This is a genomic window from Bradyrhizobium sp. Ghvi (assembly GCF_900115265.1).
In the GTDB taxonomy this organism is placed as follows: Bacteria; Pseudomonadota; Alphaproteobacteria; order Rhizobiales; family Xanthobacteraceae; genus Bradyrhizobium.
The window spans coordinates 54,950-165,403 of sequence record NZ_FOVU01000004.1 but is presented as its reverse complement, the minus strand read 5'-3'; the positions used below and the strand labels follow the sequence as shown (position 1 = coordinate 165,403).

The window sequence follows — 110,454 nt, the reverse complement described above, 5'->3', positions numbered from 1 at the left end:
CGTCAAGCCGCGTCGCCGCAAAGCCGCGCGCGACGAATTCCTCCATCGCCGCCTCCACGATTGCCGCGCGCCGCTCCGCTGCGCGCGTCGCACGGCTTGATGCCGGAGCGACTTCCCCGCCATGCCTGGGCGTCTGACTCGCGACCTTGGTCGCAGCTGCTGTAGTGGGCTTCTTCATCATGCTTCATTTATGACTGACTAGTCAGTCATTGTCAAATGGACATTTAGGATTCAAGGTCAGGAAATGCATTAGTATTGACTAATCAATTAGCCCACGCTAATTGATTGAGATGATCGAAACCGCTCCACATCCCGTCACCGCCGTGATGCGCGCCCTCGCCGATCCGACCCGCCGCGCCGTGTTCGAGCGCATCTTCGACACCAAGGAAGTCAGCGTCGCCGAGCTGACGCGCGGCAGCGGGGTGACGCAGGGCGCCATCTCGCAGCACCTGAAATCGTTGAAGCGGGCGGGCCTCGTCGCCGAGCGCGCCGAGGGTCGCAATGTCTATTACCGCGCCGCGCCTGAAGGCCTCGAGCCGTTGGTCACCTGGATGGATCATTACGGTGTCTTCTGGCGCGAGCGTTTCCAGAACCTGCGTGACCTCTTGAAGGAGATCGACCCGTGAGTGCAGCTGCATTGCAACCCGATACCCAAGAAAACATCCGGGACATCGTCATCGACGAGGTCTTCCCTCACACGCCGGAGACGGTCTGGAAGGTGCTGACAAGCGCCCAGCTGATCGCGCGCTGGCTGATGAAGCCGACCGGTTTCGAAGCCGTCGAAGGCAAGACCTTCACGTTCCAGACCACGCCGGGCGGCCACTGGGACGGCGTCATCCATTGCCGCGTCCTGGAGGTCGTGGCTTTCCGGCGACTGGTCTATGCCTGGAAGGGCGGGGATGCGCGCAACACCGGATACGGCGCGCCGCTCGACACCGTCGTGACCTGGTCCCTCACCCCGGTCGAAGCCGGCACGCGCATCCAGCTGGTTCATGCCGGCTTCGTGCTGCCGAGGAACGAGACCGCCTACACCGGCATGAGCGGCGGCTGGAAGAAGGTCGTTCGGCAGCTCGACGAGATCAGCGGCGAAAACAGTTAAGGAGTGAACATGATGGACAAGCCCTACACCGGCGGCTGCGCCTGCGGCGCGATCCGCTATTCGATCGCCGGCGACCCGCTGTTCAGCAATCACTGCCAGTGCCGGGATTGCCAGCGCGAAAGCGGCACCGGCCACGGCTCCTATGCCACCTTCGCTCGGGCCGGCGTCACCGTGACGGGCGACGCCAAGACATGGGACATGGTCGGCGACAGCGGCAACGTGAAGACGCGTGCCTTCTGCCCCGAGTGCGGCTTGGCGGTCTACATGACCTTCGCCGCCATGCCCGACATCTTCACCATCCGCGCCGCGAGCCTCGACGAGCCCGCGCGCTACAAGCCGCAGGTGGTCACCTACGCGGTGCGCGGGCATGACTGGGATCATCTCGATTCCGGCCTGACGAAATTCGAGACGATGCCGCCGGGCTGAGGCGAAGGATTCTTGATTTGACGCGTTTTCTTGACGCGAACCGGTATCCACTTCGCTCGAAAACGCTTTAGCCAAAGTCGAGCACCATGCGGCCATCGATCTTGCCGGCCTTCATCCGGTCGAAGACGTCGTTGATCTCGGTGAGCGGCACCTTCGCCACTTCGGCCTTGACCTTGCCGTCGGCGGCGAACGCGATGGCTTCGTCGAGATCCCGGCGGGTGCCGACGATGGAGCCGCGCACGGTGATGCGCTTCAGCACGACATCGAAGATCGGCGTCGGGAATTCGCCCGGCGGCAGGCCGACGAGACTGACGGTGCCCTTCCGGCGCACCATCTTCAGCGCCTGGGCGAACGCGGCGGTCGAGACCGCCGTCACCAGCACGCCGTGCGCCCCGCCGCCGGTCGCGGCCAGCACCTTGTCGACGGCCCCGTCTGCCAGCGCATTGACCGCGAGATCGGCACCGGTCTCACGTGCAAGCACGAGCTTGTCCTCGGCGATGTCCACGGCTGCGGCCTTGAGCCCCATCGCCTTGGCATACTGGATCGCGACATGGCCGAGGCCGCCAACGCCCGAAATCGCGACCCACTCGCCGGGCCTTGCCTCCGTCTCTTTCAATCCCTTGTAGGTGGTGACGCCAGCGCACAGGATCGGCGCAATGGCGGCGAAATCGACCGTCGCCGGCAGCTTCGCCGCAAACGCCGCGGAGGCAATGACATATTCGGCAAAGCCGCCGTTCACGCTGTAGCCGGTGTTGTGCTGGTGCTCGCACAGCGTCTCCCAGCCGGTCTCGCAATATTCGCAAGACATGCACGCATCGTGCAGCCAGGCCACGCCCACGGCATCCCCGACTTTCAGAGTCTTCACGCCGGGCCCGAGCGCGGCGACGATGCCGGCGACTTCATGTCCGGGAATGAAGGGCGGAACCGGCTTCACCGGCCAGTCGCCCGAGGCGGCGCAGATCGGTGTGGCAGACGCCGCAGGCCCTCACCTTGACCAGCACCTCGCCCGGACCGGGCTGCGGCACCGGTACGTCCTCGATCACGAGCGGCTTGCCAAATTGTCTGACGACGGCGGCTTTCATGGTGGGCATCTGTCTGCTCCTTTGCATTGCGCGAGCAGACTAGCGAGGCCACGCAGCCCCCGTTTGATTGGGGTCAAACCGCACAAAGTTTGCGCAACGCGGCGCAGTCGTCACACCTTGATGACAAGGCCGCGAGGCGGTGCCGTAATCAACTATGGAACTTCAAGCCATCGACGACCTTGTCGATCACCTTGCGCTCGGCGCGCATCGCGATGCCGACGAGATTGAGATCGGCGCGCGCCACCGCCCTCACCGCTTCGCGATTGGCGGCATCGTGCGTGGTCTTGAACATGTCCTCGGTGTAGACCGCCGGTGTGACGTTGCGCGTGAGTGCACGATCGAGCGCGCGCGACAGGGCCGGACCATCCGCGCCATAGATCAGAATAGGCTGACCGATCAGCGCAAGATATTTCGTCGCAGAGGCGTCCTCATAGGCCTCGCCGATGCACTCTGGAAAGGCGGCCGCAATTCCGCTCGTCAGGAATGATGCGACATTGAGCTTCTGCCAGGCTTCGAGATCGTTGCGAATGACAACAGCAATCTTGGTGTCGAACTGCATGAATTCTCCCAACACATTTCCAACCGTCGGGAAGAAACGAAGATCTTCTCCGCCGACGGCAGATGCGAACGTAACCCGGCTTGACCCATCGATCACAGCTCGGAAATTTCAATGGTGATGCGACCGGCTGCGCTTCTCCTCGCTGACCAAGTCGGGTATACGTCGGCGCTCTGTCACTGAACTGTCATAAACTTCGCATGTCCGAAACTGGCGCGATCAAACGAGCCCCCGATCCCCTGCACCGGCCTGCGAAGGCCTACGGCCATCCGCTCCCGGACGACGCGAAGAAATTCACTGGCTTCGGCGTTCCAGTTCCCGCCGAGGCGCCCGGTTCCGCACGCGCTGACGCCGAATCTTCACGCAGCGACTCTTCTCAGATTGCTGACGAAACTCGTACAGAGACGATTGCGCCGGAAATCGCGCCTTCGCGCGGTGCCGCGCCGCGCGCCACCGAAATCGAGCTTAAGCTGCTTGTCGACCCCAATCGCCTCGCCGATTTCGCTAACGCGCCTGTCATCACAGCCAACGCGCGCAACAAGGGCTCGCGCAAGCACCTCCGGGCCGTCTACTACGATACGCCCAAGCGTGCGCTTCAACGTCATGGGCTGAGCTTTCGGGTTCGCCAGAGCGGTTCGCGCTTCACCCAAACGATGAAGTCCGAATCCGGCAACGATCCGCTGCGGCGCGGCGAATGGGAGGCGAGCGTGCCTTCGATGACGCCCGACCTCGCGCTGGCGCTGCCCTTCCTTACCGAGAAGCTGCGTGCGGATCTCGCGCGTCGCCCGCTCGAAGCTGTCTTCAGCACCGACATTCGCAGACATCAACGCGTCGTCGACCTGCCGTCGGGCACGATCGAGGTCGCCTTCGACCAGGGTCATCTGACCTCCGGCGATCGGACGCTTCAGGTCAGCGAGATCGAACTCGAGTTCAAGACAGGCAGCCCGTCCGCCATCTGGGAGCTTGCGTTCCGGCTCGCCGAGCATGGGCCGGTCAGGCCCTCCATTCGCAGCAAATCGGCGCGCGGATTCGAGCTCGCCGACGCCAGCGCGCCGATCGTCAAGAAGCCGCGCAAGCTTCGGCTTGATCCGTCCTCATCGCTCGACGAGACGTTCGCCGCGATCCTGCGCACCTGTCTGCTGCATCTGCTCCAGTCGATCCCGGCCGCCGAGGACGGACGCGATCCCGAGGGCATTCACCAGCTCCGCGTCGCGCTGCGTCGCCTGCGATCCGCGCTGGACCTGATGCAATCGGTGGTGTCGCTCAGCAAGCTCGACCTGCTGCGGTCGGAGGCCAGATGGCTGGCACAAAATCTTTCCCCTGCACGTGACTGGGACGTGTTTCAGCAAGACACATTGCGCATCGTCGCGAAAGGCTGCCCCTCGATCGCCGGCTTCGACGCGCTCGAAGCCGCCGTCGAGCAGCGCCGGGCCGCCAGCTACGACAGGGTACGCGAGGTGCTGGCGGACCGCCGCACGTCGTTTTTCCTGATCGGTCTTGGCGGCTGGATCGAAGCGCGGGGCTGGCGGAGCGACGTCGCGCCGGACCATCTGGCGCAACTCGCCGAGCCCGCGACCAATTTCGCGCAACGCATTTTGTCGGCCCAGCATGCCAAGGTGCTCAAGCGCGGCCGCCGCTTCAAATCGCGCAGCACGGAAGAGCGGCATCGGGTCCGGCTTGCCGCGAAGAAACTGCGCTACGTCGCCGATTTCCTGCTGCCGCTGTACGGCGAGCGAAAATCCGCCAAACGCTTTTCCAGCAAGCTCGCCGAACTGCAACAGCAGCTCGGGATCTACAATGACATGGCGACGACGGCTTCGCTGCTTGCGGACATTGGGACGGAGCCGGATCACAGCACCGCCGCGGCCGCCATCGCCGGCTGGCAGGCGCACGCCATGGTCGGCGTCGAACCGCGACTGAACAAGGCGTGGTCGGAATTCGTCAAGACGAAAATGCCCTGGTCGGCCGGAGCCGAGCCCTGATCGACCGTATCAGCCCTTGGCGTCACAGGCCCAGGCGCGGATCACGCATTCCTTGCCACCATATTTGTAGCATTCGCGGGTCGCTGCATTGAGCGTGGCCGAGATCTTCGGCTTCACGGCATAGCCATAGGCGCCGCAGGGATTGGTCATGTCGACCGACATCGCAGCGCAAGCGCGCTTCATCGTCACGGTCGTGCATTCGCCCTTGCACTGCTTCTGCGCCGCCGCACGCGCCTCGTGCTCGGCGTTGTAATCATAGGCCTGGCCGTAAGCGCCGCACTTGCCGACGGCGAATGCACCGGCCGCATGGGCTTCGGTGATGTAACGAGCCCCGGAAACACAAACCGACAGCGCAAAGAAAAACATCGCGCAACGGCGCGCGACGACGTTCGAAGTCATGGAAAACCCTCCCCCCAAGGCAGGTGGCGAGGACTCTAAGCGGCGGTCGTTTCCAGATGGTGAACGGGGAGTTGAAAACGGGGATTCGTAGGGTGGATTAGCGAAGCGTAATCCACCAACTGTGTCGCCGCGGAAACAGAAGTGGTGGGGTTACGCCAGCGGACTGCGCTTCGCGCAGCCGCTGTCCAACCCACCCTACGAAGTAGCGGCACCCTTATCCGCGTCGGGCCGCTTCGAGCGCCTGTGGCGTATCGATGTCGAGGAAGGCACCTTCGCCATCCACGAGCACTTCGGCGACCGCCTCGGTGTGCTTGGCGATCAGGTGCCGTGCGCCGACGTCGCCGTCGAGCGTCATCAATTCCGCAAAGAAGCGGCGCGACCATAGCACGGGGTTGCCGCGGCGGCCTTCGCTGACGGGCACCACAATGAGATTGCCACGGTCAGGTGCGAAGCCGTCGATCAGGCGGTCGATCAGACCCGCATCGATCAGCGGCATATCGCCAAGGCAAACCACGGCGCCATCGCAAGCCTCGGACACGGCCGCGATGCCTGATTTGACCGAGCTCGCGATCCCGCCGGCAAAATCCGGATTCCTGACGAACCGCACTTTCAGGCCCTGCAGCGCCTGCTCGACCAGTTCGCTCTGATGGCCCGTGACGACGATCACCTCGGAAGCTTTGGAGGCGAGCGCCTGCTCGGTCGCGATCCGCACCAGCTTCTTGCCGTCGAACTCGGCGAGCAGCTTGTTCGGCCCGCCCATGCGGGTCGAGCGGCCCGCTGCAAGCACGATGGCGGCGACCTGGCTGTTACCCTCGGTCTCGGGTTTTGCGCGCGGCTGCGGCCGCGTCACGATCTCCATCAACAGGCCGCCGACACCCATGCCCATCAGCTCGGACCGTGTCACCTTGATGCCGGCGAGCAGCCGCATCAGGACCCAGTCGAAGCCGTTCTCGACCGGCGAGCGCGCGCAGCCCGGCGCGCCCAGCACCGGCACGCCCCCGGCGCGCGCGATCAGCAGGAGATTGCCGGGATCGACCGGCATGCCGAAATGCTCGATCTCGCCGCCGATTCCCGTCACCGCCGCCGGGATCACGTCGCGGCGGTCGGCGATCGCCGACGCGCCGAACACGATCACGAGCTCGGCGCCAAGGCCGAGCAATTCCTTGATCGCAGCCGACAACGCATGCTCGTCGTGCTGAACTCGCCGCTCCGCGATGATGCTGGCGCCGGCTGGCGCGAGCCGCTCGGCGGTGACGCGCAGCGTCTTGTCGATCACCTTGGACGACAGCCCCGGCAGCAGCGTCGAGACCACGCCGACGCGCTTGATCACGTAGGGCGCGACCGTCAGCACGTCCTTGCCGGCGGCTTTCACCGCCGCGTCACGCAAATCTCCCCCGACACCGAACGGGATGATCTTGACGGTGCCGACCATCTCGCCTTCGACCACCGGCTTGAATGCCGAGAGCGTGGCAAAGGTGATGGCCTCGTCGATATTGTTGATGCGGTCGACCGCGGTGCGGTCGATCACCAGCACGCCCGGACGCGCAGCGAAGAGATTGGCGCGGCCGGTGAACGCGCGCTCGACATGAATGCCCTCGCCGCCGATCGCAAGCGCGATGCTGGCGGCCGCGACGTCCTCGGAGACGTCACCCGCCTCCATGCGCACCACGACGATGTCCTTGATGCCGGCACGCTCGAGCTGCTCGACCTCGGCGGGTCCGATCGTCGTGCCCTTCTTCAGCACCAGCGGACCCTGCCGCAGGGTGTGGACGGTCACCCCGCCGATCGCATCCTTGGGGCTCGCCGGTCCGAACTTCATGCCGCTTCTTCTTTTTCCTTGGGAGGCAGCCGCAGCACCGCGGTGATCTCGGCCATGATCGCCACCGCGATCTCGGCCGGCGAGACCGCGCCTATCGCAAGGCCGATCGGCGCATGGATACGCGCGATGTCGCTTTCCGTCGCGCCCTGCGCCCGCAGCCGGTCGCCGCGTTTGGCATGCGTCTTTCGCGAGCCGAGCGCGCCGATATAGAAGCAGTTGCGCTCGAAGGCGTGCAGCAGCGCGGGATCGTCGATCTTCGGATCGTGCGTCACCGCGACGAAAGCGGTGTAGGCATCGACGTTGAGCGGCGGCAGCGCGGTATCAGGCCATTCGGCCACCAGCGGAATGTCAGGGAAGCGCTCCGGGCTCGCAAAGGCCGTGCGCGGATCAACCACAGTGACGTCGTAACCGAGCGAGCGCGCCAGCGGCGCCAGTGCCTGGCTGATATGAACCGCGCCGACGATGACGAGCTTTGCGGTCGGCGCGTAGACGTTGAGGAAGAGCCTCTTGCCGCCGACCTCGACATTGGCGCTCTTGCCCATGCGAAGCTGCTTGTCCAGCTCGGCCCGCAGCGGATCTTTGGCGAAATCGGCAGCCTTCACCAGGCGCTGCTCGCCGCTCTCGGTGTCGGTCACCAAGATCACCGGCCGGCGCGCGGCGCGCTCGGCATTGAGTTCCTGCAGGATTGCGAGCTTCACGGCTAGCCGACCTTCTCGACGAAGACGCGGATGGTGCCGCCGCAGGACAAGCCGACATTCCAGGCGGTCTCGTCGGCGACGCCGAACTCCAGCATCTTGGGCTTGCCGCTCTCGATCACATCCATGGCCTCGGTGACGACGGCACCCTCGACGCAGCCGCCGGAGACCGAGCCCAGAAACGTGCCCTCGTCGTTGATGACGAGGCTCGAGCCCGCCGGGCGCGGCGCCGAGCCCCAGGTCTCCACGACCGTCGCCAGCGCGACGCCCCGGCCGGCCTTCTGCCAGTCCTCCGCCGCCTTCAGGATATCCTCGTCGCGATCGAGCATGGTGGACCTCTCAAGCTGCGGAGCGGATCAGGCTGCGGTGATGCGGCGGCAGCGGCCGGGAGAGCGTCGTGATCAGCTCCTGGATCGAACTCAAATTATGCACGGGCCGGAATTCGTCAACGTGCGGGAGCATCATTTTGATACCTTGGGCCTTGGCCTCGAAGCCGCCGAACCGCAGCAACGGGTTGAGCCAGATCAGGCGCCGGCAGGAGCGGTGCAGCCGGTCCATCTCGAAGGCCAGCTTGGAATCGGCCTCCCGCTCCAGACCGTCGGAGATCAGCAGCACGATGGCACCCTGGCTCAGCACGCGCCGCGCCCACAATTTGTTGAAGTTGTGCAGCGAGGCCGAGATTCGGGTGCCGCCGGCCCAGTCCTCCACCGCGGCAGAGCAGCTCGCCAGCGCCTCGTCGGGATCACGCTGGCGCAGCGCGCGGGTCACATTGGTGAGGCGCGTGCCGAACAGGAACACCGAGACGCGCTTGCGTGCATCGCCGATGGCATGCAGGAAATGCAGGAACAGGCGGGTGTACTCGCTCATCGAACCGGAAATGTCGAGCAGCGCCACGATCGGGGCCGGCTTCTCGATTGGCCCGCGACGATGAATGTCGATGATGTCGCCACCGGTGCGTAAGGAGGCGCGCAAGGTGCGGCGCAGGTCGAGCCGCAGCCCGCGCGGATCGGGCTGGTAGCGGCGGGTCAGCAGCTCCGCCTGAGGCAAGTGCATCATCTCGATGGCCCGGAGCGCTTCGGTGATCTCGGCCGCGCTCATTTGCGCAAAATCCTTCTTCTGAAGGATCTCCTTGTCGGATACCGACAGGCGCAGATCCTGCTCCTGGTGCTGCGGCGTCTCAGTCATGCGCGGCTGCGACATCGCCTCCTGCACGCGGCGGGCACCGGCCTGCGGCTTCTTCTTGGCCTGGTCCGGTAGCGGCACCGAATCCAGCATGTGCTTCCATTCCTCCGAGGCGCGGAAGAACAGGTTGAAGGCCTGCTTGAAGATCAGTGCGTGCTCATGACGCTTGACGAAGATAGCCTCCAGCGTGGTGAAGACGTCGGCGCGGTTACCGATGTCGATCACCTGCAGCGCGCTCATGGCATCGATGACCGCGCCCGGGCCGACCGGCATACCCGCGGAGCGCAGTGCACGGGCGAAACCGACGATGTTGTCGGCGAATTGCTCGGTCTTTTCAGGTGTGAGATGGTTGATGGCCATGGTCGTTCCCATCCTCCGTCATTCCGGGGCGCGCGTAGCGCGAGCCCGGAATCCATACTCCCGATCGTGGTTATGGATTCTGGGCTCGCGACTTCGTCGCGCCCCGGAATGACGAGCTGAATTGTGGTGCGAGATCAATTCTCGCTCGTCGCTTCCTTCAGCACCTTCTGCAAGGTGTCGCCCTGCATCCGGATAATGTCGTCCTGATACTTGAGCAGCGCGCCCAGCGTGTCGCCGACCACTTGCGGGGTTAGCGAGCGGGCGTCGAGCTCCGACAATGCGGTGGCCCAGTCGATGGTCTCGGCGACACCAGGCGACTTGTAGAAGTCCTGGTCGCGCAGCGCCTGCACGAAGCGAACCACCTGCTGCGACAGTTTTGCCGAGATGCCGGGCACGCGCGACTTGACGATCGCGAGCTCGCGCTCGGCGGCGGGATAGTCGACCCAATGATAGAGACAGCGCCGCTTCAGCGCGTCATGAATCTCGCGGGTCCGGTTGGAGGTGATGATGACGATCGGCGGGTGCGGCGCCTTCACGGTGCCGAATTCCGGGATCGTCACCTGGAAGTCGCTGAGGATCTCCAGCAGGTAAGCTTCGAACGCCTCGTCGGCCCGATCGAGTTCGTCGATCAGCAGCACCGGCGGACCGGCAACGTCCGGCTCCAGCGCCTGGAGCAGCGGCCGCTTGATCATGTATCGGTCCGCGAAGATGTCGCTCGACAGCTGCTCGCGATCGGTATCGCCGGCGGCTTCCGCCATCCGGATCGCGATCATCTGCGCGGCGCTGTTCCACTCATAGACAGCGGAGGAGACGTCGAGGCCCTCGTAGCACTGCAGGCGGATCAGCTTCCGCCCCAGCGCTGCCGACAGCACCTTTGCGATCTCGGTCTTGCCGACGCCGGCCTCGCCTTCCAGGAACAGCGGCCGGCCCATGCGCAACGAGAGATATGTCACCGTCGCCAGCGACCGCTCGGCGAGATAGCCGCGCGAGGTCAAGAGTTCGAGCATCGCATCGACCGATGCCGGCAGGGTCGCTGAAGTCATGTAAAGCCAGTCTCGTTTACGCCCTCACGGGACAAGTTTGGCCGAGGCGTGAGGTTCACTCACTCCTTGGCGTTGGCGGCATCGAGAGCACGGCGCGTCAGCACGCCAATGAGATGGGCGCGGTACTCGGCGCTGCCATGGATATCGCTGTTCAGCCCTTCCGCCGGCACCTCGATGCCATCGAGCACCTTCGACGAGAACCGCTTCTTCAGCGCCTCCTCGAACGCCTCGACGCGGAACACGCCGTTCGAACCGGCGCCGGTGACGGCGACGCGCACGTCCGAGGGACGCCGCGCCACGAACACGCCGACCAGCGCATAGCGCGAGGCCTGGTTGCGGAACTTGATATAGGCGGCCTTCTTGGGCAGCGGGAACATCACCTTGGTGATGATCTCGTCGGCTTCCAGCGCGGTCGAGAACAGGCCCTGGAAATACTCTTCCGCCTTGAGGCGACGCTTGTTGGTGACGATGGTCGCGCCGAGCGCCAGCACGGCGGCCGGATAGTCCGCGGTCGGATCGTTGTTGGCGAGCGAGCCGCCGATCGTGCCCCTGTGACGCACGGCGGGATCACCGATCTGGCTGGCGAGATCGGCCAGCGCGGGAATCGCCTCGCCGACGATCGCGGAGGTCGCGACCTCTGCATGCTTGGCGGTGGCGCCGATCACCAGCGAGCGGCCCTTCATCTCGATCGTGTTCAGGCCCTCGATATGAGAGAGGTCGACCAGATGCGGCGGGCTTGCCAGTCGCTGCTTCATGACCGGAATCAGCGTGTGACCGCCGGCGATCACCTTGGCGTCTTCGTTCTTCACCAGGAGATTGGCGGCCTGCCGGACGGTGCCGGGGCGGTGGTATTTGAATTCGTACATGGGGGTGTCCTGATCGCGGAGGGCGTGCGGTTACGCGAGATCGGATTTGGCCATCGCCTTGGCGCCGGCGGCGATCGAGGCAACGATGTTCTGGTAGCCGGTGCAGCGGCAGAGATTGCCTTCTAGTTCTTCCCGGATCGTATGGTCGTCGAGTTCGTGACCCTTGCGGTGCACGATGTCGATCGCGGTCATGATCATGCCGGGCGTGCAGAAGCCGCACTGCAGACCATGGTGCTCACGGAAGGCTTCCTGCATCGGATGCAGCGGCGCGCCGTCGGCCGCCAGGCCCTCGATGGTCTTGACCTCGTGGCCGTCGGCCATCACGGCCAGGGTGGTGCATGACTTCACCGCCTTGCCGTCGAGATGCACGACGCAGGCGCCGCACTGCGAGGTGTCGCAGCCCACATGGGTGCCGGTCAGGTGCAGATTCTCGCGCAGGAACTGCACCAGAAGCGTACGGGGATCGACATTGGCCGTAACAGGATTGCCGTTCACGATGAGGGAGATTTTTGCCATAAGCACTCTCTGTCAGCGCCCCGACGGGTCCCGTCGAAGCGGTTCTTTTTTATAATTATTCCAACCCATCATATGGGCCATTATGGCCGGGGGCAACATTGCCCCAGGCGCAAGGTGCCATGACGAAAAGCGAGGGCGATCAGCCCTGTACCGCCTTGGCAAAGTTCGCGAAAAACTCGTCGGCCAGTTTCTTGGCGGCGCCGTTGATGAGGCGCTGTCCGAGCTGCGCCAACTTGCCGCCGATCTGCGCCTCGACGTCGTAGGACAGCAGCGTACCGCCATCCTTCTCGGCGAGCTTCACGGTCGCACCGCCCTTGGCAAAACCGGCGACGCCGCCCTCGCCCTCGCCTGAGATCTTGTAGCCGTTCGGCGGGTCGAGATCAGAGAGCGTGACCTTGCCCTTGAAGCGCGCAGAGACAGGGCCGACCTTCATCTTGGCCGTCGCGCGAAAGCCGCCGTCCTCGGTCTTCTCCAGCTCCTCGCAACCGGGGATACAGGCCTTCAGCACTGCGGGATCGTTGAGCTTTTCCCACACGGCCTCGCGCGGCGCTGCGAGCTGGACTTCGCCGTTCATCGTCATGGCCATGAGGGCGCCTCCCGGGATCACATCAGAACAATATTGCTCAAGTAACGCACGAAGGCCGCAAAGGAAAGGGCACCCACGGTCACGTGCAATGCATATTCGCACTTGCAAAAAGTCTTGCGCGACCCGTCGGGGATTGGCAGAGCCGGGGCATGGTGATTAGGTCCCGCGCAACATGAGCACAGCCCTCTCCCCCCTGCTTGCGCCGATGCTGTCGAGCGCAGCCATGCGCACCGTCTGCGACGACCGGTCCACGCTCCAGCACATGCTCGATTTCGAGGCAGCTCTGGCGCGGGCCGAAGCCGCAAGCGGCGTAATTCCCACATCCGCGGTGGGCCCGATCGAAGGGGCCTGCAAGGCCGACGCCTTCGACATGGCTGCTCTGGCCGAGGCCGCGACCCGGTCGGGCAATCTCGCGATTCCCCTGGTCAAGGCTCTGACCGCCAATGTGGCCAAGGCCGATGCCGAGGCCGCGCGCTACGTGCATTGGGGCGCGACCAGCCAGGATGTCATCGACACCGCGACCATGCTGGGTTTGCGCGCCGCAATCGACGCGATCGAGGTCGATCTCAGCCGCGCCATCAAGGGCTTTGCCGCGCTTGCGCGCGCCCATCGAAATACCGCAATGGTCGCGCGGACCTGGCTTCAGCACGCGCTGCCGATGCCGTTCGGCCTGAAGGCCGCGGAATACGCGTCGAGCCTCGCCCGCGCCCGCTGCCGCCTGCGGCGGCTCCGCCGCGAAGGGCTTGCGCTGCAATTCGGCGGCGCCGCCGGCACACTTGCCGCCCTCGGCGACAAAGGTCTCGTCGTGGCCGAACGGCTGGCGCAGGAGTTGAATTTGCCGCGGCCGGAAGCGCCCTGGCACACCCATCGCGACCGCATCGCGGAGGCTGCATCAGCCCTAGCGATTCTCGCCGGAAGCTGCGGCAAGATCGCACGTGACGTCTCGCTGATGATGCAGACCGATGTCGGCGAGGCGTTCGAACCCGCCGGCGAAGGCCGCGGCGGCTCCTCGACCATGCCGCACAAGCGCAACCCGGTCGCGGCGGCCAGCGCGCTCGGCTGCGCGACGATGGCGCCGCAGCTCGCTGCTACGATTCTTGCAGCCCAGGTGCAGGACCATGAGCGCAGCGCCGGGCCCTGGCACGCGGAATGGCCGACATTGCCGCAATTGATGCTGGTCACTTCAGGCGCACTTGCCGCCATCGTCGACATCGCCGAAGGGCTGGACGTCGATGCCGCGCGGATGCGCAGCAATCTCGATGCGACGCATGGGCTGATCATGGCGGAAGCGGTCACCTTTGCGCTCGCCGACAAGATCGGCAAGAGCGATGCGCATCATCTCATCGAGGCTGCGAGCAAGCGCGCGGTCGCCGAGAAGAAGCATCTGCGCGAGGTGCTGTCGGCCGATTCGCTAGTGACCGCGCACTTGGCGCCCGAGAAAATTGCGGCATTGTTCGAGCCGATGGCCTATCAAGGAGCTTCCCAAGCTTTGATCGACCGGCTGCTCGACAACCTCGACCGCGAATAGAGCAGCCCTGAGCGAAAATAAACGGAGACGCCGCATGCCCATGATCGATGCCGACGGTTGCCTGCTCAACGTCTCCGTCGAGGGCCGCGACGGCGGGCCGACCTTGATGCTCTCCAATTCGCTCGGCTGCACCTTGCAGATGTGGGAGCCACAGATGAAGGCGCTGACGCAGGTGTTCCGGGTCATCCGTTACGACCGCCGCGGCCACGGCAAGTCCAACGTCCCGCCCGGCCCCTACACGATGGAGCGTTTCGGCCGCGACGTGCTGGCGATCCTCGACGATCTCAACATCGAGAAGGTGCATTGGTGCGGCCTGTCGATGGGCGGCATGGTCGGTCAATGGCTGGGCGCCAATGCGCCTGAGCGGTTCGGCAAGCTCATCCTCGCCAACACCTCCTGCTATTACGCCGAGCCGACCAAATGGCTGGAGCGCATCGACGCGGTGAAGAAGGGCGGCATCGCAGCCGTTGCCGACGGCGTGATCGCCGGCTGGCTGACCCAGGATTTCCGCGAGCGCGCGCCCGAGATCACGGCAAAGATGAAATCGATGCTGCTCGCGACACCGGTCGAGGGCTATCTCGCCTGCTGCGAGGCACTATCGACGCTCGACCAGCGCGCACTGCTGCCAAAGATCAAGAGCCCGACCCTGGTGATTGCCGGCCGCCACGACGTGGCGACGCCGATCTCCGCCGGCGAGTTGATTCGCTCGAAGATTCCCGGCGCCAGCATGACCATCATCGACGCCGCCCATATTTCCAATGTCGAGCAGCCGCACGCATTCGCCGACGCGGTGGTGGGATTCTTGACGCAACGCTGATCGCGGCCATCGTCGTTCCGGGGCGATGCGATGCATCGAACCCGGAATCTCGATCCGCATTTCACCCACTTCGAGATTCCGGGTTCGCCTCTCCGAGGCGCTCCGGAATGACAGAACCGGAGGAAACAAGATGGACGACCAGAAGCGCCGCGATGCCGGCATGACCGTACGCCGCAAGGTGCTCGGCAATGCCTGGGTCGACAAGTCGATCGCGAACCGCAACGCGTTCAATACCGACTTCCAGGACATGATTACCCGCTACGCCTGGGGCGAGATCTGGACGCGGCCGCATTTCGACGAACGCACGCGCCGCGTGCTCGTGATCGGCACCATGGTCGCGCTCGGGCAATGGGACGAATTCCGCCTGCACGTGCGCGCAGCGCTGGCCGAGGGCGGCTTCACCCCCGACGATATCAAGGAAATCTTGCTGCAGCAGGCGATATATTGCGGCGTTCCGGCCGCGAACCACGCCGTCAAGGAAGCCTCAGCGATTGTGCAGGAGCTCGGCCTCATCAAAGGCTAGCGGCGCGATATGTTCGAGATCGACGGTCTTCGGCGCTGCCGCCGGCCGCTCGATCACCAGCACGATCGCGGCACCGAGCAGCAGCAGAAGTTCGGTGGCATGCAGCCGAAGCGCGGCCATCTCACCGACCTTCGAGGCCATCATCATGCTCGCGAACGAGATCAAGCTGCCGATCGCCAGCGCAATGCCGAGCGCCTCGTCGCTCGCCCCGTTCTTCCGGGTGCGCGGAACGGCGAGCAGCGCGAGATAGATCGCAAAGAACGCCACCACGGTGAGCCGTCCGAGCGCCAGCAGCCAGGCGGCACGCACAGTGCTCATTCCGGTGATCTGAAGCTGGTCGCTGAGAAAGAGTGCCACCGCGACGCTCGGCCGCTCATAGAGGCCGTGCACCGGCGCCACGAAGATGCTGAAGGCAACTAGCGTCCAGGCCGGAATGAAATAGGCCGCCAGCAGCGCGCCGTTGACCGAGCCGATCCGCCAGTTTCTGAACATGCCGCTTCCCGTTTCGTCTGCTACCCGCCTTCGGACGGAAGGCTTTGCCGGGAGCTAACTCGCATCAGACTGTGGCGGCAATTTAAACTCTTTGTTTACCTTAACTGCCCCGCGGGCGCCGTCGGCCCACAGAAAAAGGCCCCGCATCCGGCGGGGCCCTCTCCCATTGGTATCCCTGGACCTTCAATCCAGTCTGTTGTCCTGCTGTCCACCCTGCTGCTGGCCGGGTTTCTCGCCCTGGCGCATCGGGTCCTGCTGCTGCTGTCCAGGTTTCTGGCCGCCACCCTGCTGCTGCTGCGGGTTGCGCTGGCCCGGATTCTGGTTCTGCTGCTTCGTCATTCGGGGAAACTCCCTTGTTGGACGTCAGTGGGAGACAACTTACGGCGGCCATTTTGGTTGCCCGCGGAACCCGTTTCCTCGCAGCTGCGGAACCCGGAAGCCACCGTCCGAAACCGAAATGAGTTCTGTACAAGCCTTTAGACGGAGGCGAGGCCAGTTGCAGCCGCCAGTTCCCTCCTGTTACAAAACGGGAAGAACTAAAGGGCTGCCGGGGCCCGAGAAGAAACTTGAACACTCTCTCGAACAGCTCCCTTTGAACCCGCGTCAGGTTTGGTAACGGCAGCCTATGGATTATTTCGCCCAGCAGCTCATCAACGGCCTCGTGCTCGGCTCCATCTACGGCCTGATCGCGATCGGCTACACGATGGTCTACGGCATCGTCGGCATGATCAATTTCGCCCATGGCGACATCTTCATGATCGGCGGCTTCATCGCACTGATCTCTTTCCTGCTTCTGGTCTCGTTCGGTCTGACCGCAATCCCGCTGATCCTGCTGGTCGTTCTGGTGGTCGCGATGTTGGTCACGGCACTCTACGGCTGGACAGTCGAGCGCATCGCCTATCGGCCGCTGCGGCACTCCTTCCGCCTCGCCCCGATGCTGTCGGCGATCGGCATGTCCTTCGTGCTGACGAACTACTCGCAAGTCGCGCAAGGCGCCCGCGTCAAGCCCGTGCCCCCGATCATCACGGGCGGCTACACGCTGCATGAAGGCGCCGAAGGTTTCGCGGTGCAGCTCTCCAACATGCAGATCATGGTCGTGGTGGTCACGATCGCATTGCTGACCATGTTCACCTGGCTGGTCTCGCGGACGCGGCTCGGTCGCGACATGCGGGCGTGCGAGCAGGACCAGACCATGGCGGCGCTGCTCGGTGTCGATGTCGATCGAACCATTTCCATGACCTTCGTTATCGGGGCGGCGCTCGCTGCGGTCGCGGGCATGATGTACCTGCTCTATTACGGTCAGGTCGATTTCTTCATGGGCTTCGTCGCCGGCATCAAGGCCTTTACCGCGGCCGTGCTGGGCGGCATCGGCTCGTTGCCCGGCGCTGTGCTGGGCGGGCTCGCGATCGGCCTCATCGAGACCTTCTGGTCGGCCTATTTCTCCGTGGAGTACAAGGACGTGGCTGCCTTCTCGATCCTGATCATTGTCCTGATCTTCATGCCGACCGGCCTGCTCGGCCGCCCCGAAGTCGAAAAAGTCTGACGGGCGCCGCGCGTGACAGCCATTTCAACCGAAACCTCGCACATCAGCCGCACCTCCGGCATCCCCTTCATCCTGAAAAAAGCCTTCCTCAGCGCATGCGTCGCGCTGGTGCTGTTTTCGCTCATGATCGGCATCCGCACCGAGGCCGGTCCCGACGGACAACTGACTTTCTGGACCCGTTTCGGCGATCTCGCCTCCATCGTCGGTGCCGTGTTCGGCGGCTCCATCTTGATTGAGCTGCTGCGACAGTGGATCGGGCCGAGCGGGGCCGAGAAGCTCGTGCCGCCCGCCGTGCAAAAAGGCATCTCGCTGGCAGGCAGCTTCCTCGGACCGGCGCTCCTCGTCTTCACCCTGCTCGTGCCGGTGATCTTCTATAACCAGCGCTACATCCTCGACCTGGCGATCCTCGTGCTCACCTATGTGATGCTCGGCTGGGGCCTCAACGTGGTGGTCGGGCTCGCCGGGCTCCTCGATCTCGGCTACGTCGCGTTTTATGCGGTGGGCGCCTACTCCTACGCACTGCTGGCCACCAATTTCGGCTGGTCGTTCTGGGTCTGCCTGCCGCTCGCGGGCATGCTGGCCGCCTGCTGGGGCGTGATGCTCGGCTTTCCGGTGCTGCGGCTTCGCGGCGACTATCTCGCTATCGTGACGCTGGCCTTCGGCGAGATCATCCGGCTCGTCATCATCAATTGGCAGGACCTGACCGGCGGGCCGAACGGCGTCTCCGGTATTCCGCGGCCTACCCTGTTCGGCATTCCGCTCGACAACAGCGACGACGGGCTCGCCGCCAAACTCGGCATCGAGTACTCGCCGACCCACCGCATCGTCTTCCTGTTCTATCTGATCCTGGCCTTGGCGTTGCTCACCAACTGGGTCACGATCCGTCTGCGGCGCCTGCCGATCGGCCGCGCCTGGGAGGCGCTGCGCGAGGACGAGGTCGCCTGCCGCGCGCTCGGAATCAACACCACGACCACCAAGCTCACGGCCTTCGCGACGGGCGCGATGTTCGGCGGGTTCGCGGGCGCCTTCTTCGCGACGCGCCAAGGCTTCATCAGCCCGGAATCCTTCACCTTCCAGGAATCGGCGCTGGTGCTCGCCATCGTCGTGCTCGGCGGCATGGGCTCGCAGCTCGGCGTGGCGCTTGCCGCACTCACCATGATCGGTGGTTTCGAGCTGTTCCGCGGACTCGAGACCTACCGCATGCTGGTGTTCGGCATGGCGATGGTCCTGATCATGATCTGGCGGCCGCGCGGCATCATCGGCCATCGTGCGCCGACAGTGTATCTGACCAAGTCGCAGGCGATCTCCTCCGATCTCGTCAAGGAGGGCCACGGATGAGCGCCGCGACCAACAGCCAGATTCTCGGCGTCGATCAGCTCACCATGCGCTTCGGCGGCATCCTCGCCGTGCAGGAGCTGTCGTTTGCCGCCGAACGCGGCAAGATCACCGCACTGATCGGACCGAACGGCGCCGGCAAGACCACCGTGTTCAACTGCATCACCGGCTTCTACAAGCCGAGCGGCGGCTCGATTCGCCTGACCCATGAAAACGGCGGCCATTTCGCCATCGAGCGGCTGAAGGATTTCCGCATCGCCAAGCAAGCGAAGATCGCGCGCACCTTCCAGAATATCCGTCTGTTTCCGGGCATGACGACGCTCGAGAACCTGATGGTGGCGCAGCACAATATGCTGATGCGCGCCTCGGGCTTCACTTTCCTCGGCCTGATAGGCGTGCCCTCCTACCGCAGCGCGGAGCAAGACGCCATCGACCTTGCGACCCATTGGCTGAAACGGGTTGGTCTCCTGGACCGAGCCGACGACGCCGCGGGCAACCTCGCCTATGGCGATCAGCGCCGGCTCGAGATCGCGCGCGCTATGTGCACCGGTCCCGCGCTGCTGTGCCTCGACGAGCCCGCCGCAGGCCTCAACGCGCGGGAGAGCGCGGCCTTGAGCGAGCTGCTGCTCTCGATCCGGGCCGAGGGCACCTCGATTCTCCTGATCGAACACGACATGTCCGTGGTGATGGAGATCTCCGATCATATCGTCGTGATGGATCACGGCGTGAAGATCGCGGAGGGTTCTCCGCGCGAGGTCCGCGACGATCCCAAGGTGATCGCCGCCTATCTCGGCGCCGATGAAGAGGAAGCCATGGCGGTGATGGAGAGCGGATCGTGAGCGCGGCGTCCACTCCCCTGCTCGCCATCCGCGGCCTGCGCGCCGCCTACGGCAAGATCGAAGCGCTGAAGGGCGTCGACATCGAGATCAATTCCGGCGAGATCGTCGCCTTGATCGGCGCCAACGGCGCCGGCAAATCCACGCTGATGATGACGATCTTCGGCAAGCCGCGCGCCCGTGCCGGCCAGATCCTGTTCGACGGCAAGGACATTACCTCCGTCCCCACCCATCAGATCGCACACCTGCGCATCGCGCAGTCGCCGGAAGGCCGCCGGATCTTCCCGCGCATGAGCGTCGCGGAAAACCTGCGCATGGGCGCCGATGTCACCGACAGCACCGAGGCGGAACGGGAAGGAACTCTGGAGCGCGTCTTCGCGCTGTTCCCCCGCCTGAAGGAACGGGTCGCACAGCGCGGCGGAACCCTGTCGGGCGGCGAGCAACAGATGCTGGCGATCGGACGTGCCCTCATGAGCCGCCCGCGGCTGTTGTTGCTCGACGAGCCTTCGCTGGGGCTTGCGCCGCTGATCGCGCGGCAGATTTTCGACGCGATCCGCACCTTGAACCGCCAGGACGGCCTGACCGTGCTGATCGTCGAGCAGAACGCCAATCACGCGCTGAAGCTTGCCCATCGCGGCTATGTCATGGTCAACGGCCTGATCACGCTGGCCGGGTCCGGTGCCGACTTGCTGCAGCGCCCAGAAATTCGCGCGGCCTATCTGGAAGGCGGTCGGCACTGACTGGCCGGCCCTGCGCGCGAATGCGGCTAGATATCTTTGCTTCTGCCCGTATTTTGCCGGTGACTTCTCGAAAAATTCATTGAACAATGGCGCCGGTTTGGACCGGGCTTGCCCGGCAACTCCCACAGGCGATCACCCCGCGAGGTATCTCATGAAATCACTGAAACTCATCGGTCTGGCATTTGGCGCGTCGGTCGCGCTGTCGACGGCGGCGTTCGCAGACGACATCACCATCGCGGTCGCCGGCCCGTTGACCGGCACCGAATCCGCCTTTGGCCGCCAGATGAAGAACGGCGCCGAACTGGCGGTGGCCGACATCAATGCTGCCGGCGGCGTTGCCGGCAAGAAGCTGGTGCTCGATTCCGAGGACGACGCGTGCGATCCGAAGCAGGCTCGCTCAGTCGCCGAAAAGATCGCGGGTGCGAAGATCCCGTTCGTCGCCGGCCATTTCTGCTCGTCGTCGTCGATCCCGGCTTCGGAAGCCTACGCCGACGGTAACGTCCTCCAGATCACGCCCGCCTCGACCAACCCTCTGTTCACCGAGCGCAAGCTCTGGAACGTGGCGCGCGTCTGCGGCCGTGACGATCAGCAGGGCCTGATCGCGGCCCAGTACATCGCCAAGAACTTCAAGGGCAAGAACATCGCGATCCTCAACGACAAGACCACCTACGGCAAGGGTCTGGCCGACGAGACCAAGAAGGCGCTCAACAAGGCCGGCATCACTGAGAAGCTCAATGAGTCCTACAACAAGGGCGACAAGGACTTCAACGCGATCGTCTCGCGTCTGAAGAAAGAGAATATCGACCTCGTTTATGTCGGCGGCTATCACCAGGAAGCCGGCCTCATTCTGCGCCAGATGCGCGACCAGGGCATGAAGACGATCCTGATGTCGGGCGACGCGTTGGCCGACAAGGAATACGCCTCGATCACGGGTCCGGCCGGCGAAGGCACGCTGTTCACCTTCGGTCCCGATCCGCGCAACAAGCCGACCGCAAAGAAGATCGTCGAGGCCTTCAAGGCCAAGGGTATCGATCCTGAGGGCTACACCCTCTACACCTACGCGGCGATGCAGGTCTGGTCGCAGGCGGCCAAGAAGGCCGGCACCACTGATGCCAAGAAGGTCATGGCGGCCATCAAGGCAGGCAAGTGGGATACGGTCCTTGGCCAGCTCGAATATGACGCCAAGGGCGACATCAAGCAGATCGACTATGTCGTCTACAAATGGGACGCGAAGGGTGGCTACGCTGAGCTCAACGCCAACGGCACCTAAGACAGGACGCCTGACCCTTTAACTGGATTGATGTGAGCGCCCCGGTCCGCCGGGGCGTTTTCTTTTGGCCCCGATCAGACGGCGGCGGACAGTTCCCCGCCCGCTGCTTCCTGCGCCTTTCGGAGGGCCTGCAACAATTCGTTCGGCCGAAACGGCTTTTGCAGGCAGATCACGCCGTCAAGACCGGGGGCTTCGCCGATGAAATCCAGCGCCGTCATGCCTGACACGGCCACGACCGGAAATCCGGGAGCTCGCTCGCGGATAGCGGCGATGACATCGATACCGCTGGTGTCGGTCAGGAAAATGTCAACAATCGCCGCGTCGAAAACATCTTCGCCAAAGGCCTTCAGGCCGGCCCCGCCGCTGTCCGCTTCGACTACGTCATAACGGTTGACCCGAAGAACGATCGAAACCATCGCGCGCACGTCCTTCTGGTCATCGACAACAAGGACACGGGGCATGGGAACAACTCCCGGATTCACATCATTAATTGGTTCAATTCAACGGCGTTGTGCGCCACGGCAGTATGGGGGACTTCCAGTAAAGCCAATCTTACCGATTCCCTATTCCGATTCCCTGCCCAAGTTAAGTAAGCTGTAACCCTCGGTTGAGTCGTCGGCGTATCTCCTCGGGATAAGCGCCCGGAGCCGGTTACCATGGAGGCCAAGGCAGCCGGCCAAACGAAGTCGCGCGGACTACCCATGACGGACCCAGCGAGAGGTCAACGTGCACGCAAAGAACGACCGAAGCACATTTCTTTCCACCTTACCTGCCGCGCAGAACGATCGCACTGCAGCACTGGCGATCGTCGCTGTCTCCGCGATCCTGTTTGCGCTGGCTGTCCCCTTCGCGGGAATCCCCCTGACCCCGGTGCCGGCCTTCGTGGCCAGCTATCAATCGGCGCTTGCCGTCAACGACATCATCACCGCGGTTCTGCTGTTGTCGCAATTCTCGGTCCTGCGCAGCCGCGCGCTGCTGCTGCTGTCGACCGGCTATTTGTTCACCGCAGCGGCGGCGGTGACCCACGCCCTCACCTTCCCAGGCTTGTTCGCGCCGACCGGACTGCTGGGCGCCGGCCCACAGACCACAGTCTGGCTCTACATGATCTGGCACGGCGGGTTCCCGCTGTTTGTACTGGCATATGGGTGGCTCAAGGACGACAACGGCGACAGCAAGATCGAGGGATCGACCGCGCGTGTGATCGTGCCGATCGTCCTTGGCGTGGTCGCGGCGATGGCGGTAATTGCCTGGTTCGTCACCGCGCAGCACGATCTCTTGCCGGTGCTGCTGAGAGACGCTCGCTACACCACCACCATGATCGCCGTCGTGGCGTTCGTCTGGTCGTTGAGTTTCGCGGCATTGGTCACGCTGTGGCTCCGCAAGCCGCACACGGTGATCGACATCTGGCTCATGGTCACGATGTGCGCCTGGCTGTTCGATATCGCGCTGTCGGCGATCGTCAACGTCGTCCGCTACGATCTCGGCTTCTACGCCGGCCGTCTCTACGGGCTTTGCGCCGCGAGCTTCGTGCTTGCCGTGCTCTTGATCGAAAACGTTCGCCTCCAGGCGAGCACGATGGGACTCGTTGGCCGGCTGCGCGAGCAGTCGGCTTCGGAACGCGACTATTATAGCAAACGCCTCGCGCTCTACGGCGCCGTCGTCGAGTCCTCCAACGATGCCATCATCACGAAATCCCTCGACGGCATCATCACGGGCTGGAACAAAGCCGCCGAGCGCCTGTTCGGCTATTCGGCCGCAGAGGCCATCGGCAAATCGATCGAGATAATCGTCCCGGAAGATCGCAAGGCCGAAGTCAGAAGCATCCTCAACCGCGTCACCAGCAACGAATCGATTGCCCAGCACGAGACCGTCCGTGTGCGGAAGGACGGCCGCCCGATCGACCTCGTGCTCAACATATCTCCGCTGAAATCAGCCAGCGGTGAGATCATCGGCGTCTCCAAGATTGCCCACGACATCACCGAGGAGAAGCAGTCGCGAGAAAAGCTGCGCCGCGAGATCGAAGAGCGCCAGCGCATCTTCGAGACCTCGCAGGACCTGATCCTGGTGACCGATGGTTACGGCAAGTTCATCCAGGTCAGCCCGAGCGTGAAGGACATCCTCGGCTTCAATCCGGAGGACATGATCGGGCATAGCGCCACCGAATTCATCCATCCTGATGACCTCGAGAAGACGCGGGGCGAGATGCGCGCGGCGCGACGTGGCGCGGTCAAGCGCAGCTTCGAGGCGCGCTATTATCACTATGACGGCCACGAGGTGTCGCTGAACTGGATGGGCACCTGGTCGGAGCCCGTCAAGCGCCATTTCTTCATCGGCCGCGACCTCACCGACAAGCAGGCCGCAGAGGCCCAGCTCCGGCAGGTCCAGAAGATGGATTCGATCGGCCAGTTGACCGGAGGCGTCGCCCACGATTTCAACAACGTGCTCACCGTCATCACCGGCACGATCGGGATCCTGTCGGAGGCGGTCGCCGACCGGCCCCAGCTTGCCGCCATCACCAAGCTGATCGACGATGCCGCCGAGCGCGGCGCGCAGCTGACCAAGCACCTGCTTGCCTTCGCCCGCAAGCAGCCGCTCCAGCCGCGCGAGATCGACGTCAATGCGCTGGTGCTCGAAGCCGCCAAGCTGCTGCATCCGACGCTCGGCGAGCAGATCACCATCTTGCCGCAGCTCACCGAGGATGCCTGGCCCGCCCTGATCGATCCGGGCCAGCTCTCGACCGCGATCCTTAATCTCGCACTGAACGCGCGCGATGCCATGCCCGATGGCGGCACTCTGGTGCTGGAGACCCGCAACATCTTTCTCGACGACGGCTATGCCAGCATGAATCCCGATGTCGTTGCCGGCAATTACGTGATGATCGCGGTCAGCGACACCGGCTCGGGGATTCCGGCCGAGCTGCTCGAGCGGGTGTTCGATCCCTTCTTCACCACCAAGGAGGTCGGCAAGGGCACGGGCCTCGGCCTCAGCATGGTGTTCGGCTTCGTCAAACAGTCCGGCGGCCATATCAAGATCTACAGCGAGGAAGGCCACGGCACGAGCGTGAAGATCTACCTGCCGCGGTCCACCGGCGTGCAGGAGACCGAGTACGAGGCGCTGCAGAACGTGCCCATCACCGGCGGCGACGAGAAGATCCTGATCGTCGAAGACGACGCGCTGGTGCGGCAATATGTCGTGACCCAGATCAAGAGCCTCGGCTATGCCGCGCTCGAAGCGGCCAACGCGGCCGAAGCCCTGGTCATCATCGACGCCGACAAGGACATCGACCTGCTCTTCACCGACGTCATCATGCCCGGCAACATGAACGGCCGCCAGCTCGCGGACGAGGCGGCGCGGCGGCGACCGGATCTGAAGACGCTGTTCACCTCGGGCTACACGGAAAACGCCATCGTCCATCACGGCCGGCTCGATTCCGGCGTGCTGCTGCTGGCCAAGCCCTACCGCAAGTCGGAGCTCGCCAAGATGCTCAGGATGGCGCTGTCGAGTTGAGCGGGACGCCGGCGTGCGCTATCGCTGAGGCCCGAAGCGCGATGCGATGTTGGTCGAAGCGACATCGCGCTTCAGATCGTTGTCTGAGCATGATCTCCGCGCAAACGAGTTGCGCGTTTGTCGCGAGGGAAAACCGCTTCGCACTTTTCCGGATTCTGCTGCAGCGCATGGAGTGTCGCCCTTGAAAAACCTCCTCACCGATATCGCCGGCGTCCGAGTCGGCCATGCCCATGATGCGAGGCTCGCCTCGGGCACGACAGCGATCGTGTTCGACCAGCCGGCGGTGGCGGCGATCGACATTCGCGGCGGCGGCCCCGGTACGCGTGAGGACGCCCTGCTCGATCCCGCCAGCACGGTCGAACGCGTTGACGCAATCGCGCTGTCCGGCGGCTCGGCCTTCGGAATCGAAGCTGGCGGCGGCGTCCAGGCCTGGCTCGCCGAGCAGGGTCGCGGCTTCCGCGTCCGCGAGGCGCTGATCCCCATCGTGCCGGGGGCGATCCTGTTCGATCTGCTCAATGGCGGCGACAAGGGCTGGGGCCGCTTCGCGCCCTATCGCGATCTCGGCTATGCCGCGGCGGTCGCCGCCGGGACGGAGTTTGCACTCGGCAGCGTCGGCGCGGGCTTTGGTGCCACCACCGCGACATTCAAGGGCGGACTCGGCTCGGCATCCGCTGTCACCGCCAACGGCGTCAAGGTCGCGGCGATCATCGCGGTCAATGCGGTCGGAAGCGCCACCGTCGGCGACGGACCGTGGTTCTGGGCGGCGCCGTTCGAGGTCGACGGCGAGTTCGGCGGCCGCGGACTGCCTGACAAATTCACCGACGACATGCTCAGGATGCGCATCAAGGGTGGCCCAGCCGCAACCGAGCGCGAGAACACCACGATCGGCGTCCTCGTCACCGATGCAGTGCTGACCAAGCCTCAGGCCAGGCGGCTGGCAATGATTGCGCACACCGGCTTCGCCCGCGCGATCTACCCCGTCCATGCTCCGACCGATGGTGACGTGCTGTTCGCGGCCGCGACAGGTGCAAAGCCGATCGATCCGATCGTCGGCATGACCGAGCTCGGGATGGTCGCCGCCAACGTGGTCGCCCGCGCCATCGCCCGCGGCGTCTACAGCGCGACCGCATTGCCGTTCCCCGGCGCTCAGCCGGCGTGGAAAGACCGGTTCGGCTGCTAAGGAGAGCGCGTTGTTTTCTCCCCAAGTCAGTCAGGTGTCATCGCCCGGCGAAGACCGGGCGATCCAGTATTCCAGAGAATGTCGTAATTGAACCGAGAAGCCGCGGCATACTGGATGCCCCGCCTTCGCGGGGCATGACAGCATCAATGGGCTCACACGCTCATCGACATCGATGAGGCGGCGGACCCCGCTGCGCTCTGAGCCTGGCGCTGCATCATCTGACCGAACCAGTCATAGGGCGAATGGCCACCGCCTGACGCGCTTGATGAGCTGGAGGCGCCGGGCACCGTCGTCGACATCTTGAAGCCGTCGGCATAGGTGACTGTCGTCGTGGTTGAGCCGTCGGCATTGGTCGTCGTGGTCGCTGTCGACCCGCCGCTGGACTGCGACGAAGCGGAATCCGAGCCGCCACCGGCGACGTCGCCCGACCCGCTCGCCCCTTGCGCGTGATGGTGGCCGTGATGACCGGGCTTCAGCGCCTTCGACATCTCATCCAGGCTGACGCTGCCGTCGGAATTGCTATCGAGCTTGGAGAACACGTCGTCGGCCTGCGCGAGGTTGGTGCCGCCGGCGCCCAGCGCGTTCTCGAATTCGGACTTGGTGATCTTGCCGTCGCCGTCCGCATCGATTAGCGAGAACAGGTCCTTCAGAGCAGCGTCTCGGCCATTCGACGTCGATGTCGTCGCGCTCGATGATGTGGAGCTGGTCGAACCTGTCGACTGGCTCTGCGCCGCAAACAACGCGTTCATTGTCTCCGGCGAGATCTGTGGATGTTTTCCCGCATTGACCGACGAGGCCGCGTTGCTCGTCGCAGCGTTGTCGCTGTCGATCGCAAAGGGATTGGTCGATGCGCGATGCGATGCACCGGTTTGCTGGGTCGAGGACGACTTCGAACTCGTCAGCGACTGAATAGCATCAAGCGCACTCGATACGGCGCCAAGCGCAAACAACATTGCACTACTCCAACCCTTGCGGCATGCCGCGGCCAATGTTCCCTGGACGAGGTCAGCAAGCGTCATGCCAGCGCGAAAAGCTCAATGAAATCGGGCTCGACCGCGTCTTGCAGGCTGCGGGAACATCGGCAATTCATGCCGGCGACGGCAGAATTTTCCGCCCACAGCAAGCTTACCCCGCCTGCATTGCCCGGCTGGGAGGCCCATGTTAGGCGAAGCTATCAGTCCCTATACCGCCTTCGGGAAACCGCGTCATGACCCAAGCCTTCGCCCCCCGCCCCCTGGCAATCGCGCCCTCGATCCTGGCTTCGGACTTCTCCAAGCTCGGCGAGGAGGTTCGTGCGGTGGATGCGGCCGGCGCCGACTGGATCCATCTCGACGTCATGGATGGACACTTCGTCCCCAACATCTCCTACGGCCCCGATGTCATCAAGGCGATGCGCCCGCACACCAAGAAGGTGTTCGATGCGCATCTGATGATCTCGCCTTGCGACCCCTATCTCGAAGCCTTCGCCAAGGCCGGCTGCGACCACATCACCGTGCATGCCGAGGCGGGTCCCCATCTGCATCGCTCGTTGCAGGCGATCCGCGCGCTCGGCAAGAAGGCCGGCGTCTCGCTCAATCCAGGCACGCCGATCAGCGTCCTCGAATACGTGCTCGACCTGGTCGACCTCGTGCTGGTGATGTCGGTCAATCCCGGCTTCGGCGGCCAGGCCTTCATTCCGTCCGCGATCGGCAAGATCCGCGATATCCGCGCGATGACGGCTGGCCGACCCATCGACATCGAGGTCGATGGCGGCGTCGGCCCCGATGTCGCGGGTGCGCTCGCAGCTGCCGGCGCAAACGCCTTCGTCGCCGGCACCTCCGTGTTCAAAGGCGGCACGCTCGAGGCCTACAAGAACAATATTGCAGCGATCCGCAACGCGGCCCTCGGCGCACGCGGCGAAGCGATCTGAGCTGCACCGGGCTGCGCAAGCGCCGAAAAAGCCGCGGTTTTTACGGAGCGCATTGCCTAAAATTGCAATCACGATCCGTACTCATCCGGTCTTCACTGATTCGCGCAAATCACCGCTACTAGCTCCTGCCTGCTTTTGACGGGAGCACATCATGACGACGACCCTGGTTTGGACTGGCGTAGCGTTGTGGATCGGTTTCAGTGCGTTTGTTGTGTTTGGCCCATCGGCCGGACCGGAAAAGGTCCCGGCGCGCTCCGCGCGTGTCATCCGCCGCGACCGGGGCTGACGCCATGCAGATCGCCCTGGTCAAGCGCCTGCCGAAGCGCCGCTGCCGCATTCCCCGTCGTCCGCATCCGAACCTCGATTATTTCTTCGGTCGCCTCAAGCGTACCGATCGTGCCTTCGACAAGGATGCCGGCTCCGGCATTCGCCTCGCAACGCCGACACTGAGACTCTCTTTTCCGGATTGAACCATGAAACCGCACTGCCCCAACTGTCTCAAGGAAATGGCCAAGGCAGCCGCGTCGCGTAACCTCTTTGCCTGCGAACCCTGCCGCGAGATCATCCAGTACTTCGGCGGCCATGCCGACCACGGCGAGACCGGCCCTCAGTTCGCTTGGCCGATCCGCCGCAAGCGCGCGATCCATACCGCTCACGCGGCTTGATTTTTCCTAGCCCCACACCACGCCGGCGCCCGGTTTCGCCGCAGCCATCCGCGGCGGCCGCACCACGGTGACGGTGGAGGTCGCCTCCGCGGCGACCTTGGCCGAGACGCTGCCGAGCAGCGTGCGCCTGAACGAACTCTGCCGCGCGCCGACGATGAGATGGTCAACCTGGTTGACCTCGGCGAATTCCAGCAACGCGGCGGCAGGATCGACCGCCTCCAGCACATGAACCGATAGTCGGCTCTCGTCCAGCTTCAGGGGCGCCGCCCAGTGCCGGAGCGCGACCAGCCGGTCGATATGCTTGTTGGAGCCCTGCTCGTCCAACGTCTTGTCGATGGCAATGCGGTTGAGCTTGAGCACATTGACGCAGGCGAGCCGCGCCGACGGCAACGTCGCCAGGATGCGCTCGGTCGTGACGCGCAGCGCCTCGTTCAGCTCGGGCGTACCCTCCACCGTGTCGAGCGCGACCGCAAGGATCGGGCTCGAAGCGATCTGTTCCGCCACATCCGACTTCGCCCGCGGCTGCTTGACATCCGGATTAAAGCGGCGGCGCCACGCGACGGAGAGGGGATCGCGCTTCAGCCGCTCCGAACGCGCGGTCAGCTTGACCTGATCGGGATGGGCAAGATCGAAGGCGAGCTGGGTCGCGGTCGGATAGCGCCAGACCGGCTCGATCTCCAGGCACCGCAGCACCACTTCCTGGAGCCACGGCGGATAGTCGGCGCGCAAGCTTCGCGGGGGGTGCGGATCGCGCCACAGCCTTCGCCGCATCGCGCGCAGCGTCTCGCCCTCGCCGAAGGGGCGCTCGCCTGTCGTGAAGAAATAAAGCAGCACCCCGAGCGAAAACAGATCGCTGCGCGGATCGTCGCGCACACCCAAAAGGCGCTCCGGCGCCATATAGGGCGCGGTGCCGTAAGGCAGGCGGAACTCCTCCTGCAACAGATCGGGCAGATGGTCGTGATGCGACAGGCCGTAATCGATCAGCACGGCATCCCCGCTCTCGCGAAACATGACGCTGCTCGGTTTGATGTCGTGATGGATCACGTTTTGCCGGTGCAGATCGGCGAGCGCGGCCGCGATCTTCGCGACCAGCAGCCGCGCCTCCTCGTAGGGCAGCGGAAGATCGGGCAGCCGCTTGTAGAGCGTGGTCCCGGGAATGCGCTCGATCACGGCATAGGCCTGGCGCGCGAAATCGCCGGTGCCGTAGCAGTGCGGCACGTGGGGACCTGCGAGCCTCGGCAGGATCATCATCTCCATCTCGAACGAGACGATCGCTGCAGGATCCTCGCCTTCCGAAGCCCGCGGGACCTTCATCAGCAGCGGCGCCTCGATGCCGGGATGGGTGACGGTCCACAGCGTCGCCATGCCGCCGGCATGGACGCATTCGCCGATCGTGTAGCCGTCGATGACGGCGCCCGACTTGATCAGGGATTTAGGCATCTAGCGTCCCTGCGACAGTCGGTCGGCGAGCCAGGGCGGCAGGCCGTTCTCGCGGATCTTGTTCGCCGCGCTCGCGATGTCATAGGGCACACGGCAATAGGTGATCTGGCACGATACCGTGTCAAACAGCACGAAGGACGCAGAGGGATCGCCATCGCGGGGCTGGCCGACCGAGCCGAGCACGGCGAGCCATTGCCGCCCGCGCAGGAGCTGTACCGGCACGTCGGTCTTGGGCACGAAGCTCGTCATCTTCGCGGTCACCGACATCGAATAGAGCGCGGGCCGGTGGATGTGGCCGCAGAAGGTGACGTGGGACGGCGTCGCGATCAGGCTCTTGGCAGCATCCGTGGTCGAACGAACGTAATTCCAGCGCTTCGGGCTCGAAGCCTCGGCGTGCACGAACAGACGATCGCCGTCCTCCACCAGCATCGGCAGCTCGGCCAGGAACCGCCGCTGCGCCGTGTCGAGCCGCCCGCGCGTCCACTCGATCGCGATCTGCGCGTCGTTGTTCATGTTCTCGGAGGTCGTGTTGACGGCTTCGTCATGATTGCCACGCACGGCGATGGCGCCATGAGCGACCAGATCCATGGCGGTGTCCACAACCCATTCCGGATCGGCGCCATAGCCGACGAAGTCGCCGAGCAGGATGAACCGCTCCGCAGCCCTGGCGCGGGCCACCCTCAGGCACGCCTCGAACGCCTGCCGGTTGCCGTGGATATCCGAGAAGACAGCGAGAAGCACGCACCCTCCACCCTCAAATTCTTATTGGAAGCCGATAAAGCCAATTTGAGGAAGGTCAACAAGATGCGCCAGCGCGGGGCAGTTGGCCAGCGCAAGACCGACGGCAATGGAGCCTATTGCTCGTCTTTCGGCGGCATACGGGGCGGTGGCAGCGGCGTGAAGGCGGCGCCTTGAGCGCCGGCGGGTGGAGCATTGAATTCCCCCGTCGAGGAATCGCCGCCACTGGTTTCCAGGATGGCCTTGGGAGTCACATATTCCCGGACCATGTCGATCAGGCTGCCCTCACCGCCGCCAAAGTCGGCCGCGCGCCCACCCTGCGGATGGCCGGCCGCGATCTCGTTCTCCGCGGCATGGGTCTTCTCGGCCAGACCATCGTTGTAGGGGACGCGGAAAGCGCGCGGGATGCCGCTCGGACGGTGGTCCTCGTCGAGTTCCTCGACCCAGAGATAGATCGAGCCGGGATCCCCCTCCAGCGAATGCGGCTCGACGATCCGCGCCTTGAGCAGCTTGAAGGCAGTGGGCAGCCGGTCGGTGCTGGCCCAGCCGAGCAGCCCGCGCATTTCCGTGAAGCTGACGATATAGAAAGCGCTGGTCACGATCACCGCGACCGCCTTCAGCGACCAGTGCAGCCGTGCATAGACCAGCACGACCAGCAGCAGCGCGCCGATCACGGCATAGGCGACCGAAAGCGTGAGGATGACCGTCTGCAAATTAATCACGGCGAATTCTCGTAGCGTTCCTGCTCACGCCGGTCCTCGGGTCGAGATCGGCCCCGTTGCGCCAAGTGCTGCGAAAAGTCTCCATCAGCGATTTCGGCCTTTGGTTGACATCGATGACCTTGCCTTCGGCATCGAGCCGAAACCGCACCGCAGTCTTCTCATCGCCGGTATGATCGAGCGTGAATTTGTTGTCGAAGATCACCTGCGCGGTCGGGTTGAGCTTCTGCACTTTCACGTTGGCCGTCACCGGTTCGCCCGTCGTCGCGACGAAATGCGAGACGTTGACGGTGTACTCGCCGGGGACGATGCCGCGCAGCGTCACGATCTCCTCGCGGATCGGCGAAGCGATCTTCTTGCCGGCAACCATGATGAAGTCGTTGGCTCCGCCTCTGTCGTCGCGGTCGAGCGTGAGAAAGCCGGCCTCGCGATGGCGATACCAGGCGATGTTGCCGGCGGGGTCCTGCACGAACAGGTCGAGATCGTCAGGGTGATTGTCCGGCCAGTCCAGCGTGATCATGAACTCGGCCTTGGAGTCGATCTTGCCGTCCTTGGCATCGGGCGAGACCGCGAGCAGCGCAAGGAAGAACAGGAACGCGACCACCTGGAGCGCCTTGAACAGCATCACGCCCAGCGGATCGAACTGCTCCTCGCGCGGATAGAGACCGAAATCATCCATCATGGCGACGATCCGGCGCCTTTGACTCCAGCGCCTCGGCGTTCGAGAACGGGCGTCACATAGGTCTCGGTCAGGACCACGGCATCGGAGAACACCCGCTGGGTTGCCGCATCCAGCATGTAGTACTGGATGCGGACCAGGATGGAGCCGACCAGACCCGCCAAGGTCGTGTACATCGCGACGGCCATGCCATCGCTCATCAACCCCATCGAGGAGCGCATCGCGACCTTGTCGGCGGCGTCCAGCCCGGCGATCGGGGCCAGCATGATGATGAAGCCGATGATGGTGCCGAGCAGGCCGAGCTTCATCAGCGTGTCAGAGACGAACGCGCCGAACCCGTTGGAGCCGCGCAGGCGATCAGCGAGCGTCCGCAGCAGCAGCGTCTGATCGACCGGGCGATAATCCTGCGCGGCGGCCTTGGTCACGAGGCTCTCGATGTGGTCCCGCACCAGCCCGCGCGGCAGGCCCGACGCGTGCGCGTCGAGCGCCTTGCTGCCATCCGGCGCGGCGAGCACCCCCCGGCAGCGTCGCGCCGCCGCACCCTCGCGCGCAATCGCACGTGTCCGCAGAAAGCAGTGGCCGCAGGTGACGAGATAGAGCACCGCGATCACGCTCGAAATGTAGGTTCGGTCCGAGGTCAACATCAGATGGATCAGGCCGAACCGCCACAGCAGCACCACGGCGAAAATCGAGAGCCCGGTGAAGATCATCCAGAACAAGAGCGCACTGCGCTCGGATGGGTCGGTCGGGCTGTTTGCGATCGGTCCAATCGTCATTGAACTCATGCTGCGCTGCTCCTGACCTCGAACGATTCCGTCCCGATTAGATCAAAACCGCGATGCCGGGTCCAAAGACTCATGCCCAATGGAGCTTGGGAAATTTGCCCGAGCTGCAATCTGGCCCAACCCCGCAATTGGCAAGCCTCGGCCGCGTTGTTAGGCTGAGCTTACCAAACTTTGGGGTGATCGCATGCGCCTCGTGCTTCAGCTTGTCGCCCGTCTGCTTCTCATCGTTGCGCTGTGCCTGGGCGCGGCGACCATGTGGGCCACCTTCGATGCCTATCGCAGCGTCGACCGGGCGACTGCGGCGTCCGCGCAGCGGGTCGCGCAGGCGCTTCAGGGCCTGTACTGGCATGAACTCTTGCTGCGCAGCAACAGAATGCGCGAGCATCTCGTGCCCGTTCCGGAATGGCGCACGCTGGAGACGATGAAGCTGATTTCGCCCGGCGTCTGCGTCGAGTTCCAACCGGCGGCAGCTTTTGAAAAGCCGCTATGCGGCCAGAGCCAGGGGATCGGCCGGACGCCGCCACGCTGGTTCGCGTCCATCGTTCCGACCTTCCTCGGCAGCCACGCCGAGGTGGTGCGGCCGGTCAGCCCGCGCGCCGCCGCCGCTGGAACAGTGGTGGCGACGCCGGATCAATCAGCTTCGATTTCGCTCGCCTGGGAGTACATTCTCAACGTGATCGACGTCGCGCTGCTGATGGCGGCGGCGATTGCCCTGCTCGCCTCGCTTGCGATCGCGCACACGCTGGCGCCGGCGCGCGCCATCGTGCTGGCCCTGCAGCGCATGGCACGCGGCCAGTATCGCACAAAATTGCCGCGCTTCCGCTCCATGGAGTTGACGATGATCGGAGCGGCCGTCGATGCGCTCGCCAGCCGGCTTGAAGAGGCCACCGATCAGCGCGCGGCGTTGACGCGGCGCCTGATCGGGATCCGCGACGACGAGCGGCGCGCGCTCGCCCGCGAGCTGCATGACGAGTTCGGGCAAAATCTCTCGGCCGTCCTCGCCTTCGCCAATACGATCGAGACGGCGAGCGCGCAGCACGGCAACGATCACGGCATCGCGCAGGACGCGCGCATGATCTCGCAGGCCACGCACCATCTGATGGCTTCGCTGCGCGATGCACTGAAGCGCCTGCGCAATCCCCTGCCCGAGGAGCTCGGGCTGGAAGCCAGCCTTGTCAACCTCGTCGACAGCTGGCGCTCGCAGAGCGCGACGCAGCCGACGATCCAGCTCGACCTCAAAGGCGACCTCACCGACATCAGCGGCCCGGCCGCAACGACCGCCTATCGGGTCGCGCAGGAATGCCTGACCAATGCGCTGCGGCACGGTGTGGCCAGCGAGATCTCGTTGCGCATCGAGCGGCGCCCGGGCGAGGACGATGCGCTTCTGATCCATGTCGAAGACGATGGCGGCGGCAATGCGGCGTGCGTGGAACGGTCGGCCGGATTCGGCCTCACCGGCATCCGCGAGCGGGTGACGGCTGCCGGCGGCTCGCTGTCGATCCTGTCTGCAAGGCGCGGCCTCAGCATTGCCGCAACGATTCCGCTCGCCGCGTGAGGCCGTCATGAGCGAGGTCGCAGCAACAGGCATCTCGGTGCTGCTGGTCGACGACCATCCGATCGTCCGCCAAGGCTACCGGCGCGTGCTGGAAAGCCAAGGCGATCTCCATGTCGTGGCGGAGGCCGACAACGCCGCCGACGCCTACTCCGCCTTCAAGACGCATGACCCGGACATCATCGTGATGGACATCTCGATGCCGGGCGCCAGCGGGCTGGAGGCAATCCGCAACATCCGCGCACGCAGTCCGCGGGCGCGGATCCTCGTCTTCACCATGCACAACGAGGCCGTGCTGGTGAAAGCCGCCTTCAATGCCGGCGCTTCCGGTTTCGTCACCAAGAGCAGCGCGCCAACCGCCGTCGTCAATGCCATTCGCGGCGTCGCACGCGGCGAGCGCGCCATGAGCGACGACATCGCCCATGTGCTGGCCGAGGACAGCCTCTCGCCGACCGGATCAGCGCTGGATCAATTGGGCGAGCGCGAGATCGAGATCTTGCGGCAGTTTGCCGGCGGCGCCACCACCGAGCAGATCGCGATGCATCTCAATCTCAGCGTCAAGACGGTCCAGAACTATCACTATCTCATCAAGACCAAGACCGGCGCGCGCACGGACGCGCAGCTGGTGCGGCTCGCGGCGGCTTGCGGACTGACCAGGATCTAGCAGCAGAACTGCCGCATAGGCTGGAATACCATGAAATTCTCCGATCTGCCGGGCGGATTGGAACGGAGGCTATTCCATTCCGGTTGACGACTGAGTGAGGAGTAGAAGGTCATGAACAAGGGTCACCACAAGACAGTCGCCCATCCCCAGATCATCACGGTCGGAGAGCTCATCGACGAGCTCTGCCGCCTTCCCGATACTGCCGTCGTCCACTTCCGTTGCCCCATGCTCGATCAGGAGCTGGCATTCGAGCGCCTTCGCAAGCGGTCAAAGGACGACGTCGAAATCGCCGTCAATGCGTATCCCGAAAGCCCGCCGGTCGTGCCATCGTCCAACGGCGCTTTCCGCACGCGAAATTCTTCGTCATCGGCTCACGATGCCGCTCTTCTTCACAAGGCGAGAGGTTGATTGCCGCAGCCTGTATCGAACAGTCGCCGCGGTCTAATGGGCCTTCAACCCGCGCAACAGCAGCGCGAGCGTCGCATCGACGCGGGCCGGTAACTCCGCATCCTTCCACTCATCGGCATGGGCCGGGTGGTGAAAGCGGCAGGTGCCGTCGAAGATCGCCCGCGCAGTAACCCTCACGTCGTCCACGGCAAACACGCCCTGCTTGACACCGTCGGCCAGGATCGCCGCGATCTGGTCGATCATGGTGTCCTTGTGGCACTTGACTGCCGCGCACGCCTCGCGCGCCAGCGTCAGATAGGTCTCGAACATCTCGGGGTCGTCGAGCACGCGCGAACGCTTGGCCGCGAACAGGGTGCGCAGCCAGCGGTCGAGCCTGTCAGGCGCAGGACCCTTTTCCTCGGCGATCGCCAGGAGAGGCGCGTCGATGCGGTCCAGCCAACGTTTGGCGACGGCCTCGCGCAGCGAGGCCTTGCTTGGGAAATGGCGATAGACGCTGCCGTGGCTCACATCGAGCGCACGGGCAACGTCGACCACCGTGGCCTTGGCAAGTCCGTAGCGCCGCAAGACGTCCTCGGTGACTTCGAGGATCCGCTCCGGCGTCAGGATAACGGCTTCGTTCATGCCAGCACCTTGTTCCCATTCGGGTTCATCCGGCGATGGAGCTGCTTCCGAAGCGTCCCTACCGGTCGTTTCGGAAAGCTCTCGCCTTAATGAGACAGTTTTGCAGCCTGCGCCGCGATCTGGCGCGCGACCAGTAAATTGAGCCAATGCCCAATCGTCCCGGTGAAGTTGATGATTTCGGTCGTCATTGTCTTAAGTCTCCATTCGTCCGCGGCCCTCGCCCTTCAATGACGACCCTCGATCCGAGCGGTATCTTCGGATGTCGGGCTCCCCCTGGAGGTAGCCACGGGACGCCCAATCGGAGCGTCCGGAGACGGATATACACGTCTCGATGACAGATTTCAATATCTGTCAGTCAATGATCCGTGATTGACAGTTAATATTTGAGGCCATCTGCCGACCGGACCACTGCCCCTCACCCCTGAGGCGAACTGGCACAGCGCAATCCGCCTTTCACCCCGGCATCGCGGCGGGTTACGCTGCCTGCCCGCCCCACGAACAAGAAACGGACCAACCTCATGCCGATCGTCAACCGCATCGCTGCCCTCTCCGACGAAATGGCCGCCTGGCGCCATGACTTCCATGAGAACCCCGAGCTGCTCTACGAAGTCCACCGCACCGCCGGCATCGTCGCCGACCGCTTGCGCGAGTTCGGCTGCGACGAGGTGGTGACGGGCATCGGACGCACCGGGGTCGTCGGCGTGATCCGCGGCCGCAAGTCGGCCTCCGGTAAGACCATCGGCCTGCGCGCCGACATGGACGCGCTGCCGATCATGGAGACATCGGGCGTGCCTTACGCTTCCAAGGTTCCCGGCAAGATGCACGCCTGCGGCCATGACGGCCACACCGCGATGCTGCTAGGCGCCGCCAAATACCTCGCCGAGACGCGCAATTTCGACGGCACCGCGGTTTTGATCTTCCAGCCCGCCGAGGAAGGTGGCGGCGGCGGTAAGGCCATGGTTGAGGACGGGTTGATGACACGCTGGAACATTCAGGAGGTCTACGGCATGCACAACATGCCCGGTCTGCCCGAAGGCCATTTCGCGACCACGCCCGGGGCGATGCTCGCGTCCTCCGACAACATCCAGATCACGGTCCACGGCAAGGGCGGCCACGCCGGCGCCGGTCCGCACAAGTCCGTCGACAGCGTGCTGATCGGCTCGCAAATCGTCAATGCGCTGCAATCCATCGTGGCGCGCAACGTCGATCCGCTGAAGTCCGCGGTCATCTCGATCACGCAATTCCACTCCGGCACCGCCTTCAACATCATTCCGGAAGTCGCCGAGCTTGGCGGCACCGTGCGCACGCTCGACCCCGAGGTGCGCGATCTCGTCGAGCGCCGCATCGGCGAAGTCGCCGACAGCGTTGCGCGCGCCTATGGCGGCTCGGCCGAGACGAAATACACGCGGATGTATCCGGTGACGATGAACCATGCGCGCGAGGCCGGGCTTGCCGCCGACGTCGCCCGTGACATCGTCGGCGCCGACCGCGTCAACGACAAGTTCATCCCCATGATGGGCGCCGAGGACTTCTCCTTCATGCTGGAAGCCCGCCCGGGCGCGATGGTACTGGTCGGCATGGGCGACGGCAACGAGTGCCACCACCCGGCCTATGTCTTCAACGATAACATTCTGGGCCACGGCGCCTCGTTCTGGGCGCGCCTGATCGAGACGCGGATGCCAGCGAGCTAGATAGGCAAGTCGCGGCGGCACTTCAGCGGCGACCTCCGTTCATCCTCGCGCCGGTTTGCCGAGCCATCAGGACGCGCGGCGACGCACATCTTGCAGATCCGCATCCATGCCGGCGGCAAGCCCGTCGGCGACGATTCGCGCGATCTTCGGGAACGGCTTGCGCGCATCGATGGCCACACTCACGGTCTGCGGATCGGCACCCTTGTCGCGTACGGGCACGAACACCAGCGCGCCGCTGACGAGTTCGGGGGCGGCATCGAGCTCGGAGGTGAAAGCAACGTAGTTACCGCTCCTCGCGAGGCGCTTCACCAGTTGGAGCGAATTGGTCTCGATCGTCCCCTCAGACAATAGCCAGCCGTGGCGTGCCTCGAGGTAGCGCCTGATCGCCAATGCCTTGTTTTGCAGAACGATGGGATAACCCGCCACCTCCTGCATGCTGGTGGTCTTGCGCTGGGCCAGCGGATGGTGCGGCGCGACGATGCAGCCGAACGGCAGCTCGCGGCGCCACAGCACATGGATCTCACGATGCGGATTGAGATTGAAGGCGGCGATCAGATCGGCGGCTCCGGACAGCAGCGCGGTCTGCGCGTCATCGGTGCTGGCGACCTGAATCTCGAGAGAGATACGGGGATGGCGCTCGTTCAGCTCACCCACGAACCGCGGCAGGAACCCGTTGACATGGCTGTCCATCGCAACGAGGCGCACATGGCCCTGGTTGATGCCCTGCAACTGCTTGAGCTCGGCATTGGCCCGCCGCTCATCCGAGCGCCAACGGCGCGTCAGCGCCACCAGCGCGTCGCCGGCCGGTGTCAGCCGCATGCCGCCGGTCACGCGCTCGAACAAGGTGACGCCGAGATCGCGCTCCAGAAGCAGGATCTGCCGGTTGATGGCAGAAGCCGCGATATTCATTTCCCGGGCAGCGCTCTGGATTGATCCGGATCGCGCCACCTGGTCGGCGTAGCGCAATGCCGCCGGAACGAGCGACCCTCTCACGTGACCTGCACCTGCCCGCACCCCGTTCTAATTTTGCGTATGGAGAATTGCCTATTCTGTGCTGGACGGCAATGGGGGATTGAGCCGAACATGTGCGCTGAGGTGATCTCCTTCGACCACTGCAAGGTGCCCGTCGCAGGTTTTGAGGCAAAACGTTCATGACTGCGTCTCGCTCGCATCGGGTCAGGCTCGACGCCATCACGCACCGGTTCGGCGCGAGCACGGCCGTGCGGGATATCAACCTCGATATCGCTGGCGGCGAACTCGTCGCCCTGCTCGGCCCCTCCGGCTGCGGCAAGTCGACCTTGCTACGGATCATCTCCGGCTTCATCCGACAGAGCGAGGGCCGCGTCCTGTTCGACGACAGCATAGCCGATGCCCTGTCGCCCGCAGAGCGCGGCGTCGGCATCGTCTTCCAGAACTACGCACTGTTTCCGCACATGAGCGTCGGCGAGAACGTCGCTTACGGCCTTCAGGCGCACAAATGGTCGCGCGAGCGCATCGCCAAGCGCGTCGCCGAGATGCTCGATCTCGTCCATATGGGCGAATTCGCCGGCCGCAAGCCGCGCGAGCTGTCCGGTGGCCAGCAGCAGCGCGTGGCGCTCGCCCGCTGCCTCGCCATCGATCCGAAAGTCCTGCTGCTCGACGAGCCCTTCGGGGCCCTCGACAAGAATTTGCGCCTCGACATGCAGATCGAGGTCAAGCGCCTCCAGCGCCAATCCGGCATCACCACCATCCTGGTCACCCACGACCAGGAGGAGGCGCTGTCGATGGCCGACCGCATCGCCGTGATGTCGCGCGGGCGGATCGAGCAGATCTCGACGCCGACCGGCATCTACGACACCCCGCAAACGCTGTTCGTAAACGAGTTCGTCGGAACCACCAACGTGCTGCGCGGCGAATTCATCGACGGCTCCGCCGTTCAGCTCGAGCACGGAGTCGTTCTTCCCGTCAGCCCTGACAAGATCTTCCAACAAGGGCACGCGGTCGTCGTCTCGATCCGTCCTGAGCAGTTGCGCTTCCAGCCAGCTCCGTCCGATGGCGTCTTCACCGCGATCATCACCACGGTGCTGCCGCTCGGTGCGCAGGTCGTCTACGACGTCGCGCTGACCGGGGGCCCCTCGCTCAAGGTCGCGGAGCCCCGCGATGCCGAGGGCGAGCTGCGAGAGGTCGGCGCGACCGTTTATTTGGCGCCGGCCTCACCGGCGGCCTGCCATGTATTCCCCGCATCCTGAGCCCAGAGAGGACACCGCCATGACGACATTCAGGACCGTTACGATCGACCGCCGGCGCCTCTTGCGCAGCGCGGGCGGCCTCGCGCTCGCGGCGAGCCTGCCGCGCTTCGCGCACGCACAGAACAAGACGCTGATCGCGGCGACCTTCCCCGGCACCTGGAACGAGGCGGACCGCGACGTCATCGCACCGGCGTTCAAGCAACTGACCGGCGCCGCCGTCACGCAATCCATCATCCTCGGCACCGACCAGGTATCGCGGCTCATTGCCGCCAAAGGCAACAAGCCGCCATTCGACGTTGCGTTCTTTGACGCCCCCCAGGTGATCGATGCGGTCCGCGAAGGCCTCATCGTGGAATATCCCATCGCGCAGTCGCCCAACTACAAGGACTTGCTGCCGACTGCCCAGGACAAATGGGGCCCGAAGATCACCATGCAGGTGATCGGCCTCGGCTACAATCCCGACAAGGTCAAGACTCCGCCGACGAGCTGGAACGATCTGCTCGATCCAAAATACAAAGGTCGCGTCGGCCTGACCGCGCTCAACAGCCAGCTCGGCATCGCCTTCCTTGCCGAGATCAACCGCCTCAAGGGCGGCACCGATGAGAATTTCGAGCCGGCCTTCAAGTTCCTGAAGCAGCTCCTGCCGAATGTCGGTGCGATCGGCGCCAATCTCGGCGCGTTTGCGACGCTGTGGCAGCAGGAGCAGATCGATATCGCGCCCTATAATTTCAACTTCGTGCAGACGCTCAAGGCCAAGGACGTGCCGGTCGAGTTCACGATCCCGGCGACTGGACCGGTCGGCTGGTCGACCAGCCTGCACATCGTCGCAGGCGCCGCTGAGCCCGAGCTTGCGGTCCAATATATCGACCTGCATCTCGCCGCAGCAACCCAGGAGAAGCTGCTGAAGCCGCCCTACGACGTCATTCCGACCAACGCGAAGGTCAAGCTCGAGGGCGCCATCACCAAGTCGCTGGCCAAGTCGCTCGACGATGTCGCCAAGATCCGCACCATCAATTGGGAGAAGATCAATCCGCAGCGCGGCGCGCTGATCGATCGTTTCAACCGCGAGATCAAGCTCTAAGGAGAGCACTGGCGATGGAAGCCGATTCCAGGCTCGTCCTGCCCCTTGCTGCCCTATTCACGGCATTCTTTGTCGCGCCGCTCGTGGTCCTCCTGCTGCTGTCCCTGCATGGCGACATCGCCATGCAGGGCTGGACGCTTGGCAACTACGTGAAGTTCTTCAGCGATCCCTTCAGCTACTCGATCCTGATCGACACGCTCCTGCTCGGCGTCAAGGCGACGCTGGTGTGCCTGTTGTTCGGCTATCCCGTCGCCTGGCTCTGCGCAAGCGCCGGTGCACGCTGGCAGAGCGTGCTGGTGTTCCTGGTCATCCTTCCGATCCTGACCTCAGTGGTGGTTCGCACCTTTTCCTGGATCGTGATTTTGGGACGGCAGGGCCTGCTCAACCAAATCGTAACGGGGCTCGGCCTCAGCAACGAGCCGCTGCGACTGCTCTATACCGAGGTTGGTGTCGTGATGGTGCTTGCCCAGGTGCAGATGCCGCTGATGGTGCTGCCGATCCTCACCGTGCTGTCGAAGCTCGACCCGAATCTTGGCGATGCATCGCGCGTGCTCGGGGCCGGCGAATGGCGAACCTTCTTCCGCATCACGCTGCCTTTGTCGCTGCCCGGCATCATCGCCGGCTGCATCCTGACCTACGCCGCGAGCATTACGGCCTTCGTCACGCAGACCCTGATCGGCGGCGCGCGGCTGATCTATATGCCGCTCAACATCTACCAGCAGGCGGTCGGCGCCAATAACTGGCCTTTTGCCGCAGCGCTGTCGATCATCTTCATGATCACGGTGATGATCGTCGTCGGCGTGCTCGGCGCCATCGGTCGCAGGAGCGAGATTCATGGCCGGGCGTAGACGAATCCGCTGGGAAGCCCTGTCGCTCAAGCTCGTGTTCGGGCTGCTTGCGGCCATCGCCCTGCTGTTCCTGGTGCTGCCTACCGCCGTCGTGCTGCTGACCTCGCTCACCTCATCGCAATCCCTGCGCTTTCCGCCGCCCGGGTTCTCGTTGCGCTGGTATGTCGCGCTGCTCGACGCCGACCAGATGCAGCGCGCAGGACTGAACAGCCTGATCGTGGCTTTCTGGACCACGCTGTTGTCGAGCATATGCGGCACGGCCGCAGCGCTCGCGATCGCGCGCAGCCGCTCCCCACTGATGCGCGCGGCGGACCTGCTGTTCATGTCGCCGCTGCTCCTGCCTGCGCTGTCATTCGGCTTTGCCGCGCTGATCTTCATCAATAGGCTCGGCCTCTCGCCGAGCGTTCCCCTCCTCGTGCTCGGCCATGGCATCGTCTGCGTGCCTTTCGTACTGAGAACGACCCTTGCCTCCCTGTCGCAGCTCGACGCCAGTTTGCTCGAGGCCTCCGAGAGTCTCGGCGCCGATCGCCTGACGACGTTTCGCCGTATCACCCTGCCGCTGATCGGGCCCGGCATTGGCGCGGGCGCCTTTCTCGCCTTCATGGCGTCCTTCGACAACGTTCCGGTGTCGCTATTCCTCGCCGACGAACGCACCGAGATGCTGCCGATTCACCTCTGGCAACAGATCGAGACCAATCTCGACGTCCGCACTGCGGCCGCGTCAGGCGCGATCGTGATCGCCACCCTGATCCTGATGCTGCTCGCCGAACGCTTTGCCGGGCTGACCCGGCAGATGCACTGAACGGAGATTTTCGTGCCCGGACAACTCACGCTCGACGGCCTCAACCGCGCCGGCACGGCCGATTTCGCCGCTGCGCTCGGCGAGATATTCGAATATTCGCCCTGGGTCGCGGAGGCAGCCGCTGCGCGGCGGCCGTACAAGAACCTCGCAGCGTTGCGCGATGCGATGCTCGCTTCGATCGAGCGAGCGCCCGCTGAACAGCGGCTCAAGCTGATCCGCGCTCATCCCGACCTTGCCAACAAGGCCCAGCGCGCGCGGGGCCTGACTGCACATTCGACACACGAGCAGGACGGCGCCGGCCTCGACCGGTTATCGGACATCGAGTTCGCAATGTTCGAGCAGCTGAACAACGCCTACAAGGCGAAGTTCGGCTTTCCTTTCATGATCTGCGTGCGCCGCCACACCAAGGATTCGATCCTCGACGCCTTCGCGCGCCGGCTGAACAACGACCCCGCGCAGGAGGAAAAAGAGGCGTTGACCGAGATCGCGCGCATCGCAAGCCTTCGTCTTGCCAGCATGATCGCGAGTGAGGAGCCGCTGGCGGTCCACGGCACGCTATCGGTCCACGTCCTCGACACTCATCGCGGACTGCCAGCCGGGGGCATGAAGTTCAACCTGGTCGAGCTGTCCCGCCATGGCGAGGAGCGCCTGATCGCAGACCTCGTCACCAACGCCGACGGCCGCACCAGCCCCGAGCCGATCGAGGGACGGCCCGTGCCGATCGGCACGTACGAGCTGCGCTTTCAGGCCGGCGCTTATTTCGCCGGCCGTGCCGTGCCGCTGAGTGACCCGCCATTCCTCGATGTCATTCCGTTGCGCTTCAGCGTCTCGGAACCGGAGCAGCACCTGCACGTGCCGCTCCTGGTCACGCCCTGGAGCTACTCGACTTATCGCGGCAGTTGAGGCAACGCCGAAGCCAGCCCCGCCTTCACCTACGCCTGCACCACCTCATGCCGCATCACGAACGGCGCGAGCAGCGCATGCACCTCGGCCGCCACGGCCTCGCGCTGGTCCGCAGGCAAACCTGCCAGCGTCACTGTGGCGATCGAACCGTGGCTGCCATGGGCACCGACCTTCACCTTGCAATCGATGCCGCGCTCAACGAGGTGCGCCAGCACCTTGGTGAACACGCGCTGTGCCGCGTCCCAGCGCAGCTGCGGCTTGAACACCTTGCCGACGCCGGTCACTGGCATCGGGTCGATCGGGATGACCTGCACCGGTACAGCGGCACGTTCCGGCGTGCGCTCGCGCACCCATGCCTCGAGCTCGCCGGGCTCGACCTTTGCGCCCGGCTTCAACTGCACATAGCCCACCGGCAGCTCACCGGCATAGGCATCGGGCTGGCCGACCACCGCAGCGAAGCCGACAGCGGGATGGCGGAACATGATCTCCTCGATCGGCGCGGGATCGATGTTGTGCCCGCCGCGGATCACGAGATCCTTGGCGCGGCCCGTGAGCCAGAGATAACCATCGGCGTCTAACCGGCCGAGATCACCGGAATTCACCCAGACCCCGTCGACGAAGGCGCCCTTGTTGTGGGCGTCGTTGAGGTAGCCGCCGAACACGCCGGGGCCGGCCATGATGACGACGCCGATCTCGTCGGGTTTGCAGTCGCGGATCAAATTGCCGTCGGCATCGAGCTGCACGATGCGCACCCGCGAGTAAGGCATGGGCAGGCCGACCGAGCCGAGCCGGATCGGCCGCAACGGATAGGCGAGCGTGTGCACGCTCGACGTCTCCGTCATGCCGTAGACCTCGACCACGGGCAGCTTGAGCTTCTCCTGAATCGCCGAGCCGACCGCAACGGGAATCGCCGAGCCACCGCCGGCCGCGTATTTCAGGCTGGAGATGTCGGAATTGCCAGGCGGCACCGAAAGAGCTGCGGCCAGAACGGTCGGCACGCTCGACAACGCCTCCGGCTTGAAGCGCTCGACCAGCCCCCAGATGTTCTTCACCGCGTTCGGATTGCGCCAGCCGCTCGGCGACAACACCACCAGCGAACCACCGCTCGACAGCGTCAGCAGCACCTGCGTCAGTGATCCCCCGACGTGAAACAGGGGCATGCCGAACAGCAAGTTGGCGCCGGGCTTCGACTTCAGCAGCAGGTTGAGCGCCCAGGCCTGATAGACCTGATTGGCATGGGTGTGCCGTACCAATTTCGGCGTGCCGGTGGTGCCGCCGGTGTGGAAATAGGCGGCGATGTCGTGGCCCGCGATCTTGCGCCCGCTGACAAGCCGGTCCGACGGCTGTTGCTTGATCAAATCACTGAACGCGAAGATTCCGTTGGCGGGATCACCGCCACCCGCCACCTGCACGATCGCCTTGAGATGCTTGAGTTGCGGCCGGATCTGCTCGACCTTCTGCCAGATGTCGGTGCCCGGCATCGGCCCAAGCGCGACCAGGATTTTCGTGTTCGCAGCTTCCAGAATTTCCGCGATCTGGTGCGGCTCGAGAAGCGGGTTGACGGGATTGGCGATGCCGGCGGCCTCGGCGCCGAACAGCGTCACGAAAGCATCGGGCAGCAGCGGCAGCATGAAGGAGATGACGTCGCCCTTTTCCGCGCCGAGCACATGAAACATGTTGGCTGCCTGCGTGACGCGCGCGATGAAGTCGCGGTAGGTGACCACAACAGGCGTATCGGCCGGATCGGCATTTTGCAGAAACTGGAGCGCTCCCCCGTCGGGGTTGCGCGCGGCACCGAGCCTGATGGCATCGTAGGTGCTCTCGGCGGCGACCCGATCGGCATAAGGGACCTGCTCGAAGGTCCGGACCTCCTCGTCCGTCAAAAGCTCCGGATAGTCATCGCCGATGAGGCGATCGAGCGCGTGGATGCCCGCCATGGAATACCGTCCTCCCTCAGATGTCGTCCCCTTGCCGCCTGTCGTTTTGACGTTTGGGTCGGCGGGGCCCCGACCGATGACCGGTCGAGCGGGACCACAATGATGGATGATCGGGCGTTCGTCCATTGCCTGGCGGCTGCGGCGATAGACCTCGCCGGGCGATTTTTGAACCTCCCTGCCCGATCCGGCTACCAAGAACTGGCATTGGACTCATCTGCCAGCGTCCTGCCGCAATACGTGAGGTGATCATGACCACGCCCCGGCGGGACCGCGCCACTCGACTGATCCTCGCCTTGGCCATGGCAGCGGCGATCGTCTTGCCGCGCACTGCGCTCGCCGAGGACAGTCAGTTCGACAGGATGCGCGCCAAGATCACGGCCTTGGTCGGCGAAAAGATGGAGAAGCTGGGCGGGTCGCGCATCATTTACAAGGTGGACAGCGAGGGTTTGCGCGAAGGCGTCGTTATGGATCTGCGCGATGACGTCTACAAGAACTTGCACGACGGCCATATCGCCTTCTCAGGCCTTGCGATCCGCGATGGCGGAGTCGATGTGAAGATCGCCGACTCCAAAGGACGCGACCAGCTCGCGCGCAAGCTCGCATCTGCCGCGGAGGGTCTGCCATCGCATGCCGTTTCCATGAGCGATGGCGGCGATGGAGCCGTCCGGCTCACACCGACGGATGCCGCATCCAAGGCGCGGCTGCACGATCTCGTCGAAGACGCCATCGGCATGATCGAGCAACGTCTCAAGGACGCCGGTGCCAAGCTTGCCAGCGTGGTTCCTGACGGGAGCGACCGCATCCGGATCTTTCTGCCAGGCGTAACCGATCCCGAGCGCATTACCGCGATCTTTGCCCACAAGGTTACGGTCAGCTTCCGTCCGATTGACGTTTCGATGCTGGCGGAGCAGGCGCAATCCGGCACTCCACCTGAGGGCTCCGAAGTCCTGCTCGGCTTCAAGGACAAGAAGCCTTATCTGGTCACCAAAGCCAGTGCGCTCGACGGTGAGGACATCAACTATGCAGCGCCTGGCTTTGCGACCGGCACCAAGGAGCCGATCGCCCAGTTCCGCTTCAACGGACGCGGCACCCGGCGCTTCGCCCACGTCACCGAAGAGAACGTCGGCAAACCCTTCGCCATCGTGCTCGACGGCAGAGTGATCTCCGCTCCCGTGATCCGCGAGCCCATCACCGGCGGCTCGGTCCAGATCTCTGGCAATTTCACCCTGGACGAGGCCAACAGCGTCGCCATGCTGCTGCGCGCCGGCGCGCTACCGGGTCACCTTACGCTGGTCGAGCAGCAGGTCATCCAACCCGGCGCCAAGCCTTAGCGGAACAAAGCCCGTGATCGCGCCGGCCTGTCCGGCGGCAAAATCAGCCTGCGGCGCCCGCCCGAATCACGGGGCTGCCGGATCATGCACGCAACCAACGGGCAATTGCCGAAACGTCCGAGCAGGCTAAAATTTGCCCCTTGCGGCAGGACGGCCGAAGGCTTCATTTCAAGCGGTCGTCATTCGATTTCGGTTATACCTGCCGCGGATACCGGGACTGAAGGCCTTATGCGGGGTTAGTACCATGCCGTCCGGCAGCGTAGACATTTCGTCGATCCTCGACCGCATTCTGGATGCGGCAACGGACAATCTCAGGATCGCGAAGATCCTGGTCCAGATGGGCCTCGACCCCAACAACGTCACTTGGGACGCGATCTTCAACCGCTTGCTCGAGATCTTCGTTCACAACATCACGCTGGCCAACATGTTCGCCGCGGTTGGCGCCGTCTTCTTCGTTGCCACACTCCTGATGCGGACGATGGTGCCCCTGCGCGTCGCCAACATGGTCGGTTGCGCCTTCTTCGCCCTTTTCGGCGCCCTATCGGCCAACGTCTCGACGTTCCTGCTGTATCTGCTGCTGCTTCCGATCAACGCTTTTCGCCTGCGGCAGATGCTCAAGCTGGTCAAGAAGGCGCGTCATGCGGCCGAAGGCGACATGTCGATCGAATGGCTCAAGCCGTTCATGGCCGAGCGCAAATACCGCCGCGGCGACACGCTGTTCAGATTGGGCGATCCGGCCAAGGAGATGCTTCTCACCGTCACCGGCAAATTCCTCGTGAAGGAGATCGGCGTCGAAATCGGGCCTGGAGCCCTCATGGGCGAGTTCGGCTTCCTCACGCCGGACAACCGGCGCACCGCAACGATCGAATGCATCGAAGACGGCCAGGTGCTGACGATTACCTATGACCGGTTGCTCGAGATCTACTTTCAGGATCCGCAGTTCGGCTATTATTTCCTGGTGCTGACCAGCCAGCGCCTCTTGCAAAACATCGACCGCTTGCAGAAGCAGCTGGCCGCAGCGCAGGCGGCGACCACGAACAAGATCGCCTGATCACCGCTCAGCTCAGCAAGAGCGCCATGCCGGGATCGCCCTTCTTCATCGCACGCCGGTAAGCCGGACGCGCAGCGATGCGGCCGAGATATCTGACCACGTTCGGGCAGCGCGAAAGGTCGTAGGGCTGGAAGTAGCGCATCGTGGTGAGCGAGAAGCCAATCATGATGTCAGCCGTGGTAAAGCTGCTGCCGGCGAGATATTCGGCATCGCGCACGCGTGCGTCGACGAGGTCGAAGGCACGATCAACGCGCGCCCTGATCGCGGCCAGCATCGGATTGTCATCAGTGAGCTTGAGCCGGTTCAACAGCATCAGCCGCCCCATGCCGGCCTGCAGTGTGCCGTTGGCAAAGTGAAACCAGTACAGGAATTGCGCGAAATCGGGAGCATCCGGGCCGAGCACGAGCCGGCCGTTGCCGTATTTGGCGATGATGTATTCGACGATGGCCCCGGATTCGGCGAGCACGAGATCGTCATCGACGATGACAGGCGCCGCTCCGATCGGATGCAGCGCCTTGTAATCAGGCGGCGCCAGCATGGTGACGGGATCGCGCGCATAGCGCTTCAGCTCATAGGGAATCCCGAGCTCCTCGCAGAGCCAGACGATGCGTTCGGATTGCGATTTGCCGAGATGATGGACGGTGAGCATGGGAGTCTCCTTGCGCCGCAAATTGGATGAGCCGCGGTGCCATATCATACGCTGTCATTGCGAGCGCAGCGGAGCAATCAGGCCTGGCCCCATCCCACGTCATTCGTCACCATGCGCGCCGCGACGCGGTCCGGCGAATCAAGCAGTGCCAGAGGGCTGCGAGCACATGCACCGCAATCAATTCCAGCAGCACGTAGACCAAGAAGATGTGAGGCCCCCGTTGCTTGGTCGGAGAGGTGAATTTCGGCACGTTCAACGGGCCGAAAAAGTCCGCGCCAGCCGTCCCCGCCGCAAAACCGCCCTAAAAACCGAATGGTAACCATGAGGGGCTAGGGTACTGACGTGACCAATTCCTCGACGATCCTGGTATTCGATTCCGGCCTTGGTGGCCTCACCGTGCTGCGTGAGGTCGTGGCTGCGCGCCCGGATGCGCATTATACCTACGTCGCTGACGACGCCTTCTTCCCCTATGGCCATCACAGCGAGGACGAAATCATCGCCCGCGTGGTGCCGCTGATGGGGGAGCTGATCGACACCCATGATCCCGACCTCGTCGTCATCGCCTGCAACACCGCCTCCACCCTCGTCCTATCGCATCTGCGTGCCGCTTATTCCGTACCCTTTGTCGGCACGGTACCCGCGATCAAGCCGGCCTGCGCCCGGTCGAAGACCCGCCGCGTCTCGGTGCTCGGCACCAAGGGCACGGTCAAGCGCGAATACACCAGGGCGCTGATCCGCGATTTCGCGCAAGGATGCGAGGTGACGCTGATCGGCTCGCCCGAGCTTGCCTCGCTCGCCGAACGCGAGCTCAGCGGCCAGGCGATCAGCGATGCCGACATCCTTGCCGAGCTCGCCCCCTGCTTCGTCGGCGATGCGTCCGATGCGAGCGCACGCACCGACACGATCGTGCTCGCCTGCACGCATTACCCGCTGCTACTGGATCGGCTGGAGCGGCTGGCACCCTGGCCGGTCGACTGGATCGATCCAGCGCCTGCGATTGCCCGCCGCGTTTCCGATCTGCTCGGCCCGCCTAGCGGCGGCATCGCGCAATCGGGTGCCGAGATGATTTTCACGTCGAACCGCGTGCATGGGCTCGGACCGACCCTGACGCCGTTCTTCGGCGGGCGCGCAGTCGCCTGACCTTTGCGCCCAAGCGGCGCGCTGCTAGGCTTCGCGCATCGTCGCCTCCCGAAGGTCATTCCATGTCGGTCCCTGCCACGCCGCTCAATCGCCTTCGCCAGATGTGGAGCGAGGGCCGCCCTGCCTTCGGCGCGATCGCGACGATCCCGAGCGTGCAGTTGGTGCAGATCATGGCACGCTCGCTCGACTGGATCATCGTCGATCTCGAGCACGGGCCGATTGGACTCACCGAAGCGCATGCGATGATCGCGGCGACGACCGGCACGCCCTGCACGCCCCTGGTGCGAATCGCCGCGAATGAGCCGTGGCTTGCAAAAGCGCCCATGGACATCGGCGCCTTCGGCATCAACTTTCCCATGATCACCAACAGCGACGAGGCCGAGAAGGCGGTACGTAGCGTGCGCTATCCGCCACGCGGCGACCGGCTCTGGGGACCGTTCCACGCCCCGTTTCGCTGGGGTCAGTCGATGCCCGACTACATGGCGTCAGCCGACGACGAGATGATCTGCATGGTCACCATCGAGCATGTCGATGCCGTCAACCGCATCGACGAGATCATGGCGACGCCGGGCATCGACGTTGCCGTCATCGGCCCGGGCGATCTGGCGACCTCCATCAACAAACGCGGCCAGCTGGACGATCCGGAATTGCGCGACCTGGTCGCTCGCGCCGAGGCCGGCATCCTGAGAAGCGGCGTACCGATCGGCGGCGTGGCGCGCACCGCAGACCAGGCCAACCAACTGATCGACCGCGGCTACCGCGTGATCGCGCTCGGCTTCGACTGGTCGCTATTCCAGCGCGGCATTATGGCCGCGTTCGACGGGATCAAACGCTGAGGGGTTCCTGCGAGATTCACGGCAGGTGGGATGAATAACGTCGGAGCCGCGATCTTAAGGGTTTGAAATTGCTAGCTTTTTCTAACCCTGACAAGAAAGACCCGCCCGTTTCGCCGGTGCCATAGTAGGACGAACTGACCACCCCAAGGCGGGCTGGTTGTGCTAAAGGGGCGAGCGGGCGACGCGCTCGTTGCCCATATTTTCATCCGCGGGGACCGAAAGAGAGCGATGCGCGGGACGCCCAAGACCATTTCGCTGCCGCGCCGCCTGATCTGCGATCTCATGCGGGCGTCGATGGACGTGCCGTTCGTTTCATTGTCGCGGTCGCTCAACATTCGCCCGCTGCTGGAGGCCCGAGCGGGCGCGATGGCGCCGGCGGGCTGGGCGGCGATGTTCGTCAAGGCTTTTGCCATCGTCGCCAGGGACGAGCCGGTCCTGCGCACCGTCTATGCCAAATGGCCCTGGCCGTCGCTCTACGAGCTGCCGAAGAGCGTGGCACTGGTCGCCATCGCCCGGGTCGAGGGCGGCGAGGAATGCGTGATGCCGCAGCGTATAGCGGCCCCGGAAGCCATGACGCTCGCTGCGGTTGATACCGAGATCCGGCGCGCCAAGACCGCCCCGATCGACGACGTCCCGATGTTCCGTAAGATCATGCGGGCGACCCGCCTGCCGCTGCCGCTGCGGCGCCTGTTCTGGGCCGTGGGGCTCAATTTCGGCCGGCAGCGGGGCAATTGGTTCGGCAGCTTCGCAGTGAGCTCGGTGGCAGCCTATGGCGGTGGCGAGCTTCACCCAATCACGCCCGGGCCCTTCATTGTCAGCTATGGGATGGTCGAACCCGACCAGACCATTCACGTTGTGATCCGCTGGGACCACCGGGTTACGGACGCCGCCCCCATCGCCAGGGTTCTGACTCGGCTGGAACAGGTCCTGAACACTGAAATCGCTGCCGAATTGCGGACAGGGGGGTTAAAGCCCATCCGAGCGGTCCGGACCTGATTCCAGGGTCATTCGCATTGACAAATCGGCCCAAACTCCCCTAAAAGCCCCCTGCTCGCGGGCCGATTTCGGCCCGCGAAGCGTTTCGCGACCCGTGGTCCGCTCCCTCTGGCTTTGGGGATTGGACCTGTCAGTGCCGGGCTAGCCCGTCACACAGGAGGGCGCGTTTCCTCAAATCATGCAACCGAAGAGGACGCGATGACTAAGCGCAGTGAGGCGAAGTACAAACTCGATCGCCGTATGGGCCAGAACATCTGGGGCCGCCCGAAGAGCCCCGTGAACCGCCGCGAGTACGGCCCCGGCCAGCATGGCCAGCGCCGCAAGGGCAAGCTCTCCGACTTCGGCGTGCAGCTGCGCGCCAAGCAGAAGCTGAAGGGCTACTACGCCAACATCAGCGAGCGTCAGTTCCACGGCATTTATGTCGAGGCGAGCCGCCTCAAGGGTGACACCGGCGAGAACCTGATCGGCCTCCTGGAGCGTCGTCTCGACGCGGTCGTGTACCGCGCCAAGTTCGTCTCGACGATCTTCGCCGCCCGCCAGTTCATCAACCACGGCCACATCAAGGTGAACGGCCGCAAGGTCAACATCTCGAGCTACCAGGTGAAGGTCGGCGACGTGATCGAGGTGAAGGAAGCCTCCAAGCAGCTCGCCCACGTCCTCGAAGCGAGCCAGCTCCCCGAGCGCGACACCCCCGACTATCTCGAAGTCGACCACGGCAAGATGACGGCCAAGTACGTGCGCGTCCCCGGCCTCTCCGACGTGCCGTTCCCGGTGCAGATGGAGCCCCATCTGGTCGTCGAATTCTATTCGCGCTAAGATCTGAATATCGAAAGGCCCCGGTTCGCCGGGGCCTTTTTGCTTAAGAGCCACATTTCAGTGGCCGCAATGCTTTCAGGAGCCGTCGCATGCTCTACACCCCTCCCCCAATCGATCCCAAGGCGCCGCCGGTGCGCATCAATCTGCTCTCGGACACGCAGACCAAGCCGACAACTGGGATGCGCGAGGCGATGGCGCGGGCGGAAGTCGGCGACGAGCAGGTCGGGGACGATCCGACCGTGAATGCGCTGTGCGAGCGCGTCGCCGCGCTGCTCGGCAAGGAGGCGGCCGTCTACATGCCCTCGGGCACGATGTGCAACGTCACCGCGACGCTGGTGCATTGTCGTCCGGGCGACGAGATTCTCGCGCACGAAACCGCGCACATAATCGCCCGCGAGGGCGGCGCGCATGCTGCGATCGGCGGCTTCCAGGTCACGCAGCTCAAGGGCCCGGACGGCCAGTTCACGCCGGAGACGTTCCGCAAGGCGCTGCACCCGCGCACGCGCTACCAGCCGCCGCAAACCGTCGTCAGCGTCGAGCAGACCGCCAATATCGGCGGCGGCACGGTCTGGAAGAAAGCCGCGCTCGACGAGATCGTCGCGATCGCCAGGCAACACGGCCTCGTCACCCACATGGACGGCGCGCGCCTCCTCAACGCCACCGTGGCAAGCGGCATCTCCCCGCGCGATATGACCGCAGGCTGGGATTCGGCCTGGATCGACTTTTCCAAGGGATTGGGCGCACCGATCGGCGGCGTGCTCGCGGGCTCCCGCGCCTTCATCGATGCGGTCTGGCAATGGAAGCAGCGCCTTGGCGGCTCGATGCGGCAGGCCGGCATCTGCGCCGCCGCCTGCATCTACGCGCTCGATCATCACGTCGAGCGCCTTGCCGACGACCACGCCAATGCGCGCGCGCTCGCACGCGGACTGTCGCAGATACCAGGCATCGAGGTGCAGGAGCCCGAGACCAATCTCGTATTCTTCAAGCCCGACGGCGCCGGCGTTCCCGGCGACAAGATGGTCGCGGCGCTGCGTCAGCGCGGCGTGTCGCTCGCGATGATGGACGGCCGCATCCGTGCCTGCACCCATCTCGACGTCAATGCCGGTCAGATCGAAGAGATGATCGGACACGTCCGGGAGATCGTGCGCGCAGCGTAATCAGCGCACCAACGCCGTATAGACCAGCTGCTTCAGCTCGTCCTCGATCGGGCCGCGTTGCGCGGGCGACTGCATCATGCAGATCACGAACATATCGTCGGCGGGATCAATGAAAAAGAAGGTGCCGGCGACACCGTCCCAGCGGAATTCGCCCGCCGGCAACGGGCCGTTGGCCACAGTGCGCACGGCAAAGCCGAGACCAAAGCCGCTGTCGCGCCCCGGAAAGTAAAACCCGGGATCCTTCATCACGCCGCTCCCCTCGCCGATCTGCTCCGACGCCATCAGCGCCACCGTCTCGCGCCTGAGATAGCGGCGACCATCGAGCTCGCCGCCATTGAGCAGCATTTGCGCAAAGCGCGCGTAGTCGCGAATCGTGCCGACCATGCCGGCGCCGCCGGATTCCCAGCGACGCGGCGCTGTCGCCTCGGTGATGCCGGCGACGGGACGGTCGAACCAGTCGCCAGGCAAGGGCTCGGCGATCAGCGGCCGCTTGGCCTCGTCGGCGACGAAGAATGCGGTGTCCCGCATCCCCAAGGGATCGAGCAGCCGCTGCTTCTCGAATTGATAGAGCGACAGGCCCGAGATCACCTCGATCACCCGCCCGAGCACGTCGGTGGAATGGCCATAATCCCACAGCGTTCCCGGCTGCTCGGCCAGCGGCAGGCGCGCGAGCCGCGCGACGAACTCCGCGTTATCGGGATCGCCGTCGAACAGGCCGGCCTGCGCATAGAGCCTGCGCACGTGACTGTCGCCGTAAAAGCCGTAGGTGATGCCGGAGGTATGTCGAAGCAGGTCGCGCACCGTGATCGGCCGCGTCAGCGGCTGGAGCGCCAGCTTGCCGTCGGCCGCGGGGACGCCAACCTGCACATCGGCGAAGGCCGGAATGTATTTCGCGACAGCATCGTCGAGCACGAGCTTGCCGTCGTCGACCAGCATCATCGCCGCCACCGAGGTAATCGGCTTCGACATCGAGTAGAGGCGAAAGATGGTGTCCTCCGTCATCGGCTGCGCCGTCCGCGCGTTGCGCAGGCCAAACGTTTCGGAGAGCACGGGCTTGCCGTGCTGCTGGATCAGCAGGATCGCGCCGGGAATCCTGCCGGCGGCGACCTCGCCACCGAGAAACGCGCTGACGCGCGCAAGTCCCGCAGCCGTGAAGCTGCGGGCGAGCGGCATTTCGGCGCGGACCGGCCGCGCCGCAGCGATCAGCAGAGCAAACGCGGCAACGAGGACGAGAGCCTCAGTTCTCCATGGCCTCATAGATCAACTGCTTCAGCGTCCGCTGCACGCGCTGGCGCTCGCTCGGGGTCTGCTCCAGCAGGACGAAGAACATGTCTTGCTTGGGATCGATCACGAAATAGCAGCCGGAGGCGCCATCCCATTTCAGCTCGCCGAGGTCGCCGGGCGGCGGCGGCTTGGCGTTGCCGGGATCGGTGCGGATTGCAAGCCCGAGGCCGAAGCCGAAGCCATCGCCGGGGAAATAGAAATAATCGCGATCGACGCCTGAATTCGGGCCGATCTGGTCGGTCGTCATCAGCTTGAACGTCGCGGGCTTCAAAATGGTCTTGCCGTCGAGCGTGCCGCCGTTGAGCAGCATCTGGGCGAAGCGCTCATAGTCGGCCATGGTCGTCACCATGCCGCCGCTGGCGAACTGGATCTTCTTGACGACGGTCGGATCGTTGATGCGGCCGACACGGAAGTCACTGTCATTCGGAACCGGCTGCGCCAGAAGCTTCTGCTTGGCGGGGTCGGTGACGAAGAAGCCGGTATCGACCATCCCGAGCGGGTCGAGCAGTTTCTCCCGCATGATGTCGATCAGCGGCTTACCGGCCGCGATCTCCATCACGCGCGCCAGGACGTCGGTGGAATGACCGTATTGCCAGAGCGCGCCCGGCTGGTTGTGCAGCGGCAGCTTGGCGATGCGCTCGGCGAACTCGGCGAGGTCGAAATCGCCTGCGTAGATGTTGGCGTCGCGATAGGCCTTGCGGACCAGGCTGTCGCCGTAGAAACCATAGGTAATGCCCGAGGTGTGGGTCATCAAATCGTGGATGGTGATCGGCCGGTTGGGCGGCACGAGCTCGAGCGACTTGGTTCCGTCCTCGGCTTTCTTTTCGACGCCGACCTTCACATTGGCAAAGGACGGGATGTATTTCGAGAGCGGATCGTCGAGCTTGATCTTGCCGTCCTCGATCAATTGCATCGCGACGACGGAGGTGATCGCTTTGCTCATCGAGAACAGGCGGAAGATGGTCTTGTCGGTGATCGGCGCCTTGCTCACCACGTCCTGCACGCCGAAGGCTTCGTGATAGACCGGCTTGCCGTGCTGCTTGATCAGCACGGTTGCCCCCGCGATCTTGCCGGTCGCGACCTCGTTCTCGAAGAACTCGCTGACCTTGGCGAGCTTGTCCTGGTTGAAATGGGCGCCGGCGGGAATCTCGTAAGTGCCTTCCGCGCGCGCGACCGACATCGCGCCGAGCGATAGAAGCGCCCCGCAGAGCAAGGCAAATCGTCCGAAACTTAAAATCATATCCCCTCCCCGGAACATGGCCGGCGAAGTGTACCGGGCGGGTCGTCAGGCACAAGGGCTGCTGTGCCGCGCGAGCGCCTCGGCATGGAGCTCGGCGCTTGGCTCGGAGAAGCAGCAGAAAACGACCCGAGCAACGGATGGTGCGGCGGTGAGTCCTTCGATAGTGCTGCGAATGGCGATCTCGGCCGCCCGGTCGGCCGGAAAATGATAGATGCCGGTCGAAATCGCGGGAAATGCCACCGAGGTCAGGCTGTGCTTGCCGCATAGTTCCATCGCGCGCCGATAGCAGGAGGCGAGTAGATCGTCCTCGCCGCGCGTGCCGCCGTTCCAGACCGGCCCGACGGTGTGGATCACATGCGCGGCCTTAAGCCGATATCCCCCGGTGATCTTGGCGTCGCCGGTCTTGCAGCCGTGCAGCATGCGGCACTCGGCGACGAGCTCGGGACCGGCCGCCCGATGGATCGCGCCGTCTACGCCGCCCCCGCCAAGGAGCGACGTATTGGCGGCGTTGACGATGGCGCCAACGCTCAACGTTGTGATGTCGGCAACGATGACATCGAGCTGGACGCCGCCGATCCGGCGGGTCAGCACCGTCACGGATCAGGCCGCGACGACGACGCCCTTCTCGGAGAAGAGCTGCTGCAATTCACCGGCCTGGAACATCTCGCGGACGATGTCACAGCCGCCGACGAACTCGCCCTTCACGTAGAGCTGCGGAATCGTCGGCCAGTTCGAGTATTCCTTGATGCCGTTGCGGAGCTCAGCGGATTCCAGCACGTTGAGGCCCTTATAGCCGACGCCGATATGGTCGAGGATCTGGACGACCTGGCCGGAGAACCCGCATTGCGGAAATTGCGGTGTCCCCTTCATGAACAGAACCACGTCGTTCGACTTCACTTCGTTGTCGATGAATTCCGCAATGCTCATATCCGTGTCCTTCTGGGCAGAGCCCTTAACAAATCCCTCGGGCCGGCTCGGCCGATTTAAACCCGATACCTGCCTATATATGTAGCCCAAACCGTTGTGCATCCAAAGTAAAATGGCGGCGACAGGTTCGCGGCGGGCAGTTTGCCCCGGGCCGGCTCCATAGCCTGATGACATTAATATCATCGCCGGAGAGGACTTTCATACCGTAACGGAGCCCCTATCTAGGACGAACCCTGGTTTTGGAACCGGGTCTCGCCAACAACGTTCTCTTGTCCTGTCTGGAGAAAAACGTGACGAAACAAGCCTCCGCTACGGCCACGCCGCCGCTTTCGTCACCGTCGGTCGCCCCAGGCGGCCTCGCTCAAGGGCTCGAGACCGCCTTTCTTGCCGTGCGCAACGAGACCGAGCGCCGGGCGGCGCCGCTTTCGCCGGAGGATCAGCAGATCCAATCGATGCCGGATGCAAGTCCAACCAAATGGCACCGGGCCCATACCACCTGGTTCTGGGAGCAGTTTCTGCTCGGGGAGCATGCGCCAGGCTACCGGCCTTTCCATCCCGACTTCGCCTTCCTGTTCAATTCCTATTACGTCAGCGCGGGCCCGCGCCATGCCCGCAATCATCGCGGCGACATCACCCGGCCGAGCGCGGGTGAGGTCGGCGCCTATCGCAGCTATGTCGATGCTGCGGTCGTCAAGTTCTTCCGCGACGCCGGTGAGGACAAGCTTCGCGCCATCGCGCCACTGGTCGAGGTCGGGCTGAACCACGAGCAGCAGCATCAGGAATTGATGTTCACCGACATCCTCCACGCCTTCGCGCAGAACCCGGTCTATCCGGCATACGACAAGGACTGGCGCTTTCCGGCCGCGACGCGCACGGGCGACGACTGGCTGACGCTCAATGAAGGCATCCACACCGTCGGCCACGTCGACGACAGCTTCCATTTCGACAACGAGAAGCCCGCGCACCGCGCGCTCGTCGGCCCGGTGAAGGTCGCCCGCAATCTCGTCACCAATGGCGAATGGCTCGCGTTCATGCGCGATGGCGGTTACGCGAAAGCAACGCTGTGGCTGATGGACGGCTTCGCCGCGGCCAGCAAGGAAGACTGGCAGGCCCCGGGTCATTGGCGCGAGCTCGACGGCGGATGGCAAGTGATGACGCTCGCCGGCCTGAAGCCGGTCGATCCGGACGCGCCCGTCTGCCATATCAGCTATTACGAGGCCGATGCGTTCGCGCGCTGGGCCGGCAAGCATCTGCCGACCGAGATGGAATGGGAGGTCGCGGCCCGCGCGGGGCAGCTCAACGATGCCTTCGGCATCGTCTGGCAGTGGACCCGCTCTTCGTATTCTCCCTACCCCGGCTATCGCGCCATTGAAGGCGCGCTCGGCGAATATAACGGCAAGTTCATGGTCAACCAACTCGTGCTGCGCGGCTCCTCGCTGGCGACGCCCGTGGGTCACAGCCGCGTCACTTATCGCAACTTCTTCTATCCGCACCACCGTTGGCAATTCACGGGGTTGCGGCTCGCTGACTATTTCTAGTTCTCATCCGACGATCGATGCGCGCCGGACAGCGCGTTCAGGAGAGTATCATGAATGTGCACGCCAGCGCTTTGGCCGAAGCCCATCTTCCCGACGAGCAGACCACTGTCTTCGCCCGCGAGGCCATTGAGGACCTCTCGCAGCAGCCGAAGAAACTGTCGCCGAAATATTTCTACGACGCGACGGGATCGGAGCTGTTCGAGGCGATCACGCGCCTGCCGGAATATTATCCGACGCGCACCGAGCTATCGATCCTGAAAGAGCGCGGCAGCGAGATCGCGAAGATCATTCCGGAAAATGCCGCGCTGGTCGAGTTCGGCGCCGGCGCGACCACGAAGGTCCGGCTGCTGCTGAACCAGGCGAAATTCGCAGCTTATGTTCCGGTCGACATCTCCGGCGACTTCCTTCAGGCGCAGGCCAACGGCTTGAAGCGCGATTTCCCTGCGCTCGGCATCTATCCGGTGGCCGCCGATTTCACCACGCCGTTCGAGCTGCCGAAGGCGGTCGCGTCAATGCCCAAAGTCGGCTTCTTCCCCGGCTCGACCATCGGCAATTTCGAACCGCACGAAGCGCAGGCGTTCCTGAAGAGCGCTCGCCAAATCCTCGGCCGCGGCGCGCAGATGATCGTCGGCGCCGACCTCGAGAAGGAAGAGCGCCTGCTCCATGCCGCCTATAATGATGCGGCCGGCGTCACCGCGCGCTTCAATCTCAATGTCCTGGTGCGGATCAACCGCGAGCTCGGCGGCAATTTCGACCTCTCCGCCTTCACCCATCGGGCGATCTACAATCACGCGTGTCATCGCATCGAGATGCATCTGATCAGCCGCAAGAGCCAGACCGTGCGCCTGCTCGGCACCAGCTTCTCGTTCAAGCCGGGCGAGAGCATCCATACCGAGAACAGCTACAAATACAGCATCGAGCGCTTCGCCGCGCTGGCACAAGGCGCCGGCTGGCGCGTGCGCGAGAGCTGGACGGATGCAGCGAAGATGTTCTCGGTCCATGCCTTGGAGGCGGCGGAGTAAAAGGCTCCGGCGCCTCAACGCTCCCCGGCCTCTTCCTCCGGCTTCGCCCCCAACGACACCGACTCCCACACCGCGACGACGATCATGATCGCACTCGTCACGACCGACAGCCAAAGCGCCGACAACTCGGCGGCGAACCACCACAGCGCCAGCATCAGGATGATGCCAACGCCGTGAGAGAGCTGGAGGAAGCCCCGGATCGCGTGCTTGAACAGGATGGTGCCGACCAGAAACACCAGGGGGCCGCCGATCGTGCTGACGATGATACGCACGTCGGAATGGTCAGAGGGGTGCTTCAGCACCAATTCGTCCGAGACCGCCGTGAGGATGATGCCGGCGACGATCGGCATGTGCAGGTAGGTGTAGGCGAGCCGCGCCAGCCGGCCGGATTCGGCTGATTTCGAGATGCGCTCGGAGCCGGCCTCCGCGCCTTTGTGGAAATAGACCCACCACATCGCAATGCTGCCGACCAATGCTGCGATGAAGGCGAGCATGTTGTCTGCGGTCCAGTCCAGCTCGGCAAAGGTCGCGCCGTTGACGACCACGGCTTCGCCGAGCGCGATGATCACGAAGAGAGAGCAGCGCTCGGCCATGTGGCTGCCCTCGACGGCCCAGGCCTCGACCGACGAGAAGCCCAGCCTCGGTACCCAGAAGCGCACCGCGGGCGAGATGTATTCCCAGGTGACCGCGGCGATCCACAGCCATAGCCGCGTCTCTCCTTCGGAAAGGCCGCCTGCGATCCACAACACCGCCGAGATCGAGAGCCAGACCAGGATGCGAATTGCGTTGTGCCGGACCGCCGTGCGATGGCGCGGCGTCGCGAACATCCAGAACGCAGTCCGACCGACCTGCATGACCGCATAGGCCACCGCAAACCACAGGCCCCGCCCTTCGAAGGCGGTCGGGATCGTCGTCGACAGCACGAGGCCGCCCAGCATCATCGAAAACAGCAGGAGGCGGACCGGCGTCAGCTCGGGGTTGAGCCAGTTGGTGACCCAGGCGGTGTAGACCCACACCCACCACACGGCGAGAAACAACACCGTGACATGCACCGCCCCGAGTGGCGTGAAATGGTGCAGCAGCGTGTGCGAGATCTGGGTGACCGCGAAGACGAAGACGAGATCGAAGAACAGCTCGGCATTGGTGACGCGACTCGGCTGGTTCGGCACGATGACGCGAAACATCGCGCCGCGCTTGTTGTCCGCAGCCATCATCGTCCCCGTCGCGCGATCAGATCAGGTGCCGATCAGGTCAGCTGCCTGGCACGCCGGTTTGCAGCGCCAGCGCATGCAGCACGCCACCCATCTGGCCTTGCAGGGACCGGTAGACGATCTGGTGCTGCTGGACGCGGGATTTGCCGCGGAAGGATTCCGAGATCACGGTCGCGGCATAGTGGTCGCCGTCGCCGGCGAGGTCACGGATGGTCACCTCGGCATCGGGGATCGCTGCCTTGATCATCGCCTCGATATCGTGGGCGTCCATGGGCATTCGGGTCTTGCTCCTGTCTCGTCGAATCGCTGCCGGGGGTCCCCGGCCCGGCAGGACCAAACTTAGCGTGAACGGCCTTCTACGTCACGCTCTCAGGCACTATATCCCTGATCCCATCGGGATAAAGGCACGACAAAGTGCCGCGCACGGCAGAATGATCGAAAAGGCGTGAAGATATGAAGCTTCCAGGGCCGGACCACCCCATCACCATCACCCCAAACCCCCGCCGCGTTCGCGTCATGGCGGGCGATATCGTGATTGCCGAGAGCACCAGGGCGCTGACGCTGAAGGAGGCTAAGTATCCGGCAGTGCAATATCTGCCGCGGGAGGATGCCAACATGGAGCTGCTGGAGCGCACCGACCGCACCACCCACTGCCCCTACAAGGGCGACGCCAGCTATTACAGCATCAAGGCCGACGGCAAGACGCTCGACAATGCCATCTGGACCTACGAGACGCCGTTCCCTGCGATGACGGAGATTTCAGGCCACCTCGCCTTTTATCCGGACAAGGTGAAGATCGAGGAAGTGGGATAGACTGACGCCGCCGTAGAGCCGGGGCAGCCATCAGGCTGCCTTTCCCCCGTCGATACAAGGCACAGGATGCCGCACAAGGCCGCAAGACTGATCGGGGTCTCGTTGCTGGGATTGGCGGGCGTCCTCGTTGCGATCGCCGCTGCCGGACTTGGGTTTCGTGCCTATCGCCAGCATCTTGCCGCTGAGGTTCTCGCGATCCATTCCCCCAATGGGGTGCAGGAGGGCGCATATGTCGACATCGGCGGCATCAAGCAATGGATTCAAATCCGCGGCGAGGATCGGGACAACCCGGTTCTCCTGTTCGTCCACGGCGGCCCCGGAGGCTCGAGCTGGCCGATCTCATCGGGCTGGCTTCCCTGGGAAAAGCATTTCACCGTCGTGCAATGGGACCAGCGCGGCGCCGGCCGCACCTATGGCGCCGCTGGCGAGGATGCGCTCGCGCCATCAATGACCTTGGAGCGAATGACGCAGGATGGCATCGAGCTGGCCGAGTATTTGCGAGCGCATTTGCACAAAGACAAGATTATCCTGGTCGGGCATTCCTGGGGTTCGTTCCTGGGCATTCACATCGTCAAGCAGCGGCCGGATCTGTTTTATGCCTATGTCGGCACGGGACAGGTGGTCGGAAGGGTGACATTCGAGAAGTCATTCGAGCTCGCGATCAAGCATCTGCGAGAGTTGGCGCAGTCCGCCGGCAACAGCGAGGCTTTGGCAGAGTTGGCGCCGATTACCGAACAGCCTCTGATGAATCCACGGAATCGTCTTGTTGCCGACAGATGGAGCAAGGCGCTGGCGCTGCCATCCATCGAGAGCTTCGAGCTGGCGGGTCCAATCCCGCCCCCGTTCATGCCGGATTTCTCGCTGCTGGACTGGTACAACTGGCGCAAAGGCATGGCCTTCTCCGCAAGATATCTGCGCGGACGAGACGGCCCGATGTTCAAGGGCGACGTCGCCTCGCTCGGACTCGCGTTTCCGATCCCGATGATCTTCATCGAGGGCGATGCGGACTACAACACGCCGATCGAGCCGGTCGAACAGCTCTTCAACCAGATCACGGCGCCCCATAAGGAATTCGTCCGCGTACAGGGCGGGGGGCATTTCATGCCGTTCGATCGTCCCGACGAGTTCCTGGCGGAGCTGGTCGCCTACGTGAGACCGCTTGCACTCAATTGACCGCTCATTGCTCAGTTCTTGGCCGCATGCTCGACATCAATACGAGTCCAACGGCCGCCTTCCGCGACCCAAAGCGCTGTGGTGCCTGAATTTTCCAATTTCCCATCAGTTGCATAAGCGACGGTCCCATCCTTCTCGGCAAGATAAGCCCTGTGCTCGCCTTCCGACGGTCCATACGGAGAGTCCAAAATCTTCGTCCATCCGTCCGAGGTCAACGTGAAAACTCCGGCGCCGACAAAGCTCGCCATCAGTTTGCCGGAAGATGTCAGCGCAACGGCTTCACATTTCCCCGGCGTTTCAAGCACGACAGCGCTCTCGTCATCGAGCCGAACGAGCTCGCCCTTGTCGTCTCTTGCAAAAACGCCATCCGCAGTTCCTAGAATCTGGCTCGGGCGTGTCATCGGCAAGGTCCTGGGTTCGCTCCAGTCCTGGCCATTTCGCCAGTAGAAGGCATAGTCGCAGGGCAAGGGCCCTCCGAAACAAGACCCCAAACGCATGATTCGCGCTTCTCGGCCGCGCGAAAAGGCCACGCCAACAGACCCGCTGTATTCCGGCGCCGATGGCGACGTATCCAAGATCCAGCGATCGGGCGGGCTCCAGGTCCAGACATGATCTGCCCCGACGAGGTGCAAACCAGTTGCATCGGACGTCACATGGAAGCCTGCAACCATATCGCCACGGGTATAGTAACCATAAGCATTCGGCGGGGCCGGAAGGGCGACGAGATGCCAGCCAGTCTCATCAAGCCTTCGCAGGACGCCGTCGTGGATATGCTGAAGCCAAAGGCTCTTGCTCGCCCTGTCTGCCCACGGCCACTCAAGGACATCGTCGCGCAAGTACCAGCTGTGCAAAGACTTGACACTGGTACCCTGCACCTCGATCAGCCCGATGTTGGTCGTGACATAGAGCCGGTCAGCATCAAACGCGACGCCTGAAAATCCAAAATGAGCGTAGTTGGGAAGGGACGCAATGCGTCTGCCGATCTCGGTCGGCGGCAACGTCTTGGGGACCGCCGCGCCTTGCCGCTCAGCGGCCTCACTGCCCAACAACATAAAACTAACAAAGCACGTTACGCCGAGGCACAAGCCGACGGGCACGGACAATACTGTCCTAACCACTGAAAATATTCGCCCCATACTGATGGTCAGCCCCGCTCCATGAAAGGCACGCAACCAGAGATTATCTGGATTTGCTTCCTCTTGCCCAGCGGTAAAACTCCCGGTCCTGCGGCGGTCCCGCCCGGACTACGCCCTGAAGATCGTCAGCCCGAGGATCAGCAGCACCAGGAAGATCACAACGAAGACATAGAACAGAAAGCGGGCGACATCGGCGGAGGCCGCCGAGATGCCGGTGAAGCCGAGCACGCCAGCCACGATCGAGATCAGCAGGAAGATCAGCGCCCATTTCAAGATCGTCATCGCCAGCTCCGCAATATCTGTGGCCGCAACCGGCGGCCCACCCCGTTCGGGAACGCTAACTGCGTTGTGGGGAACTGGTTCCTACAGGCATGGCAAGCAATTTTCGCAGCGCAAACCGCTCTTGCTGAATTGGGTTCCCGGCGGCACAGTCCGGCCCGGATAGAAGTGCGACCGGGGCGACCATGATTACGATGTCACACTCTGCGAAGATGGGCGCAGAGGCGCATGCCGAGCCGAAGGCCAAAGCGCGCAATCTGTCGCTCGACCGCACCCGTACCTTCCTGACGCTGGTGGTGCTGCTGCATCACGCGGTCATTCCCTACACCTATTTCGGTCACACCGACCCGGCGTCGTGGATCGGCTTCGACATCGTCGTGCTCGCCACGGACAGCTTCTTCATGGCGATGTTCTTCTTTCTGTCGGGCCTGTTCACCTGGCCCGGCATCGCGCGCAAGGCGCCGCAGGTCTTCCTGCGCGACCGCCTGCTGCGGCTCGGCCTGCCGTTCGCGGTCGCGGCCTTCACCATCATCCCGCTCGCCTATTACGCGATCGCACTGCGCGAAAATCCCGAGCTGACTTTCGCGGCGTTCTGGTCGAAGACGATCACCGTTGGCCCGTGGCCGAGCGGCCCGATCTGGTTCGTCTGGGTGCTGTTGGCGTTCGACCTCAGCGCAAGCCTGCTCTACCGGGTCTCGGCGCATCTGGTCGATCCAGGCAACCGCGTCTCGCTCCGGGGATTCAAGCAGCCGGTCGCCTTTTGGCTGATGCTGGCGGTCGTCACCGTCATCGCCTATGTGCCCGCCCTGGTCTATTTCGGCGCCAACAGATGGTTGGAGTTCGGCCCGTTCTCGGTCCAGGCGAGCCGCATCCTGCTCTACTTCGCCTATTTCTTCATTGGCGTCAGCGTCGGGGCTGCGAATTTCGATCGCGGCATCCTCGGCGCCGATGGCCAGCTGCCGAAGAGCCGCTGGTTGTGGATGATCGTGACGCTGATCCCCTACTGCCTGATGTGGTGCATGATCTACATCAAGCGCGAAATCCTCGATAATCCCGACGTGCTGCCGCACTGGTACCATGTCTTCTACGGCACGTTCCTGGTGCTGTTCTCGGCCTCGATCCTGCTCGCGATCCTCGCCTTCTTCCTGCATTCGAAGGCGCCGGGCCCGACCCCGCTCGACCGCATGCAGGCCGATGCCTATGGCATGTTCCTGGTGCATTACCCGATCGCGCTGTGGATCCAGTACGCGCTGTTCGACTATGAACTGCCGGCGATCGTGAAGGCCGCGATCGGCTTCGTGCTCACAGTGATCCTGAGCTGGGGCATCACGGCGGCTTTGCGGAAGATTCCCGGCGCGTCACACGTGTTGTGAGGCCCCACGCGTCATTGCGAGCGCAGCGAAGCAATCCAGGCTGCGTCTGCGGAACGATTCTGGATTGCTTATCGCAATGACGGAGTGCGTAGCCGCGCCTTACGCCGCCTTCTCGCCCATATACTCCGGCATCCAGCGCTCGTGCGACGTCCGCAAGCTGTCGATCGTCACCGGCGCCTCACCCGCGATCGCAATCGCGTCGCCGCCCGTGGTGCCGATCCGCACGCAAGGCACCTCGCAGCCACGCATCTTGGCGAGCACGCGGCCGGCTTCGGTTTCCGGCACGGTGACGAGATAGCGCGCCTGATCCTCGCCGAACCAATAGGCCTGTGACACGAGTGCCGTTGGGGCCGCCAGCAGCTTGGCGCCGATGCCGCTCGCCATCGCCATCTCGGCGAGCGCGATCAAGAGGCCGCCATCGGAGAGATCATGCACCGCCGTCGCCGTGCCCGCATGGATCATGCCGCGCACGCAATCGCCGTTGCGCTTCTCGGCAGCGAGATCGACCGGCGGGGGCGCGCCCTCCTCGCGACCGCAGATGTCGCGCAGGTAAACCGACTGGCCCAGCCAGCCATGGGTCTCGCCGACCAAGAGAATCGCTTCACCTTCAGCCTTGAACGCCAGCGACGCGGATTTGGTGAAATCGTCGAGCAGGCCGACGCCGCCGATCGAGGGCGTCGGCAGGATCGCGCGGCCGTTGGTCTCGTTGTAGAGCGAGACGTTGCCTGACACGACCGGGAAATCGAGCGTGCGACACGCTTCCGAGATGCCCTTCAGGCAGCCGACGAACTGGCCCATGATCTCGGGCCGTTCGGGATTGCCAAAATTGAGATTGTCGGTGATCGCGAGCGGCTTGCCGCCAACCGCAGTGATGTTGCGCCAGGCTTCCGCCACCGCCTGCTTGCCACCCTCGAACGGATCAGCCTCGCAATAGCGCGGCGTGACGTCGACGGTCAGCGCCAAGCCCTTCGGCCCGTCCTGCACGCGAACGACCGCGGCATCACCGCCGGGGCGCTGCATGGTGTTGCCGAGAATGACGTGGTCGTACTGCTCCCAGACCCAGCGCTTGCTGCACATGTCTGGCGTGCCGATCAGCTTTTCCAGCGCAGCGCCAAGCGCCATCGGCGCAGGCACCTCGCGCGCATGCACGATCGGCAGCGCGGCGGACGGGACATGCGGACGGTCATACACCGGCGCCTCGTCGCCGAGCTCCTTGATCGGCAGATCGGCCATGACGTCGCCGCCATGCTTGACCACGAAGCGCTTGCTCGGCGTGGTGTAGCCGACCACCGCGAAGTCGAGGCCCCACTTCTTGAAGATCGCCTCGGCTTCCTTTTCCTTCTCGGGCTTGAGCACCATGAGCATGCGCTCCTGGCTTTCCGAGAGCATCATCTCGTAGGCGCTCATGCCGATCTCGCGGGTCGGCACCGCATCGAGATCGAGATCGACGCCGAGATCGCCCTTGGCGCCCATTTCCACTGCCGAGCAGGTCAGGCCCGCCGCGCCCATGTCCTGGATCGCGATGACGCAGCCCTTCTCCATGATCTCGAGGCAGGCCTCGAGCAGCAGCTTCTCGGCGAAGGGGTCGCCGACCTGCACGGTCGGGCGCTTCTCCTCGGACTTGTCGTCGAACTCGGCTGAGGCCATCGAGGCGCCGTGAATGCCGTCACGACCGGTCTTGGAGCCCAAATAGACGATCGGCATGTTCACACCGGAGGCGGCCGCATAGAAGATCTTGTCGGCGTCTGCGAGGCCCACCGCCATCGCGTTGACGAGGATGTTGCCGTCATAACGGGTGTGGAAGCGCACCTGGCCGCCGACCGTCGGCACGCCGAAGGAATTGCCGTAACCGCCGACGCCCGCGACGACGCCGGAGACGAGATGCCGGGTCCTCGCATGTTCGGGCGCGCCGAAGCTCAGCGCATTGAGACAGGCAATGGGGCGCGCGCCCATGGTGAAGACGTCGCGCAGGATGCCGCCGACGCCTGTCGTCGCGCCCTGATACGGCTCGATGTAGCTCGGGTGGTTGTGGCTCTCCATCTTGAAGACCACCGCCTGGCCATCGCCGATATCGATCACGCCGGCGTTCTCGCCGGGACCCTGGATCACCCAGGGCGCCTTGGTCGGCAGGCCGCGGAGATGGATGCGCGAGGACTTGTACGAGCAGTGCTCGTTCCACATCGCCGAGAAGATGCCGAGCTCGGTGAAGGTCGGCTCCCGCCCGATCAGCTTCAGGATGCGCTCATACTCGTCGGGCTTGAGCCCGTGGGCGGCAACCAGTTCGGGGGTGATCTTGGGTTCGTTCTTCATGGCTTCAGAGGCTTTCGGCGGCGGTTTGGCCGTTCTTAGGAACATCGGGGGGCTTGGAAAAGCCCTTTATGACGCATTTTCCCGCTGTCCCACGTTTTGCGGCCGGTGGCCTTGCGGGAACAGGAATTGCACGGCGTGGACGGATCGGATTTAAGGGCTAAAGACCCGCAATTGAAGGCCCATTTCCTTGCACGAATTGACCAAAACGCCCCCGCCTCGCCGCCCCGACCTCCACGTCGCCACGGAGGGCGAATTCCTGGGCTGGCGGACCTGGATCCGCGACAGCTTTGAAGCCCATGTTGGCCCCTTCTGGCACCGGATCGAGGCGGACGGCAGCGTCCGCTGCGCCTTCCGGGTCGAAAAGAAGCACCTTAACGGCTCCGGAAACGTCCACGGCGGCTGCTACATGGCTTTTGCCGATTATTCGCTGTTCGCGATCGCCACCCATGTCCTCGACAGCCGGGCGGTGACGACCAATTTTGCCTGCGAATTCCTCGACGCGGCCCGCGAGGGCGAGCTGATCGAATGTACCGGCAAGGTGAGTCGCGCCGGCGGTTCGCTGATCTTCTTGCGCGGGGAGATGATGGCCGGCCAGAGGCTGTTGCTCACATTTTCCGGCACGATCAAGCGGATGAAACGGAAGGCACTCCCGCCGCCGAGCGCATAGTTCGACGGCTCGCCACGGTGACCGCCTGCGTTGAGGGCGGAATGAAGCTTACGCGGCCTTTTCGAGATGCGCGGTGAGGCCTGCGAACAGGCCGCGGCCGTCGGTGCAGCCCATGATGTCTTCGACGTGGTTCTCGGGGTGCGGCATCATGCCGAGCACGTTGCCCTTGTCGTTGACGATGCCCGCGATCGAATGCGCAGCGCCGTTGATGTTGCTGGCATCGTCGACCACGCCCTCGGCCGAGCAGTAGCGATACAGCACCCGCCCCTCGCCTTCGAGCCGCTTGATGGTCTCTTCATCCGCTTCGTAATTGCCCTCGCCATGCGCGACCGGTACGCGGATTACCTGCCCGGCATTGTAGCCGCGCGTGAACGGCGAGTCGGAGCGCTCGACACGCAGATGCACATCCTTGCAGATGAACTTCAGCCGCGCATTGCGCATCAGGACGCCCGGCAACAGGCCGGACTCGCAGAGGATCTGGAAACCGTTGCAGACGCCGAGCACGAGGCCGCCCTTGCCCGCGTAGTCGCGCACCGCATCCATCACGGGCGCCCGCGCGGCAATCGCACCACAGCGCAAATAATCGCCGTAGGAGAAGCCGCCGGGCACGACCACGAGGTCGGTGCCGGCGGGCAATGACGGCTCGGCATGCCACACCATCGCCGGCTCGTGGCCCGAGATCAGCTTCAGCGCCCGCGCCATGTCGCGCTCGCGGTTGATTCCGGGAAAGACGAGGACGGCGGCTTTCATGCTTCGGGTTCCGACAATGGCTGGAATCGGGCTGGCCCATGGGCCAATTCGCCAGGAGACATAGCCATTTGACGGGGATTTTACCAGTGCTAGCCTCGCCTGATGGCCTTGTACACAGGCCATAGCCAGGGCACCGCTGCCCAAGGATCTTGCCCGGGATGGATGTCATGAATGTCCCGTCACGGCCGACACCTCTAGCCGAACCGGTGTCCACCGAGGGCGTCGTCGCGGCCGGCGCCTATGTCGACGGCCGGCGCGTCGCCAATATCGCCATCAGCGAGGCCTCGAGCTGGCGGGCCAAGCCCGGCCACGTGGTCTGGATCGGCCTCCACGAGCCCGATACGGCGCTGCTCGGCGCGGTGCAGAAGCAGTTCGACCTGCACGACCTCGCCATCGAGGACGCCGACCACGCCCACCAGCGGCCGAAGATCGAGCAATACGGCGAGGCCCTGTTCATCGTGGCGCGGACGGCGCAGCTGATCGAGGGGCGGATCGCCTTCGGCGAGACGCACATCTTCGTCGGCGAAGGCTATCTCGTCACCGTCCGCCACGGCGCCTCGACCTCCTACACCGCCGTGCGCGAGCGCTGCGAGAGCTGCCCGCGGGCGCTCGCCCGCGGTGAGGACTACATCCTCTATGCGATCCTCGATTTCATCGTCGACAACTACTCTCCCGTGCTCGAGAGCATTCACGACGAGGTGGAAGGCATCGAGGACGACGTGCTCTCGAAGCCGATCAGCAAGGCGCAGATCGAGCGATTGTACATGCTCCGCCGCGACCTCCTGCGGCTGCGCAATGCCATCGGGCCGCTGGTCGAAGTCTGCCGCCGGCTGGAGCACGACGAGCTGTCGATGGTGCGGAAGGCCATGCAGCCGCTGTTCCGCGACGTCACCGACCACGTCCGCAATATCCAGGAGCGGATCGATTCCATGCGCGAGGTGCTGGCCTTCGCGTTCGAAGCGAGCCTCTTGGTCGGCCAGGCGCAGGAGACCGCGGTGTCGAAGAAGCTTGCCTCGTGGCTTGCGATCCTCGCCGTCCCGACGGCCGTCGCTGGCATTTACGGGATGAATTTCAAGTACATCCCCGAGCTGCAATGGGAATACAGCTACTTCGTCGTGATGGGACTTATGGCGCTTGCGTGTGCAGGTCTGTACCGGCGTTTCCGTCGCCTGGGGTGGCTGTGAGCGCCCGTCCGGTTTTATCGGACAGGCGCCTCGTTCAGCTCGAGCCTGCGCTCAATGCGATCGAGGCGGCCTTCATGCCTCACCAACGTGGCATGAATCCCTGCGATCTCATGAAAGACACTCGTAACGTCTTGGCGAGCAGCATTCTGGGGCGTCCGCAACGCCAGGATCTCCTGCTTCATTTCATCGATTTTGCCATCGACCTGCGCAAGCCGCGCCTGGACCGATTTCAAAACCTCGAACATCAGCTCTGGCGTCACTTGGGGCAGTTCGCCTGCCCTTATGCTTTCATCTCGATGCGATAATTCTCGATCACCGTATTCGCCAGCAGCTTGTCCGCGGCGTCCTTCAGCGCAGCTTCGGCCTTGGCCCTGTCGGCGCCGGCGAGCTCGATGTCGAACACCTTGCCCTGGCGGACGCTGGCGACCCCGTCGACGCCGAGCGACTTCAGCGCGCCTTCGATGGCCTTGCCTTGCGGATCGAGGATGCCTGTCTTTAGGGTAACGGTGACACGTGCCTTCACGTCATCTTCCTCTTCAGCTCTTTACCAGCACGGGACCCGTGCCCTGCGGACGCTCGTTCTCCATGAGGATGCCGAGGCGCTTTGCGACTTCGGTATAGGCCTCGAGCAGGCCGCCGAGGTCACGACGGAAACGATCCTTGTCGAGTTTCTCGTTCGACTTGATGTCCCACAGACGGCAGCTGTCCGGCGAGATCTCGTCGGCGACGATGATGCGCATCATCTCGTTCTCGAACAACCGGCCGCACTCCATCTTGAAGTCGACGAGGCGGATGCCGATGCCGAGAAAGAGGCCGGTGAGGAAATCGTTGACGCGGATGGCGAGCGCCATGATGTCGTCGATCTCCTGGGGGGTAGCCCAGCCGAACGCGGTGATGTGCTCTTCCGACACCATGGGGTCGTTGAGCTGGTCGTTCTTGTAGTAGAATTCGATGATCGAGCGCGGCAGCTGAGTGCCCTCCTCGATGCCGAGGCGCTGCGACAGCGAGCCGGCTGCGACGTTCCGCACCACCACCTCCAGCGGCACGATCTCGACCTCGCGAATCAACTGCTCGCGCATGTTGAGACGGCGGATGAAATGGGTCGGCACCCCGATGTCGTTGAGATGCTGAAACAGGTACTCCGAGATCCGGTTGTTGAGGACACCCTTGCCCTCGATCACCTGATGCTTTTTCGCATTGAACGCGGTGGCGTCGTCCTTGAAGTGCTGGATCAGGGTACCGGGCTCGGGACCTTCATACAGAACCTTTGCCTTGCCTTCGTAAATGCGACGCCGACGGCTCATTGGGATGTACCGTGTTTTGTTGAAATCCATGTATTTGGTGTGCTCCGGTTACTAGGATTACGACCCACAGCGGAGCTGCCGTGAACAGCCTGGAACCGATCTGAATCCAGGAAAACGCCAGGAAACAGAACGGGAACCAAGCCTTTAGGCAACCTATCCGATTGGCTGTCCGAGCACAATCGATCCGGCCTATCCGACGCTGACTTATACCGCCTTGCCTGCGGCTTTACGGCTCGTTGTTTCGCCGATTCCTGCTCTCTATCTAGGCATCCGGAGGGGCCCCCGCAACGAGGGCCACAGCCGAAGGAATCGGAAGACGCATGAGCGAATTCGACAAGCGCGAAGAAGGCTTTGAGAAGAAGTTTGCCCTGGACGAGGAGCAGAAATTCAGGGCGGAAGCCCGCCGCAACCGGCTGCTGGGGCTCTGGGCAGCCGAAAAGCTCGGAATCTCGGGCGAAGCCGCCTCCGCCTATGCCAAGGAGGTGGTCGCGGCCGATTTCGAGGAAGCCGGCGACGGCGACGTCCTGCGCAAGGTCATGGCCGATTTCGCCGCCAAAAACGTCGCCATCACCGAACAGGCGATTCGGGCCAAGATGAGCGAGCTGGTCGCGGTCGCAGCCGCCGAGGTGAAGGCCGGGAAGTAAGCTTAACAGCGTGCGGCGGATGGCCATGGAAGGCCCATCCGCCGGCCGCCCTCTCGGGCTTGCAGCCGGCCCCCAGCGGTGCCAAATGGGCGGCATGTCTCAGGATCATATTTCCAACGTCCTCGCCCAACGCTATGCCTCGCCTGCCATGCGCGCCATCTGGAGCGGCGAAGGCAAGGTTCGCCTTGAACGCGACTACTGGATCGCCGTACTGAAAGGCCAGCGCGACCTCGGTATCCCGGTGCCCGATGGCGTGATCGAAGCTTACGAGCGCGTGAAGGACCAGGTCGATCTCGACTCCATCATGCGGCGCGAGCGCATCACCCGCCACGACGTCAAGGCCAGGATCGAGGAGTTCTGCGATCTGGCCGGTCATGAGCACCTGCATAAGGGCATGACCAGCCGCGACCTCACCGAGAACGTGGAGCAGCTCCAGGTCTATCGCGGGCTGCAGCTGATCGAGACCAAGAGCATCGCCGCCCTGATTCGCTTTGCGAAGCACGCCAAGCAACTCCGCGACGTGCCGTTCACCGCGCGTACGCACAATGTCGCCGCGCAGGTGACGACGCTCGGCAAGCGCATCGCCATGTTCGGCGAGGAGATGCTGGTGTCGCATCAGAGCCTCGTGGGCGTGCTCGACACCTATCCCGCGCGGGGCCTGAAGGGCGCGGTCGGCACGCGGCTCGACCAGATCACCCTGTTCAACGGCGATGCCGGCAAGGCGCGCGCGCTCGAAAAGCAGATTCTCAAGCACCTCGGCCTGCCCAGGAGCTTCGATGCGGTCGGGCAGGTCTATCCGCGCAGTCTCGACTTCCGCGCCGTCAGCGTGCTCACCGAGCTTGCCAGCGGTCCCGGCAATTTCGCCAAGACGCTGCGCCTGATGGCCGGCCATGAGCTCGCCAGCGAAGGCTTTGCCAAGGGCCAGGTCGGCTCGTCCGCGATGCCGCACAAGATGAACAGCCGCTCCTGCGAGCGCATCAACGGCTTGCATGTCGTGTTGAAGGGCTATCTCGCCATGGCCGCAGGCCTTGCCGGCGATCAGTGGAACGAGGGCGACGTCTCCTGCTCGGTCGTCCGCCGCGTCATGCTGCCCGATGCCTTCCTCGCTATGGACGGCCTGCTCGAGACCCTGCTCTCCGTGCTCGACCAGATGGAAATATTCGACGCCGTCGTCGCCACAGAGCTCAACCGTTATCTGCCGTTCCTGCTGACCACCACGGTGATGATGGAAGCCGTGAAGAAAGGCGCAGGCCGTGAAGGCGCGCATGAGGCGATCAAGGAGCACGCGGTCGCGGCGATCCGCGACCTGCGCACCGGCAAGATCGTGCAGAACGACCTCTTGAAGCGTCTCGCCGCCGATCAGCGCCTTGGCCTGAGCGAAGCCGAGCTGAGCCAAGTGCTCGAGCACGGCCGTGCCAATTCCGGCGATGCCGGCGCCCAAGTCGATTACTTCGCCGAACAGGTCGAAGCGCTGGCGAAGGCGAAGCCCGAGGCGGCCAAGTACACGCCGGGCGCGATCCTCTAAGACGAATGGAGAGTAGCGAATAGCGAATGGAAAAGAGATTCCATTCGCTACTCGCAATTCGCTATTCGCTCTCCTTAAACCCGTACTCCGGCACGTTGCCGCTGGCGCCGTAATATTTGTACGGGAGGAATTTGCCCGACATGGTGATCTTGACGCGGTCGCCTTTCGGGTTCGGCAGGCGTTCCATGACCATGTCGAAGTCGATCGCCGACATGATGCCGTCGCCATATTCCTCCTCGATCAACGCCTTCCACGCCGGCCCGTTGACCATGACCAGCTCGTAGAAGCGATAGATCAGGGGATCGGTCGGCGGCATCGGCATGCCGCGCATCGGCGTCTCGTTCAGCATCGCGACTTCCGACTTCGACAGGCCGAACAGCTCGCCGGCATTCGCCGCCTGCGGCTTGGTCAATTTCATCTGGCCGAGGATCGCGCCTGTGATCAGCACCTCGGAATAGCCGCCGATCTTCTCGCAGATGTATTTCCAGCTCCAGCCCTTCTCGCGCTTGATGTCGAGCAGCTTCTCCGTGAGGTCTTCGCGTTTCATGTTGGTCTCCTTGGTTGTCGTCATGCCCGGGCTTGTCCGGGGCATGACGTCTCTCTGGGCGCTTCCGGCTTCGCATCTGATGCGATCGCAAGGCCAGGCTTGCCGATGTGAACAATCGGCACGTTGCGGGGATCGTGATCCGGCGTCCCGGCGGCAAAGGTCTTGCTGCGCGTCACCAGAAAATCGACGATGTGGTTGCGCAGCGCATAGTACAGCGGATGACGGTGCAGATCGGTGCGGCCGCGATCCCTCGGTAGTGGATTTTCGACGATCTCGGCGAGCACGGCGCCGGGACCGTTGGTCATCGGGAAGATCTTGTCGGCGAGATAAATCGCCTCGTCGACGTCGTGGGTGATCATGAACGCGGTCTGCCCGGTCTCCAGACAAATCCGCCGCACCTCATCCTGGAGCGTGCCGCGCGTCAGCGCATCCAATGCAGAGAACGGCTCATCCATCAGCATCATCTTCGGCGTAATCGACAGTGCCCGCGCGATGCCGACCCGCTGCTTCATGCCGCCGGACAGCTCTGACGGTCGCTTGTGCTCCGATCCGGTCAAACCGACGAGATCGATGAAGCTCTGCGCATGCGCCCTCACCTTGGCCCGATCCCAGCTCCGCCATTTCGAGCTTACCGCGTAACTCACATTGCCGAGCACGGTGCGCCAAGGCAGCAGCGCGTGGCTCTGGAAGATCACGGCGCGGTCGAGGCTGGTCCCCGAGATCGCCTGGCCATCGACGATGACGGCGCCTTCGCTCGGCTCATCGAGGCCGGCGAGAATGTTGAGCACCGTGGTCTTGCCGCAGCCGGAATGGCCGATCACGCAAGCGAACTCGCCGCGTGCCATCGACAGCCAGAGATTCTCGAAGATTGTCGTCGTACCGCCCGCGCTCGAATAGCGTTTCGCGATGCCTTCGATCGAGACGAACTTGCCGCTCATCGCGCCCTACTCCGGAAACGTGACCAGGCGCGTGAAGCGCGCCAGGATCTGGTCGAGCAGCATGCCGACGATGCCGATCAGCAGGATCGCGATGATCACGTTGGTGATCGAAAGATTGTTCCACTCGTTCCAGACGAAATAGCCGATGCCGGTGCCGCCAACGAGCATCTCGGCGGCGACGATCACGAGCCATGCGATGCCGATCGAGATCCGCATGCCGGTCAAGATCGTCGGCGCCGCTGCGGGGAGGATCACCGTGAAGGCGCGCCTGACGGTGCCGACCTCCAGGGTTCGCGCCACGTTGATCCATTCCTTGCGCACGCTGGCCACACCAAAGACGGTGTTGAGCAGCATCGGCCAGATCGAGCAGATGAAGATGACGAAGATCGCCGAGATCGAGGAATCCTTGATGGTGTAGAGGGCGAGCGGCATCCAGGCCAGCGGCGAGATCGGCTTCAAGACCTGGATGAAGGGATCGAGCGCCTTGCTGAGCAGCGGCGACATGCCGATCAGAAATCCGAGCGGGATGGCAACCAGCACCGCGAGCAGATAGCCCGTGCCGACGCGCGCGATGGAATAGGCAAGCTGGATGCCGAGGCCCTTGTCGTTCGGCCCGTTGTCATAGAACGGCCGCTTCAAATGCTCCCAGAGCTTTGCCCCGACATCGAGCGGCCCCGGCATCGCCGACTTGCCCTGCGTGGCGGTGAGGCCCATCAGCTTGGCGTATTCCGGGCTCATGGTCGCCACCGGCGCGGTCGAGCGCGTGGCGAGATGCCAGATGCCGAGGAACGCGATGAGCAGCGCGACGGAGACGAGACCGGCGCGGACGCGGAGAGAGGATGTCATGTCAGGTCCTCCAGGTATCGTGTCCCGGGCGTGGCGCAGCGCCGCCGGCGCTGCGACGCAGAACCGGGACCCAGGCGGCCCAACTGGGTCCCGGCTCAGCGAAGCAGCACTTCGCGCTGCATCGGCTTGGGGACACGAGAGCGTCAATCATCACGACGCCTTCCTGATCTTGAAGCTCGCCAGATAATCCTCCGGCTTGGCCGGATCGAAGGTCCTGCCCATCACCGCGAACGACTTGTAGCTGCTCTCCGGCGGCACCAAGCCCATCTCGGTCATCAGCTTCCTGGTGTCGGTCGCCAGATACACCTGCTCGGCGATCGCCTTGTAGTCGACATCGCCCTTGATCTGGCCCCACCGCTTCATCTGCGTCAGCATCCAGACTGCAAAGGACTGCCAAGGGAACGGATCGAAATCGACGCGCTTGGCGTCGGTCTTCACGCCGCCGAGACCGTCTGCATAAGTGCCGGTCAGCACCTGCTCGAGCACTGTGACCGGCGCGTTGATGTAATTGGCGGGCGCGATGGCTTCCGCGATCTGCTTGCGGTTCTCGGCCTTCGAGGCATAGTTGGTGGCATCGACGATGGCGCGCGTCAGCGCGGCAAAGCTGTTCGGCGCCGTGGTGATGAACTCGCGACTGGCGGCAAAGCTGCAGCAGGGATGACCGTCCCAGATCTCCTTCGACAAGAGATGCATGAAGCCGACGCCATCATAGATCGCGCGCTGGCAGATGTTGTCGGGCGCGAGGAAGCCGTCGATATTGTCGGCGCGGAGGTTGGCGACCATTTCCGGCGGCGGCACGGAACGCAGCTGCACGTCGGTATCAGGATCGAGCCCGGCTTCCGCGAGATAATACCGCAGCAGGTAATTGTGCATGGAATAGTCGAAGGGGATCGCGAACTTCAATCCCTTCCAGTCCTTGGGATCGCGCTTGTCCTTGTGCTTGGTCGCGAGCACGATGCCCTGCCCGTTGATGTTCTCGATCGCGGGCACGGCGAACGGAATGGCGTTGGCCCCGAGGCCAAGCGAGATCGCGATCGGCATCGGCGCCAGCATGTGCGCAGCGTCGTATTCCTTGTTGATGGTCTTGTCGCGGATCACGGCCCAGCCGGCGGTCTTGACCACGTCGACATTGAGGCCGTGCTTGGCATAGAAGCCCAGTGGCGCCGCCATGATGATCGGCGTCGCGCAGGTGATCGGGATGAAGCCGACCTTGAGGTCCTTCTTCTCCGGCGTGCCGGTATCGGCGAACACTTCGGTCGCGGTCTTGAGCGGGAAGAATTGCGAGAGCGCGGCAAGCGCGGTCGATGCGCCGACCGATTTCAGGAAGGCGCGCCGCGCGCCATCCTGCGGAAACACCGCGCGCATGACCGCGGAGGCAACCACTCCCTCGTAACGCTTCTCCTCGCTCTCGACAGGCTCGCAGCGTAGCGCCGCCGCCTGCGCGTGCTCCGCCGCGGATCGGTGCTGGCCACAGACGCAGCCGACGCGAAGGTTGCGATCGGGATCAAACGGATTGTCGAACGTGGACATCGAACCTCCTGCGCGTCGTTGCAGGAGCAATTACGCAAGGAGCATGCCATAGATGCTCGACCGGCCAGTGCCTTGATGATGCAGGGTTTTCGGTCGCACTTGGCCACTACGAGAAGTCGTGATAAACGAGATTTCGTAGTTCAATTACGAGATCTCGCAATGGCAACGACGCCAATGCCTGCCCACGATGACGTGGCTCCCGCGATCGATCCGCGCATCGCGGCGTTCGAATCCTCGATCGAGGCAACGTTGCTGGTCGATCCCTATGCCGACCAGATCGTCGACGCCAATCCGGCCGCCTGCGCCCTGCTCGGCTATGACCGCGCCCTGTTGCGGCAGACCAGGGCGAGCACGCTGCACGCCGGAGAGCTCCCGGCTCTCACCGTCTTCACCCAGGCCGTGCTGCACAAGGGCGCCTACTGGAGCACGGCGCTCACCCCCCGCCACGCCACCGGCCAAACGCTCAGGCTGGAATATGCCGGCTGTGTGCTGCCTCATGACGGCCGCACGCTTGTGCAACTCACCCTGACCGATCTCGAGGCGCGCCGCCGTCGCAATGTCGATGCCGCCGCCGAGGACCATATGCGCAGCGGCATCTCGACCTGGCAGCGCGTCGAGCGCGTGTTCCAGGACATCGAGCGCGAAAACCAGCTGATCCTGCGCGCCGCCGGCGAAGGCATCTATGGTGTCAACGCCGAAGGCAAGACCACGTTCGTGAACCCCGCCGCGGAACGCATGCTGGGCTGGACCGCGGAAGAATTGGTCGGCAAGGAAATCCACCCGATCGTGCACCACACCCATCACGACGGCAGACACTATCCCGACCACGATTGCCCGATCTATGCAGCGTTCCGCGACGGCGCCGTGCATCAGGTCGACGGCGAGGTGTTTTGGCGCAAGGACGGCTCGCCGGCCTGGGTCGAATACACCTCCACACCCATTCGCGACCGCGGCGTCGTTGTCGGCGCCGTCGTGGTGTTTCGCGACGTCAGCCAGCGGCGCGAGGCCGACGAGAAGCTGCACGCAGCCCTCGCTGAAGTGGACCGCCTGCGCGAGCGGCTCGAGCTGGAGAACGCCTATCTCCAGGAGGAGATCCGCATCGAGACCAACCCGCGCGGCATCATCGGTCAAAGCGAGGCGATCCAGAAGACGCTGCGCCAGGTCAAGCTGGTGGCGCCGACCACCGCGGCGGTGATGATCACGGGCGAATCCGGCACCGGAAAGGAGCTGATCGCGCGCGCCATCCACGATGATTCCACCCGCAGCGACCGGCCGCTGATCCGCGTCAATTGCGCGGCGATCCCGCGCGAATTGTTCGAGAGCGAATTCTTCGGTCATGTCCGTGGCGCCTTCACCGGCGCGACGCGCGACCGCATCGGCCGTTTCGAGCTCGCCGATGGCGGCACGCTGTTCCTGGACGAAGTCGGCGAGATCCCGCTCGAATTGCAGGGCAAGCTCCTGCGTGTGTTGCAGGAGGGCAATTTCGAGCGCGTCGGGCAGGAGCGCACGCGGACCGTCGACGTCCGCGTCATCGCCGCGACCAATCGCGATCTCAAGCAGGAGGTCCAGCGCGGCCGTTTCCGCGAGGACCTCTATTTCCGCCTCAACGTGTTTCCGATCGAGACCGTTCCTTTGCGCGAACGGCGCGAGGACATTCCGCTGCTGGCCCAGCATTTCCTGACACGCGAGGGCAAGGCACTGAAGTCCAATTTGCGCCTCTCCGAGGGCGATGCGCGGCGGCTCGCCCGCTACGACTGGCCCGGCAATGTCCGCGAACTGCAGAACGTGATCGAGCGCGCGGCGATCCTGTCGCAGAACGGCCGCCTGCGCATCGACCTGCCCGATCCATCAAGCGCACAAGTTCCAACCGGCATCGCGCGTCAGAAGATCGACACGCGCCCGGCAGTGATGACGTCGTCCGAAATGCGCGACCACGAGCGCGCCAACATCCTGGCCGCGCTCGAGGCCTGTGCGGGAAAAGTGTTCGGCCCCGGTGGTGCGGCCGAAATGCTCGACATCAAGCCGACCACGCTGGCCTCGCGGATCAAGGCGCTGGGGATCGCGCCTCGTCCGCGGGCCACTCAAGCAGGATAGTTTTGGTCGGATCGATGTGGGACGGGGAACACCTCTCCCGAAGGGAGAGGTGGACCGAACTCTGCGGGCGCGTGGCGGCTCAGGCCGCCCTGGTGGTCACGCCTGTTGCGATCGGCAGCCCCTGCTCGATCGGCAGCGAGGGATCGCGCGACCATTCGTTCCAGGAGCCGAAATACATCCGCACGTCCTTCACGCCGGCGTTCTTGAGCGCGAGGAAGGTGTTGGAGGCGCGAGCCCCCTTGAAGCAATAGAGATAAACCGGCGTCGTCGGCGAGATGCCGACGGTAGCGCATTCCGCCAGGATCTCGTCCTTGGACTTGAAGCGCGGACCTTCGGCAGTCGGCTTCATCATGCGGTACCATTCCAGCCAGACGGCACCGGGGATGCGGCCCTTGCGCGGGCAGAAATCCTTGCCGTACGGGGAGGAGCTGTCGCCGATCCACTCGTCGACATCGCGCACATCGAGGATGGCGATGCCGGGCTTGCCGACCGCCGCGAGCATGGTCTTGGCGTCGATCAGGATGTCGCCCGCCTCGGGCACGATCGCGAACGAGGCCTTGGCCGGTGTCGGAACATCCTTGGTCACCGGCAAGCCCGCGGCCGACCAGGCCTCGAAGCCGCCGTGCAGCACCTTCACCTTGGGATAGCCGAGCATGGTGAGCAGGTAATAGCCGCGGCAGGACTGGCCGAAGCCGGAATTCATCGACTGCTCGTAGATCACCACTGTCTCCTTGCCGGAGAGACCGGCCGCGCCGAAAGCGTCGGCGAACTTCGTCTTCAGCTCGCTGATGCCCTCCGGCGTCGAGGTCGCCAGGAAGGTGAAGATCTCGTGCACGTTGACGGCGCCCGGGAGATGTCCGGCGGCGTAGGCATCGGGATTGCGGGTGTCGATCACGACACACGGCTCTAGCTTCAAGAGATCGGCGAGTTCGACGGCAGTGATCAGAACGTCAGTCATGGCAGCCTCTCCGTTGAGGTTGGGGGTCTTTCGGGGTGGACTCGCAAAAGATCAGGACTCGGCGAGCATCTTGCGCAACTGCTTGGTGGCAGGCGTGACGATCGCGACGAAATAGGCCTCGCGCAGGCGACGCTGCGCGCGGTGGCTCCTGAGATAGCCGCGTGCGCCACAATGCAGCATCGCTGCATGGGCCGCCGCGACGCTGGCTTCGCCGGCACGAAGGCGGAGCGCAATCACCTTGCGCCAATAGGTCTCCTCTTCATTGTAGGGATCGCGCGCCAGTGCCATGGTCTCGGCCTCGAGCTCGCTCGCGAGATCGCGGAAATGCACCGGCTGTTGCGGCAGATAGCGATTGATGTGACCGAGCGGATTGCCGACCTCGTCCATGATGTTGATGCAGTCCCTGATGACGCCGAGCGCCATCCCGGCCTGGAGCAGGATGAAGCCGGCGCGGATCTTCTTGACGAAAGGTTCGGCGGGATCGGCCAGAATCAATTCGTCGGGCACGAACGGCTCGCGAAACTGCACGCCATAGGTTCCGGTGCCGTCCATGGCGAGAAACGGCTTGCACGGCGTCAGCGTGATCGCAGGGTCGGAGCAGTCGGCCAGGAACATGACGGTCCCGGACCCGCCACTTGCGGTGCCCTTGTCGTCCTCTCGCTCGAAGATCGTGCCGAAATAATGGTCCGGACCCAAATTGGAGACCCAGGGCAGCGCACCGCGCACGATGTAGCCGCCCTCGACCTTGCGTCCCTTCAGTTTCAGCTTCTCGATGCCGAAGAAGCTCTTCATGGGATTGGAGAGCCCGGTGCCGCCGAGCACGCGGCCGGTCGAGAAGGCATCGCCAAAGCGTTTGGCCAGCTTCACGTTGGTCGAATTGGCGGCGTACCAGACCAGCGTGTTCTGGCACCAGGCCATGAAGGCCGTGCTGCCGCAGACTTCGCCGATCGCCGCCATCGCCTGGATGGCACAGCGCAAATCCGCAGGGCCCTCCTGAGGCACGTGACTGCCCCAGGCGCCGACCGCGCCGAACGCACGCAGCACCTCGGCCGGATAGACCGTGCCGTCGTCGATGCCGGAGGCCAGCGGCGCGAGCTGCTCGCGTGCGATCCGCGCCACCTCGCCCACAATGGACGGTGCGGGCTGATCCAAATTTTCGGTCCGCGATATCGCCAGTGAACCCATGATCGTCTCCCGCACCTGATGTCCTGCTGCCGTGGGCCCTAGATGCCGACCTCGAGATTGACCGGGCGGGTGAAAGTGTTGGCGACCGGCGACCATTTCTTCACATGGGCGACCAGCGCGTTGATCTCGTCCGGCGAGATGCCCTCGCATTCCATGTCGACCTTGACGCGGACATCGGTGAAGCCGACCGGCTTGTCGGAGACGTCGCCGGTGCCCCACACCGCGGTGATGTTGAGGTCGCCTTCGAGCTCGAGCTCGAGCTTGTTGACGATCCAGCCGCGATGCACGGCGTTGGCGTGCAGGCCGACGGCAAGGCAGGAGCCGAGCGCGGCGAGCGAAGCCTCCGACGGATTGGGCGCGGTGTCGTCACCCAGAAGACCCGGCGGCTCGTCGACGATGTAGGGCGGCAGATTGCGAATGTAGTTGGCGTGGCGGAATTTGCCTTCCGCGACCGTCTTGCATTTCAAGGTCTTGACGACCTTCGGATTGGCCTTGCCGCTCGCGATCAGTTGCTCGAGGCCATTCTTGTCGATGGGCGCGAGGCAACCCGTCAGCACTGTCTTTTGAACGACGGCAGTCATCATCTTCTCCCTGGCAGAAGTGGAAATCGGCAGGATACCGAACGGTCTGTTTTCTTGCATGGAGCGTGCCAGAGCCGGCCAGAATCGAAAAACGAGACATTGGAGCCGCTTAGCATCGCCTGTCTGCGGATTGACTGGCCACGCTTTGCTCAAAGGCGATGCAGATGCGCATCCCCATGCGAATCTTTTCGGCGCCGAACAGATGCGTCTTGCTGATGCGACCTGCCAGCAGGTAAGTTTGCACTCATGGCAAAAGCTTCATCGAAGAAGAATTCCAGTTCGCCCCACGCCGGCACAGGCGACGACGAATCCGCGCGCGGGCGCCTGCTCAGTGCCGCATCGCATCTGTTCTGCAAGAACGGCATCAACGCCACCGGCATCGATGCGATCATCGAGGAAGCCGGCACTGCCAAGACCACGCTCTATAAGTTGTTCGGCTCCAAGACCAACCTGGTCAACGCGGTGCTGGAGCGCGAAGGCAGGCAGTGGCGCGAATGGTTCATCGGCGCCATGGAGCAAGGTGGCGGCGATGCCCAGGCGAAACTCACGCGCATCTTCCCGACGCTGAAGAGCTGGTTTGCCGAAGAGCGCTTCTACGGCTGCCCCTTCATCAACGCCGTCGGCGAGCATGACAAGGACGCCAAGCAATTCCGCACCATCGCGCTCAAGCACAAGAAGATCGTGCTCGCCCACATCGAAAAACTCGCCGGTGAGCTCGGATCGACCGAGCCCGCCGTGCTCGCACACCAGCTCGGCCTCATCATCGATGGTGCGATCGTTGCCGCGATGATCTCGCGCGATCCGGGCGTCGCCGATACGGCAGCGCTCACGGCCGGTCCCCTGCTCAACCTGACCAAGGCCAGGAAGAGGCGCGGAGCGGATCAGCTGGAGACGGTGTGATCTTCGCTGCCCCGTAGTCCCGTAGGTTGACCGAACTCTATCGCTTCATTTCTTCTACGAACTGCCCGATCGCTTCCAGCACCGGCCGCTGATCGCCGGCAAAGAACCAGTGATCATGACCGTCGAGCTCGACGAATCGCGCGCCCGGAATCCGGCTCGCGACGTCGCGGCCCGCCGCGATCCGAACAGCCTTGTCGCCGCGCCGGTGCAGCACCAGCGTCGGCACGGTGATTTGCGACAGCAGGTGCCGCACGTCGGCGTCGCGAAACGCGTCCAGCACGGCCGAGATGCCGCCGGGGCTGGAGGCCGCGCGCAGCAGCCCCGCCCACCAGGCGCGCGCCTGCGGATCACCGGCAAGGCTCGGTGCAAAGGCTTCGATCCCGACCGGGCCGCCCCATTGGGTGACGAGATGCTTGCTCCACGCATCATACTGGCCGGCACGCAGCGCATGCGGGTAGTCCTCCGCCCAGCAGCCTTTTGCCAATGCGCCGAACAGAATGAGGCCGGCGACGCGACGCGGCTGGTCCACTGCGAACTTGACGCAAGCCGGCCCGCACTCGGACGCACCGAACAGCACGACGCGGCGCGAGCCCGCCGCCTGCAGCACGGTGCCGATATCCTCCGCGGTGACGTCGATATCAGGCGCCGATCCAACCCGGTCCGACAGCCCGATGCCGCGGCGATCGAACACGATCAAGCGCCCGAGCTTCATCAACGACGCCAGGAACGTGCGGCTGGCGGGATGCTCCCAGGCGCGCTCCACATGCGAGACGAAGCCCGGCATGACCAGGATATCGAGCGGCCCGTTACCATAGGTCTGATAGGCCAGATGTACGCCTGAGCCCTTGACGTAGCGCGTCGTCGGCACAGCCTGCGCCGCGGCAGCGGGGCTCAGCAGCGCCTCGGTCTCCGCTTCCGGCGCGACGTCGAGCTCGTCGCGCAGCCGCTGCGTCAGCGCGGCGTGATGCCGCTCCGCCGCGCTGCGGTCACCTGACAGCAACAGGCTGCGGATCAGATGCCGGCCATAGACTTCACTGAGCGGATCGAGCTCGACCAGACGGCGCGCATGCACGGTCGCAGCCATATGATCTCCGGCGGCATTCTTGTCCTGCACCAGCCGCTCCAGCGCATGCACGAGCCGTCCCCGCAGCGCCTCACGGCGAAAGAACGCCCAATCGTCGAATTCGGGAGAATCCTCCGGTGAGAAGCCCGCAAGGAAGTCGCCCCGATAGATCTGAGAGGCTTCCTCAAACGCGCCGCGGTCGCACGCCCTTTCGAACAGGTGCGTATCGATCGTCAGTTCGACCACCGGAGACCAGCGCACGCTGGTGCGGTCGGTCTCGAACACCGGCTCGCCAAGCGCGAGCTCGATACGATGAAGCAGCCGCCGCAAGCGCGCCAGGCCGGTCTCGCGGTCGGCCTCGGGCCATAGCTGCGTGGCAATCACGTCCCGGGCGACGGTGCCCTTGGCCTCGGCAAGATAGACCAGCAGCGCAAGCCCCTTGCGCAAGGCCAGCTTGACCGCGCGGCCGTCGGCGTGGACCTCGGGGAACCCGAACGTCCCAAGCGAGAAAGCCGTCATGGAATCCTTCCTCCACTCGGGGGACGCACAGGGGACGGTCGGACATTAGTCATTGCGCCAGATCGAGCCCCTTCGCCTGCGAGCGATTCAGGCTCCTGCATGCGGCACCGCTGCATCTGGCACAATAGGAAAAAACATGGTCTCGCGCGTCCTGATCCTGCTCTACGCCCTCGTAAGCTACGCTCTGTTCACGCTCTCGTTTCTCTATGCCCTCGGTTTCGTCGGCAATTATGTCGTGCCGAAGTCGATCGACGTCGGCAGCTCCTCGAATTTGGCCGAGGCCGTCGTAGTCAACCTCTTGCTGATGAGCCTGTTTGCCCTCCAGCACAGCGTGATGGCGCGCCCGGCCTTCAAGCGTTGGTCGGCCCAATTCCTTCCCGCGGCCTGCCAGCGCAGCACCTATGTGCTGCTCTCCAGCTTGATCCTACTCCTGCTGTTCTGGCAGTGGCGCCCGATCCCGACTGTGATCTGGCAGACTGAAGGCCTTGCGGCCGGGCTGCTGACGTCAGCACATTGGCTCGGCTGGCTGATCGCATTCGCCTCGACCCACATGATCGATCATTTCGATCTGTTCGGCCTGCGCCAGGCTTTCGTCGCCTGGCGCGGAGCTGAGATGCCGGCTCAGTCCTTCCGGACACCCCTGCTCTACAAGATCGTCCGGCATCCGATCATGCTTGGCTTTCTGCTCGCGTTCTGGGCGACGCCCGAGATGACGATCGGCCATCTGCTGTTCGCGCTCGCCAACACTGTCTACATCCTCGTCGCTTTGCAATTCGAGGAACGCGACCTGATTGCGATGTTCGGCGCGAGCTATCGCGACTATCGCCGCCGCGTTCCCATGCTGCTGCCGCGTCTGTTCGTTCGCCGCCAGACGGAAGGAGCGGCCAGATGAACGCAATGTTTCCCGTCCCCCAAATGTCTGCGGAGGCCGCCAGCCTGGCCGACACGCTCGATGGGCTCGACATCGGTCTCTATCTCCTCGACACAGAGGCGCGTCTCATGCACACGAATACGGCTGGGCAAGTCATTCTCGACGCGCACGATATCCTGTACGAGACGCGTGGCCGGCTGACGGCCCGCGATCTCATCGTCGACCGAACCCTGCGGCTCGCCCTCACATCTGCCCTCGACGCCAACGGCGTAGCCGTGCCGATGATCGGGATCGATGGGCAACGCTATGTCGCCCACGCCTTGCCGTTGACATCAGGTCCGCGCCGTCGTGCGGGGGCCGCCTACGGCGCCGTCGCAGCCTTGTTCGTGCGCAAGGTGGCGCTGACGATCCCACCCCGCTCGGAGGTGATCGGCAAGGCCTTCAAACTGACGCCGGCCGAGTTGCGCGTGCTGCTCGCGATCGTCGAACTCGGCGGCGTTCCCGAAGTGGCCGCAGCGCTCGGCGTCGCCAACACGACGGTCAGGACGCACGTCAATCGCCTGTTTGAAAAAACCGGCGCCGCGCGGCAGGCCGATTTCGTCAAGCTCGTCGCGGGATATGCGACGCCATTGCGCGACATGGGAGACGTGCGATGAGAGCCGTGCTGTGCAGCTCCTTCAGCGGACCGCAGGATTTGCGCCTCGGTGAGATCGCCGCGCCGAAGCCGGCGGATGACGAGATCCTCATCGATGTCCATGCGGCCTCCGTGAGCTTCATGGACCAGTTGCTGGTGTCGGGCCTCTACCAGATGCGGCCATCCCTGCCGTTCGTGCCAGGCACGGAAGCCTCCGGTGTCGTCGTTGCCATCGGCGAGAAAGTCACAACATTCGCCCCCGGCGATCGCGTGGCGTGCAGCAGCTGGACCGGCGGCTACGCCGAACGGATGATCGCCAAGGAATCGAAGAGCGTGCGCCTGCCTGATGACGTCGCGTTCGAGGCGGCAGCGACCGTGCTGCACGTCTACGGCACGGCCTTTTATGCGCTGGTCGATCGCGCCCGCGCGCAAGCCGGCGAAACCGTGTTCATCACGGGCGCAGCCGGCGGCGTCGGGCTTGCCGCCGTCGATCTCGCCCACCATCTGGGCCTGCGCGTCGTCGCGGGCGTCGGCTCCGACGACAAGGCCGCGCTGGTGCGCAGCTATGGCGCCGGCGAGATCGTCAATTATCGCAGCGAGGATCTGCGCGACCGGATCAAGTCGATCACCTCTGGTCAAGGCCTCGATATCGGCTTCGACAACATCGGCGGTGCGATCTTCGAGCAGATGGCGCGACTGATGAACTGGGGCGGGCGGCTGATGCCGATCGGCTTCACCAGCGGCGAGATTCCACAGATCGCGATGAACCTGCCGCTGCTGAAGAACTACGCCATCATCGGCGTTTTCGTCGGCGCCTGGGCGGAAAAATTTCCCGCCGAGGCCGCGCGCATGAACAACACGCTGATGCAATTGCTGGCCGAAGGAGCAATCCGCCCGCACATCGATCGCATTCTCCCTTTGGAGGAGGCCCGTGAAGCCATGCGCGCCGTGGCCAGCCGGACGGTTCAGGGAAGAATTGTGCTCAAGATCCGATAGAGTGCGCGGCGGGCCAGGAGGAAGGTAAGCTTTGACCGAGATCATCATCGACAAGCGCTATTGCGGCCCGCCGAACTCCGGCAACGGCGGCTATGTCTGCGGCCGCTTGGCCCAGTACATTTCCGGCGGCGCCGAAGTGACGCTGCGCGCACCGCCTCCCCTGGACACGCCGCTCGCGGCAAGCGCGACCGACGACGGCACGTGGGAGCTTCGCGACCGCGCCAAACTCGTCGCGACCGGACGCGCGATGGTGGTCGAGCTTGCGCGACTGGAAACAGCCAGCTTCGAGGAAGCCCGCGCCGCTGAATTGCTGACACTGGTCAAGCCGCACGAGCATCCCCTGCCGACCTGCTTCGTCTGTGGCCCCGCCAGGGCCGAGGGCGATGGCCTGCGCATTTTCGCGGGCCCGCTCGGACGACACGCACACACGCCCGTTCTCGCCGCGAGCTGGACGCCTGATCCCAATCTCGCCGCCGAGGACGGTCTGGTCGCGCCGGAGTTTCTCTGGTCGGCGCTCGATTGTCCCACAGGCTTTGCCTGCAATTGCGATCCGCAGAACAGCGCTATCGACCGAACCCCGCTCCTGCTCGGACGGATGGCAGCGCGCATCGAGTCCCGGCCCCGACCAGGCGACCGCTGCATCATCACCGCCTGGCCCACCGGCCGCGACGGCCGCAAGCGCACCGCCGAGGCCGCGCTGCGTGACAAAGCTGGGAGATTGCTGGCCGTGGCGAAGACGACATGGATCGCGGTGGATCGCGACGTGCAGCTTGGGCAAGGATAAGAAAGTGTAGGGTGGATCAGCCAGCGGCTGCGCGAAGCGCAGTCGCTGGCGTAATCCACCAACTTCGTCCGGCACGTCCCGAAGCATGGTGGGTTACGCCTTCGGCTAACCCACCCGACGAGACCTGCGCGTGGGAAAATCCTACACGCTCTGCTCCATCATCCCCTGCAGCCGCACCAGCTCTGCCTCCAGATCCCGCTCCACGTCCGCCGCGCGGATCTCCAGCACCCGATAATCGCGCGCCTCCAGCCACGCCCGCCGCGACGCGCGGTCTGCCGCGATGGTGTCGCCCTCGCCCGGGTTGACCAGCTCGATCGCAATTCGATGCGGGAACGAGACGAAGTCTGGGATATGCCGCCCCACCGGCGTCTGGCGCTTGAACTGACCAGCAAAGCGGCGGTCGCGCGTCAGCGCCTGCCAGAGCAGGCGTTCGGCATCCGTCGGGTTGCGGCGGAGCAGGCGGGCGAGGCCGCGGACGGTCGAGCCGCTGTCGGGCACACCGCCGCTCTGACCGTGTTCGGCCAGCAGCGCGCGCAGGCGCGTCGCCTGCTCGCCGTCGAGCACGCCGCCTTTGGCCGGGCCCTTGCGGCCTTCCGCGATCGCCATGATCACTCCATGGAGGGTGTGCATGTCCTGCTTGGTGGGCTCCATCCGGGTGAAAATGTTGCGCAGGTTGACCAGCATGGTGTCGCGCTTCTCGGCCGGTCGCAGGAACTCGACCTTGTCGAGCTCGCGCACGAGGTTGTCGAAGAAGGCCTGCATCTGGTGCTGCGAGGCCCGCTCGGAACGCTCCGGCATGGCGTGCGGAAGCTCGCCAGACGTTGCCCGCTTGAACCATTCGTAACCCACCAGCAGCACGGCCTGGGCGAGATTGAGCGAGGCAAAGCCCGGATTGACCGGAAACGTGATGATGCGGTTGGAGAGCCCGACCTCCTCGTTGGTCAGGCCCCAGCGCTCCCGGCCGAACAGGATGCCGGCCTTGCCGCCGGTTGCGAGGTGCCCGGCGATCTCGCTCGCGGCAGCCTCCGGCCCGACCACCGGCTTGGCCTGGTCGTGGGGGCGTGCGGTGGTGGCGAACAAGAGGTCGAGGTCGGCCACCGCCTGCTCGACGGTATCGAACAGTTCGACCTTTTGCAGAATGTGGTCGGCGCCGGCAGCGGCGCGCTGGGCGGCGATGTTGGGCCAGCCGTCCCTGGGATTGACGATGCGCAGAGCGCTCAGGGCGAAGTTGCCCATCGCGCGCGCAGCCATGCCGATGTTTTCCCCGAGCTGCGGCTCGACCAGGATCACGATGGGACCGTCGAGGGACATTCCCGTCTTGCTCTTGTCAGTCCCCGACATCTCGCTTCGCTTTCACTCTGGTTCTCAAGGCCCTGGACAGGCGCTCTCAGGAATTGAATCAAAATCGGCTGCCGACCGGCCGGCTTTGTCCGCCTGTCGTTTGCCTTTCCTGACAGAATTCTCAAGGGAAATAATGGGTTGGATTCGGCTTTTGAACCGGGGCTGAAACCTTAATCCGGCCGTGGCCCCGCTGGCCGGCTCCGCCCCCCGTCCGTGGAAGCTGGATGGGCTAAAAGTGCATAATCACTTGGCTTTCGCCCGCTGCTCTCAGGTGCTAAGAGGCGGCGGATATTCACGTCGGCGCACCGCACGCGCCATTCCCAAGAGGGCTTCCCCGATCATGGCAAAAATCAAGGTATCCAATCCCGTCGTCGAACTCGATGGCGACGAGATGACCCGGATCATCTGGCAGTACATCAAGGACAAGCTGATCAACCCGTTCCTGGATGTCGAGCTGCTCTATTTCGACCTGGGCATGGAGTACCGCGACCAGACCAACGATCAGGTGACCATCGACGCCGCCGAGGCGATCAAGAAGGTCGGCGTCGGCGTCAAGTGCGCCACCATCACCCCTGACGAAGCCCGGGTGAAGGAGTTTGGCCTCAAGCAGATGTGGAAGTCGCCGAACGGCACCATCCGCAACATCCTCGGCGGCTGCATCTTCCGCGAGCCGATCATCTGCAAGAACGTGCCGCGCCTGGTTCCCGGCTGGACCAAGCCGATCATCATCGGCCGTCACGCCTATGGCGACCAGTACCGCGCCACCGACATCAAGTTCCCCGGCAAGGGCACCCTCTCGCTGAAGTTCGTCGGCGAGGACGGCACCGTGATCGAGAAGGAAGTGTTCAAGGCTCCGGGCGCCGGCGTCGCCATGGAGATGTACAATCTCGACGACTCCATCATCGACTTCGCCCGCGCGTCCTTCAACTACGGCCTCTTGCGCGGCTATCCGGTCTATCTGTCGACCAAGAACACGATTCTGAAGGTCTATGACGGCCGCTTCAAGGACATCTTCCAGGAGATCTTCGACAAGGAGTTCAAGAAGGAGTTCGACGCCAAGGGCCTGACTTACGAGCACCGCCTGATCGACGACATGGTCGCCTCGGCGCTGAAATGGTCCGGCGGCTACGTCTGGGCCTGTAAGAACTACGACGGCGACGTGCAGTCCGACACGGTCGCGCAGGGCTACGGCTCGCTCGGCCTGATGACCTCGGTGCTGCTCACCCCCGACGGCAAGACGGTCGAAGCCGAAGCCGCCCACGGCACGGTGACTCGCCACTATCGCGAGCACCAGAAGGGCAAGGAGACCTCGACCAACTCGATCGCCTCGATCTTCGCCTGGACGCGCGGCCTCGCCCATCGCGCCAAGCTCGACAACAATGCCGAGCTCGCGAAGTTCGCGACCACGCTGGAGAAGGTTTGCGTCGATACTGTCGAGGAAGGCTACATGACCAAGGATCTCGCGCTCCTGGTCGGCGCCGATCAGCGCTGGCTCTCGACCACCGGCTTCCTCGACAAGGTCGCTGACAACCTGGTGAAGGCGCTGGCGGCGTAAGCTGCCCGCCCACCCGTCATTGCGAGCGCAGCGAAGCAATCCAGAATCCCTCCGCGGAGCAAGTCTGGATTGCTTTGTCGCAAGGGCTCCTCGCAATGACGAGACTTTGCCTGAGGAGGCACCATGCCGATGCCGACACTCAAGAGCCTAGCGCTCGCACTCTTCGCGCTGACCAGCACGTCCGCGATCGCTGCCGATCCACTGCCCGGGTCCATTGCTGCATCCGGTGAGAGCATCGTTCTCAGCGTCCACGCCGAGGGCGCGCAGGTCTATGAGTGCAAGGCCGGCAGCGACGGCAAGCTCGCGTGGAGCTTTCGCGAGCCAATCGCGACCCTGCTGTCCGACGGCAAGACCGTCGGCCGTCACTATGCCGGTCCGAACTGGGAGCATGCCGACGGCAGCGCCGTGGCCGCAAAGACCGGAGGCAACGCGCCGGGCGCCACCGCGGCCGATATCCCCTGGCTGAAGCTGGAGGTCACCGCCCACCGCGGCAGCGGCGTGTTCACGCCGGTCACGACAGTCCAGCGCATCAACACCCATGGCGGCAAGCTCGATGGCGCCTGTGACAAGGCCGGCGAGTTCAGAAGCGCGCCCTACTCGGCCGAGTATGTCTTCCTGAAAAAGGGCTGACCGCTCAGCGGTCGGTACCCTCGCGCTCGGCCTGCGCGAGCTCGGCTGCCGCCAGATCGCCGCCGGTCTCTTCCAGCCGCGCCTTGGCCGTCCTGTGGACGTGCGCCGCGAGCGTCGGCATGCGCGCGATCAAGGCGTGAAAGTCCTGGGCATCGAGCACGAGAAGACGGGTCTTGCGCGTCGCCGTCACCGTGCCTGAGCGCTTGGTCTTGTGCAGCAGCGCGATCTCGCCGAAGAAGGTGCCGCCACTGAGCCGCACATGCTGGCTCGGCAGCGCGATCTCGACCTCGCCCGCGGTGATGAAATACATCGACGAGGCCGCATCGCCCCGCCGCACCAGTATCTCGCCCTGCTCGATGGTGCGCGCGCGCAAGAGCCGCATGATGTCCGCGATCTCCGCCGCCGCCAGATGCGAGAACAGCGGCACCCGCGCCAGCATGCCCCAGGTCACGACGAAGTCGCGCCGCTTCACCTCCTCTGCAAAGGCGGTCGAGATGATCGCGACCGGCAGCGCGATCATGGCAAAGCCCGAGATGATGGTGAAGACCGAGATGACCTTGCCGAGTGCCGTCACCGGGACGACGTCGCCATAACCGACGGTGCCGAGCGTCACAATCGCCCACCACATCGCCTGCGGGATGGTGCCGAGCTTGTCCGGCTGCACGTCGCGCTCGATGGCATAGAGCAGCGAGGCGAAGGTCAGGACCGCGCCAGTGAGGATGACGAGGCAGCCGATCAGCGCACGCCGCTCGGCATGCACGGCCGCGAGCAGCGAGCGCATTGCCGGCGAATAACGGATCAGCTTGAAGAACGGCAGCACGCCGAGCGCCGCCAGCGTCGCGTGCCGGCCCGTGGCCAGCACCACCGCGGCCGGCAGGAATGCCATGAGGTCGATGATGCCGAGGGCCGAGAAGAGATAGCCGAGCCGGTCGGCGAGCGCGGAGCCCTTGCGCGGCGTGTGGCCCGCCACCGTCCAGAGGCGCGCTGCATATTCCAGCGCGAACACGATCACGCAGAGGATGCTGACGAAAGAGAACAGCACGGCGAACTGCGCGTCCAGCTCCGGCACCGAGGCAAGCACCATCGCGATCACATTGAGCACGATGACCCCGATGATGATCTGGATGAATCGCGACCCGATCGAGTAAGCGAGCGGATCGTGCTCCAGCAATTCGTAGAGGCGATCCCTTAAGTGGGGATCACGAAGCCCACGTCCTCGCGGAACGAGGCGCATGGCGTTTACGCAGCTCCCATCGCTTTTTCGATCGCAGCCAGCGCGGCCGAAGCCTTGGCGCCATCGGGGCCGCCCGCCTGCGCCATGTCGGGCCGGCCGCCACCGCCCTTGCCACCGAGCGCCTCGGAGGCCACGCGCACGAGATTCACCGCGTTGAAGCGCGCGGTGAGATCGGCGGTGACGCCGACCACGACACCGGCTTTGCCGTCCTCGGTCACGCCGACAATGGCGACGACGCCGGAGCCGATCTGCTTCTTGCCGTCGTCGGCGAGGCTCTTGAGATCCTTCATCTCGATGCCCTCGACAGCGCGCGCCATCAACTTGACGCCGCCCGCCTCGCGCACGCCGGAGGCTGCACCATTGCTGCCGGCGGATGCGCCACCGCCCATCGCGAGCTTCTTGCGCGCATCCGAGAGCTCGCGCTCCAGCTTCTTGCGCTCCTCCATCAGCGCGGCGATGCGCGCCGGCACGTCGTCGAGGGAGGTGCGCAGCTCGTTCGCCGCGGTCTTCGCCAGCGCCATGGTGTCGTTGGCGTGTTTGCGCGCGTAGTTGCCGGTCAGCGCTTCGATGCGGCGCACGCCCGAGGCGACCGCGCTCTCGCTCGTCAGCGTGATCAGGCCGATGTCGCCGGTGCGGCGGACATGCGTGCCGCCGCAGAGCTCGACCGACCAGCCGAGCGCGTTGGCGCCGCGCTCGCGTGCGGTCTTGCCCATCGAGACGACGCGGACCTCGTCGCCATATTTTTCGCCGAACAGGGCGCGCGCGCCGGCCTCGCGGGCCTCGTCGACGCCCATGACGCGGGTGGTAACCTCGTCGTTCTCCAGCACCACGTCGTTGGCGATGTCCTCGACGCGGGCAAGCTCTTCCGCCGTGATCGGCTTCGGATGCACGAAGTCGAAGCGCAGACGATCCGGCGCGACCATCGAGCCGCGCTGGGCGATGTGGTCGCCGAGCACCTGGCGCAGCGCCTCATGGATGAGATGCGTCGCCGAGTGATGCGCGCGGATCGAGGAGCGCCTGGAATGATCGACCTCGAGCTGCAGCGCGGTGCCGACCTTCACTTCGCCGCTCTCGACGGTGCCGACATGCACGAAGAAATCACCGAGCTTCTTCTGGGTGTCGGTGACGCGGAACTTGATGCCGCCCTCGCCGGTGAGCACGCCGGTGTCGCCGACCTGGCCGCCCGATTCCGCGTAGAACGGCGTCTGGTTCAGCACGATCGCGCCCGTCTCGCCCGCCTTGAGGCTGACGACTTCCGCGCCTTCCTTCACCAGCGCGGACACCACGCCTTCGGCGCTCTCGGTCTCGTAGCCCAGGAATTCGGTGGCCCCGAGCTTCTCGCGCAGCGGGAACCAGATCGCCTCGGACGCCGCCTCGCCCGACCCCTTCCAGGACTCGCGCGCCTTGGCCTTCTGACGCTCCATCGCATCCGTGAACGCAGCCTGGTCGACGCCGATGCCGCGCGACTTCAGCGCGTCCTGGGTCAGGTCGAGCGGGAAGCCGTAGGTGTCGTAGAGCGTGAAGGCGACGTCGCCGTCGAACATGTCGCCCTTCTTTAAGGACGCGCTCTTCTCGTCGAGGATGGCGAGGCCGCGCGACAGCGTCTTGCGGAAGCGGGTCTCTTCCAGTCGCAGCGTTTCCTCGATCAGATTCTCCGCGCGCATCAAATCGGGATAGGCCTGGCCCATCTCGCGGACCAGAGCCCAGACCAGGCGATGCATCAACGGCTCTTTGGCGCCCAGGAGCTGCGCATGGCGCATTGCGCGGCGCATGATCCGGCGCAGCACGTAACCGCGGCCCTCGTTGGAGGGCAGCACGCCGTCCGCGACCAGGAAGGCCGAGGAACGCAGATGGTCGGCGATGACGCGGAACGAGGCAGCATTCTGCTCGGTCGGCCCGCTGCCGAGCGCGGAGGCGGTCGCATCGATCAGGTGACGGAATAGGTCGGTCTCGAACACGCTGTCGACGCCCTGCATGATGCAGGCCATGCGCTCGAGACCCATGCCGGTGTCGATCGAGGGACGCGGCAGATCAACGCGCTCCTCCTTCGTCACCTGCTCGTATTGCATGAACACGAGATTCCAGAATTCGAGGAAGCGATCGCCGTCCTCTTCCGGCGAGCCGGGAGGGCCGCCCCAGATGTGATCGCCGCGGTCGATGAAGATCTCCGAGCACGGGCCGCACGGGCCGGTGTCCCCCATCGCCCAGAAATTGTCGGAGGTCGGGATGCGGATGATGCGATCGTCGGAGAAGCCGGCGATCTTCTTCCAGAGCCCGTGCGCCTCGTCGTCGGTGTGGTAGACGGTGACGAGCAGCTTGTCCTTCTTCAACCCGAAATCCTTGGTGATGAGCTTCCAGGCCAGCTCGATCGCGCGCTCCTTGAAATAGTCGCCGAACGAGAAATTGCCGAGCATCTCGAAGAAGGTGAGATGGCGCGCGGTGTAGCCGACATTGTCGAGGTCGTTGTGCTTGCCGCCGGCGCGCACGCATTTCTGCGAGGTGGTGGCCCGCTGATAGGGCCGCTTCTCGACGCCGGTAAAAACGTTCTTGAACTGCACCATGCCGGCATTGGTGAACATCAAGGTCGGATCGTTGCGCGGCACGAGGGGCGAGGACGTCACGATCTCGTGGCCGTTCTCGGCAAAGAAGTTCAGAAAGGTCGACCTGATCTCGTTGACGCCGCTCATGTTCATCCAATCGGGTGTGCTTGGACCCGCTTCCTTGCCGTCCAAACCTGACGTTTCGGCTGATATCTGCGGGCCAAAGCGCTTTTAGACAAGGCCCGCTTCCCTGTCCAGAAACTGTGCAAGGAGATCAGAGGGTTGCCGCAGGCGCGCAGGTCCTGGTGCAAGTCCCGTTGCAATCCCGGTTGAAAGCCGCAAAGCCCGCGTTGACAGGCTTGGCTCGGCTGTGGTCTGTACCCATCTGTATCGTACGGCCACGTCGGGAGAGACCGGCACATTTGCCGGCGCCGAAGGAGCAACCGCCCCGGAAACTCTCAGGCAAAAGGACCGCGTGGCTTTGACGACATCTGGAAAGAGGCGCCGACGGGCCTAAGACCCGCTGGCACCCGCCGACGGGATAATACTCTCAGGCACAGCGACAGATGGGGCTTCGACTGGTGTCCCAGGGGAATCGTCCCCGGGGAACCGCCGAGGGCCCCGAGATGCTTGCACCCGACGACCAGACCTCCCTGAAACGTACCCCTCTTTACGACCTGCATGTGTCGCTCGGCGGCAAGATGGTGCCGTTCGCGGGCTATGACATGCCCGTGCAGTACCCCGCGGGCGTGTTGAAAGAGCACCTCCATACCCGCAGCGCAGCCGGCCTGTTCGACGTCTCCCATATGGGTCAGCTCCGTTTGCTGCCGAAATCGGGTAAGGTCGAGGACGCCGCCCGCGCGCTGGAACGGCTGGTGCCGCAGGACATCGTGGCGATTGCCCAGGGACGGCAGCGCTATGCCCAGTTCACCAATGCGGATGGCGGGATCCTCGATGATTTGATGGTCGCCAATTTCGGCGATCACCTGTTCCTGGTGGTCAACGCCGCCTGCAAGGACGCCGACGAGGCGCATCTGCGCGCCAATCTTGCGGACGCCTGCGAGATCGAATCACTCGCCGACCGCGCACTGATCGCTCTGCAGGGCCCGAAGGCGGAGACGGCGCTGGCGAAACTGTGTGCAGCGGCACCCGCCATGAAATTCATGGATGCCGGTCCGCATGAGGTTGCAGGCATCGAGTGCTTCGTCTCGCGTTCGGGCTACACCGGCGAAGATGGCTTTGAGATCTCGGTTCCCGGTGCCGATGCCGAACGCCTCACGCAGATGCTGCTGCAAAATCCCGACGTGATGCCGATCGGGCTCGGCGCCCGCGACAGCCTGCGGCTGGAAGCCGGTCTCTGCCTCTATGGCCACGACATCGACACCACGACCACGCCGGTCGAGGCCGCGCTGGAATGGTCGGTGCAGAAGAGCCGCCGCACGGGCGGTGCGCGCGCCGGCGGTTTTCCCGGCGCCGACAAGATCCTCGCTCATTTCGACCAGGGCGCATCCCGCCGCCGCGTCGGCCTGCGCGCCGAAGGCCGCGCGCCGGTGCGCGAAGGCGCGCTGCTGTTCGCGGATCAAGCCGGAGGCGAGCCGATCGGAAAGGTCAGCTCGGGCGGGTTCGGCCCGAGCCTGAATGCCCCGGTCGCGATGGGCTATGTGCCGACTGCCTTGAGTGCGCTCGGCACCAAGCTCTTTGCCGAGGTGCGCGGACAAAGGTTGCCGCTCGCGGTAGCCGCCATGCCCTTCGTGAAAAACACCTACAAACGCTGAGGATCGACAATGACCACGACGCTGTACACCTCCGACCATGAATGGCTCGCCATCGACGGCGACGTCGCCACCGTCGGCATCACCGATTATGCGCAGCAGCAGCTCGGCGACGTCGTGTTCGTCGAACTACCCAAGCTCGGGCGCGTGCTGAAGAAGGCGGAAGCCGCCGCCGTCGTGGAATCGGTCAAGGCCGCCTCCGACGTCTATGCGCCGATCTCGGGCGAAGTGCTTGCGACCAACCCCGAGCTCGCCGCCGAGCCGGCGCTGGTGAACTCGGATGCGCAAGGCAGGGCCTGGTTCTTCAAGATCAAGATTGCCGACAAGAGCGAGCTCGGCGGCCTGATGGATGAAGCCGCCTACAAGGCACACACGGCTTAAAGCGATGGAGCAAGCGATGACCGCGCACCGCAAATCCAATGGCGAGACTACCTCCTTCGTTCGCCGCCACATCGGCCCGGCGGCGCGCGATGTCGCCGCTATGCTCGATACCGTCGGCGCCAGAAGCGTCGACGCGCTGATGGCGGAGACGCTGCCCAATTCGATCCGCCAGGCCGCCCCGCTCGATCTCGGCAAGCCGCTGAGCGAGACCGAGGCGATCGCGCATATGGCCGAGCTGGCGCGCCAGAACCAGGTCTTCACCTCCCTGATCGGCCAAGGCTATTCCGGCACGATTTTGCCGGCGGTGATCCAGCGTAATATCCTGGAGAACCCGGCCTGGTACACGGCTTACACGCCTTACCAGCCCGAGATCAGCCAGGGCCGGCTGGAAGCGCTGTTCAACTTCCAGACCATGATCTGCGACCTCACCGGGCTCGACGTCGCCAACGCCTCGCTGCTCGATGAAGCCACCGCCGCGGCCGAAGCCATGGCGCTCGCCGAGCGGCATTCGCAAGTGAAGGCACAGGCCTTCTTCGTCGACAAGGACGTGCATCCGCAGACGCTTGCGGTGATGCGTACCCGTGCCGAGCCGCTGGGCTGGACCCTGGTCGTCGGCGATCCCCTCACCGACCTCGACAAGGCAGATGTGCTCGGCGCGCTGCTGCAATATCCGGGCTCTTCAGGTGCGGTGCGCGACCTCAGGCCGGTGATCGCGGCGCTGAAGATCAAGGGTGCGCTCGCGATCGTTGCCGCTGACCTCCTGGCGCTGACGCTGATCGCCTCGCCCGGCGAGCTCGGCGCCGACATCGCGATCGGATCGGCGCAGCGCTTCGGCGTGCCGATGGGTTATGGCGGACCGCACGCCGCCTACATGGCGGTGCGCGATGCGCTGAAGCGTTCGCTGCCCGGCCGTATCGTCGGCCTCTCCGTGGATAGCCGCGGCGCCCCCGCCTATCGCCTGGCGCTGCAAACCCGTGAGCAGCACATCCGGCGCGAGAAGGCGACCTCCAACATCTGCACCGCGCAGGTGCTGCTTGCCGTCATTGCCGCGATGTATGCGGTCTATCACGGCCCCGAGGGTCTCGCACAGATCGCACGCAACGTGCATCGCCGCACCGCGGTGCTCGCGAGCGGCTTGCGCAAGCTCGGCTTTGCGCCTGAGAGTGAAGCCTTTTTCGACACGATCAGCGTCGATGCCGGCGACAAGCGCGCCGAGATCATCGCGCGCGCCGCCGCCGAAAAGATCAATCTCGGCATCGGCGACACGAACTTGCGCATCGCGCTGGACGAGACCACGACGCCTGAGACTGTCGAAGCGGTCTGGCGCGCCTTCGGCGGCCAACTGTCGTATGCCGAGATCGACGCCACGACGCGCGAGGCCCTGCCGGAGGTGCTGAAGCGCACCACGGCGTTCCTCACCCATCCCGTGTTCCACGCGCATCGCTCGGAGACCGAGATGCTGCGCTACATGCGCAAGCTCTCGGATCGCGACCTCGCGCTCGACCGCGCCATGATCCCGCTGGGATCCTGCACCATGAAGCTGAACGCGACCACGGAGATGATGCCGCTGACCTGGCCGGAGTTCGGCAACCTGCATCCGTTCGTGCCGCGCGAGCAGGCCGCCGGCTATCACGCGCTGTTCGCGGGGCTCGAAAAGTGGCTGTGCGACATCACCGGCTATGACGCGATCTCGCTGCAGCCGAATTCCGGCGCGCAAGGCGAGTACGCCGGCCTGCTCGCGATCCGCGGCTATCACGCTTCTCGTGGCGAGGCGCACCGGAAAATCTGCCTGATCCCCTCCTCCGCCCACGGCACCAATCCGGCCTCGGCGGCGATGGTCGGCATGGAGGTGGTGGTGGTCGCCTGCGAAAAGAACGGCGACGTCGATGTCGACGATCTCCGCGCCAAGGCGGAGAAACATTCGAGCGATCTCGCCGCCGTGATGATCACCTATCCCTCGACGCACGGCGTGTTCGAGGAGCATATAAGCGAGATCTGCGACATCGTGCATCGCCATGGCGGCCAGGTGTATCTGGACGGCGCCAACCTCAACGCGCAGGTCGGCCTGAGCAGGCCCGGCGATTACGGCGCCGACGTCAGCCATCTCAACCTGCACAAGACCTTCTGCATCCCGCATGGCGGCGGCGGCCCCGGCATGGGCCCGATCGGCGTCAAGGCGCACCTCGCACCGTTCCTGCCAAGTCATCCTGAAAATCGTCATCCCGCAACGCAGGCCGATGCCGCGGTCGGCCCGGTCTCGGCCGCACCGTTCGGCTCGGCCTCGATCCTCACCATCTCCTACATCTACATCCTGATGATGGGCGGCGAGGGCCTGAAGCGCGCCACCGAGATCGCGATCCTCAATGCCAACTACGTCGCAGCAAGGTTGGAGCCGCACTTCCCGGTGCTCTACAAGAACGCCAGGGGGCGCGTCGCGCATGAGTGCATCGTCGATCCCCGCCCGCTGAAGACGACCTCGGGCGTCACCGTCGATGACATCGCCAAGCGCCTGATCGACTACGGCTTCCACGCCCCGACCATGAGCTTCCCGGTGCCGGGCACGCTGATGATCGAGCCGACCGAGTCGGAATCCAAGGCGGAGCTGGATCGTTTTTGCGACGCCATGATCGCGATCCGGAAAGAGATCGCCGAGGTCGAGGCCGGCCGCTTCAAGATCGACGCTTCGCCCCTGCGCCACGCCCCGCACACGGTGCATGACATCGCGGACGACGATTGGAAGCGCGCCTACACCCGCGCCGAGGGCTGCTTCCCGGCGGGCACCTCGCGCACCGACAAATATTGGTGTCCCGTGGGCCGCGTCGACAACGTCTACGGCGACCGCAACCTGGTGTGCTCCTGCCCGCCGGTGAGCGAGTACGCGCAAGCTGCGGAGTAGCTTGTAGGGTGGGGGTTAGCTGGCGGCTGCGCGAAGCGTAGTCGCCGGCGTAACCCACCACTTCTGCTTCCGCGGTGACGAACAGTGCTGGGTTACGCCGAGGAGATCCGCTTCGCGCATCTGCTCAGCTAACCCACCCTACAATCCCGCCTAAGGCGCCACCAACGATCGGCTCTCGCGATCCCACCGCCACAGCCGTTCATTGGTCAGAAGCGTGCCGCCCCACCAGCGCCTGATCGGGTTGTGACGGCGAAAATCCTCCCGGCCCTCCAGAACGGCCTTGCCAAACTCCGTCAGCGACAGCCGGCTCCGACGATAGGCGGCGTTGCGACCTCGCGCATCATGCCGGGCGAGCGTCGCCAGCTTCGGATCGAGACCCGCGACCGCCGGCATTGGGCCAGATGCCAGCCCTTCGAGCACAGGGCCGAGCTCCCATTGGTCGTACACGCGCTTGTCGAGCAGCCCGCCCGGCTGAAACAGTTCCTTGGTGCGGTTGTGCCCCTTCGCGATCAAGTCGAGAAGGCGCATTTCTGTTGCACCCAGCCCGGTGCTCGGAGACGGCAGTTCTGCCAGCAAGTCTTCCATCGCCGGCTTCAGGAATGGGTACGTGGGGAAATCCCCGCTGAGCAGAGCGACACAGAGCTCCGGCGTTGGCGCCCGGTATGCCTCCCAGGCAGCACGAGCGGCCTCGAAGTCGTCCTCCGTGACGTCGAATTCTCGCGCGGCATGATCGCGAAGCGTGGGGCCGTCCGCTCCGAGCAGATCGAAATCGACTATTCGCAGCTTTGTACGCTCGGCCGCGTATGGCTCGGAACGGAGATAGTCGAGTATCCAGATCAGCTGCAATTGGTTGCTGGGACTGGGATCAAACCACAGTTCGATCGCTTCGACACCGTAGGCTTCGCAAAACCAGACCAGTCCAAGCTCCTTGTGCGCGAGACCGCTTTGGGGCGACCGCGCAACGACATCGGACCAGCGCACCTCCCGCTCGCCCATGAAAGAGGCTCTGAAAGAGCCTCCGGTGAGATACTGTTCAAGATGGTGCGACGTAGGCAGCGGTCCGGAGACGAATCGATAGATCAGCGGGACTACCATGTCGGCGCGATCTGCGTAGGTGAGACCGACGCCGGACGAACTGGTCAAAATCACGCGCTTCATCGTGGACACGCCCATTCCAACCCAAAAAGAAACGGACACTGACGACGTCGGCAACTCAACGTCCTCAGCGCCCGCTCCTCGCGAAAACTCTTTCGCTTTTAAGGCTTATTCGTCCGCCGGCTCCTCGCCGTCGGCATCGCGCTCCGGCGTGCCGGCCAGGATCTGCTCGGCAATCAGGCCGGAGTTCTGGCGGATCGCGGTTTCGATCTTGGCGGTGATGTCGGGGTTGGCTTTCAGGAACGCTTTCGAGTTCTCGCGGCCCTGGCCGAGGCGCTGGCTGTCATAGGAGAACCAGGCGCCGGACTTCTCGACGATGCCGGCCTTGACCCCGAGATCGAGGATCTCGCCCATCTTGGAGACGCCCTCGCCGTACATGATGTCGAACTCGACCTGCTTGAAGGGCGGCGCCAGCTTGTTCTTCACCACCTTCACACGGGTCGTATTGCCGACCACTTCGTCGCGCTCCTTGATCGCGCCGATGCGGCGGATGTCGAGGCGGACCGAGGCGTAGAACTTCAGCGCGTTGCCGCCGGTCGTGGTTTCGGGAGAGCCGTACATCACACCGATCTTCATGCGGATCTGGTTGATGAAGATCACCATGGTGTTGGACTTGTTGATCGAGGCCGTGAGCTTGCGCAGCGCCTGGCTCATCAGACGAGCCTGCAGGCCCGGCAGCGCATCGCCCATCTCGCCTTCGAGCTCGGCCTTCGGCACCAGCGCCGCGACCGAATCGACCACCAGCACGTCCACCGCACCCGAGCGCACCAGCGTGTCGCAAATTTCCAACGCCTGCTCGCCGGTGTCGGGCTGGGAGATCAAGAGCTCGTCGATGTTGACGCCGAGCTTGCGGGCATAGACCGGGTCGAGCGCGTGCTCGGCGTCGATGAAGGCGCAGATGCCGCCCTTCTTCTGGGCCTCCGCCACCGTGTGCAGCGCCAATGTCGTCTTGCCCGAGGATTCCGGCCCGTAGATCTCGACGATGCGGCCCTTGGGCAGGCCACCGATGCCGAGCGCGATATCGAGCCCGAGCGAGCCTGACGATACCGCCTCGATGTCCATCGAGCGGTCGTTCTTGCCGAGCTTCATCACCGAGCCCTTGCCGAACTGGCGCTCGATCTGGGAGAGCGCGGCAGCCAGAGCTTTACTCTTGTCCATGGAAGATCCTTCGACGATACGCAGGGCAGTGGTGGACATTGGGTCGTGCTCCTTATGGCGAGGATTCGCGTGTGGGACAAACGATTGGCGCGGCGGGTCGTCGATATCTGCAATGTACCCCATTTGTTCTAGGTTCGCAATATGTTCTTTGGGGATTTTGGGTACTGTCCGTATTTACCCCTCAGTATCCTAAGCCGGTGGGGACTAATTACGACCGAAGGGGGCGCTGGTATGCCTTAGTTCCGTGTCCCTCAGTTCCCATGTCAGCAACTCCTCTAGAGAGGAGTGCCTGATGCTACGTCTTCGTCTCCGGTAAAACCCCGCATGTGGGATAACCACGGCTCCCCCGGAATGGACCAGCGCGGGACCGAAGTGGAGCTGAAGCAAAAATTTTTTGCGCGTCCCAATTCCCCTCTGCGGGTACGAAAAAGCCCCAGCTCGCAGGGTTGGGGGCGATGAGCTGGGGCCATTCGACTTGGGGTCTTGCCCTTGGGGAAGAGCATCGGGAAAACGTGGTAACCCAGCAGTCGTTCCCGTCAGTGTCCTAATCTGTTTTTGCGGGTGTCCTAATTAGGACAGCACCGGATTTTGTGCCGCCCTACCCCCAAAGGAGGCGCGCTTCACGCTACCAAAGCGTATTTTTGATTCCCGACCGGGCAAGCCAAGCGCTTCCGCAAATCCTCGATCGCGCTGGCGGTTCTCTGCCGTGTCGGTGGCGCTTGCAGCCCTTCTCACGCTGCACGGGTACGTCGCTCCGACCAAGAATCAGCCCGCTTCAACCGGCCGAGGCCGGGCGCTTCGCATCCCGAGGATCAGCAGCATCAGAGGCGCCAGGGGACCGACCACGACCGCAATCCAGAACCACGCCCTCGATGACCTGCTGCGCTCACGCGCCATCGCGCCTGCGAGCGGAATCGATCCAATCGAGATGATGACGAAAAGCCAGAAACCCATGGCCATCTCCGGGGCGATGCGGCACGATAGCACGAAAGCAACCGGCGGCCCTGCCCTCCGCAAGATGTGACGCGGTGTCGGCTTTGCGAAGCCGATGCGCATCAACGACGGCGGAGCCGCGCTGCCGTCATGTTTTCGCAATGCTTCGGCACAGAACTTTTCTGCGGCTGCCTGCTTTCCCTTGGGATGACCCGCCGCAATGGGGGATCCGATCATGACGGACAACACGCACCAGGATGCCGGCAGGCGCAAATCCCTGCGCGAGGCGGCGCTCGAGGAGATGGCGAAGTTCGAGCGCAAGGAGAACGAGTTCCGCAAGAAGGATCGCGCCGAGCGCGCCGCCGATCTCCGTCTACCGCTGGACGCGATCAAGGTGCACTGACAAGACGCCGGCCGGAACAGGCTGCTGCCTCCGTGCATGAGGTCGTGTTGACGCGCTTTGGCGCCTCCTGCCCGCGGCTGCCGCTACATCAGCGCCAGCAGCACGATGCCGATCACCAGCACCACGAAGCCAGCCGCCGTCGCGGCGGCGAATGACCGCTCTACCTTGTCCATGATGCCACCCCGCTCTCGGCGCGCCACGTATCCCCCATGGCTCGCCGTGTGCGCAAAGTGTCGCGAACGGATGTGTCTGAAATTGTGCGGCTGGATGTCTGAATTGGGACGTGAGCGCGGATCTGAACGCCTCCGCAAGCCCCGCACAAGCTTGCGTGCTCTCGCGGGGTGTTTTCTGTTCGTTGCTGCCGGACGATGGAGTTGCCGAACCACGGGATTCGACCAGCGATCAGATCCGCACCCACTTTGTCAGGCTGTCGTAAGCTGAACGGGCTACGGTCATGCGGCTATGGTGTTGCAGCCCAGCACCTCAGCCTCCAATAACCTTCTGCCCCGCCCGGCTCTCTCCCGAGTGGGGCTTTTTTCTTGAGCGTGCTCTCTCACTGCGTGAGGAGGGAACTCCGTGGTTCTCCGGACAAGAACAGAGTTCCTGACCTATTTCGCCGGCGGCAATCTTACGGGTTCCATTGCGTAAAATGGGCGCACCATCGGTTCCATCTTTCGGAATCCGAGTTCGCTTGTTTCGAACTGCGCGCACTTGCCGAATTCCGGTGAACTATCCTTGACTTAACCGCATTTTTTGCTTGTCGATGGAATATTTCGGCGGCCAACATGTTACTCGCCATGGCAAGTGAATCGTGGAGGTGGCCATGAATCACAGGGGCGTTGAGTTCACGGTCGCAAAGACGGCGATCCCGGGGGTCTGGCAATGGCAGTTCCGGATCGGCGACGAGATCAAGACCGGCAAGACCGAGACGAAGATCGACCTTTTGGCCATTCGTCGCGTGCAGCTGCGTATCGATCGGGAGTTGAAGGCGATCGGTCGCAAGACCGCCTGAAGCGCCGGGTTGAAAGGCCGGACCGGGGCTAGTCGGCGCTCGGTAGCCGCCGCATGGTGAATTCGATGTCACCGCCGGGCAGTTCGCGCCAGGTCTCGACTTCGCTCATGTAGCCGGCCTTGGGATAGCGCGCGAAGAAGGCCTGCGCCCTTGCCCGTGCCTCCGCGCGTGGCAGGGTGAAGCTTTCGCGCAGATAACCGTCAGCGGGCGTGTTGGCCGCCCCGACGGCTTGCTTGCGCCGACGCGCCATCCGCTCGGCGAGGTCCCGGGGGCGATCCACCATGTTTCCTCACTCCTCAACGCAACACTTGAGGAGAATGTAGGATCCAGTCCCGGCAAAGGGGAGTCCTGCCGAAGGCGTCACCCCCTCCGCGAAGAGCGTCAGTTCGCGGCTGTGCTGGCCTTGGGCTTCTTGGGCGCGCTGCTTGCGGCCGCCTTCGGCGCGGGCTGCTTCGGCGGATCGGCGCGCATGCCGCCCCAGGGATCATTGGCGGTTTTGGCGTCCGGAATCTTCTTCAGCGTTTCCTTGTAGGCCTTCTCGCGCGCGGCATCGGCGGCCTTCTCGTCTTCGGTCTTGGCCGGCCCATCCGCCATGAGATTGATATGGGGCGACTCCTGCGCGATAGCCGGTCCGGCCAGCACCGCCAACACCGCCACCATACGGAAAAGCTTCATCACTCACTCCTTCGATCATCGATAAAGGTGGGCGGATTCGGCCCCTGTCCACTTCACGGCTCCGAGCGCCGCTGCAATCCGCTAGAGCCGATCCGATCTGCACGATTTCGGCCCATGGAGCCAATCGTCCCAGATCGGTCCGCACCTGGTGCAGCCATTCAGTGCCAGACCGAGCACGGCCAGGCAAAATATCAGGACACATCGACGCAACATCGTCCACCCGCTCCCCAAGCGTGGCATCATATCGGGCCAAGTCAGGCATTTTCAAGCCGCAGCCCCCGTGACTTTGCCGCGCCCAAGCAGGGCAGAATGAGCGAAACACCCTGCAACACAGGAGGAAACGACAGCAATGCCATCGCAGCCAGACATCGAATTCGGTATCACTGAGGCCAGACGGGTCCTCGGCGAGGTCTTTGCGCCCTGGATCCAGGATCTCAACCTCTCCATCGAGCGCATCGAATACACCCCGCCTCCCGAGGCACAGGACTGGCAGCCGGGCGCGCTGATCCGCATGCCGTTCTCGGAGCGGCTGTGCCGCAACGGCGGCGTGGTTTGCGGCCAGGCGCTGATGGCGCTGGCCGACACCGCGATGGTGATCGCGAACCTCGCCGCCAATCGCGGCTATCGTCCGATGACGACGGTGGACCAGACCACGCATTTCATGCGCGCGGTCTTCTCGTCGGACGTGCTGGCGGATGCGCGCGTGGTCCGGCTCGGGCGCACCATGAGCTTCGGCCGCGTCACCCTGCTCTCCGCCGCCGACAACAAGCAGGTGGCGATGGTCTCGAGTGCGTTCGCGATGTTGCCGGGTTGAGCAACATCCCATAGAGAGCCGCATGAGCGCATAGCGCTCGGCGGCTCTCGATGACAGCGAAGCGAGACCTAGACTAGAAGCGAAAGCGTGTGCTTCGGCGGAATCTCCAAGGGCGCGTAACGCCATGAAGGAAAGGCTTGCAGGATAAACTCCGCGGAAGTGACTTGCCGCTTCAACGTCGTGAACAAAGTCTGAAGCGCCGTGCAAGTAGCGCCAGTATTGAGTTTAGTTCTACGTAATTTCCATGCGCTAATTCTCACTCTCCATTATGGATTAACGGCCATGATCGAGAAGCGTTCAACGCAACGACACCGGGTCTTCAAGGGTGGCACGATCTCCTTTGAAAATAGAGGGATTGCGTGCACGGTGCGAAACATATCGGAAGGCGGCGCGGCGATCGACCTCGACGCTCCCCTCGCACTTCCGCAATCGTTCACCCTGTCGATCGCGCATGACAATTTCGTGCGAAATTGCCGCGCCATCTGGCGCAGCGAGCGGCGCATCGGCCTCGCCTTTGTGCAATGAGGCGAGCCATGTGAACGACTGTTCGCATCGCGTCTACAGCACTGTGATGATTGCGTCGCGGACTCGGTCGGAGTGCGCGCCAGCCATGGTGCTTCCTTGGGCGCTGGAATGCGCATTCCCCGATGACCAGAATCCTCGTGAGCGCAATCCCCTCATCTGGGGGTAGAAGCCAGTTCGCAACCCCGTCATTGCAAATGCGGCAGGTCGGCCGCCTCAGCAAATGTTGATCGGGCGGGACTTTATCCTGCCGAATTCGAGCCTATGTGGTGGCCCGCGGGGGACCTTCACGAATGTTGCGAATTGTTGCTTCAATGGCGATGCTCGCCGGCACGCTCGCGCTCGGCGGGTGCGGGTTCGCCGACAGCCGCGCGCCGGTGCCCGACTTCATGCGCCTCAAGGAAGCCGAGCAGCCGCCTCCCGAACCGCCGCCGGACGTCAAGCGCGTGGTCCGCGAGCAGATCGACGTGGTCTTCCTCAACACCTCCTATCCGCGCGAGGTGCAAGTCGCGCTGCCCCATCACGAGGTCCGCGGACAGGGCTGGACCGCCTGCGTCCGCGCCCAGCTCACCTCGGCCACCGGCTCGGCGCTGGGCACCCAGACCTACATCGTGACGATATCAGGCGGAAAGGTCGTCGATCGACGGCGCGCGGAAGCCGACGATATCTGCGGCTCGGAAGCCTACGAGCCGATCTAGCGATGCGGCCATCAAGTTCCGGGAAAAACCTGTAAGTCCGCCGGAACGATCGTCGCCTCCCATTCTTGTTACCGCCGAGGGCAGTTTCCGAGGAGGACAGGATGAGGACGTTCACGATTGCAGTGCTGGCCGGTGTGGGGGCTCTCGCTGCGACGAGCGGCGCGAAGGCCGCTGATCTCTACACGACCAACGAATATACCAGCCCCGATCTCATTCAGCAGGTCCGGCTCGTCTGCGATGACGCCGGCAATTGCTATCGCACCCACCGAGGCGCGCGCGTGATCGTGCGCGACTCCTATGCGAGGATGCCGCGCGAACGTTATTACGAGCGCCGTACCTATCGCGATTGGGACGATGGTCCGCGCGCCGGTGTCGGCATTCGCGCGCCCGGCGTGAGTGTGGGCGTCGGCGTCGACGACGACCGCTGGTAAATGAACCTCACAGTGTGACCGACGGGACCGGACGAGAAAGCTCGTCCGGTCCCGTTTGCCTGGCCCGATTGATCAAACAGCGACCAACTGCTGCTGGAACTGCTCATATGCCGCGATCGCATCCGCGGCGTACATCAGCGACGGGCCACCGCCCATGTAGACGGCCACGCCGAGCGCTTCCTCGACCTCTTCGCGCGTCGCCGCCAGCTTGACGAGCGCTTCGGTGTGAAATCCGATACAGCCGTCGCAATGCGCGGCGACCCCAAGCGCGAGCGCAATCAGCTCCTTGGTTTTCTTGTCGAGCGCGCCGTCGCGCGTGGCCGCCTGGGCGAGCGCAGAAAATCCCTTCATCGTGTCAGGAATATCGTTGCGCAGCTTCTTCAGGTTGGCAGAAATATTCCTGGTCATGTCGACGTAGTTCTTGTCCATCGGACCCTCGCTAGCTGGATTTGGCTGTGGTCGAAGTCGCCTCGGGCGGTGCGCGCAAGGCGATATAGATCGCGGGAATCACCAGCACCGTCAGTAGCGTCGACGACGCAAGCCCGAACAGAAGCGAGATCGCCAATCCCTGAAAGATCGGATCGAGCAGGATGGTCGCGGCGCCGATCATGGCCGCAAGCGCGGTGAGAAGGATCGGCTTGAAGCGAACTGCGCCAGCCTGCAACACCACCTCGCGAAGCGACTTGCCGTCTCCGCCACTGTGCCGGATGAAGTCGACCAGCAGGATCGAGTTGCGCACGATGATTCCGGCGAGCGCGATGAAGCCGATCATCGAGGTCGCGGTGAACGGCGCGCCCAACAGCCAGTGCCCGATCAGAATGCCGATCAGCGTGAGTGGAATTGGCGTCAGGATGACGAGCGGCAGACGGAAGCTCCTGAACTGGGCGACCACCAGCACGTAGATGCCGAGGATTGCGGCACCGAAAGCTGCGCCCATGTCACGGAAGGTCACCCAGGTAATTTCCCATTCGCCGTCCCACAGCAGCGTGGGACGCGACTCGTCCGACGGTTGGCCGTGCAGGTTGATCGCAGGCTTCGGCAGCCTGCCCCAGTCATGGGCGTCCACCCGATCGGCGACCGCGAGCATGCCGTAGAGCGGAGCCTCGAAGCGCCCGGCGAGCTCGGCCATCACCATATCGGCAAAGCGGCCGTCACGGCGGAAGATCGTCGGCGAGCCCTCTTCCATTGCCGCCTTCACGACCTGTCCGAGTTCGACCACCGTCTTGCTGCCGGGCAAGGTATTGGCCGGCACGGGCGTAGAGGCCAGCGCCTCGTCCCAAACCAAATCGCGCTTTCCGAGATGCACTGCGATCTCGATCGGATTGCGATCCTCGCCACGATGCGAATAGCCGATCGAGATGCCGCCGAACAGCGCCTGGATGGTGTCGTAGACGTCGCGTTGCTCGACGCCGAAAAATTCAAGCCGGTCCTGATCGATCGAGAGCCGCAG

115 protein-coding genes, 1 pseudogene and 1 riboswitch (2 of these 117 only partly in view) are annotated in these 110,454 nt (G+C 64.1%); of the genes and pseudogenes, 61 read left to right on the top strand and 55 right to left on the bottom strand.

Annotated features, from left to right (window positions below; genetic code table 11):
• On the bottom strand, positions 1–181 hold the start of the coding sequence (locus BM374_RS16170) for a TetR/AcrR family transcriptional regulator (protein WP_092293843.1). 503 nt of this gene lie to the left of the window's left edge; 181 of the gene's 684 nt are visible here — the first part of the coding sequence; its start codon is at positions 179–181; its stop codon lies off the left edge, out of view.
• 109 nt (positions 182–290) lie between these two features.
• Here BM374_RS16170 and BM374_RS16165 point away from each other — a divergent pair, with 109 nt between their 5' ends.
• From BM374_RS16165 to BM374_RS16155, 3 genes are read left to right on the top strand one after another with little or no spacing between them, the layout of a single operon-like run.
• Positions 291–626 (top strand): ArsR/SmtB family transcription factor, encoded by a 336-nt coding sequence (locus BM374_RS16165; protein WP_092293841.1) that lies wholly within the window; start codon positions 291–293, stop codon positions 624–626.
• Positions 623–1,099 carry an SRPBCC family protein gene (locus tag BM374_RS16160; RefSeq protein ID WP_092293839.1) on the top strand — a complete coding sequence of 159 codons (477 nt, stop codon included), beginning with the start codon at positions 623–625 and terminating at the stop codon, positions 1,097–1,099. The genes BM374_RS16165 and BM374_RS16160 overlap by 4 nt, the downstream gene beginning before the upstream one ends.
• A gap of 12 nt (positions 1,100–1,111) precedes the next feature.
• Positions 1,112–1,525 (top strand): GFA family protein, encoded by a 414-nt coding sequence (locus tag BM374_RS16155; RefSeq protein ID WP_092294932.1) that lies wholly within the window; start codon positions 1,112–1,114, stop codon positions 1,523–1,525.
• 67 nt (positions 1,526–1,592) lie between these two features.
• Here the strand turns inward: BM374_RS16155 and adhP are convergent.
• Both adhP and BM374_RS16145 read right to left on the bottom strand, forming a co-directional pair.
• Positions 1,593–2,616 (bottom strand): annotated as a pseudogene (gene adhP / locus BM374_RS16150) (alcohol dehydrogenase AdhP).
• 139 nt (positions 2,617–2,755) lie between these two features.
• Positions 2,756–3,166 (bottom strand): DUF2000 family protein, encoded by a 411-nt coding sequence (locus BM374_RS16145; protein ID WP_177248348.1) that lies wholly within the window; start codon positions 3,164–3,166, stop codon positions 2,756–2,758.
• Positions 3,167–3,363: 197 nt separating this feature from the next.
• Here BM374_RS16145 and BM374_RS16140 point away from each other — a divergent pair, with 197 nt between their 5' ends.
• On the top strand, positions 3,364–5,145 hold the full coding sequence (locus BM374_RS16140) for a CYTH and CHAD domain-containing protein (protein ID WP_092293835.1): 1,782 nt from the start codon (positions 3,364–3,366) through the stop codon (positions 5,143–5,145).
• Between the two features lie 9 nt (positions 5,146–5,154).
• On the opposite strand, the gene BM374_RS16135 is transcribed toward BM374_RS16140, so the two are convergent.
• The 9 genes from BM374_RS16135 to BM374_RS16095 all read right to left on the bottom strand — a co-directional run bounded on the left by BM374_RS16135 (position 5,155) and on the right by BM374_RS16095 (position 12,611).
• On the bottom strand, positions 5,155–5,544 hold the full coding sequence (locus tag BM374_RS16135) for a DUF4189 domain-containing protein (RefSeq protein WP_092293833.1): 390 nt from the start codon (positions 5,542–5,544) through the stop codon (positions 5,155–5,157).
• Positions 5,545–5,758: 214 nt separating this feature from the next.
• A complete protein-coding gene (locus BM374_RS16130) occupies positions 5,759–7,363 on the bottom strand; it encodes an NTP transferase domain-containing protein (RefSeq protein WP_092293831.1) in 1,605 nt (534 codons plus the stop codon).
• Positions 7,360–8,061, bottom strand: a complete 702-nt coding sequence (locus BM374_RS16125; protein ID WP_092293829.1) for an XdhC family protein — start codon at positions 8,059–8,061, stop codon at positions 7,360–7,362. Before BM374_RS16125 ends, BM374_RS16130 begins: the two co-directional genes overlap by 4 nt.
• 2 nt (positions 8,062–8,063) lie before the next feature.
• Positions 8,064–8,387: an XdhC family protein gene (locus BM374_RS16120; RefSeq protein ID WP_008564652.1), complete on the bottom strand. Its 324-nt coding sequence runs from the start codon at positions 8,385–8,387 to the stop codon at positions 8,064–8,066.
• Between the two features lie 10 nt (positions 8,388–8,397).
• Positions 8,398–9,600 carry a vWA domain-containing protein gene (locus tag BM374_RS16115; protein ID WP_092293827.1) on the bottom strand — a complete coding sequence of 401 codons (1,203 nt, stop codon included), beginning with the start codon at positions 9,598–9,600 and terminating at the stop codon, positions 8,398–8,400.
• 134 nt (positions 9,601–9,734) lie between these two features.
• A complete protein-coding gene (locus BM374_RS16110) occupies positions 9,735–10,643 on the bottom strand; it encodes an AAA family ATPase (RefSeq protein WP_092293825.1) in 909 nt (302 codons plus the stop codon).
• 59 nt (positions 10,644–10,702) lie between these two features.
• Entirely contained in the window at positions 10,703–11,509 is an 807-nt protein-coding gene (locus BM374_RS16105; RefSeq protein ID WP_092293823.1) for an FAD binding domain-containing protein, read from the bottom strand.
• A gap of 30 nt (positions 11,510–11,539) precedes the next feature.
• Positions 11,540–12,025 carry a (2Fe-2S)-binding protein gene (locus BM374_RS16100; protein WP_027552525.1) on the bottom strand — a complete coding sequence of 162 codons (486 nt, stop codon included), beginning with the start codon at positions 12,023–12,025 and terminating at the stop codon, positions 11,540–11,542.
• A gap of 139 nt (positions 12,026–12,164) precedes the next feature.
• Entirely contained in the window at positions 12,165–12,611 is a 447-nt protein-coding gene (locus tag BM374_RS16095; protein ID WP_092293821.1) for an SRPBCC family protein, read from the bottom strand.
• 172 nt (positions 12,612–12,783) lie between these two features.
• Here BM374_RS16095 and BM374_RS16090 point away from each other — a divergent pair, with 172 nt between their 5' ends.
• The 3 genes from BM374_RS16090 to BM374_RS16080 all read left to right on the top strand — a co-directional run bounded on the left by BM374_RS16090 (position 12,784) and on the right by BM374_RS16080 (position 15,479).
• Positions 12,784–14,139: a 3-carboxy-cis,cis-muconate cycloisomerase gene (locus tag BM374_RS16090; protein WP_092293819.1), complete on the top strand. Its 1,356-nt coding sequence runs from the start codon at positions 12,784–12,786 to the stop codon at positions 14,137–14,139.
• 34 nt (positions 14,140–14,173) lie between these two features.
• Entirely contained in the window at positions 14,174–14,956 is a 783-nt protein-coding gene (gene pcaD, locus BM374_RS16085) for a 3-oxoadipate enol-lactonase (protein WP_092293817.1), read from the top strand.
• Between the two features lie 130 nt (positions 14,957–15,086).
• Positions 15,087–15,479 (top strand): carboxymuconolactone decarboxylase family protein, encoded by a 393-nt coding sequence (locus tag BM374_RS16080; protein ID WP_057748880.1) that lies wholly within the window; start codon positions 15,087–15,089, stop codon positions 15,477–15,479.
• On the opposite strand, the gene BM374_RS16075 is transcribed toward BM374_RS16080, so the two are convergent.
• Positions 15,441–15,971, bottom strand: coding sequence for a hypothetical protein (locus BM374_RS16075; protein ID WP_092293815.1), 531 nt, complete (start codon positions 15,969–15,971; stop codon positions 15,441–15,443). The two genes, BM374_RS16080 and BM374_RS16075, sit on opposite strands and share 39 nt — an antisense overlap.
• Positions 15,972–16,154: 183 nt before the next feature.
• Entirely contained in the window at positions 16,155–16,310 is a 156-nt protein-coding gene (locus BM374_RS38595; RefSeq protein ID WP_177248347.1) for a hypothetical protein, read from the bottom strand.
• A 286-nt stretch (positions 16,311–16,596) separates the two neighbouring features.
• Between BM374_RS38595 and BM374_RS16070 the strand changes: the two genes are divergently transcribed.
• The 5 genes from BM374_RS16070 to BM374_RS16050 all read left to right on the top strand — a co-directional run bounded on the left by BM374_RS16070 (position 16,597) and on the right by BM374_RS16050 (position 21,695).
• Entirely contained in the window at positions 16,597–17,514 is a 918-nt protein-coding gene (locus BM374_RS16070; RefSeq protein ID WP_092293813.1) for an ABC transporter permease subunit, read from the top strand.
• A 12-nt stretch (positions 17,515–17,526) separates the two neighbouring features.
• Positions 17,527–18,852 carry a high-affinity branched-chain amino acid ABC transporter permease LivM gene (gene livM, locus BM374_RS16065; RefSeq protein WP_092293811.1) on the top strand — a complete coding sequence of 442 codons (1,326 nt, stop codon included), beginning with the start codon at positions 17,527–17,529 and terminating at the stop codon, positions 18,850–18,852.
• Positions 18,849–19,688: an ABC transporter ATP-binding protein gene (locus BM374_RS16060; protein ID WP_092293809.1), complete on the top strand. Its 840-nt coding sequence runs from the start codon at positions 18,849–18,851 to the stop codon at positions 19,686–19,688. Before livM ends, BM374_RS16060 begins: the two co-directional genes overlap by 4 nt.
• Complete coding sequence (locus BM374_RS16055; protein WP_092293807.1) at positions 19,685–20,425, top strand: ABC transporter ATP-binding protein; 741 nt, start codon at positions 19,685–19,687, stop codon at positions 20,423–20,425. Before BM374_RS16060 ends, BM374_RS16055 begins: the two co-directional genes overlap by 4 nt.
• A gap of 151 nt (positions 20,426–20,576) precedes the next feature.
• On the top strand, positions 20,577–21,695 hold the full coding sequence (locus BM374_RS16050; protein ID WP_092293805.1) for a branched-chain amino acid ABC transporter substrate-binding protein: 1,119 nt from the start codon (positions 20,577–20,579) through the stop codon (positions 21,693–21,695).
• Positions 21,696–21,769: 74 nt separating this feature from the next.
• On the opposite strand, the gene BM374_RS16045 is transcribed toward BM374_RS16050, so the two are convergent.
• Positions 21,770–22,156, bottom strand: a complete 387-nt coding sequence (locus BM374_RS16045; RefSeq protein WP_092293803.1) for a response regulator — start codon at positions 22,154–22,156, stop codon at positions 21,770–21,772.
• A 265-nt stretch (positions 22,157–22,421) separates the two neighbouring features.
• Here BM374_RS16045 and BM374_RS16040 point away from each other — a divergent pair, with 265 nt between their 5' ends.
• Together BM374_RS16040 and BM374_RS16035 are read left to right on the top strand one after the other, a co-directional pair.
• On the top strand, positions 22,422–25,202 hold the full coding sequence (locus BM374_RS16040) for a PAS domain S-box protein (RefSeq protein ID WP_092293801.1): 2,781 nt from the start codon (positions 22,422–22,424) through the stop codon (positions 25,200–25,202).
• A gap of 181 nt (positions 25,203–25,383) precedes the next feature.
• On the top strand, positions 25,384–26,382 hold the full coding sequence (locus BM374_RS16035; RefSeq protein WP_092293799.1) for a P1 family peptidase: 999 nt from the start codon (positions 25,384–25,386) through the stop codon (positions 26,380–26,382).
• A gap of 152 nt (positions 26,383–26,534) precedes the next feature.
• On the opposite strand, the gene BM374_RS16030 is transcribed toward BM374_RS16035, so the two are convergent.
• On the bottom strand, positions 26,535–27,335 hold the full coding sequence (locus BM374_RS16030; protein ID WP_092293797.1) for an EF-hand domain-containing protein: 801 nt from the start codon (positions 27,333–27,335) through the stop codon (positions 26,535–26,537).
• 254 nt (positions 27,336–27,589) lie between these two features.
• Here BM374_RS16030 and rpe point away from each other — a divergent pair, with 254 nt between their 5' ends.
• The 4 genes from rpe to BM374_RS16015 all read left to right on the top strand — a co-directional run bounded on the left by rpe (position 27,590) and on the right by BM374_RS16015 (position 28,956).
• Positions 27,590–28,291, top strand: coding sequence for a ribulose-phosphate 3-epimerase (rpe, locus tag BM374_RS16025; RefSeq protein WP_092293795.1), 702 nt, complete (start codon positions 27,590–27,592; stop codon positions 28,289–28,291).
• Positions 28,292–28,442: 151 nt separating this feature from the next.
• Positions 28,443–28,577 carry a hypothetical protein gene (locus BM374_RS39975; RefSeq protein ID WP_283807081.1) on the top strand — a complete coding sequence of 45 codons (135 nt, stop codon included), beginning with the start codon at positions 28,443–28,445 and terminating at the stop codon, positions 28,575–28,577.
• 4 nt (positions 28,578–28,581) lie between these two features.
• A complete protein-coding gene (locus BM374_RS16020; protein WP_092293793.1) occupies positions 28,582–28,761 on the top strand; it encodes a hypothetical protein in 180 nt (59 codons plus the stop codon).
• A 3-nt stretch (positions 28,762–28,764) separates the two neighbouring features.
• Positions 28,765–28,956 carry a hypothetical protein gene (locus BM374_RS16015; protein WP_092293791.1) on the top strand — a complete coding sequence of 64 codons (192 nt, stop codon included), beginning with the start codon at positions 28,765–28,767 and terminating at the stop codon, positions 28,954–28,956.
• Positions 28,957–28,962: 6 nt separating this feature from the next.
• Here BM374_RS16015 and BM374_RS16010 read toward each other — a convergent pair whose 3' ends face one another.
• The 5 genes from BM374_RS16010 to BM374_RS15990 form a co-directional block, all read right to left on the bottom strand.
• Positions 28,963–30,396, bottom strand: a complete 1,434-nt coding sequence (locus tag BM374_RS16010) for a serine/threonine protein kinase (RefSeq protein ID WP_092293788.1) — start codon at positions 30,394–30,396, stop codon at positions 28,963–28,965.
• Positions 30,397–31,137, bottom strand: coding sequence for a metallophosphoesterase family protein (locus BM374_RS16005; RefSeq protein WP_092293786.1), 741 nt, complete (start codon positions 31,135–31,137; stop codon positions 30,397–30,399). It abuts the gene before it with no gap.
• A gap of 113 nt (positions 31,138–31,250) precedes the next feature.
• Positions 31,251–31,856 (bottom strand): hypothetical protein, encoded by a 606-nt coding sequence (locus BM374_RS16000; protein ID WP_092293784.1) that lies wholly within the window; start codon positions 31,854–31,856, stop codon positions 31,251–31,253.
• The gene (locus tag BM374_RS15995) at positions 31,849–32,535 is read right to left on the bottom strand and encodes a DUF2135 domain-containing protein (protein ID WP_092293782.1); all 687 of its coding nucleotides are present in this window, start codon (positions 32,533–32,535) and stop codon (positions 31,849–31,851) included. The genes BM374_RS16000 and BM374_RS15995 overlap by 8 nt, the downstream gene beginning before the upstream one ends.
• A complete protein-coding gene (locus tag BM374_RS15990; protein ID WP_092293780.1) occupies positions 32,532–33,317 on the bottom strand; it encodes a MotA/TolQ/ExbB proton channel family protein in 786 nt (261 codons plus the stop codon). Before BM374_RS15990 ends, BM374_RS15995 begins: the two co-directional genes overlap by 4 nt.
• Before the next feature lie 184 nt (positions 33,318–33,501).
• Here BM374_RS15990 and BM374_RS15985 point away from each other — a divergent pair, with 184 nt between their 5' ends.
• The 3 genes from BM374_RS15985 (at position 33,502) to BM374_RS15975 (ending at position 35,941) form a co-directional block, all read left to right on the top strand.
• Complete coding sequence (locus BM374_RS15985; RefSeq protein WP_092293778.1) at positions 33,502–34,872, top strand: sensor histidine kinase; 1,371 nt, start codon at positions 33,502–33,504, stop codon at positions 34,870–34,872.
• Positions 34,873–34,879: 7 nt separating this feature from the next.
• The gene (locus BM374_RS15980) at positions 34,880–35,533 is read left to right on the top strand and encodes a response regulator (protein ID WP_092293776.1); all 654 of its coding nucleotides are present in this window, start codon (positions 34,880–34,882) and stop codon (positions 35,531–35,533) included.
• Between the two features lie 111 nt (positions 35,534–35,644).
• The gene (locus tag BM374_RS15975) at positions 35,645–35,941 is read left to right on the top strand and encodes a hypothetical protein (RefSeq protein WP_092293774.1); all 297 of its coding nucleotides are present in this window, start codon (positions 35,645–35,647) and stop codon (positions 35,939–35,941) included.
• A gap of 33 nt (positions 35,942–35,974) precedes the next feature.
• On the opposite strand, the gene BM374_RS15970 is transcribed toward BM374_RS15975, so the two are convergent.
• Positions 35,975–36,562 carry a TetR/AcrR family transcriptional regulator gene (locus tag BM374_RS15970; RefSeq protein WP_092293772.1) on the bottom strand — a complete coding sequence of 196 codons (588 nt, stop codon included), beginning with the start codon at positions 36,560–36,562 and terminating at the stop codon, positions 35,975–35,977.
• A 518-nt stretch (positions 36,563–37,080) separates the two neighbouring features.
• Here BM374_RS15970 and BM374_RS15965 point away from each other — a divergent pair.
• Entirely contained in the window at positions 37,081–38,253 is a 1,173-nt protein-coding gene (locus tag BM374_RS15965; RefSeq protein WP_092293770.1) for a M20 aminoacylase family protein, read from the top strand.
• A gap of 66 nt (positions 38,254–38,319) precedes the next feature.
• Here BM374_RS15965 and BM374_RS15960 read toward each other — a convergent pair whose 3' ends face one another.
• Entirely contained in the window at positions 38,320–39,246 is a 927-nt protein-coding gene (locus BM374_RS15960; protein WP_177248346.1) for a LysR family transcriptional regulator, read from the bottom strand.
• A 158-nt stretch (positions 39,247–39,404) separates the two neighbouring features.
• On the opposite strand from BM374_RS15960, the gene BM374_RS15955 reads away from it, so the two are divergent.
• Genes BM374_RS15955 through uraD form a run of 5 tightly spaced genes read left to right on the top strand, consistent with a single transcriptional unit; the run spans position 39,405 to position 44,115 of the window.
• Positions 39,405–40,481, top strand: a complete 1,077-nt coding sequence (locus tag BM374_RS15955) for an ABC transporter ATP-binding protein (protein ID WP_092293766.1) — start codon at positions 39,405–39,407, stop codon at positions 40,479–40,481.
• Between the two features lie 19 nt (positions 40,482–40,500).
• Complete coding sequence (locus tag BM374_RS15950) at positions 40,501–41,562, top strand: extracellular solute-binding protein (RefSeq protein ID WP_177248345.1); 1,062 nt, start codon at positions 40,501–40,503, stop codon at positions 41,560–41,562.
• A 14-nt stretch (positions 41,563–41,576) separates the two neighbouring features.
• Positions 41,577–42,410 carry an ABC transporter permease gene (locus tag BM374_RS15945; protein ID WP_092293762.1) on the top strand — a complete coding sequence of 278 codons (834 nt, stop codon included), beginning with the start codon at positions 41,577–41,579 and terminating at the stop codon, positions 42,408–42,410.
• The gene (locus BM374_RS15940) at positions 42,397–43,212 is read left to right on the top strand and encodes an ABC transporter permease (protein WP_092293759.1); all 816 of its coding nucleotides are present in this window, start codon (positions 42,397–42,399) and stop codon (positions 43,210–43,212) included. Before BM374_RS15945 ends, BM374_RS15940 begins: the two co-directional genes overlap by 14 nt.
• Before the next feature lie 12 nt (positions 43,213–43,224).
• A complete protein-coding gene (gene uraD / locus BM374_RS15935) occupies positions 43,225–44,115 on the top strand; it encodes a 2-oxo-4-hydroxy-4-carboxy-5-ureidoimidazoline decarboxylase (RefSeq protein ID WP_092293757.1) in 891 nt (296 codons plus the stop codon).
• A gap of 29 nt (positions 44,116–44,144) precedes the next feature.
• Here the strand turns inward: uraD and BM374_RS15930 are convergent, their stop codons facing one another.
• Positions 44,145–46,052: an acyl-CoA synthetase gene (locus tag BM374_RS15930; protein WP_092293755.1), complete on the bottom strand. Its 1,908-nt coding sequence runs from the start codon at positions 46,050–46,052 to the stop codon at positions 44,145–44,147.
• A gap of 248 nt (positions 46,053–46,300) precedes the next feature.
• Between BM374_RS15930 and BM374_RS15925 the strand changes: the two genes are divergently transcribed.
• Both BM374_RS15925 and BM374_RS15920 read left to right on the top strand, forming a co-directional pair.
• Positions 46,301–47,383, top strand: a complete 1,083-nt coding sequence (locus BM374_RS15925) for a SecDF P1 head subdomain-containing protein (protein ID WP_092294930.1) — start codon at positions 46,301–46,303, stop codon at positions 47,381–47,383.
• A 244-nt stretch (positions 47,384–47,627) separates the two neighbouring features.
• The gene (locus BM374_RS15920; protein ID WP_177248344.1) at positions 47,628–48,434 is read left to right on the top strand and encodes a Crp/Fnr family transcriptional regulator; all 807 of its coding nucleotides are present in this window, start codon (positions 47,628–47,630) and stop codon (positions 48,432–48,434) included.
• 7 nt (positions 48,435–48,441) lie between these two features.
• Here the strand turns inward: BM374_RS15920 and BM374_RS15915 are convergent, their stop codons facing one another.
• Positions 48,442–49,083 (bottom strand): glutathione S-transferase family protein, encoded by a 642-nt coding sequence (locus tag BM374_RS15915; protein WP_092294928.1) that lies wholly within the window; start codon positions 49,081–49,083, stop codon positions 48,442–48,444.
• A gap of 342 nt (positions 49,084–49,425) precedes the next feature.
• Between BM374_RS15915 and murI the strand changes: the two genes are divergently transcribed.
• The 5 genes from murI to BM374_RS15890 all read left to right on the top strand — a co-directional run bounded on the left by murI (position 49,426) and on the right by BM374_RS15890 (position 54,028).
• Positions 49,426–50,223: a glutamate racemase gene (gene murI, locus BM374_RS15910; RefSeq protein ID WP_092293751.1), complete on the top strand. Its 798-nt coding sequence runs from the start codon at positions 49,426–49,428 to the stop codon at positions 50,221–50,223.
• A gap of 62 nt (positions 50,224–50,285) precedes the next feature.
• Positions 50,286–51,059, top strand: a complete 774-nt coding sequence (locus BM374_RS15905) for an HpcH/HpaI aldolase family protein (protein WP_092293749.1) — start codon at positions 50,286–50,288, stop codon at positions 51,057–51,059.
• 228 nt (positions 51,060–51,287) lie between these two features.
• Positions 51,288–52,055, top strand: a complete 768-nt coding sequence (locus BM374_RS15900; protein ID WP_092293747.1) for an acyltransferase — start codon at positions 51,288–51,290, stop codon at positions 52,053–52,055.
• Positions 52,056–52,253: 198 nt separating this feature from the next.
• Positions 52,254–52,871 carry a 30S ribosomal protein S4 gene (gene rpsD / locus BM374_RS15895; protein ID WP_092293745.1) on the top strand — a complete coding sequence of 206 codons (618 nt, stop codon included), beginning with the start codon at positions 52,254–52,256 and terminating at the stop codon, positions 52,869–52,871.
• A gap of 89 nt (positions 52,872–52,960) precedes the next feature.
• Positions 52,961–54,028 (top strand): threonine aldolase family protein, encoded by a 1,068-nt coding sequence (locus BM374_RS15890; RefSeq protein ID WP_092293743.1) that lies wholly within the window; start codon positions 52,961–52,963, stop codon positions 54,026–54,028.
• Here the strand turns inward: BM374_RS15890 and BM374_RS15885 are convergent, their stop codons facing one another.
• The 4 genes from BM374_RS15885 to grxD are packed head-to-tail and all read right to left on the bottom strand — an operon-like array spanning position 54,029 to position 57,479.
• Positions 54,029–55,285 (bottom strand): serine hydrolase domain-containing protein, encoded by a 1,257-nt coding sequence (locus tag BM374_RS15885; protein WP_092293741.1) that lies wholly within the window; start codon positions 55,283–55,285, stop codon positions 54,029–54,031.
• Complete coding sequence (locus BM374_RS15880; protein ID WP_177248343.1) at positions 55,266–56,552, bottom strand: serine hydrolase domain-containing protein; 1,287 nt, start codon at positions 56,550–56,552, stop codon at positions 55,266–55,268. Before BM374_RS15880 ends, BM374_RS15885 begins: the two co-directional genes overlap by 20 nt.
• Before the next feature lie 45 nt (positions 56,553–56,597).
• On the bottom strand, positions 56,598–57,149 hold the full coding sequence (locus tag BM374_RS15875) for an O-acetyl-ADP-ribose deacetylase (RefSeq protein WP_092293737.1): 552 nt from the start codon (positions 57,147–57,149) through the stop codon (positions 56,598–56,600).
• A gap of 3 nt (positions 57,150–57,152) precedes the next feature.
• Positions 57,153–57,479, bottom strand: coding sequence for a Grx4 family monothiol glutaredoxin (gene grxD, locus BM374_RS15870; protein ID WP_080140390.1), 327 nt, complete (start codon positions 57,477–57,479; stop codon positions 57,153–57,155).
• Between the two features lie 239 nt (positions 57,480–57,718).
• Here grxD and egtB point away from each other — a divergent pair, with 239 nt between their 5' ends.
• Together egtB and egtD are read left to right on the top strand one after the other, a co-directional pair.
• Entirely contained in the window at positions 57,719–59,017 is a 1,299-nt protein-coding gene (egtB, locus tag BM374_RS15865) for an ergothioneine biosynthesis protein EgtB (RefSeq protein WP_177248342.1), read from the top strand.
• 50 nt (positions 59,018–59,067) lie between these two features.
• Entirely contained in the window at positions 59,068–60,039 is a 972-nt protein-coding gene (gene egtD / locus BM374_RS15860; RefSeq protein ID WP_177248341.1) for an L-histidine N(alpha)-methyltransferase, read from the top strand.
• 14 nt (positions 60,040–60,053) lie between these two features.
• On the opposite strand, the gene BM374_RS15855 is transcribed toward egtD, so the two are convergent.
• Both BM374_RS15855 and BM374_RS15850 read right to left on the bottom strand, forming a co-directional pair.
• Positions 60,054–61,250: a low temperature requirement protein A gene (locus tag BM374_RS15855; protein WP_177248340.1), complete on the bottom strand. Its 1,197-nt coding sequence runs from the start codon at positions 61,248–61,250 to the stop codon at positions 60,054–60,056.
• A 40-nt stretch (positions 61,251–61,290) separates the two neighbouring features.
• A complete protein-coding gene (locus BM374_RS15850; RefSeq protein WP_092293730.1) occupies positions 61,291–61,527 on the bottom strand; it encodes a BolA family protein in 237 nt (78 codons plus the stop codon).
• A gap of 176 nt (positions 61,528–61,703) precedes the next feature.
• Here BM374_RS15850 and BM374_RS15845 point away from each other — a divergent pair, with 176 nt between their 5' ends.
• The gene (locus tag BM374_RS15845; RefSeq protein ID WP_092293728.1) at positions 61,704–62,063 is read left to right on the top strand and encodes a DUF427 domain-containing protein; all 360 of its coding nucleotides are present in this window, start codon (positions 61,704–61,706) and stop codon (positions 62,061–62,063) included.
• 66 nt (positions 62,064–62,129) lie between these two features.
• A complete protein-coding gene (locus tag BM374_RS15840; RefSeq protein WP_092293726.1) occupies positions 62,130–63,236 on the top strand; it encodes an alpha/beta fold hydrolase in 1,107 nt (368 codons plus the stop codon).
• Positions 63,237–63,247: 11 nt separating this feature from the next.
• Here BM374_RS15840 and BM374_RS15835 read toward each other — a convergent pair whose 3' ends face one another.
• Both BM374_RS15835 and BM374_RS15830 read right to left on the bottom strand, forming a co-directional pair.
• Complete coding sequence (locus BM374_RS15835; RefSeq protein ID WP_143270198.1) at positions 63,248–64,333, bottom strand: hypothetical protein; 1,086 nt, start codon at positions 64,331–64,333, stop codon at positions 63,248–63,250.
• A 147-nt stretch (positions 64,334–64,480) separates the two neighbouring features.
• A complete protein-coding gene (locus tag BM374_RS15830; protein WP_092228199.1) occupies positions 64,481–64,654 on the bottom strand; it encodes a DUF1328 domain-containing protein in 174 nt (57 codons plus the stop codon).
• Positions 64,655–64,836: 182 nt separating this feature from the next.
• On the opposite strand from BM374_RS15830, the gene BM374_RS15825 reads away from it, so the two are divergent.
• Positions 64,837–66,024 carry an acyltransferase family protein gene (locus BM374_RS15825; protein ID WP_092293722.1) on the top strand — a complete coding sequence of 396 codons (1,188 nt, stop codon included), beginning with the start codon at positions 64,837–64,839 and terminating at the stop codon, positions 66,022–66,024.
• A gap of 99 nt (positions 66,025–66,123) precedes the next feature.
• Here BM374_RS15825 and purL read toward each other — a convergent pair whose 3' ends face one another.
• Positions 66,124–68,334: a phosphoribosylformylglycinamidine synthase subunit PurL gene (purL, locus tag BM374_RS15820; RefSeq protein ID WP_092293720.1), complete on the bottom strand. Its 2,211-nt coding sequence runs from the start codon at positions 68,332–68,334 to the stop codon at positions 66,124–66,126.
• A gap of 187 nt (positions 68,335–68,521) precedes the next feature.
• Between purL and BM374_RS15815 the strand changes: the two genes are divergently transcribed.
• Complete coding sequence (locus tag BM374_RS15815) at positions 68,522–69,001, top strand: PaaI family thioesterase (RefSeq protein ID WP_177248339.1); 480 nt, start codon at positions 68,522–68,524, stop codon at positions 68,999–69,001.
• 48 nt (positions 69,002–69,049) lie between these two features.
• Here BM374_RS15815 and purQ read toward each other — a convergent pair whose 3' ends face one another.
• Positions 69,050–69,751, bottom strand: a complete 702-nt coding sequence (gene purQ, locus BM374_RS15810) for a phosphoribosylformylglycinamidine synthase subunit PurQ (protein ID WP_092293718.1) — start codon at positions 69,749–69,751, stop codon at positions 69,050–69,052.
• Between the two features lie 167 nt (positions 69,752–69,918).
• Between purQ and BM374_RS15805 the strand changes: the two genes are divergently transcribed.
• Both BM374_RS15805 and BM374_RS40115 read left to right on the top strand, forming a co-directional pair.
• Entirely contained in the window at positions 69,919–70,935 is a 1,017-nt protein-coding gene (locus BM374_RS15805) for a magnesium and cobalt transport protein CorA (RefSeq protein WP_092294922.1), read from the top strand.
• A complete protein-coding gene (locus tag BM374_RS40115) occupies positions 70,932–71,240 on the top strand; it encodes a hypothetical protein (RefSeq protein ID WP_177248338.1) in 309 nt (102 codons plus the stop codon). The genes BM374_RS15805 and BM374_RS40115 overlap by 4 nt, the downstream gene beginning before the upstream one ends.
• Here BM374_RS40115 and purS read toward each other — a convergent pair.
• Entirely contained in the window at positions 71,216–71,458 is a 243-nt protein-coding gene (gene purS, locus BM374_RS15795; RefSeq protein WP_092293714.1) for a phosphoribosylformylglycinamidine synthase subunit PurS, read from the bottom strand. The two genes, BM374_RS40115 and purS, sit on opposite strands and share 25 nt — an antisense overlap.
• A gap of 13 nt (positions 71,459–71,471) precedes the next feature.
• Positions 71,472–72,239 (bottom strand): phosphoribosylaminoimidazolesuccinocarboxamide synthase, encoded by a 768-nt coding sequence (gene purC / locus BM374_RS15790; protein ID WP_172782948.1) that lies wholly within the window; start codon positions 72,237–72,239, stop codon positions 71,472–71,474.
• 320 nt (positions 72,240–72,559) lie between these two features.
• Between purC and BM374_RS15785 the strand changes: the two genes are divergently transcribed.
• Together BM374_RS15785 and purB are read left to right on the top strand one after the other, a co-directional pair.
• Positions 72,560–72,883 (top strand): DUF1476 domain-containing protein, encoded by a 324-nt coding sequence (locus BM374_RS15785; RefSeq protein ID WP_092293712.1) that lies wholly within the window; start codon positions 72,560–72,562, stop codon positions 72,881–72,883.
• Positions 72,884–72,977: 94 nt separating this feature from the next.
• Positions 72,978–74,408, top strand: a complete 1,431-nt coding sequence (gene purB / locus BM374_RS15780; protein ID WP_092294920.1) for an adenylosuccinate lyase — start codon at positions 72,978–72,980, stop codon at positions 74,406–74,408.
• 61 nt (positions 74,409–74,469) lie between these two features.
• On the opposite strand, the gene cynS is transcribed toward purB, so the two are convergent.
• The 4 genes from cynS to BM374_RS15760 all read right to left on the bottom strand — a co-directional run bounded on the left by cynS (position 74,470) and on the right by BM374_RS15760 (position 78,269).
• The gene (cynS, locus tag BM374_RS15775) at positions 74,470–74,955 is read right to left on the bottom strand and encodes a cyanase (protein ID WP_092294918.1); all 486 of its coding nucleotides are present in this window, start codon (positions 74,953–74,955) and stop codon (positions 74,470–74,472) included.
• A 20-nt stretch (positions 74,956–74,975) separates the two neighbouring features.
• Positions 74,976–75,893: an ABC transporter ATP-binding protein gene (locus tag BM374_RS15770; protein ID WP_092293710.1), complete on the bottom strand. Its 918-nt coding sequence runs from the start codon at positions 75,891–75,893 to the stop codon at positions 74,976–74,978.
• Between the two features lie 6 nt (positions 75,894–75,899).
• On the bottom strand, positions 75,900–76,739 hold the full coding sequence (gene ntrB / locus BM374_RS15765) for a nitrate ABC transporter permease (protein ID WP_092293708.1): 840 nt from the start codon (positions 76,737–76,739) through the stop codon (positions 75,900–75,902).
• A gap of 150 nt (positions 76,740–76,889) precedes the next feature.
• On the bottom strand, positions 76,890–78,269 hold the full coding sequence (locus BM374_RS15760) for a CmpA/NrtA family ABC transporter substrate-binding protein (RefSeq protein ID WP_092293705.1): 1,380 nt from the start codon (positions 78,267–78,269) through the stop codon (positions 76,890–76,892).
• Between the two features lie 159 nt (positions 78,270–78,428).
• Here BM374_RS15760 and BM374_RS15755 point away from each other — a divergent pair, with 159 nt between their 5' ends.
• A complete protein-coding gene (locus BM374_RS15755) occupies positions 78,429–80,363 on the top strand; it encodes a sigma 54-interacting transcriptional regulator (protein ID WP_092293703.1) in 1,935 nt (644 codons plus the stop codon).
• Between the two features lie 79 nt (positions 80,364–80,442).
• Here the strand turns inward: BM374_RS15755 and BM374_RS15750 are convergent, their stop codons facing one another.
• Genes BM374_RS15750 through BM374_RS15740 form a run of 3 tightly spaced genes read right to left on the bottom strand, consistent with a single transcriptional unit; the run spans position 80,443 to position 83,087 of the window.
• Positions 80,443–81,321 (bottom strand): sulfurtransferase, encoded by an 879-nt coding sequence (locus BM374_RS15750; protein ID WP_092293701.1) that lies wholly within the window; start codon positions 81,319–81,321, stop codon positions 80,443–80,445.
• 51 nt (positions 81,322–81,372) lie between these two features.
• Positions 81,373–82,506, bottom strand: coding sequence for an acyl-CoA dehydrogenase family protein (locus tag BM374_RS15745; RefSeq protein ID WP_177248337.1), 1,134 nt, complete (start codon positions 82,504–82,506; stop codon positions 81,373–81,375).
• Positions 82,507–82,544: 38 nt separating this feature from the next.
• Positions 82,545–83,087 carry an OsmC family protein gene (locus tag BM374_RS15740; RefSeq protein ID WP_092294916.1) on the bottom strand — a complete coding sequence of 181 codons (543 nt, stop codon included), beginning with the start codon at positions 83,085–83,087 and terminating at the stop codon, positions 82,545–82,547.
• A gap of 246 nt (positions 83,088–83,333) precedes the next feature.
• On the opposite strand from BM374_RS15740, the gene BM374_RS15735 reads away from it, so the two are divergent.
• The gene (locus tag BM374_RS15735; RefSeq protein WP_092293697.1) at positions 83,334–83,987 is read left to right on the top strand and encodes a TetR/AcrR family transcriptional regulator; all 654 of its coding nucleotides are present in this window, start codon (positions 83,334–83,336) and stop codon (positions 83,985–83,987) included.
• A 37-nt stretch (positions 83,988–84,024) separates the two neighbouring features.
• Here the strand turns inward: BM374_RS15735 and BM374_RS15730 are convergent, their stop codons facing one another.
• Positions 84,025–85,569: a bifunctional AfsR/SARP family transcriptional regulator/alpha/beta hydrolase gene (locus BM374_RS15730; protein WP_092293695.1), complete on the bottom strand. Its 1,545-nt coding sequence runs from the start codon at positions 85,567–85,569 to the stop codon at positions 84,025–84,027.
• A gap of 136 nt (positions 85,570–85,705) precedes the next feature.
• On the opposite strand from BM374_RS15730, the gene mddA reads away from it, so the two are divergent.
• The 4 genes from mddA to BM374_RS15710 are packed head-to-tail and all read left to right on the top strand — an operon-like array spanning position 85,706 to position 88,854.
• Positions 85,706–86,461 (top strand): methanethiol S-methyltransferase, encoded by a 756-nt coding sequence (mddA, locus tag BM374_RS15725; protein WP_092293693.1) that lies wholly within the window; start codon positions 85,706–85,708, stop codon positions 86,459–86,461.
• The gene (locus BM374_RS15720) at positions 86,458–87,096 is read left to right on the top strand and encodes a helix-turn-helix transcriptional regulator (RefSeq protein ID WP_244552609.1); all 639 of its coding nucleotides are present in this window, start codon (positions 86,458–86,460) and stop codon (positions 87,094–87,096) included. The genes mddA and BM374_RS15720 overlap by 4 nt, the downstream gene beginning before the upstream one ends.
• Positions 87,093–88,070: an NADPH:quinone oxidoreductase family protein gene (locus BM374_RS15715; protein ID WP_092293689.1), complete on the top strand. Its 978-nt coding sequence runs from the start codon at positions 87,093–87,095 to the stop codon at positions 88,068–88,070. The genes BM374_RS15720 and BM374_RS15715 overlap by 4 nt, the downstream gene beginning before the upstream one ends.
• Before the next feature lie 31 nt (positions 88,071–88,101).
• Complete coding sequence (locus tag BM374_RS15710) at positions 88,102–88,854, top strand: hotdog family protein (RefSeq protein WP_092293687.1); 753 nt, start codon at positions 88,102–88,104, stop codon at positions 88,852–88,854.
• 141 nt (positions 88,855–88,995) lie between these two features.
• Here BM374_RS15710 and BM374_RS15705 read toward each other — a convergent pair whose 3' ends face one another.
• On the bottom strand, positions 88,996–90,195 hold the full coding sequence (locus tag BM374_RS15705) for a TrmJ/YjtD family RNA methyltransferase (RefSeq protein ID WP_092293685.1): 1,200 nt from the start codon (positions 90,193–90,195) through the stop codon (positions 88,996–88,998).
• Positions 90,196–90,535: 340 nt separating this feature from the next.
• Here BM374_RS15705 and BM374_RS15700 point away from each other — a divergent pair, with 340 nt between their 5' ends.
• Both BM374_RS15700 and BM374_RS15690 read left to right on the top strand, forming a co-directional pair.
• Positions 90,536–91,750, top strand: coding sequence for an NADP-dependent isocitrate dehydrogenase (locus tag BM374_RS15700; RefSeq protein ID WP_092293683.1), 1,215 nt, complete (start codon positions 90,536–90,538; stop codon positions 91,748–91,750).
• 129 nt (positions 91,751–91,879) lie between these two features.
• Positions 91,880–92,380 (top strand): DUF3455 domain-containing protein, encoded by a 501-nt coding sequence (locus BM374_RS15690; protein ID WP_092294914.1) that lies wholly within the window; start codon positions 91,880–91,882, stop codon positions 92,378–92,380.
• A gap of 4 nt (positions 92,381–92,384) precedes the next feature.
• Here the strand turns inward: BM374_RS15690 and BM374_RS15685 are convergent, their stop codons facing one another.
• Together BM374_RS15685 and alaS are read right to left on the bottom strand one after the other, a co-directional pair.
• Positions 92,385–93,614 (bottom strand): cyclic nucleotide-gated ion channel, encoded by a 1,230-nt coding sequence (locus BM374_RS15685; RefSeq protein WP_092293679.1) that lies wholly within the window; start codon positions 93,612–93,614, stop codon positions 92,385–92,387.
• A gap of 5 nt (positions 93,615–93,619) precedes the next feature.
• Complete coding sequence (alaS, locus tag BM374_RS15680) at positions 93,620–96,301, bottom strand: alanine--tRNA ligase (protein ID WP_177248336.1); 2,682 nt, start codon at positions 96,299–96,301, stop codon at positions 93,620–93,622.
• A gap of 247 nt (positions 96,302–96,548) precedes the next feature.
• Positions 96,549–96,637, top strand: a riboswitch (glycine riboswitch).
• Between the two features lie 143 nt (positions 96,638–96,780).
• On the opposite strand from alaS, the gene gcvT reads away from it, so the two are divergent.
• Genes gcvT through gcvP form a run of 3 tightly spaced genes read left to right on the top strand, consistent with a single transcriptional unit; the run spans position 96,781 to position 101,203 of the window.
• Positions 96,781–97,929 (top strand): glycine cleavage system aminomethyltransferase GcvT, encoded by a 1,149-nt coding sequence (gene gcvT / locus BM374_RS15675; RefSeq protein ID WP_092293675.1) that lies wholly within the window; start codon positions 96,781–96,783, stop codon positions 97,927–97,929.
• 9 nt (positions 97,930–97,938) lie between these two features.
• Positions 97,939–98,307, top strand: coding sequence for a glycine cleavage system protein GcvH (gcvH, locus tag BM374_RS15670; protein WP_092293673.1), 369 nt, complete (start codon positions 97,939–97,941; stop codon positions 98,305–98,307).
• A gap of 16 nt (positions 98,308–98,323) precedes the next feature.
• Entirely contained in the window at positions 98,324–101,203 is a 2,880-nt protein-coding gene (gcvP, locus tag BM374_RS15665) for an aminomethyl-transferring glycine dehydrogenase (RefSeq protein ID WP_092294912.1), read from the top strand.
• A gap of 150 nt (positions 101,204–101,353) precedes the next feature.
• Here gcvP and BM374_RS15660 read toward each other — a convergent pair whose 3' ends face one another.
• From BM374_RS15660 to BM374_RS37895, 3 genes are all read right to left on the bottom strand, one after another.
• Positions 101,354–102,361, bottom strand: a complete 1,008-nt coding sequence (locus BM374_RS15660) for a hypothetical protein (protein WP_177248335.1) — start codon at positions 102,359–102,361, stop codon at positions 101,354–101,356.
• Between the two features lie 105 nt (positions 102,362–102,466).
• A complete protein-coding gene (gene recA / locus BM374_RS15655) occupies positions 102,467–103,555 on the bottom strand; it encodes a recombinase RecA (protein ID WP_092293669.1) in 1,089 nt (362 codons plus the stop codon).
• Between the two features lie 726 nt (positions 103,556–104,281).
• Entirely contained in the window at positions 104,282–104,470 is a 189-nt protein-coding gene (locus tag BM374_RS37895; RefSeq protein ID WP_143270197.1) for a hypothetical protein, read from the bottom strand.
• Positions 104,471–104,684: 214 nt separating this feature from the next.
• On the opposite strand from BM374_RS37895, the gene BM374_RS38585 reads away from it, so the two are divergent.
• Together BM374_RS38585 and BM374_RS15640 are read left to right on the top strand one after the other, a co-directional pair.
• Entirely contained in the window at positions 104,685–104,852 is a 168-nt protein-coding gene (locus BM374_RS38585; protein WP_092293665.1) for a hypothetical protein, read from the top strand.
• Positions 104,853–105,675: 823 nt separating this feature from the next.
• Complete coding sequence (locus BM374_RS15640; protein WP_092293663.1) at positions 105,676–105,864, top strand: hypothetical protein; 189 nt, start codon at positions 105,676–105,678, stop codon at positions 105,862–105,864.
• Between the two features lie 28 nt (positions 105,865–105,892).
• Here the strand turns inward: BM374_RS15640 and BM374_RS15635 are convergent, their stop codons facing one another.
• Together BM374_RS15635 and BM374_RS15630 are read right to left on the bottom strand one after the other, a co-directional pair.
• Complete coding sequence (locus BM374_RS15635) at positions 105,893–106,147, bottom strand: hypothetical protein (protein WP_092293661.1); 255 nt, start codon at positions 106,145–106,147, stop codon at positions 105,893–105,895.
• A gap of 98 nt (positions 106,148–106,245) precedes the next feature.
• Positions 106,246–106,539, bottom strand: a complete 294-nt coding sequence (locus BM374_RS15630; RefSeq protein WP_092293659.1) for a hypothetical protein — start codon at positions 106,537–106,539, stop codon at positions 106,246–106,248.
• A 349-nt stretch (positions 106,540–106,888) separates the two neighbouring features.
• Between BM374_RS15630 and BM374_RS15620 the strand changes: the two genes are divergently transcribed.
• From BM374_RS15620 to BM374_RS15605, 4 genes are all read left to right on the top strand, one after another.
• Positions 106,889–107,353: a PaaI family thioesterase gene (locus BM374_RS15620; RefSeq protein WP_092293655.1), complete on the top strand. Its 465-nt coding sequence runs from the start codon at positions 106,889–106,891 to the stop codon at positions 107,351–107,353.
• Between the two features lie 282 nt (positions 107,354–107,635).
• Complete coding sequence (locus BM374_RS15615) at positions 107,636–107,878, top strand: PilZ domain-containing protein (RefSeq protein WP_092293653.1); 243 nt, start codon at positions 107,636–107,638, stop codon at positions 107,876–107,878.
• 290 nt (positions 107,879–108,168) lie between these two features.
• Entirely contained in the window at positions 108,169–108,573 is a 405-nt protein-coding gene (locus BM374_RS15610; RefSeq protein WP_092293651.1) for a hypothetical protein, read from the top strand.
• A gap of 101 nt (positions 108,574–108,674) precedes the next feature.
• Positions 108,675–109,004, top strand: coding sequence for a hypothetical protein (locus BM374_RS15605; protein WP_092293649.1), 330 nt, complete (start codon positions 108,675–108,677; stop codon positions 109,002–109,004).
• A gap of 72 nt (positions 109,005–109,076) precedes the next feature.
• Here the strand turns inward: BM374_RS15605 and BM374_RS15600 are convergent, their stop codons facing one another.
• Entirely contained in the window at positions 109,077–109,433 is a 357-nt protein-coding gene (locus tag BM374_RS15600; protein ID WP_092293646.1) for a carboxymuconolactone decarboxylase family protein, read from the bottom strand.
• Between the two features lie 10 nt (positions 109,434–109,443).
• A protein-coding gene (locus BM374_RS15595; protein WP_092293644.1) for an efflux RND transporter permease subunit crosses the window boundary here: on the bottom strand, positions 109,444–110,454 show its 3' portion. The gene runs 2,214 nt beyond the window's last position; only the last 1,011 of its 3,225 coding nucleotides appear in the window; its start codon lies off the right edge, out of view — the gene reads right to left on this strand; it ends in the stop codon at positions 109,444–109,446.

Excerpts from the sequence above, each read along its gene's own strand:
- BM374_RS16130 (WP_092293831.1), bottom strand. The coding sequence starts at position 7,363 with ATGAAGTTCGGACCGGCGAGCCCCAAGGATGCGATCGGCGGGGTGACC.
- BM374_RS15975 (WP_092293774.1), top strand. The coding sequence starts at position 35,645 with ATGAACAAGGGTCACCACAAGACAGTCGCCCATCCCCAGATCATCACG.
- BM374_RS15930 (WP_092293755.1), bottom strand. The coding sequence starts at position 46,052 with ATGGCGGGCATCCACGCGCTCGATCGCCTCATCGGCGATGACTATCCG.
- BM374_RS15805 (WP_092294922.1), top strand. The coding sequence starts at position 69,919 with ATGAATGTCCCGTCACGGCCGACACCTCTAGCCGAACCGGTGTCCACC.
- BM374_RS15950 (WP_177248345.1), top strand. The coding sequence starts at position 40,501 with ATGACGACATTCAGGACCGTTACGATCGACCGCCGGCGCCTCTTGCGC.
- BM374_RS15620 (WP_092293655.1), top strand. The coding sequence starts at position 106,889 with ATGCCATCGCAGCCAGACATCGAATTCGGTATCACTGAGGCCAGACGG.
- BM374_RS16095 (WP_092293821.1), bottom strand. The coding sequence starts at position 12,611 with ATGGCCATGACGATGAACGGCGAAGTCCAGCTCGCAGCGCCGCGCGAG.
- BM374_RS15890 (WP_092293743.1), top strand. The coding sequence starts at position 52,961 with ATGCTCTACACCCCTCCCCCAATCGATCCCAAGGCGCCGCCGGTGCGC.
- BM374_RS15855 (WP_177248340.1), bottom strand. The coding sequence starts at position 61,250 with ATGGCTGCGGACAACAAGCGCGGCGCGATGTTTCGCGTCATCGTGCCG.
- BM374_RS15700 (WP_092293683.1), top strand. The coding sequence starts at position 90,536 with ATGGCAAAAATCAAGGTATCCAATCCCGTCGTCGAACTCGATGGCGAC.
- gcvH (WP_092293673.1), top strand. The coding sequence starts at position 97,939 with ATGACCACGACGCTGTACACCTCCGACCATGAATGGCTCGCCATCGAC.
- BM374_RS15640 (WP_092293663.1), top strand. The coding sequence starts at position 105,676 with ATGAATCACAGGGGCGTTGAGTTCACGGTCGCAAAGACGGCGATCCCG.
- mddA (WP_092293693.1), top strand. The coding sequence starts at position 85,706 with ATGGTCTCGCGCGTCCTGATCCTGCTCTACGCCCTCGTAAGCTACGCT.
- BM374_RS16080 (WP_057748880.1), top strand. The coding sequence starts at position 15,087 with ATGGACGACCAGAAGCGCCGCGATGCCGGCATGACCGTACGCCGCAAG.
- BM374_RS15925 (WP_092294930.1), top strand. The coding sequence starts at position 46,301 with ATGACCACGCCCCGGCGGGACCGCGCCACTCGACTGATCCTCGCCTTG.
- BM374_RS16060 (WP_092293809.1), top strand. The coding sequence starts at position 18,849 with ATGAGCGCCGCGACCAACAGCCAGATTCTCGGCGTCGATCAGCTCACC.
- BM374_RS16115 (WP_092293827.1), bottom strand. The coding sequence starts at position 9,600 with ATGGCCATCAACCATCTCACACCTGAAAAGACCGAGCAATTCGCCGAC.
- BM374_RS15715 (WP_092293689.1), top strand. The coding sequence starts at position 87,093 with ATGAGAGCCGTGCTGTGCAGCTCCTTCAGCGGACCGCAGGATTTGCGC.
- BM374_RS15995 (WP_092293782.1), bottom strand. The coding sequence starts at position 32,535 with ATGATGGATGATTTCGGTCTCTATCCGCGCGAGGAGCAGTTCGATCCG.
- BM374_RS15900 (WP_092293747.1), top strand. The coding sequence starts at position 51,288 with ATGCGCGGGACGCCCAAGACCATTTCGCTGCCGCGCCGCCTGATCTGC.
- BM374_RS15830 (WP_092228199.1), bottom strand. The coding sequence starts at position 64,654 with ATGACGATCTTGAAATGGGCGCTGATCTTCCTGCTGATCTCGATCGTG.
- purL (WP_092293720.1), bottom strand. The coding sequence starts at position 68,334 with ATGAAGAACGAACCCAAGATCACCCCCGAACTGGTTGCCGCCCACGGG.
- BM374_RS16110 (WP_092293825.1), bottom strand. The coding sequence starts at position 10,643 with ATGACTTCAGCGACCCTGCCGGCATCGGTCGATGCGATGCTCGAACTC.
- BM374_RS16145 (WP_177248348.1), bottom strand. The coding sequence starts at position 3,166 with ATGCAGTTCGACACCAAGATTGCTGTTGTCATTCGCAACGATCTCGAA.
- BM374_RS15615 (WP_092293653.1), top strand. The coding sequence starts at position 107,636 with ATGATCGAGAAGCGTTCAACGCAACGACACCGGGTCTTCAAGGGTGGC.
- BM374_RS16045 (WP_092293803.1), bottom strand. The coding sequence starts at position 22,156 with ATGCCCCGTGTCCTTGTTGTCGATGACCAGAAGGACGTGCGCGCGATG.
- BM374_RS15990 (WP_092293780.1), bottom strand. The coding sequence starts at position 33,317 with ATGAGTTCAATGACGATTGGACCGATCGCAAACAGCCCGACCGACCCA.
- BM374_RS15840 (WP_092293726.1), top strand. The coding sequence starts at position 62,130 with ATGCCGCACAAGGCCGCAAGACTGATCGGGGTCTCGTTGCTGGGATTG.
- BM374_RS15735 (WP_092293697.1), top strand. The coding sequence starts at position 83,334 with ATGGCAAAAGCTTCATCGAAGAAGAATTCCAGTTCGCCCCACGCCGGC.
- BM374_RS15945 (WP_092293762.1), top strand. The coding sequence starts at position 41,577 with ATGGAAGCCGATTCCAGGCTCGTCCTGCCCCTTGCTGCCCTATTCACG.
- gcvP (WP_092294912.1), top strand. The coding sequence starts at position 98,324 with ATGACCGCGCACCGCAAATCCAATGGCGAGACTACCTCCTTCGTTCGC.
- BM374_RS15970 (WP_092293772.1), bottom strand. The coding sequence starts at position 36,562 with ATGAACGAAGCCGTTATCCTGACGCCGGAGCGGATCCTCGAAGTCACC.
- BM374_RS15740 (WP_092294916.1), bottom strand. The coding sequence starts at position 83,087 with ATGACTGCCGTCGTTCAAAAGACAGTGCTGACGGGTTGCCTCGCGCCC.
- BM374_RS16105 (WP_092293823.1), bottom strand. The coding sequence starts at position 11,509 with ATGTACGAATTCAAATACCACCGCCCCGGCACCGTCCGGCAGGCCGCC.
- BM374_RS37895 (WP_143270197.1), bottom strand. The coding sequence starts at position 104,470 with ATGGGTTTCTGGCTTTTCGTCATCATCTCGATTGGATCGATTCCGCTC.
- BM374_RS16090 (WP_092293819.1), top strand. The coding sequence starts at position 12,784 with ATGAGCACAGCCCTCTCCCCCCTGCTTGCGCCGATGCTGTCGAGCGCA.
- BM374_RS16020 (WP_092293793.1), top strand. The coding sequence starts at position 28,582 with ATGCAGATCGCCCTGGTCAAGCGCCTGCCGAAGCGCCGCTGCCGCATT.
- BM374_RS16165 (WP_092293841.1), top strand. The coding sequence starts at position 291 with ATGATCGAAACCGCTCCACATCCCGTCACCGCCGTGATGCGCGCCCTC.
- BM374_RS16050 (WP_092293805.1), top strand. The coding sequence starts at position 20,577 with ATGAAATCACTGAAACTCATCGGTCTGGCATTTGGCGCGTCGGTCGCG.
- gcvT (WP_092293675.1), top strand. The coding sequence starts at position 96,781 with ATGCTTGCACCCGACGACCAGACCTCCCTGAAACGTACCCCTCTTTAC.
- purQ (WP_092293718.1), bottom strand. The coding sequence starts at position 69,751 with ATGAAAGCCGCCGTCCTCGTCTTTCCCGGAATCAACCGCGAGCGCGAC.
- BM374_RS15845 (WP_092293728.1), top strand. The coding sequence starts at position 61,704 with ATGAAGCTTCCAGGGCCGGACCACCCCATCACCATCACCCCAAACCCC.
- BM374_RS15630 (WP_092293659.1), bottom strand. The coding sequence starts at position 106,539 with ATGAAGCTTTTCCGTATGGTGGCGGTGTTGGCGGTGCTGGCCGGACCG.
- BM374_RS39975 (WP_283807081.1), top strand. The coding sequence starts at position 28,443 with ATGACGACGACCCTGGTTTGGACTGGCGTAGCGTTGTGGATCGGTTTC.
- BM374_RS15885 (WP_092293741.1), bottom strand. The coding sequence starts at position 55,285 with ATGAGGCCATGGAGAACTGAGGCTCTCGTCCTCGTTGCCGCGTTTGCT.
- BM374_RS15980 (WP_092293776.1), top strand. The coding sequence starts at position 34,880 with ATGAGCGAGGTCGCAGCAACAGGCATCTCGGTGCTGCTGGTCGACGAC.
- BM374_RS15920 (WP_177248344.1), top strand. The coding sequence starts at position 47,628 with ATGCCGTCCGGCAGCGTAGACATTTCGTCGATCCTCGACCGCATTCTG.
- BM374_RS16135 (WP_092293833.1), bottom strand. The coding sequence starts at position 5,544 with ATGACTTCGAACGTCGTCGCGCGCCGTTGCGCGATGTTTTTCTTTGCG.
- BM374_RS15770 (WP_092293710.1), bottom strand. The coding sequence starts at position 75,893 with ATGAGCGGCAAGTTCGTCTCGATCGAAGGCATCGCGAAACGCTATTCG.
- grxD (WP_080140390.1), bottom strand. The coding sequence starts at position 57,479 with ATGAGCATTGCGGAATTCATCGACAACGAAGTGAAGTCGAACGACGTG.
- recA (WP_092293669.1), bottom strand. The coding sequence starts at position 103,555 with ATGTCCACCACTGCCCTGCGTATCGTCGAAGGATCTTCCATGGACAAG.
- BM374_RS15690 (WP_092294914.1), top strand. The coding sequence starts at position 91,880 with ATGCCGACACTCAAGAGCCTAGCGCTCGCACTCTTCGCGCTGACCAGC.
- BM374_RS16070 (WP_092293813.1), top strand. The coding sequence starts at position 16,597 with ATGGATTATTTCGCCCAGCAGCTCATCAACGGCCTCGTGCTCGGCTCC.
- BM374_RS15825 (WP_092293722.1), top strand. The coding sequence starts at position 64,837 with ATGATTACGATGTCACACTCTGCGAAGATGGGCGCAGAGGCGCATGCC.
- rpe (WP_092293795.1), top strand. The coding sequence starts at position 27,590 with ATGACCCAAGCCTTCGCCCCCCGCCCCCTGGCAATCGCGCCCTCGATC.
- BM374_RS16010 (WP_092293788.1), bottom strand. The coding sequence starts at position 30,396 with ATGCCTAAATCCCTGATCAAGTCGGGCGCCGTCATCGACGGCTACACG.
- pcaD (WP_092293817.1), top strand. The coding sequence starts at position 14,174 with ATGCCCATGATCGATGCCGACGGTTGCCTGCTCAACGTCTCCGTCGAG.
- BM374_RS15720 (WP_244552609.1), top strand. The coding sequence starts at position 86,458 with ATGAACGCAATGTTTCCCGTCCCCCAAATGTCTGCGGAGGCCGCCAGC.
- BM374_RS15660 (WP_177248335.1), bottom strand. The coding sequence starts at position 102,361 with ATGAAGCGCGTGATTTTGACCAGTTCGTCCGGCGTCGGTCTCACCTAC.
- BM374_RS15705 (WP_092293685.1), bottom strand. The coding sequence starts at position 90,195 with ATGTCGGGGACTGACAAGAGCAAGACGGGAATGTCCCTCGACGGTCCC.
- BM374_RS15985 (WP_092293778.1), top strand. The coding sequence starts at position 33,502 with ATGCGCCTCGTGCTTCAGCTTGTCGCCCGTCTGCTTCTCATCGTTGCG.
- BM374_RS38585 (WP_092293665.1), top strand. The coding sequence starts at position 104,685 with ATGACGGACAACACGCACCAGGATGCCGGCAGGCGCAAATCCCTGCGC.
- purB (WP_092294920.1), top strand. The coding sequence starts at position 72,978 with ATGTCTCAGGATCATATTTCCAACGTCCTCGCCCAACGCTATGCCTCG.
- BM374_RS16120 (WP_008564652.1), bottom strand. The coding sequence starts at position 8,387 with ATGCTCGATCGCGACGAGGATATCCTGAAGGCGGCGGAGGACTGGCAG.
- alaS (WP_177248336.1), bottom strand. The coding sequence starts at position 96,301 with ATGAGCGGCGTCAACGAGATCAGGTCGACCTTTCTGAACTTCTTTGCC.
- BM374_RS15880 (WP_177248343.1), bottom strand. The coding sequence starts at position 56,552 with ATGATTTTAAGTTTCGGACGATTTGCCTTGCTCTGCGGGGCGCTTCTA.
- BM374_RS15905 (WP_092293749.1), top strand. The coding sequence starts at position 50,286 with ATGTCGGTCCCTGCCACGCCGCTCAATCGCCTTCGCCAGATGTGGAGC.
- BM374_RS15605 (WP_092293649.1), top strand. The coding sequence starts at position 108,675 with ATGAGGACGTTCACGATTGCAGTGCTGGCCGGTGTGGGGGCTCTCGCT.
- BM374_RS16030 (WP_092293797.1), bottom strand. The coding sequence starts at position 27,335 with ATGTTGTTTGCGCTTGGCGCCGTATCGAGTGCGCTTGATGCTATTCAG.
- egtD (WP_177248341.1), top strand. The coding sequence starts at position 59,068 with ATGAATGTGCACGCCAGCGCTTTGGCCGAAGCCCATCTTCCCGACGAG.
- BM374_RS16100 (WP_027552525.1), bottom strand. The coding sequence starts at position 12,025 with ATGGCAAAAATCTCCCTCATCGTGAACGGCAATCCTGTTACGGCCAAT.
- cynS (WP_092294918.1), bottom strand. The coding sequence starts at position 74,955 with ATGAAACGCGAAGACCTCACGGAGAAGCTGCTCGACATCAAGCGCGAG.
- ntrB (WP_092293708.1), bottom strand. The coding sequence starts at position 76,739 with ATGACATCCTCTCTCCGCGTCCGCGCCGGTCTCGTCTCCGTCGCGCTG.
- rpsD (WP_092293745.1), top strand. The coding sequence starts at position 52,254 with ATGACTAAGCGCAGTGAGGCGAAGTACAAACTCGATCGCCGTATGGGC.
- BM374_RS16155 (WP_092294932.1), top strand. The coding sequence starts at position 1,112 with ATGGACAAGCCCTACACCGGCGGCTGCGCCTGCGGCGCGATCCGCTAT.
- BM374_RS15635 (WP_092293661.1), bottom strand. The coding sequence starts at position 106,147 with ATGGTGGATCGCCCCCGGGACCTCGCCGAGCGGATGGCGCGTCGGCGC.
- BM374_RS15755 (WP_092293703.1), top strand. The coding sequence starts at position 78,429 with ATGGCAACGACGCCAATGCCTGCCCACGATGACGTGGCTCCCGCGATC.
- BM374_RS16140 (WP_092293835.1), top strand. The coding sequence starts at position 3,364 with ATGTCCGAAACTGGCGCGATCAAACGAGCCCCCGATCCCCTGCACCGG.
- BM374_RS15940 (WP_092293759.1), top strand. The coding sequence starts at position 42,397 with ATGGCCGGGCGTAGACGAATCCGCTGGGAAGCCCTGTCGCTCAAGCTC.
- purC (WP_172782948.1), bottom strand. The coding sequence starts at position 72,239 with ATGAGCCGTCGGCGTCGCATTTACGAAGGCAAGGCAAAGGTTCTGTAT.
- BM374_RS15915 (WP_092294928.1), bottom strand. The coding sequence starts at position 49,083 with ATGCTCACCGTCCATCATCTCGGCAAATCGCAATCCGAACGCATCGTC.
- BM374_RS16015 (WP_092293791.1), top strand. The coding sequence starts at position 28,765 with ATGAAACCGCACTGCCCCAACTGTCTCAAGGAAATGGCCAAGGCAGCC.
- BM374_RS15750 (WP_092293701.1), bottom strand. The coding sequence starts at position 81,321 with ATGACTGACGTTCTGATCACTGCCGTCGAACTCGCCGATCTCTTGAAG.
- BM374_RS15785 (WP_092293712.1), top strand. The coding sequence starts at position 72,560 with ATGAGCGAATTCGACAAGCGCGAAGAAGGCTTTGAGAAGAAGTTTGCC.
- BM374_RS38595 (WP_177248347.1), bottom strand. The coding sequence starts at position 16,310 with ATGACGAAGCAGCAGAACCAGAATCCGGGCCAGCGCAACCCGCAGCAG.
- BM374_RS15955 (WP_092293766.1), top strand. The coding sequence starts at position 39,405 with ATGACTGCGTCTCGCTCGCATCGGGTCAGGCTCGACGCCATCACGCAC.
- BM374_RS15745 (WP_177248337.1), bottom strand. The coding sequence starts at position 82,506 with ATGGGTTCACTGGCGATATCGCGGACCGAAAATTTGGATCAGCCCGCA.
- BM374_RS15730 (WP_092293695.1), bottom strand. The coding sequence starts at position 85,569 with ATGACGGCTTTCTCGCTTGGGACGTTCGGGTTCCCCGAGGTCCACGCC.
- BM374_RS15610 (WP_092293651.1), top strand. The coding sequence starts at position 108,169 with ATGTTGCGAATTGTTGCTTCAATGGCGATGCTCGCCGGCACGCTCGCG.
- BM374_RS15965 (WP_092293770.1), top strand. The coding sequence starts at position 37,081 with ATGCCGATCGTCAACCGCATCGCTGCCCTCTCCGACGAAATGGCCGCC.
- BM374_RS15760 (WP_092293705.1), bottom strand. The coding sequence starts at position 78,269 with ATGTCCACGTTCGACAATCCGTTTGATCCCGATCGCAACCTTCGCGTC.
- BM374_RS15850 (WP_092293730.1), bottom strand. The coding sequence starts at position 61,527 with ATGCCCATGGACGCCCACGATATCGAGGCGATGATCAAGGCAGCGATC.
- BM374_RS15685 (WP_092293679.1), bottom strand. The coding sequence starts at position 93,614 with ATGCGCCTCGTTCCGCGAGGACGTGGGCTTCGTGATCCCCACTTAAGG.
- BM374_RS16075 (WP_092293815.1), bottom strand. The coding sequence starts at position 15,971 with ATGTTCAGAAACTGGCGGATCGGCTCGGTCAACGGCGCGCTGCTGGCG.
- BM374_RS15600 (WP_092293646.1), bottom strand. The coding sequence starts at position 109,433 with ATGGACAAGAACTACGTCGACATGACCAGGAATATTTCTGCCAACCTG.